The organism is Monashia sp. HAY1-11D, from assembly GCF_056868035.1.
In genome coordinates this window covers 1,308,296-1,421,922 of record NZ_CP200320.1, presented here as the reverse complement: position 1 = coordinate 1,421,922, position 113,627 = coordinate 1,308,296, and the positions used below count along the sequence as shown (strand labels likewise).

Genomic DNA, 113,627 nt, shown 5'->3' with positions numbered 1-113,627 from the left:
GGCGTCGGGCAGGCGCTTCCAGCCGAAGAGGACCATCGCGGCGATGGCGATGATGAGCATCTCCGGCCATCCCAGATCGGCCATGGCGTCCTCTCCTCTACGGCGGCCGGGCACCGTGCCGCATGCCGCTCAGCCGCAGGCTAGGCGCGAAGTCTGGACGTGGCCTGTGCGCCGTCGACGCGTTGGCTGTGATCCACATCGACAGGCGGTGCGCACCTCAAAGGAGTCATGACGCGCGCTGCACGCAAGGACCGGCTCAGCAGCCGACGTGCTCAGAACGGTGGCGGCTCGGGTTCAGGGCCGGGTTCCCGAACAGGTGCCCGATCGGGCGGGCCTGTCTGGGGTGGCCCTGTGTCGGATGGGCGCGCGCCGGGGTCGGTGAGGGCTTCGCGCCAGTCCTTGGGGTAGGTGACGTACTCGCGACCCGTGAGGGTGGTCCACCTCGTCGCCCCCGAGCCACGGCCCCCACCACCCCGGTCGCGGTCATCGGGTCCGGCGGCGGGATGGTGGTCGCGCCGGGCGGTCCAGGCGCCGGAGGTCTTGGGATGGTGGCAGCCGCGGGACAGGGCCTGCAGGTTGGTCACTCGGGTGGGGCCGGCCGGCCAAGGGGTGATGTGGTCGAGGTCGCAGCGTTCGGCGGGGACCTGGCAGCCGGGGGCGCGATAGGTCCCGTCGAGGGCCCGGACGTGCTCGGCCATGGCGCGGGTCGGGGTGTAGCAGTCGGCGGACAGCTGCACGGCGGTGCCGGTGTCCAGGTCGACTGCCAGGCGCTGCCACACCGACCCGGGCGCGGTCATGATCGCGCGGGCGTGGGCGGCGGTCACCCAACCGTGCCCCGGCAGCTCGCACGCGGCGTCCGAGGCCCCGGTGGCGACCTCGAACGGGACGACGATGCGCACCACCGCCGCCGGCGCGGCGGTGAGCCAGCGCCCGCACGTCGGGCCGGCATCCGGGCCGGCGTCCGGGCCTGCCGTCGACCCGGATGCCGCTCCGGCGAGGGCCTGCCCGTCATGCCCGCCCGGGGTGGTGCCGAAGAGGGCGAGGTCGGTGAGCAGGTCGCAACGGAGCTGGTCCAGGGTGCGCCCGTCGCCGGCGGCCCGGGCCGCGCGGGCCAACGCGTCGACGCGGTCCAGGACGCCGACGACCCGTTCGGCGGTGGCCGTCAGGGTGATGACGCCCATGCCGTCCTCGGTCAGGCGCCCGAACACGCCCCGGCGCGCGGTGGCGGTACGGCGGCGTTCGTCGCTGCACCGGTGGTCGGCGGCGGTGACGGTGCGGCGCAGTCGGGCCCGGAACAGCTGCTGCGTGGCGACCGTCCCGTCGGGGGCCGGCGCCAGGACCGTGGTCTCGAGGGCCGGCAGGGCGTGGTCGGGCAGGGCGCGCGTCTCGGCGACGAGGGTCAGGGCCCGGTGCAGGCTCGTGGCTCCTCGGCGCAGCGCCTCGCGCAGGACCCGGTGTCGGCGCGGCGCCAGGGCCAGCTCGAGCCGGCGGGACACCTCGCCTTGCCCGACCCCGGTCGCACAGGCGATCTCGGCCGCCACGACCCGCTCGGTGCTCAGCGGTACCGGCGCGGCGGTGGCCAGTCGCGCCAGCTGCTGCTCCTGGATCGTGTGCAACGCGGCGTACGCCTCCAGCAGCCGCGACTCCAGCCGCGCCTTGGCCCGCTCCAGCGCCTCCACCTGCGACAGCACCCGGTCACCGGCCGCGTCCAGCCCCTCGTCGCGAAAGGGGACCGGTGCCACCACGACCGCAGCCCCAAGCCGGGCCCGGTCGGTGGCGAGGATGCGCCGGACCCTCGCGGGTCGACCACCCGCAGACCCGGCAGGCAGCGCGTCGAGATAGGGCATCGCCGCTCTCCTCTCGCCAGGTGGTCACCTCTCTCAAGTAGAACAGGTGTTCGAATGGCGGTCAAGCCTGCAGTGTGGACGGTGGACTCGGAAGTGCTTGTGTCGCAGTCCTGTCCACAGGTGTGGGCCGCGGAGCCGTGATGCCGAGGCGCCCGCACGGTACGGTCGGCGTCATGCCGACCGAGCAGCGCAGCCACGTCGTCGCGATCGACCAGGGCACCACGAGCACCCGGGCCATGGTGTTCGACCGCGAGGGCAGGGTCGTGGCCGTCGACCAGCTCGAGCACCGCCAGGTGTTCCCGCGCGCCGGGTGGGTGGAGCACGACGCGTCCCAGATCTGGGCCAACACGCGTCAGGTGGTCGGTGGCGCCCTCGGCAAGGCCAACCTCAACGCGACGCACGTCGCGGCCGTCGGCATCACCAACCAGCGCGAGACCACCGTGGTCTGGGACCGGACCACGGGCGAGCCGGTGCACAACGCCATCGTCTGGCAGGACACCCGCACGCAGGCGATCTGCGACGAGCTCGCGGCCCGCGGCGACGCCGGCCGGTGGCGCGAGGTCACCGGGCTCCCGCTCGCGACGTACTTCGCCGGACCGAAGGTCCGCTGGGTGCTCGACAACGTCGACGGCGCCCGCGAGCGCGCTCGCGACGGTGAGCTGCTCATGGGCACCATCGACTCGTGGCTGCTGTGGAACCTCACCGGAGGGGCCGGCGACGGCGGCCTGCACGTCACCGACGTGACGAACGCGTCGCGGACCCTGCTCATGGACCTGCGGACCCTGTCGTGGGACGAGGACCTCTGCGCCGCGATGGGCGTGCCGATGTCGATGCTGCCCGAGATCCGCTCGTCCTCGGAGGTGTACGGCACGTGCAAGCCAGGCATCCTCATCGACGTGCCCGTCGCGGGCATCCTCGGCGACCAGCAGGCCGCGACCTTCGGCCAGGCCTGCCTCGACGTGGGGACCGCGAAGAACACCTACGGCACCGGCAACTTCATGCTCCTCAACACCGGCGAGGACATCGTCGCGTCCGACAACGGCCTGCTCACGACGGTCTGCTACCGCCTCGGCGGGGACAAGCCGGTCTACGCGCTCGAGGGGTCCATCGCCGTCACCGGGTCGCTCGTGCAGTGGCTGCGCGACAACCTCGGCATCATCGAGGACGCCGCGGAGGTCGAGACGCTGGCGGCGAGCGTCGACGACAACGGCGGTGCCTACTTCGTGCCGGCCTTCTCCGGTCTCTTCGCGCCGTACTGGCGCCCCGACGCACGGGGCGCCCTCGTCGGTCTGACGCGCTACGTCGACAAAGGGCACATCGCCCGGGCGGCCTTGGAGGCCACGGCCTTCCAGACGCGCGAGGTGCTCGACGCCATGGACGCCGACTCGGGCGTGCCGCTGACCGAGCTCAAGGTCGACGGTGGGATGGTCGTCAACGACACCCTCATGCAGTTCCAGGCCGACCTGCTCGGTGTCGACGTCGTCCGGCCGGAGGTCAGCGAGACGACGGCCCTCGGAGCGGCGTACGCCGCGGGTCTGGCCGTCGGCTACTGGGAGTCGACCGACGAGATCCGCCGGAACTGGCGCGAGGGCCGCCGCTGGAGCCCCCAGATGGACGAGGCCGAGCGGGACCGCCTCTACCGCCAGTGGAAGAAGGCCGTGCAGCGCACCCTCGACTGGGTCGACGACGACACCCGGTGAGCGCCGCGGACGGGGGCGCACCCCCGCCTGCCCCCGCGACCTGGGTGGCGCCTGCGTCGGCTGCCCGGACGCGCACCGGCGCGACGGCGGTCAGCCCAGCCCGGTGCCGGCTGTGACGGCGGCGATCGCGGCGTCGTAGTCCGGCTCCTGGCCGATGCTCGGCACCAGCTCGGTGTGGACGACGGTGCCCTCGGCGTCGATGACGACCACCGAGCGCGCGAGCAGCCCGCGCATCCGGCCGTCGACCATCGTCACGCCGTAGTCCGTGCCGAAGGTGGAGCGGAACGTCGAGGCCGTCACGACGTTCGCGATGCCCTCGGCGCCGCAGAACCGGCGCAGCGCGAACGGCAGGTCGGCCGAGACGCACAGCACCGTCGTGTTGTCCAGGCCCGCGGCGAGCTCGTTGAAACGCCGCACGCTCGTCGCGCAGACGCGGGTGTCGATGCTGGGGAAGATGTTGAGGACGACGCGGCGGCCGTGCGGCCGCTCGACGTCGGCGAGGTCGGTGCCCGCCAGCGTGAAGTCGGGCGCAGGGCGCCCGACGGCCGGCAGGTCGCCGACGGTGTGGACGGTGGTCTCTGCGAGGGCGGTGGTGGCCATGACGCGTTTCTAGCACCCGGGAGCCGACGCGTAGGTTGGGGCCCATGACTCCGACGCGTCCGCCGGCGCGCCCGTCCGGACGCTCGCCCGAGGCGCCGCACGGTGCCGGTACCCGGTTCCTCGTCAACTGCATCGGCATCGTCGGTCTGGTCTTCGGCCTGCTGCCGGTCGTCAGGTACGTCCTCCAGCTCGACCTCTTCGGCTTCGCGACGGCGCCGTACGACTGGCTGCGGCTCGACGGTGCCATGCGCTACGTCCCGCCGCTCATGGTGCTCGTCGTGTGCGGGGTCGCCGCCTACCTGCTCGAGAAGCGCCTCGAGCGCGCCGGCTGACCGACGCGGCTCTGGGTGTTCGCGTGATGTGATGGCCGCATGCCGCTTCGGGCCCGTCTCGTCGCCGCGCTCGGGGTGCTGCTCGCCGCGAGCGCGCCGACGCTGCCCGTGGCCGAGGCGTCGTCCCCGGTCGCGTCCCCGGCGCTCACGCGGTCGGCCGCCGTCCCCGCCCCGGTGGGCCGGCAGGTCCCCGTGCGCCCCGAGCCGGACGGCACGGCCGTGCGGCTCGACGTCTCGGTCTACCCGCAGGCCTCCGGCCGTCACCCCGTCGTGCTGCTCGCGCACGGCTTCGGGGGCAACAAGGAGGCGGTGGCCTCCCAGGCGCTCGAGCTGCAGGAGCGTGGCTACGTCGTCGTCACGTGGAGCGCACGCGGGCACGGCGCGTCGGGCGGGCGCATCCACCTCGACGACCCCGAGTTCGAGGTGGCCGACGCCAGGGTCATGCTCGACGTGGCCGCCGCGCGACCCGACGTCGCGCTCGACGCGCCGGGGGACCCCCGCGCCGGCGTCATGGGCACCTCGTACGGTGGGGCGCTCGCACTCATGCTCGCCGGTGCCGACCCACGCGTCGACGCGGTCGTCTCCGCCCTCACGTGGAACGACCTCGCCGAGTCGTTCTTCCCGCAGTCGGCCCTGACGCGTCCGCCCACGACCGCCGCCGGCCGCGCGCCCGTCGCGGAGCCGGGCCCGTTCAAGCAGGTCTGGGCGACGAACTTCTTCCTCGCCGCCCGCCGGGCCGGCGGTGGCCCGCAGAGCGGGCGGGCGACCGGTGGCGCCTCCGCCGAGTGCGGCCGTTTCGACCCGACGATCTGCCGGCTCTTCGTCCAGGCATCCGAGTCGGGCGCGCCGTCGGCGGCGCTGCTCGCCCTCCTCCGGGCGCACAGCCCTCGTCCGACGATGCCCAAGGTCACGGCGCCGACGTTCCTCGTGCAGGGCATGGCCGACTCGCTCTTCGGCCTCGACCAAGCCGATGCCACCGCGTCCGCCCTCGACGCGGCGGGCACCCCGTACGCGGTGCGGTGGAGCGACGGCGGCCACGACGCCCCGAGCAGCCGCGAGCGCGAGGAGACCGACGCGTCGTACGCCTGGCTCGACCACTGGGTGCGCGACAAGGCGCCGCGCGGGTCCGCCCCTCCCACAGCATCTTTCACGTACTCGACCCCCGCGGCGCGGCGAGGCCAGTCGTCGCCGCTGCTCACGCTGCCGCACTACCCGGGCCTGGCCGGGTCGCGGCTCGCGACGACGACGCTCCCGCTCCGCACGACGACCGGGGCCCTGAGCCATCCACCCGGTGGCCAGCCGGCATCGCTCGTCGCGGTACCGGGGCTCTCGGCGCTCGGCGTCGCGCTCTCGACGTACCGGATCGCCGCCCTGCCGGGGCAGTCGGCGGCCCTCGACACCGAGCCGGTGGCCACCGGGACGACGGTCGTCGGCTCCCCGACGCTGCGCCTCACCGTGACCTCCGACCGGCCGACGGTGACGCTGTTCGCCTCGCTCTGGCGGGTGAGCGGCGGCCAGGTGACCCTGCCGCGAGCGCTCGTCGCGCCGCTGCGCATCTCGGTGACGCCGGGCCGACCGACGCCGGTGACGCTGTCGCTGCCGGCCGGCACCTACCCGATGCCGGCCGGCAGCCAGTGGCGCGTGCTGCTCACGACGACCGAGTCGACGTACGCGAACGACCGGACACCCGCCACCCTGGTCGTGCGCGCCGACGGCGGGCTCGTCGTCCCCGTCGGCGTGGGGACTCCCGTCGGGGGTGGCGGCACCGGCGTCGACACCGAGACCCGGGTCGCGGCATCGGTGCTCGCGGTCCTGCTCCTCACCGCCCTCGGCGGCTGGCTCGCACGGCGACGGCGTCGCGCCCACGTCGTGGCCCGCCCCGACCTCGCCGACGTGCCGCTCGTCGTCGAGGGGCTCGTCAAGACCTACCCGGACGGCCACCGCGCCGTCGACGACGTGTCGTGGCGGGCCGAGCGCGGCCAGGTCGTCGGCCTGCTCGGCCCGAACGGCGCCGGCAAGACGACGACGATGCGCATGGTCATGGGCCTCATCTCCTCCGACGCCGGCAGCGTCCACGTGCTCGGCGAGCCGGTGACGGCCGGCTCGGACGTCCTCGGCCGCGTCGGGGCGCTCATCGAGGGACCCGGCTTCCTGCCACACCTCACCGGTCGGCAGAACCTCGAGGCCTACTGGCGCGCCACCGGCCGACCGCCCGAGGACGCCCACCTCGCCGAGGCCCTCGAGGTGGCCGCTCTCGGTGGTGCGGTCGACCGGCCGGTCAGGTCCTACAGCCACGGCATGAGGCAGCGGCTCGGCATCGCCCAGGCGATGCTCGGCCTGCCCGAGCTGCTCGTGCTCGACGAGCCGACCAACGGCCTGGACCCGCCCCAGATCGCCGCGATGCGACCCATCCTGCGCCGCTACGCGGCCACCGGCCGCACCGTCGTCGTCTCGAGCCACCTGCTCGCCGAGGTGGAGCTGACGTGCACCCACGTCGTCGTCATGCACGCCGGTCGCGTCGTCACCCAGGGCCTGGTCGCCGACCTCGTCGACAGCGACGACACGACGCTCGTCGACCTCGAGGACGGTGTGCCGCCGCAACGGCTGAACGACCTCGCCGCCGCGCTCCGGTCCGCCCCCGGCGTCGGCGAGGTGCGCGTCGACACCCCGACGCGCCTCGTCGTCGTCGCCGAGCTCGACCGCGCCGCCGTCGTGCAGGCGGCCGTCGAGGCGGGCGTGCCGGTCGTCGGCGTCAGCAGCCGGCGGCACCTCGAGGAGGTGTTCCTCGGCGTCATCTCGTCGGCGGCCTCGAGCGACGGCGCCGGCCCGGGCGACGCGTCGGTGTCGCTCGTCGACCGGCTGAGGCAGGTGCGGGCCCGATGAGCGTCGAGGCCGGCAGGCGCGTCCACGACCCGCTGTCCTGGCGGGCCGAGCTCGGACGCCAGTGGGGGCGGCGGCGCACCAAGGTCGCCTTCGCGCTCGTGCTGGCCCTGCCGCTCGTCCTCGTGACCGCTTTCGCGTTCGGCGACCCCCCACGCCCGGGCACCGCCCCCCGCTTCATCGACCTCGCGCAGGACGGCTCGGCCAACTTCACGCTCTTCACGCTCTTCGCGTCCTCCGAGCTGCTCCTCGTCCTCGTCGCCGCGCTCTTCTGCGGCGACTCCGTGCCGGCCGAGGCATCGTGGTCCACGCTGCGGTACCTGCTCATCGCCCCGGTCCGGCGCGCCCGGCTGCTCACGAGCAAGCTCGTCATCGGGCTCGGGTCGACCGCCGCGGCGGCCGTGCTCCTCGTCGGCTGGTCGCTGCTCGTCGGCGGCCTCGCCTACGGCTGGGCGCCCCTGACGAGCCCGACGGGGGAGTCGCTGACGTGGGGGCAGCTGCTGCCGCGCCTGGCGCTGGCGCTCGGCTACGTCTTCGTGACGTTGCTGCCGACGGCCGCGATCGCCTTCTGGATCGGCGTCCGCTCCGACGCGCCCCTGGCGGCGGTCGGCGGGGCGGTCCTCTTCACGATCATCCTCAACATCCTCGACCAGATCGACGCGCTCGACCCGTGGCGCAACGCCTTCCCCGGCCACTACAGCCGGGCGTGGCAGGACCTCGTGGCACTCGAACCGCAGTGGACCGCCGTCATCCACGGCGCCCTGTGGTCGCTCGTGTGGGCCGTCGCCTTCACGATGCTCGGCTACCGACGCTTCCGGCTCGCCGACATCCTCAGCTGAGCCCGCCGAGAAAGCCGCCCGAAAAAGGCCGTCTCGAAGAACCGTCTCGTCGTTTCCGAGAATCACCTGGGAAATGCCGGCACTTTCTGCGGGTGTCTTTTCATGAATTCACCCCAAAAAGCCGTCGATGCGCATTTTCGTCTTGCCGGGATTTCTCATCGGACTCCCAGCCCGCGTCCTAGGTTGTGGACGGGGCGCGCCGAACGAGCGGCCTCAGAACGGAGAAACAATGATGAAGAAGTCGTGTGCCGTCGCCGTTCTCGCCGCCTTCGGGCTGGCGGTCGGGGGCGCGAGCACTGCTTTCGCGGGCGAGTCCACGGGGAGCGGAAAGACGACCCCGATCGCGCAGTACCGCGCGAACTCGATCTGCTCCTTCTCGGGTCAGAACCCGGAGCGTTTCCTCGATCCGAGCGACCCGAACTACGAGCCCGGCCACACCCAGTCGTGGGGCCAGATCCCGCAGGCCGACCGCGCCTTCCTCCGCACCATCGGGCTGTCCCCGGGCGATGCCTGCAACGGTCACACCGGCGAGCTGGCGGAGCCGTAGGGCGAAGCCTTCCGCGCCGAGGCCAGGTCCGGATCCGGCGATCCGGGCCTGGCCTCCCGTGCTGGGCACGCGTGGAGCTCAGCCGGTGGGGCCGGCGCTCCGGAACCCCGGTGGGTTGGCCGGCTGCACGAGGTCGGCGAGGACGCCGAAGTGGTCGCTGGCCCACACCCCGTCCACCGGACGGTCGAGGACGCGCTGACAGTGGGCCACCCGCAGCGTCGGCCCGTGCAGGGCGCTGCGCACGAGGACGTAGTCGATCCTGCGCGTCACCGCGGTCGCGACCTCACCGTCGCGCACCAGCGGGTTGGCCAGGTCGAAGGTGTACCCGGGCTCGTCGGGATGGGCGTACTCCCAGGCGTCCTGGTAGCACACGCTGAGACCGTCGACCGCCCGCCGCCCGCGCCAGAACGACACGCTGGCGGAGTCGGGGGTCGCGTCGAAGTCCCCGAGCACGACGGCGTGGACGTCCCGGGACCCGATGTGCTCCTCCAGGGCTCGGGCCACGAGGACGGCCTGCCGCTCGCGCTCGTCCTCGAACGGGAAGGGCCAGCTCGGCTTGTGGTGGGCGACGACGACCGTCCCCACGGGCGTGTCCACCTCGATGATCGCGGCTGCGCACCACGGGAGCGTGGCGCGGGCGCGTTCGCTGACGTGCAGGTCGATCTCGGCGACGAACCGGTGCGGCCAGCGGGTCGCCAGCGTCCCGGCCACCCCGCCACCGGTCCGGGAGAAGTGCGTCAGGTGGTAGCCGCGCCCGAGGATGTGGCCGAGGTCGGCGTCGATGTCGAGCGGGACCTCCTGCAGGGCGATGACGTCCGGGGCGAGGTCGCGGACGGTCTCACCGAGGAGCCGGTGCCGACGGCTCCAGTCGGGGTTGTCCGGCCCGTAGGCGTTCATCGTCATGACGCGCAGACGGTCCGCTTGCGGCGTCGGCATGCAGCCCCCTTTCCCGCTGGCGGCGTCAGAACCGCTTGGCCTCCGGGATGATCCGGTCCCCGATGAGCTCGAGCCAGTCGGTGCGCGAGCCGTCGAGCACCCGCAGGTGCAGGTGTTGCACGCCGAGGCCGGCGAGGTCGCGCAGGTGCTCGAGGATCGCGTCGACGTTCTCGCCGTCCGGCCCGGGGTCGAGCGGTCCCATGACCGTCTTGGTGATCTCGTCGTAGTCGCGCCCGAGGCGCTCGCAGTGCTCGCGGAGCACGTCGAGCTTGTGCGACAGGTCCGGGGAGTCGAACAGGTTGCAGGCCTGGGCGTACTGCGCCACCATCCGCAGCGTCTTCCTCTCCCCGCCTCCGCCGATCATGATCGGCGGGTGCGGGCGCTGCACCGACTGCGGCGAGTTGAGGGTGCGGCCGAGGCGGTAGTGCTTGCCCTCGAACGGCTCCTCGCTGTCGCTCCACATCTGCAGGCAGATCCGGAGCGTCTCCTCGAGGCGCTCGAACCGCTCGGCGGTCGAGGGGAACGGCAGGCCGAGGCCGACGCACTCCTCCTCGTTCCAGGCGGCGCCGATGCCGAGCCAGGCGCGTCCCTTCGACAGCACGTCGAGGGTCGTCACCTCCTTGGCGAGCAGGCCCGGCTCGCGGTAGACGGCCGCGGTGACCCACGCGAGCAGCTCGATGCGCTCGGTGACGCCGGCAAGGAAGCCGAGGGCGGTGTACGCCTCGAGCATCTCCTGCTCCTTGGGGCCGACGGGACCGATCTGCCAGACGTGGTCCATCACCGAGAGCTTGGTGAAACCGACGTCCTCGGCGGTGCGGGCGGTGCGGACGAGGTCGTTGACGAAGGTGCCGGGGCCGCCGCTCCACGTGAAGCTGGCGAGGTGCAGTCCGAGGTCCATGTCCTGCACACTACGTCGCGGCCGGCTCCCTGCGCTTCCAGCGATCTCCCACCTGCTCCCGGGACCGGGGGATGATGGATGGGTCCGCGCGGACGGATCGGGAGGAGGAGCCGTGGCATCGGTGGACGTCGAGGTCGAGACGGTCATCGCCCGTCCCGTCGAGGAGGTGGCCGCGTACGCGGGCGACCCGTCGAACGCGCCGGAGTGGTACGCGAACATCTCCTCGGTGCGGTGGCGCACGGCGCCGCCGGTCCGCGTCGGCAGCCGGCTGGACTTCGTCGCGCGCTTCCTCGGCCGCCGCATCGCCTACACGTACGAGGTCGTCGAGCTCGAGCCGGGTGGGCGGCTCGTCATGCAGACGGACGGCAGGCCGTTCCCCATGCGGACGGTCTACGCCTGGGAGGCCGCCGGCGACGGCGCGACGCGGATGACGTTGCGCAACGTCGGCCGGCCGTCGGGTTTCGCGGCGGTCGGCGCCCGCCCGATGAGCGCCGCGATGCGCTCGGCGATGACGAAGGACCTCGAACGGCTCAGGCGTCGTCTCGAGGCGCCGTGACCTGCGCCCCCTGCACCGGCGGCTGGGCGGACCAGGGGAAGACGACCCACCGGTCGGTGACGCGCCACACGTAGTCGGGCGTCACCTCGGAGCGCGGCTTGCCGTAGAGCACCGCGCTGCGCGCCTCGGCACCGTGCCGGCGCAGCAGGTCCATGACGAGGGTGAGGGTGCGGCCGGAGTCGGCGACGTCGTCGACGACGAGGATGCGCCGGCCCGTCAGGCTCTCGGTGTCGAGGTGCGGGGCGAGCAGGACCGGGTCGGGCAGCGTCTGGTCGACGTCCGTGTAGAACTCGACGTTGATGGCGTCGGTCAGCTTGAGGCCGAGGGCGTAGGCGAGGCCGCCACCGGGCAGCAGGCCGCCACGCGCGACGGCCACGAGGATCTCCGGGCGGAAGCTCGACGACGCGACGAGCTCGCCGAGCTCGCGGCAGGCCCGGCCGAAGCCCTCCCACGTCAGCACCTCCTTCTCGTCGAGCGTCGAGGAGTCTGCGTGGTAGGCGAGCGTCATGGCCTCGACCCTAGCCGCGTCGTCAACGGGCCGTGACCGTCCGGCCCCGGGCCGCCGGAGGACCCGGCCGGGCGTCGGGGAGACTGGCGGGGTGAACAGCGCACCCCGCCGGCCCGGTCCGTCTCGACGCTCGCAGGTGGCCCCGTTCGAGGTCATGGACGTGATCGACCGGGTGGCGGTGCTGCGCGCGCAGGGTCGGGACGTCGTCTCGCTCTGCGCAGGGGAGCCCTCGCGTGGGGCGCCCTCCCTCGTGTCCGAGGCGGCCGCGCGCCTCCACGCGTCCGGGCGCGCGTTGACGTACACGTCGGCCCTCGGCACCCACGAGCTGCGCGCCGAGATCGCCGCACACTACGGCCGCTGGTACGGGGTCGAGGTCGACCCGGCCCGGGTCGCGGTGACGACCGGCTCGTCCGGCGGCTTCGTCCTCGCCTTCCTCGCCGCCTTCGAGGCCGGAGACCGCGTCGCGCTGGCGCGGCCGGGCTACCCGGCCTACCGCAACATCCTGCGGGCCCTCGGCTGCGAGGTCGTCGAGATCGACTGCGGCCCCGACACCCGCTTCCAGCCGACGCCGCAGCTCCTCGAGGCGGCGCAGGCCCGGGGCCCGCTCGCCGGGCTCATCCTCGCCTCACCGGCCAACCCGACGGGCACGATGGTCGACCGCGCCGAGCTCGCGGCCGTCTCGGCGTGGTGTGCCACGAACGGCGTCCGGCTCGTCAGCGACGAGATCTACCACGGCGTCACCTACCCCGAGCCCGGGGCCGCCGACCCGCGCGGGGTGTGCGCGTGGGAGCTCGGCGACTCGGCGGTCGTCGTCTCCTCCTTCAGCAAGTACTGGGGCATGACCGGGTGGCGGCTCGGTTGGCTGCTCCTGCCCGGCGACCTCGTCCGCACCGTCGACGCGCTTGCGGGCAACGTCGCCCTGTGCCCGCCGGCGCCGGCCCAGTACGCGGCCGTGTCCGCGTTCGCGGAGGAGTCCTACGCGGAGTGCGACGAGGCGGTGGCCGAGTTCGCCCGCACCCGGAAGCTGTTGCTGGACAACGCCGCTCGCCTCGGTTGGGGTGGGTCGGCGCCGCCTGACGGCGCCTTCTACTACTGGGCCGACCTCGGACCGCAGCTCGAGCGCTGGGGTGGCTCGCGTGCCTACGCGTCGGCGCTGCTCGAGCAGGCCGGCGTCGCCGTCACGCCCGGAGTCGACTTCGACGACCGGGCCGGCGAGCACTCGGTGCGCCTCAGCTTCGCCGCCGGCAGCACCGCGGTCGGCGAGGCGATCGACCGGATCGAGGCCTTCCACGCGCGCTGACCCAGGGCCGCACCTCACACTCCGGTGCGCAGACGCGTCCACCGGGTGTGAGCAGCCACGTCACCATCGACCCCGCGATCCTCTACCTCGGCACGCCCGTCGTCCTCGTGTCGACGACGAACGAGGACGGCAGCGCCAACCTCGCGCCGTTCTCCTCGGCCTTCTGGCTCGGCCACACGGCGACGCTCGGGCTCGGCCTCGCCTCGCACACCTTGGCCAACCTGCGGCGCACCCGCGAGCTCGTCGTGAACCTGCCGAGCCAGCACCAGGTCGACGCCGTCGACCGGCTGGCCCTGACGACGGGAGCCGAGCGGCTCTCGGCGTGGAAGCAGGCGGCCGGCTACCGCCACCACCGTGACAAGTTCGGCCTCGCGGCGCTGACCCCGGTCGCATCGGACGTCGTGACGGCGCCCTACGCGGCCGAGTGCCCGGTGGCGCTGGAGGCCTGCGTCGAGTCGGTCCACGAGACCGACCACGCGCTCGTCGTGGCCCAGGTGGTCCGCGTCCACGTGCACCCCTCGGTCCGCGCGGACGGTCACGCCAACCGCATCGACCCCGACAGGTGGCGCCCGCTCGTCATGAGCTTCCAGCGGTTCTACGGCCTCGGCGGGCAGCTGCAGCCCTCCCGCCTCGCCACGGTCGACGAGGAGCACTACCGCTGAGCGCCCGCGGGGCGCCCCGGGCTGGTCTGCGGTTCGCCCGCGTGGGGCCCCTGTCGGGTCTACCGTCCCGGTATGGGCTGGTTGTCTGACGTGCTCGGCGCCGTGCGCGCCCGGCTGCGCCCCGGCCACCCGGACCGCCCCGGTACGCCACCGCTCGAGCCGGTGCCACCCGGCCAGCTCGCCACCGTCGACGCCCTCGTGGCCCGGATGCGCGAGGTGGACTCCGCGCTGCCCGCCGGCGACGGGGTGCGCGCCTTCAGCGGCATGTACCTGCGCGTCACCGAGCTCGTCCGCGACCGGCTCTCCGAAGGGTGGTTCCGGGACGCCGCCACGATGACGCGGCTCGACCTCGTCTTCGCCGGGCTGTGGCTCGACGCCGTGGTCGCCCCGACCCCGACCGACGCGTGGCGCCCCCTCTTCGAGGCCCGCACGCGACGTGACGTGCTCGCCATCCAGTTCGCGGTCGCCGGCATGAACGCCCACATCAACCACGACCTGCCCGTCGCCGTCGTGCGCACCTGCCGCCAGCTCGGCCTACGGCCGGACAGCCCGGGGCTCGAGGAGGACTACCAACGCGTCACGCTGCTGCTGGCACAGGTGCAGGACGAGGTGCGCCGCTCGTTCCTCGACGGCCTCGCGCTCGAGGTGGACCAGCGCGTCGCCGGTCCCGTCGCCGACCTCGTCGGCACGTGGAGCATCGCCCGGGCCCGCGACGCCGCGTGGACCAACGCCGGCGTGCTGTGGTCCCTGCAGGGCGTCGAGCCGCTGTGCGGCGACTACCTCGCGACGCTCTCGCGGACGGTCGGCCTCGCCGGGCGCCAGCTGCTGACCCCGCTCGCACCCCTCGCCTGAGCCCGCGGTCGGCCCCGGCTCGTCGCTGCATCTGCCGTCGGGCTTCCCGTCGAACTTCCGGTCGGCTGCATGTATCACGCGTCCGGTTCGCCCCTCTTTGTCCCCGGACGGAGCGAGACCCCGACGGTCCTGCCCCGCCGCGCGGCCGCGATGACGTGGCCCGTCCACGATCTCCCAGGGGAGTCCCACGAAAGGAAACCGAGATGGCCGACCAGAGGTCCACCTCCGGGCAGGGCGCCAAGCGCCGGCCCAGCACCGACGTCGCCACGCAGCAGGACGCGGCCGCCGAGGGCGCCGCGCTCGCGACGCGGACGGCGTCCGACATCGCCGAGCGGGCGCTCGCGGGCGACCGCGGCCTCGACCGCGCACCGTCGACGAGCTTCACGAGCGAGCTGAACAACATCGACTTCCGCAAGATGATCGGCGGGCCGCTCCAGGCCGCCGTCGACGCGCAGGTCGCCTCGTCGCTCGCGACGATCGACTTCATCAACAAGGTCGGGTTCAGCGACGACGGCGCCGGCAAGCGCGAGCTCGTCATGGTCGACTTCACCCACACGCGCAAGGACGTCGACTCCGAGGGGCACGAGGTGTCCAAGGACGTGGCCCTGCGCGTGCCGCTCCTCGCGATGCTGCCGATCCCCTCGCTGCGGATCGAGCAGGTCGTCGTCGACTTCAACGTCAAGCTCAACTCCGTCGAGAAGCTCGAGCACGTCCGACGACCTGGGCGTCAACGCCGAGGTCAAGGGCGGCTGGGGCCCGGTCAGCTTCAAGGTGTCCGCGTCCTACCAGCGCAAGACGGCCACGAACGTCGAGGTCAAGAAGGAGTACGCCCTCAACGTCAACGTCAAGGCCGTCCAGGACGAGATGCCGGCCGGCCTCGAGAAGGTCCTCGGGATGCTCGCGGCCTGACCGCGAGATCCCTTGCACGACAACGCAACACAACGCACGACACGCTGCTGGTTCGACGAGACGACACGACAGGAGGCAGGTCCGTGGCCGAGGTCACGCTGGGCGACTACACCGGGTACATCCTGCTCGAGATGATCAGGGCCCGCGAGATGGCCGACCACTACTCGAGGGTGGTGGCCGAGAGGTACGCGGCCGACGAGGTGATGCGTCACTTCGCGGTGCCCCGGTTCAAGGTGCCGAAGATGGACCTGACGATCCCCGTGCTCATCTCGGGTGCGCGGTTCACGCAGACGCTCCGCTTCGACATGACCCTCGAGGACTTCGTCGCGGCGATGCAGCAGCGGGCCGCGGAGGCCCGGGCGCGGCTGGTCAGCCCGCCGCTCCCGGGCTTCCCCGGCAAGGTCGGGCCGGTGATGCCCGACAAGCTCGACATCCCGATCCTCCTGCCGCCCCAGCCCGTCCCGGTGGACCGGGAGGCAGGGCGGGGGCTCGGCGACGTCAAGGCGCTCGCGGTCGAGTTCCACGAGCAGCTCGTGGCCAACCCGGACCCGCTGCGTCCCGACACCATCGTCGCCGTCATGTGGAGCCGCATCTTCTGGGCGGCGATCGACGCCGAGTCGACGCCGGGTGGCCTCGGCAGCACCGACGCCCTGGCCACCGACCCGCGCGAGCAGCTGCTCGCCGAGACCGGACAGGAGGTGCTCGAGCTGGTCCGGTCCCGCACCGTCATCGACAAGACCCAGATCGACAACCTCCTCATCAACCCGGAGACGAACGTCGTCAAGAACGGCAGCACCGACTCGAGCGTCTTCACCGTGTCGGCAGAGCTGCTCGAGGAGGCGTTCTACCTGCGCTCGGTCACCGACGAGTCGGGCGCGACGTCGACGATCGTGGAGTTCGAGTGACATGCAACCGTTCCTGCACGACCGGATCAACCGGTTCGAGGGCCTCCTCGAGTCCTCGACGACGGCGATGCGCGCCTACGTGGGCAACGACCTCGGGTACGCCGACGTCGTCGGCGAGCACCTCGACGGCGCCGCCGAGGCCTACCGCGCCATGAGCTCGCCCGACGCCGAGAACGCCCTGCGCGCCCTGGCGGCCGAGCTGGCCGCGGCCCGACGGGGCGTCGACGCGGCGTCGGCGACCCGCGTCGAGACGCGCCGGCGGGAGTTCGAGCGCTCCGTGGCGCTGCGCTCGCTCCTGTCGGCCGGCGAGCGGCTCCGCGACGACCTCGGGGCGGCCCAGCGCTCGCTCACCGAGGCGCGCGAGCAGCTCGCCCCCGTCGTCGTCTTCGCGCTCGACCACGGCCTCATGCCCGCCGGGTTCGGCACCCCGACCCAGGACGAGCTCGAGAAGCTGTGGCAGGCGATCCTCCAGCGGCCCGAGAGCCGCGGCACGGCGCAGATGCTGGCGATGCGCCTCTCGCAGCACGACCTCGTGCTGCTGCTCGCCGACCTGCTGGTCAGCGCCGGAGTCCGCGGCTAGGACGTCCGGCGGACGCCCGCCCGCAGCCCGCGCCGTGGGCGGGACTCAGGCGGCGGCGGCGGGCAGCGAGCGCGACGCGGGCGGCGTGGCGTCGAGCAGCGCCTCGGCCGGCGCGCCGACCGGAGCTGCGGGCGTACGCCGCATCGCGGCCCGCAGCCGCCACGCCGCGTACACCGCGAGCAGGCTCAGGCCGACGTGCAGCGCGAGGAACCCGTTCGTCAGGCCCAGACCGAGCAGCGCACCGGCGACGAGCGGGCCGAGCGCCGAGAACGTCGTCTGGATCGCCGTGAAGGTGCCGAGCGTCGTGCCGACGAGCCCGGTGGGCGCCAGGCTCGCGGTGAGCGGGTTGAGCACGGGTGCGTACATCGTCTCGCCGACGGCGAAGACGCCGAACGTCGTGACGAAGAGGGCGGCCGCGACCGGCGGCGAGACGAGCTGCGCGGTCGAGAGCACGACCCACGCCAGCGTCCAGACGCCGCCGACGACCATGAGCAGCGAGCCGGCGGCCCGCCGTGCGGTGAGCCGCACGACGACGACCTGCAGCGCCACGATGACGATGCAGTTGACCGCGGCCGCGAGGCCGATGGCCGACTCGTCGACGTCGAGGACCGTCAGGGCGTAGGCCGGCAGGCCGGACTCGAACTGGGCGTAGAAGCCGAGCGCGAGCGTCACCGTGACGACGGCGGTCCAGCGCAGGGCGGGCACCGCGAAGACCCGGCGCAGCGCCTCGACGGTGCTGACGCGTGCCTCGCACTCCTCGGGGGCGACGTCCGCCTCGACCTCGGCGGGCGCGCCGATGCCCGCGATGCGGATGATCGCGGCCGACAGGGCGAAGCCGACGCCGGCGGCGACGAAAGCCAGCGTCATGCCGTCGGTGCGTGACAGGTCGACGAGCTGGCCCGCGACGAAGGCCCCGACGGCCATGCCGATCGCCTCGGCCGTGAACTTGTAGGCGAAGACCTTGCGGCGGTCGGCGTGCCCGGCCCACCGCAGCACGAGGACCGACGCGGCCGGCGTCGAGGCGGTCAGGCCGAAGCCGAAGACGAACATGCCCACGAGGAACGAGGGCGCCGTGTCCGCCCAGACGAGGCCGGCCACACCGGCTGCCGCGAGCAGCTTGGCGAGGACCGCGACGAGCACCGGGTCGAAGCGGTCGCTGAGGCGGCCGGCGAACGGCGCGGCCACGAGGGCGCCGACGGAGAAGAGGGAGCTGGCCAGGGCCGCCGCGAGGGGGCCCCAGCCGCGGGTGTTCGCCGCGTACGCGTACTGGTAGGGCAGCACCGTGCCCCATCCGAGCATGCCGACGGAGGAGGCGAGGACGAGCAGGCGCGTGCGCATGGGTTTCACACCCTTTCCGGGTCGCAGGTCGAGGCTGTGTGCGGTCGCGGACGCACCTCGGCGTGCAACGCGACTTCGGACTCGAATATTTCGAACTGGAAGTTCGACCTCGAAACTCTAGCACCCCGCCCGGGGGATGGAACAATGCCTTTCCATGGCGACCCGACGACGCAGGAGCGCGGCCCAGGAGCACGCGGCCGACGTCGCGCTCTACACCGCCGCGGGCGGCGAGGAGTCGGTGCAGCGCGTCATCACCGGCGTCTATGCCGTGACGAGGAAGCTCGACCAGTGGTACGTGCGCCAGTTCGCCGACCTCGACCTCACCCAGGGCGAGTGGGCGGTGCTGGCCGGGCTCGCCCGCGCCGGTGACGCGTGCCTGACCCCGAGCCAGCTGGCCGACCTCGCCAACGTCGCCCCCTCGTCGATGACGCACCGCCTGGACAAGATGGAGGCCCGCGGCCTCGTCCGGCGCCGGCCCGACGAGTCGAACCGCACCCGCACGCTCGTGTCGCTGACCGACGATGGCTGGACGCTCTTCCGGGCCGCCGTGCGCGAGTCGAACGTCGTCGAGAGCGACACCCTCCGCGGCCTGAGCGAGACCGAACGCCACGAGCTCGGCCGGCTGCTCGAGATCGTCATCGCGGACCTCGGCGACATCGAGGCGTGACCGCGTGCCCACCCCACCGGAGTCACCGATGAGCTACCGCCGGCCCGTCCCCACCATCGGCGACCGCACGTCGGCCGCCGAACGCGCCCAGGCCCCCGACGCGTGGGCCCTGCGCGACGACCTCGCCTCCCTCGCGCGCGTCATCGGAGCGCGCCGGGACATCCGGCGGTTCCGGCCCGACCCCGTCCCGGAGGAGGTCCTGGAGGCGGTCCTGCTGGCCGGCCACCGGGGACCCAGCGTCGGGCACAGCCAGCCGTGGCGGTTCGTCGTCGTCACCGAACCCGCCACCCGCGACGCCGCCGCGCTGATGGCCGACCGGTCCCGGCTGCGGCAGGCCGCCGGCATGGCCGAGGAGTCGGCGCGCGGCCTGCTCGACCTGCGCCTCGAGGGCATCCGCGAGGCCCCGGTCGGCGTCGTCGTCGCGTGCGACCGCCGCACCCCGGCCGCGGGCGTCCTCGGCCGCGCCACCTTCCCCGACGCCGACCTGTGGTCGTGCGCGGCGGCGATCGAGAACATCTGGCTGACGGCGCGCGCCCACGGCCTCGGCCTCGGCTGGGTGACCCTCTTCGAGCCGGCCGAGCTCGCGACCCTGCTCGGCCTGCCGGACGGCGTCGAGACCCTCGGCTGGCTCTGCCTCGGCTGGCCCGACGAGCGTCCGCCCGAGCCGGGCCTCGAGCGCGCCGGCTGGTCGCGGCGCCTGCCGCTCGAGCAGGTCGTCATGCGCGAGCGCTGGACCGAGACCGAGGCGCCCGTCTCGCACCTGCGCGCCCCCGCCCAGGACGCGGTGGTCGGTGCACGTGACCGGGCCGACGACCTGCTCACCGCGCCCGGCTCCCTCGGCGCTCTCGACGCCGTCCTCGACCGGGTCGAGGCCCTCCCCGCACCACGAGCCTGGACCGGGCGCGGCACGCTCGTCGTCGCCGCGGCCGACCACGGCGTCACGGCGCACGGCGTCAGCGCCTTCGACGCGTCGGTGACGGCCGACGTCGCCGACGCGACGCGGGCCGGCACGTCGATGGGGGCGGTGGCCGCCCGGTCGGCCGGGCTCGACGTCCTGCTCGTCGACGCCGGGGTCGGCTGCGCCAGAGGCGATCTCGTGACGACCGACGCGCTCGACGCGGACACCTTCGCCGAGCTGGTCTCGCTGGGCCGCGAGCACGGCCGGCGTCTCGCGCCGTCCGGGCCCATCGCCCTCGGCGAGGTCGGCGTCGGCAACACCACCGTCGCCGCCGCCCTCGCCGCAGCGCTCCTCGGCGTACCCGCGTCGGAGGTCGTCGGGCGCGGGTCGTCGGCCGACACGGCGATGGTCGAGCGCAAGCGCGAGGTCGTCGACCGGGCCGTGGCCCGGGTGACCGGGGCGGCCGGCGTCGGCGCGGCCGACGGCGCTGTCGACGCCGTCGACGCCGTCGACGCGGCGGAGGTGTTCCGGCGGCTGGGCGGTGGAGAAGCTCGCCGTGCTGCACGGCGTGGTGCTCGGTGCCTGCGGGGCCGGTGGCGTCGTCGTGCTCGACGGGCTGGCCACCTCGGTCGCCGCCCTCGCCGCCGTCCGGGTCGAGCCGGCCGTCGCGGCGCACCTCGTCGCCGGGCAGCGCTCGCGCGAGAGGGCGCACGCCCTCGTGCTGCGCGAGCTCGGCCTCGAGCCCCTTCTCGACCTGCGGATCCGGGCGGGCGAGGGTGTCGGCGCGGCCCTCGCCACCGGGCTGCTGCACACCGGTCTGGCCCTGCGCCGCGAGGTCGCGCGCACCGGCGCCGGCTGAACGCGCGCCCGTCCCGGGTCGGACGCGTCACCCCCCACCAGCGCCGACCCCCCTGCGGGCGGCAGACTGGGCCCCGACCCGCCGCGGGGTCCTCACACGGCAGGAGGCCGCATGCTCTACTCGCTCGGAGACCGGACGCCGAGCGTCCACGACACCGCCTGGGTCGCCCCGAGCGCCGAGGTGCTCGGCGCCGTCGAGCTGCAGGCGGGCTCCAGCGTCTGGTACACGGCGGTGCTGCGCGCCGACGTCGAGCCGATCGTCCTCGGCGAGCGGAGCAACCTGCAGGACGGCGTCGTCGTGCACACCGACGCCGAGCACCCCACGACCATCGGCTCCGGCGTCTCTGTCGGGCACCGGGCGGTGCTGCACGGCTGCACCGTCGGGGACGACTGCCTCGTCGGCATGGGCGCCGTCGTCCTCAACGGCGCCCGCATCGGTGCCGGCAGCCTCGTGGCGGCCGGGGCGGTCGTGCCCCAGGACACCGTCGTCCCGCCTCGCTCGCTCGTGGCCGGTGTGCCCGCGTCGGTGCGCCGCGAGATCGACGACCCCGGCCTGTTGCGCATCCGAGCCAACGCCGAGGTCTACGTCGGCCTCGCCGAGCTGCACCGCTCGGCCCGCGTCATAGGCTGACCCACCCCGTGGATGGTGACCGAATGACCCCTGCCGGACCCGAAGCCGGACCGCTGTGCGACGTCCTCGTCGTCGACCTGACGCGCGCGCTCGCCGGCCCGCACGCCACGATGATGCTCGGGGACCTCGGTGCTCGCGTCGTCAAGGTGGAGGCGCCCGGTCGGGGCGACGACACCCGCGGTTGGGGGCCGCCGTTCGTCGGCGAGGAGGGGCAGCGGGAGGCGACCTACTTCCTGTCGGCCAACCGCAACAAGGAGTCGATCACCCTCGACCTCAAGGACGCCGCCGACAAGGACGTGCTGCTCGCGCTCGTCGACCGGGCGGACGTGCTCGTCGAGAACTTCCGCACCGGCGTCCTCGAGCGGCTCGGGCTCGGGCTCGAGGCCCTCATGGCGCGCAACCCGCGGCTCGTCGTCCTGTCGATCACCGGCTTCGGCCACGACGGGCCGGAGGGCGGGCGTGCCGGCTACGACCAGATCGCCCAGGGCGAGGCCGGGCTCATGTCGCTGACCGGTTCCGGGCCCGAGGACCCGCAGCGTGTCGGCGTGCCCATCGCCGACCTGCTCGCGGGCATGTACGGCGCGTACGGCGTCGTCGCGGCCCTCAACGAACGGCACCGCACGGGACGCGGCACGCTCGTGCGGACCTCGCTCCTCGCGTCGGTCGTGGGCGTCCACGCCTTCCAGGGCACCCGGTGGACCGTCGCGGGCGAGGTCGGCCGGTCCGCCGGCAACCACCACCCGTCGATCGCGCCGTACGGCCTGTTCCGCTGCCGCGACGGGTCGGTGCAGATCGCCGTCGGCAGCGAGGGCCTGTGGCAGCGGCTGTGCACGGCCTTCGGGCTCGACGCGTCGGGCGAGGGCGTGGCCACCAACGCCGAGCGGGTCGCGCACCGCGACGAGGTCATCGAGCTGGTCGAGGCGGCCTTCGCCGACTGGGACGCCGAACCCCTGCTCGCCCGGCTCGCCGAGGTCGGCGTGCCCGCAGGCAAGGTGCGCACCCTCGACGAGGTGTACGGCTGGGACCAGACCGTCAGCCAGGGTCTGCTCGTCGACGTCGAGCACCCGACGCTCGGCCGGATCACGCTGCCCGGGCCACCGCTGCGGTTCTTCGACGCCGGCGGCAGCGAGGTGACCCGCCGCGAGCACGCGGCCCCGCCGACGCTCGGCGAGGACGGCGCGGCCATCCGCGCCTGGTTGCAGGAGGGGTGACGCGAGGCGGCCGGCGAGGATCCGGTGGCCTTCGCGACCGCGGTCGCGGGCGAGGGCACCGCGCGCTCCGTCGCGTCACCGGAAGCGAGCCGCGAACTCTCCGGGCGTGAGCCCCGTGGCGCGGCGGAAGTCGCGGGTGAAGTGGGCCTGGTCGGCGTAGCCGAGGTCGGCGGCGATGGCCGCCAGGCCGGCCGAGTCGTCCCGGAGCCGTTCGGCGGCCTCCTGCAGCCGCCGCCGGCGGATGAGCCACTTGGGCCCGAGGCCGATGCGCTTGTGCAGCAGGCGTTGCAGGGTCCGCTCGGCGACGTCGAAGCGCGCGCACAGGTCGTCGACCCGCAGGAGGTCCGGCGAGGTCTCGACGACCTCGACGAGCGCGTTGACGAGCAGGCCCTCCTCGTCGACGGGCAGCAGCGGGCGCAGGGCGTCCTCGACGACGTCGCGGGCGGCGGCCTGGGCCTCGGCACTCCCGGGGTCCGCGCGCATCGCGTCGCGCACGGCGACGGTGAGGCGGGGCCCGTCGAGCGTCGCCAGGGCGTCGAGGTCGACGAACCGGTCGGTGAGCCGGCGCACCGGCCGTCCCGTCAGAAGCCAGCCGGCCGACGGGCGCAGCATGAGACCGACGGCCCACCCGCGTCCCTCGAGCACCTGGCGGGAGAGACCGGAGGCGACGCCGTAGAGGCGGGCGTACGACGGCGACACGACGAGCTGGCACACCGGGTAGGCCAGGACGTCCTGGCGCGACGCGGTCCCCGGGGGCACGTCCCAGACCGGCACCCAGAACCGGCGGGCCAGCTCGCCGAGGTCCGGGGAGACGGGGGTGCGCGTCAGGGTCACGGAGCGGTCGGCGGGGTCGACGAGGTGGGCGCGCTCCTCGTCGCGCGTCACGACCTCGTCCCGGGTGCTGCGCACGGTCCTCACCGCGCCCAGAGGTACTCGACCTCGGGCCGCCCGGCGCCGGAGTAGCGCGAGCGGCGCACCGCCAGGCGCGTCTCGCAGAGGTGCTCGAGGTAGCGGCGGGCCGTGACGCGCGCGACGCCGAGCTCGTCGGCGACCTCGCTCGCCGACCGGCCCCCGTCGGCCTCGCGCAGGGCCCGCGAGACCCGAGCGAGCAGCTCCTCGCCCATGCCCTTCGGCAGCCGGGTCTCCGCGCCACCACGCATCCCGGCGAACACCTCGTCCACCTCCGCCTGGGTGGACACCTCCGCACCCTGGGTCAGCTGGTCCCGGTAGGAGCGGTACGCGACGAGCCGGTCGCGCAGCGTCGCGAAGACGAACGGCTTGAGCACGTACTGGACGACGCCGAGCGAGACGGCCGACCGAACGACGTCGAGGTCCCGCGCCGACGTGACGGCGATGACGTCCGCCCGGTGCCCGGCCGCCCGCATCGCGCGCACGACGTCGAGGCCGTGCCTGTCCGGGAGGTTCATGTCGAGCAGCACGACGTCGACTGCCTTGTCCTGCAGGACCTTGAGGGCCGCCTGCGTCGTGCCGACGGTCCCCACGACGGAGAAGCCGGGCACGCGCTCGACGTACGCGCTGTGCGCCTCCGCGGCGATCGGCTCGTCCTCGACGACGAGCACCCGCAGGGCCCCCGCCCCGGACGCCGTCACGGGGACACCTCGTGCGGCGTGGCCGCGTCGCGGACCGGGAGCCGCACCGTGAAGGTGGCCCCGGGTGGGCCGTCGACCTCGAGGGTCCCGCCGAGCCGCTCGACGGTCTGGGCCACGAGGGCCAGCCCGATGCCCCGTCGCCCCGCGCTGCCCTGCTCCTTGGTCGACCAGCCGCGCCGGAACGCGTCGGCGACGCCGCCCGGCGGCAGCCCGGGACCGTCGTCGCTCACCTCCAGCACGGCGTGGTGGTCGTCGACGTGCGAGTCGAAGGCGACGTGCCGGGGGACGCCGGGCTCGCCCGCCGCGGACACGGCGTCGAGGGCGTTGTCGATGAGGTTGCCGACGATCGTCACGACGTCCCGCGTCGGGGCGACGTCCCGCGGGAACCGGGCGCCGGACCCGATGTCGAAGACGATGCCGCGCTCGTGCGCCTCCGCGGCCTTGCCGAGGAGCAGCGCCGTCAGGGCCGGCTCGTCGACGGCGCCGACGACCTTGTCGGTGAGCAGCTGCGACACCTGCAGCTCCTCGGTGGCGAAGTCCAGGGCGCGGTCGGTGTGGCCCAGCTCGATGAGGCTGACGATGGTGTGCAGCCGGTTGGCCGACTCGTGCGCCTGCGAGCGCAGCGCCTCGGTCAGGCCGCGGGCCGAGTCGAGCTCGCCCGTCAGGGCCTCGAGGTCGGTGCGGTCGCGCAGCGTCGCGACGTGGCCGAGCAGCCGGCCTCTCCACTGGGCCGGCGCGCGGTTGAGGACGAGGACGCGCGCGGCCGTGACGTGCAGCTCGTCCTCGTGGGTGGCGTCGTCGGTGAGGGCGGCGACGAGCGCCGGCGCGAGCCCGAGGTCGGCGACGCGTCGGCCCACGGCGTCGGCGGGCAGCGCCAGCAGCCGCACCGCCTCGTCGTTGGCCAGGCGCAGCGTGCCGTCGAGGTCGGTGATGACGAGCCCCTCGCTCACCGCGTGGAGGACCGCGTCGTAGTACTCGTACATCTCGCGCAGCTGTTGCTCGCCCAGACCGTGGGTCTGCCGGCGGATGCGCCGCGACACGAGCGCCATGCCCAGACCCGACAACAGGGCCGCGCCCAGGCCGGCGAGCAGGATGCCGGGCAGCTGCGCCCGCACCTGCTCGCCGACGGCCGACTTGCGGATGCCGACCGAGACGAGCGCGACGATCCGCGACCCGTCGCGAACCGGCACGACGACGCGCGCCGACGGCCCGAGCGTGCCGGTGTAGTCCTCCTCGACGACGCCGCCTGCGCGGGCCGCCTCCGTGTGGCCGATGAACCTCCTGCCGATCTGGGCCGGGTCGGGGTGCGTCCACCGGACGGCGTCGGTGCTCATGACGACGACGAAGTCGGTGGCGGTGTCGGCCCGGACGCGTTCGGCGAACGGCTGCAGCTGCGCGGTCGGGTCGGGTCCCTGCACCGCCGAGACGACGGCCGGTGTCGAGGCGATGGTCTCGGCGACGGCGAGCGCGCGGGCCATCGCCGCCTCGTCTCCGGCGCGCTGCGCCTGGACCCAGGCGCCCAGCAGGCCGGCGGCGACGACGAGGACCGCCACCAGCACCTGCAGGGCGAAGGTCTGCGCCGCGACGCTCCACCGCCGCGGCGAGAACTCAATGAACACAATCGTGACCCTAGTCACCGCGCCGGTCACTCTCGATGTCATCCACCGGTCCGGGGTCTCCACACCCGGCCCACGCCAACGGAGGTCACCGTGAGTTCCACCGCCGACAGCGCCGTCGACGCCCACACCGGGGCACGACAGAAGCGCGACCGCACCCATTTCCTCTACGTCGCCGTCATCGTGGCGATGGTCGCCGGCATCATCGTCGGCTGGGCCTTCCCCGACGTGGGCAAGAGCCTCAAGCCGCTCGGCACCGGGTTCGTCAGCCTCATCAAGATGATGATCACGCCGATCATCTTCTGCACGATCGTGCTCGGCATCGGCTCGGTCCGCAAGGCCGCCCAGGTCGGCAAGGTGGGCGGGCTCGCGCTGGGCTACTTCGTCGTCATGTCGACGGTCGCGCTCGGCATCGGCCTCGTCGTGGGCAACATCATCCACCCCGGTGACGGCCTCAACCTCACCGCCGCGGTCGCGCAGTCGGGCGCCTCGCAGGTCGACGCGAAGGTCGAGGGCCCGGTCGACTTCCTCCTCGGGCTCATCCCGGACACGCTCGTGTCGGCGCTGACCTCGGGCTCGGTGCTCCAGGCGCTGCTCATCGCCCTGCTCGTCGGGTTCGCGCTGCAGAAGATGGGCAAGGCCGGCGAGCCGATCCTCGGCGGCATCAAGCACCTCGAGCGGCTCGTCTTCCGGCTCATGGCCATGGTCATGTGGGCCGCTCCGATCGGTGCCTTCGGCGCCATGGCCGCCCTCGTCGGCGCCACCGGCATCGGCTCGCTCAAGAGCCTCGCCATCCTCATGGGGGCCTTCTACGTCACCTGCCTCATCTTCGTCTTCGCCTTCCTCGGCTCGATCCTCAAGCTCGTCACCGGCATCGGCCCCTGGTCGCTGCTGTCCTACCTCGGCCGCGAGTTCCTCCTCATCCTGTCCACGTCGTCGTCCGAGTCGGCCCTGCCGCGGCTCATCGCCAAGATGGAGCACCTGGGCATCTCCCGGCCCGTCGTCGGCATCACCGTCCCGACCGGCTACTCGTTCAACCTCGACGGCACGGCCATCTACCTGACGATGGCGAGCCTGTTCATCGCCGAGGCCATGGACAAGCCGTTCAGCCTCGGCCAGCAGATCGGCCTGCTCGTCTTCATGATCGTCGCCAGCAAGGGCGCGGCCGGCGTCAGCGGCGCCGGCATGGCGACCCTCGCCGGTGGTCTCCAGTCGCACCGCCCGGACCTCGTGCCCGGTGTCGGCTTCATCGTCGGCATCGACCGGCTCATGAGCGAGGCCCGCGCCCTGACGAACTTCGCCGGGAACGCCATCGCGACGGTCATCATCGGCACGTGGGTCGGTGAGATCGACAAGGACAAGGCGCGACTCGTCCTCGCCGGCGAGCTGCCGTTCGACGAGTCGAGCATGCTCGACGCAGAGTCCGACGCCGTGGAGGCGCCGGTCCCCGACAGCTCGGTGGACCGCCCCGCCGAGGGCCAGCTGGTCGGCGCACGCTGACGCACCACCACCACCCCGACGCGCACCGGCGCGGCCGCACAGGCCGCGCCGGTGCTGCACGTCCGGGGTGACCAGGGTCACCGATGCCACGGGGACCCACCGACTGTGCTGGGGGACAAGGGTTTCGGACGGCTCTGGCGTGGGATGCACTGCGCCGTCCGGCGTCTCGTCTTGCGCGTCGCGTTCCGTTTCGGCAGGGTTGACGGCCGAACGAAACCGCTGAGACACCGAGACGTGAGGAGACTGGCGGCATCCCTCGTCGGGTGCCGTCGACGACGTATGGCCCTGATGACCCGAGACACCGACGAGACCCCGCAGGAGCCGCGCGAGGCCCTGCACCCCGCCCTCGAACCGCCACCCGTCAACCACGAGGAGGCGGCCCCGTCCCGGCTCGACAAGCCCGTCTTCTGGGTGGCCGCCGCGGTCGCCATCGGGTTCGTGCTCTGGGGCGCGCTCGGTACCGGGAGCCTCAGCACGAGCGCCTCCACCGGCCTCGAGTTCGTCGTGCACAACACCGGCTGGCTCTTCTCGATCGTCGCCTCGGGCTTCGTCGTGTTCGTCGTCTGGCTCGCCGCGAGCCGCTACGGCAACATCCCGCTCGGCGGTGACGGCGAGGAGCCGGAGTTCCGCACCTCCTCCTGGGTGGCGATGATGTTCTCCGCCGGCATGGGCATCGGCCTGATGTTCTACGGCGTCACCGAGCCGGTGAGCCATCTCGTCACCCCACCGCCCGGCACCGGCGCCGCGGGCAACCCGGCGGCCGTCCAGACCGCCATGGCCACGACGATGTTCCACTGGTCGCTGCACCCGTGGGCCATCTACGCCGTCGTCGGCCTCGCCGTCGCCTACGGTGTCTTCCGCAAGGGCCGCTCGCTGCTCATCAGCTCGGCCTTCGCCCCGCTCTTCGGCGAGCGACGGGCGAACGGCGCCGCCGGCAAGGTCATCGACGTCTTCGCCGTCTTCGCGACGCTGTTCGGCTCGGCCACCTCGCTCGGTCTCGGCGCCCTGCAGATCGGCTCCGGCCTGCAGCTCGTCGCGGGCGTCGGCCCGGTCGGCAACGGCCTGCTCATCGGCATCATCGCGGTGCTGACCGTCGCCTTCATCCTGTCGGCCGTGTCGGGGGTGGCCAAGGGCATCCAGTGGCTCTCGAACATCAACATGGTGCTCGCGGTCGCGCTCGCGTTCTTCGTGTTCGTCGTCGGCCCGACGGTGTTCATCCTCGACCTGCTGCCGACGACGATCGGCTCCTACGTGCAGGACCTCGCCATGATGTCGGCCCGCACCGACGCCGCGGGCGGCGCCGGCATGAAGGACTGGCTCGCCTCCTGGACGATCTTCTACTGGGCCTGGTGGGTCAGCTGGACGCCGTTCGTCGGCATGTTCATCGCCCGCATCTCGCGGGGGCGCACCATCCGGCAGTTCGTCACGGGCGTGCTCCTCGTGCCGTCGGTCGTCTCGCTCGTGTGGTTCGCCATCTTCGGCGGCGCCGGCATCTGGCAGCAGCAGCACGGCCAGGACATCGCCGGCCAGTCCTCCGCGGAGGGCACCCTGTTCGCCATGCTCGGCAACCTGCCGTGGCCGACGGTCACCGCGGTCGTCGTCATGGTCCTCGTCGCGATCTTCTTCGTGTCGGGCGCCGACGCCGCGTCGATCGTCATGGGGACGCTGTCGGAGAAGGGGACGCTCGAGCCGTCGCGGAGGACCGTGATCTTCTGGGGCGCCGCCACGGGCGCGGTCGCCGCCATCATGCTCGTCATCGGCGGCGAGGACGCGCTCTCGGGTCTGCAGAACGTCACGATCGTCGCCGCGCTGCCGTTCCTCGTCATCATGGTCGGCCTCGCCGCGGCGCTGGTGAAGGACCTCTCGCGCGACCCGCAGGTGGTGCGGCGCCGGTACGCGGCGGCCGCCGTCGAGCACGCCGTCGTCACCGGCGTGAGCGAGCACGGTGACGACTTCACGCTCACCGTGCAGGAGACCGCGCCCGGTGAAGGCGTCGGCGAGCTCGTGCCGACCGAGTGGTCCGAGGACGCCGACGCGGCGACCGGCGCCGACCCGACGGTCTCCGAGGAGATCGGCGAGAAGACGCAGCGGGTCGGGGCCTCGATGCGGCTCTGACCACCCGCGGTCGAGCCGGACCGAGCGCCCACCTGCCGCCAGAACCGCGCCATGGCACGGTTGCGTGGCGGTTGACGCGGGATCGGCCGCCACAGGTGCGCCAAGGCGCGGTTGCGTGGGGGTGCGGGGTTGGATCGGCCGCCACAAGTGCGCCGTGGCGCGGTCGGGGCAACGGGGCAGCCGACCGTACGAGGTCGTCACCTCACCGCTGGCACGATGAGGTGGCCGCGGCTGCCGCGGACGGTGCGCGCCTCGGCGGCGGTCGGTGTCGACGCCACGAGCAGGCTCCCGGACCACCCCATGCCGTCTGCTCGCCGAGTGGGGCTGTGCCTCAGCTGAACTCGGCGAGCAGGTCGGGGCTGATCTGCGCCATGACGGCGTAGGCCCGCTCCACCGGCACGTCGACGACGTCGTAGTGCGAGGCGCCGGCCGCCGTCGTCGCGACGAGGGTGGCCACTCCTGCACGCCGCTGGAACCAGGACCGGCGGACCGTCCAGCCGATGACGCCGTCGCGGTCGAGGGCGACCCGGCGCCGGTCGAGCGAGCCCTCGCGCGCGACGAGGTGGCGGGGCGTCACGAGGTGCCCCAGCCCGGCGTACCGGTCGAGGCCGAGCCAGGCCGCGAGGCCGACCAGCACGGGCGCCGCCAGGTACCACGTCGCCGGCGCCTCGGTCGTGGCGACGAGGACGGCCAGGCCGATGAGGCCGGCGACGGTGGGCACGAGGGTCCGGGTCAGCCTGCGCCGCAAGGCCGCCGGCCCATGCCGCCGCAGCGGCGCGTTCACCGCGTCCCCGTCCGCGACGACGTCTGCGGCCACGCGGACGACGAGACCAGCCGGGGCGGGCGGCACGAGCCAGTCGGCGCCGCCGCGCTCACGCAGCAGCCCCGTGGTGACGACCTTGAGGCGCCGGCCGCCGACGAGACGCAGGCCCGCCGGCTCGTCGACCTGGACGCCACGGACGCGGCCGCGGTCGATGCTCGTCTCGCGCGTGGTCAGCAGGCCCCGGCGGGTGTGGAGGCTGCCCAGGCGGTTGCGCGTGAGCCGGAAGCCCCAGAAGCTGAGGACGTAGGCGCCGACTGCGAGCACCGACACGACGACGAGCACCAGCAGCACGTCGAGCCAGACCGCCAGGCCGCGCAGCCACTCCGCCCCCGACGCGATGACCTCGCCCTGGTCGCGCACCCGCCCGACCGCCTGGAACAGGAAGCCCACGCCGGCGGCCGCGGTCGCGATCCCGGTCAGCGTGAACGGCGCGTACCGGACCCACGTCGGGTCCAGCCGCACGAGCTCCTCGTCGACGGGCAGCGACTCCCACCCCGCAGCCGGGACCTCCGAGAGGTCCTCGTCCAGCCGCAGCGGAGCACCGGTGGGAGAGGGGAGCGCGGTGACCGCCGGGTCGATGCGGTGCAGCAGCTCGGCCCGGAGCCGGCGTCCCTCCTCGACCCGCAGCGAGTCGAGGACGAGCCGGTCCCGCTGGCTGCCACCGGTCGAGATCTCGACCTTCGCGAGGCCGAGCAGCCGGTGGTAGACCCGCGCGGTGAGGTCGACGGTGCGGACCTTGTCGAGCTGGGCCGTCGTCGTCTGCTTGGTGAGCAGGCCGCGGCGCAGCTCGATGCGGCCGGCCGCGATGCGGTACCGCGTCGTGAACCACCGCAGCACCCCGAAGCCGACGATGACCGGCAGGGCGTAGAGCTCCCACGGCTGGTCGCTGTCGGAGCTCGCCCGGGCGACGAGCAGGGCGAGCACGGCGGGCAGCAGCCGGACGAGCGTCTCGACGGGGTGGATGAGGAGCATCCGCGCGTCGAGGCGTCGCCACTCGGTCTCGGGCACCGGGTCTGCGGGGGCAGGCTCGGTCACGTCGCGTCGCCCTTCTCGAGGACGGCCGCCGCGGACAGCGTCTCGACCAGCTCGGTGGCCACCGGCAGGTCGAGCGCGTGGATGCGCAACGGGCCCGCCGCGGACGCCGTCGTCACGGTCACCGACGCCAGCCCGAGCACCTGGGCGACGGGCCCACGCTCGAGGTCGACGGTCTGGACCCGGCTCATCGGGGCGATGCGTCGCTCCTGGCGCAGCCAGCCGGTCTGCGTGTAGATGGCCCGCCCGGTGGCCTCCCACCGGTGCACGCGCCACCGCCACCGGGGCATGACGAGGACGTAGGCCACCGAGAGCACGAGCCACGCGACGCCGACGGCCCAGTGCGTGGACCGGCCACCGGCGTCGTCGGCGACCCACCACACCACCTGCGCCACGAGGAGCCCGACGACGGGCACGAGCGCCTCGACGGTCCAGAGCGTCACCGCGCGAGGTGACACGAGGTTGGCCGGGGCACGGAGGATCGCTGCCTCCTCGGTCTGCATGGGTCCACGGTGTCACACGGAACCCGGTCGGCGGGACAGCACGACGGCGTGCACGTGTCGTGCGATGGTGTGCCCATGGGAACGATCGCGGTGCACGAGTTCATCTCCCTCGACGGCGTCTTCGAGGACCCGTCCTGGACGTTCGACTTCGGCTTCGACCCCCGGATGGGGGAGACGCTCGCCGATGTCACCGGCGCCGCCCGGGCCATCCTGCTCGGCCGGCGCACCTACGAGATGTTCGCGCCGGCGTGGTCGACGCGGACGGCCGAGGACGACCCCGGGGCCCCGTTCTTCAACGAGACCCACAAGTACGTCGTCGCCTCGCAACAGCCGGGCGTCGAGTGGGGACCCTCGACCGTGCTGCCCTACGACGCCGACGCGATCCGCCGGCTCAAGGACTCCGTGGACGGCGCGATGTACGTCTCGGGCAGCGGCACACTCGTGCGGGCGCTCCTCGCCGACGGGCTCGTCGACGACCTGCACCTGTTCGTCTACCCGGTGGCACGTGGCACGGGTGGGCGGCTGTTCGCCGACGGCGGTGGCCCGACGACGCTGCGGCTCAAGGGCTCCGACGTCTACGACAACGGCGTCGTGCACCTGGCCTACGGTCCCCCTGCGGGGCCGTGAGCCCGCGCGAGCCTCCGGCGTCCCTCCACGAGACGGGACCGGGCGCATCGAGGTTGGGGTGAGGCACATGTCGGGTCTGGTGATGGTCGAGGGTCTGCCCGGCTCGGGCAAGAGCACGACGGCGCACGGCCTCGGCACTGGCTCGCGGGCCGCGGCGTCGCGGTCGAGCAGTGGCCGGAGGGGCGCACCGACCACCCCGTCGACCTCGAGCAGGTCGCGGTCCTCACGAACGACGCCGTCGTGCAGCTGCTTGGCGAGATGCCCTCTGCCGCAGATGCCTTCATCGGTGCCGCCGAGCGGGCCGGTGACGCGTGGCTCGTCCGCATCGGCCGCGACGGGCACCTGCCCGCAGAGCTCGTGGACCGGCTGAGCCGTCACGACGGCTACGACGGTGACGTCACGCCCGAGCTGCACGGGCGCGTCCTCACCGACAGCTGGCGCCGCTTCGGGACCGCCGAGCCGCGCGGAGGTGCACGTCTGGGAGTGCGTCCTGCTCCAGAACCCCGTCTGCGCGTTCGTGGCCCGGTTCGACCAGCCGGCGGCGGTGCTGGAGCGACACGTCCGCGGGCTCGTCGAGGCGGTGTCGGACCGCGCTCCGGCGCTCGTGTACCTCGACGCCGGTGACCCGGCGCCGGTCCTCGAGAAGGCGGCGGCCGAACGTCCGGACGCCTGGCTCGAGGCCGTCGTCGCTTACCACACGCAGCAGGGCTGGGGGCTGGCCCGCGGCCTCGCGGGTTTCGAGGGCTACGTCGAGTTCATGCGCCATCGCCGCGCCGTCGAGCTCGACCTCCTGCCGCGACTGCCGCTGCCGACCCTCGTCGTGCGCACCGACGCCGGCTCGTGGCCCGAGCACACCGACCGCATCCGGGCGTTCGTCGGCGAGCACCTCGGGCTCGAGGCGGCGCCGGGACCCGAACGGGCCGCCTGAGGAGGTCGGGCCGTCAAGCGGCCGTGCCCGCGGCCGTGCCAGCGGCCTCGTCGGTCTGCCGGCCGAGGTGACGGGCCTCCCTACGATGGGGCGCATGGCTCTCGAACTCGGTCTCGACACGTTCGGTGACATCGCGGACGGCCCGGACGGGCAGCCGCTGCACCCGGCCGTCGTCCTGCGCGAGGTCCTCGCCGAGGGCGAGCTGGCCGACCGGCTCGGGCTCGACTTCTTCGGGATCGGCGAGCACCATCGGCCCGACTACGCCGTCAGCGCGCCCGACACGCTCCTCGCGGCGCTGGCCTCCCGCACCGGGCGCATCCGGCTCGGCACGTCGGTCACCGTCCTGTCGTCCGACGACCCGATCCGCGTCTTCCAGCGGTTCGCGACGCTCGACGCCGTGTCCAACGGCCGCGCCGAGATCACGGTCGGCCGCGGGTCGTTCATCGAGTCCTTCCCGCTCTTCGGACTCGACCTGTCGGACTACGAGACCCTCTTCGAGGAGAAGCTCGACCTCCTCGCCGCGGTGGTCGCCGAGCGGCCCGTGCGGTGGGAGGGCACGATCCGGCCACCGGTCCAGGTCGACCGGGTCATGCCGGCGACCGAGTCCGGGCGGCTGCCGGTGTGGGTCGGGGTCGGCGGCACACCGCAGTCGGTCGTCCGGGCGGCCCACTACGGCTTCCCGATCGTCATCGCCATCATCGGTGGCTCGTCGCGACAGTTCGTGCCCCTCGCCGACCTCTACCGCCGCGCGCTGTCGGAGCTCGGCAAGCCGGAGCAGCGGGTCGGGGTGCACTCGCCCGGCTACGTCGCGGCGACCGACGAGCAGGCCGTCGAGGAGTTCGTGCCGCACTTCGTGCCGTACATGAACAAGCTCGGCCGCGAGCGCCGGTGGGCGCCGATGACGAGGGAGCAGGCGCTCGGCCAGCTCGGCCCCGACGGCGCGGTGTACTGCGGCTCGCCCGAGACGGTGGCCGCCAAGATCGTCGACACGGTCCGGCTCCTCGGGGTGTCGCGGTTCCAGCTCAAGTACTCGTTCGGCACGCTGCCGCACGAGCAGCGGATGAGCTGCATCCGCCTCTACGCCGAGGAGGTCGTGCCGCGCGTGCGCGAGCAGCTCGACGGGGCGTGAGGAGGGCTCACGCCCTCGGACCTCCTCCTCGACCCGCTCACCCCAGTGCGGGCGAGTTCTCGAGGAAGGCGAGCACCGCGACGACCCGACGGTGCACCGGGGCCTCCGACAGGCCGAGCTTGGTGAAGATCGCGTTGACGTGCTTCTCCACGGTCGACGACGACAGGTGCAGCGACGCCTCGATCCCGGCGTTGGTGCGCCCCAGTGCCATCTCGCGCAGCACGTCGAGCTCGCGCGGTGACAGGGTCGCGAGCGGGCTCGTGGCTCCGCGGCTGCGGCGGCGCACGAGCGCGTCGACGATCTGCGGGTCGACGACCGAGCCCCCCGCGCAGACCTCCCGCAGGGCGTGGACGAGGTCCTCGAGGTCGCCGATGCGGTCCTTGAGCAGGTAGCCGACCCCGGCCGAACCACCGTCGAACAGCGCCAGCGCGTAGGCCTCGTCGGTGTGCTGCGAGAGGACGACGACCCCGGTGGAGGGGTGCGCGGCCCGGATCGCGTGGGCCGCCTCGATGCCCTCCATCCGGTGCGTCGGCGGCATCCGGATGTCGGTGAGCACGGCGTCGGGCCCGAGCCGGCGGACGGCGTCGAGCAGCTCGGTGGCGGTGCCGACGCACCCGAGCACCGAGACCTCGCCGGAGTCCTCGAGCAGGCGGCGCAGACCTTCTCGCACGAGGTAGTTGTCCTCGGCGATGACGATGCGCACGGACTCACGCACGGGCGGGCTCGACCTGTACCGGAATGGCGGGCGTGGCGGGCGCGGTGGGCGCGGCGGGCGCGGCGGCCCGACCGGGTCCCTGCTGGTCCCGCAGGGGCAGCAGGGCGACCAGGTGGGTGCCGGTGCCGGGGGCGCTGTCGACGTGGACGTGGCCGCCGAGGGCGACGACGCGGTCACGGATGTTGGCCAGCCCGGCCTGCTCGGCGGAGGCCGGGCCCTCCGGGTCGAAACCGAGCCCGTCGTCGGCGACCTCCAGCCGCAACCCCGCCGGAGTCAGGGCGAGGGCGACCCGCGCGTGCTGCGCGCCGGCGTGCTTGGCGACGTTGGCCAGGGCCTCGCGGATCGCGTAGAACGCCACGGTCTCGACGTCGGGGGCGAAGCGACGGGCGCGCACCACGTCGTCCGCCTCGATGGCGAGGGACACCGGGAAGCGTGCGGTGCGCGACTCGACCGCCGCGACGAGGCCGTTGTCGCTCAGCACCTGCGGGTGGATGCCGTGGGCGAGCTCGCGCAGGTCGGCGAGGATCTCCCGGGCCTGGTCCTGCAGCTCGGACAGCTCGTCGGCGTCGAGGTCCGCGCGGTCGAGCCGGTTGCGCGCGAGCCGGAGACCCGCGATGAGCGCCACGACGCTCTGTTGGATGCCGTCGTGGAGGTCGCGCTCGATGCGCCGGCGTTCGGCGTCCTGGGCGGTGATGAGGCGGGTGCGCGACGCGGTGAGCTCGTCGAGTTGGTCCGCGAGCTCGGCGGTCAGCCGCACGTTGGCGACGGCCGTCGTGGCCTGGCGGGCCACGGTCTCGAGCAGGGTCAGCTCGGCGAGGGTGTAGGCACCACGTCTGGCCGGACCGAGGTCGATCCGGCCGATGACGGCACCGCCCTGCACGAGGTCGAGCCCCGTGGCAGGGTCGCCGACGACCTCGCCCGACACCGCACGGGGTGCGTCGACCGTGCGCCCGTCGGGGGTGGCCAGGCGGATGCGGACCCACGCCGCACCCACCCCGTCGCGCACCCCCTGGGCGAGTCGGGCCAGCACCTCGTCCGCGTCGACGGCCTGCTCCAGCCGCGTCCCGAGGTCGCCGAGCAGCGTCAGGTGCGCGTCGCGGTTGCCGAAGACGAGCCGGGTGATGGCTCGCCCCAGCCAGGCCCGGACGGGCAGCAGCAGGACGGCGATGGCCGTCGTGACGATGACCGCCGTCGCCGGGGGCAGGGTCTGCGCGAGCAGCAGCCCGGGCGCCGCCACCCCCCAGGCGTAGAGGATGGTGATGAGCGTGGCCGAGGAGCGGACCACGACCTTTCCGCGGTCGGCCACCCTGACGTCGTAGGCGCCGTGGCGCAGGATGCCGTGGATGCCGGCCACCGGCAGGGCGATGACGGCGACGGCGACGAGAACCGAGGCGACGGTCGCGACGGGCGTTCCCGCGAACCGGGGCAGGGCGATCCCGTCCCAGAACATGTACACGAGGAGCGTGAAGGTCACGGCGGCGCCCATGACGTGCAGCTGCGCGCGCCGGGCCGGGGGACCGAAGAGCCAGCGCGAGAAGAACACCAGGACGGCGAGCCCCGGGACGACCCACCACGGTCGGAGCACGGCGTCGACCACCGGCTCGAGGCCGGCGAGCGCCGGCACGGCGTACGGGTTCGTGAGCGTGCGGCCGTCGAGACCGATGTACTCCGGCAGCACGACCTGCGGATCGGTGAGCAGCGTGGCCGGGCCGATGAGGACCCCGACCCACACGAACCGGACGACGACGCGCTGCCAGCGGTGCTCGAGGACACCGTCCGGGAAGGTCGCGAACATCAGCAGGAAGCCGATCGACGCGAGGGCGTCGGCCGCCAGCCCCACCTGGTTGAGCAGCGCGAAGGTGCTCGAGCGCAGGACGTCGACGTGGGTCCACAGGTACGCCTCGTACGCGGACCCGACGGCCGAGGCGGTCCCACCGAGGGCCACGTACAGGGCCGTCCTGGACGACGTCGCGGTGAGCAGCCACAACCCGAAGGCGTAGATGGGCAGCACGCCGAAGACCGGCCACCCCAGCCCCTCGCCCGCGGTGCCGGGCGAGAGGATGCCGCGCACGACGAAGACGTAGGCGAGCGACGCCGTCCCGACGACGCCGAAGATCAGCAACCACACGCGCCTGCTGGCCACACCTCATGATCGTCCCTGCACGCTCGACGCGTCAGCGGGTCAGCCCTACCTGCCGGTGGAGGACGGCCCCCACCGTCCGTGCGGCCCGCCTCGTTCCCGGCTCGCGGAAGCGGCCGGATCGTGGGAGGCGTGCGCGGGACCGCCGGTGGGAGGCGGGCACACCCGACGCGTACCGGAGAGGAACGACCATGCGCAGGGTCTACCGCGTGCTCAGCTGGCTCATCGTCGTCGAGGTCGTCGTCCAGGCGGCCGCCATCGCGCTCGGTCTGGGGGGTCTCGTCCACCACGTGTCCGAGGGCGGCGTCGTCGACAAGGCCTCCCTCGAGGACTCGGAGCTCGGCTGGGTCGGCGAGGTCGGTTTCCCGATCCACTTCGTCAACGGTGGGGTCGTCATCCCGCTGCTCGCCCTCGCCCTGCTCGTCGTCGCCTTCTTCGCCCACGTGCCGAAGGGGATCCGCACCGCGGCCTGGGTCTTCGGGCTCGTCGTCGTCCAGGTGATGCTCGGCTACTCGATCACCGACGTGCCGTTCACGGGCGCCGTCCACGGGGCCAACGCCCTGGCGCTCCTCGTCGTCGCGATGCAGGCCGCGCGGCTCGCGGCGGTGCGTGCGCCGGCGGACGCCGTGCCGACGGAGGTGCCCGCCGATGCCCGGGGCTGAGCCCCCAGGGCGGACCAGCCTGTCACGCCGGCTCGTGAGCCTCGTCGGGCTCGCCTGCCTCCTGGTGCTCGTCGGGTGGGGCTGGGCCGCGAGCCGGCTCCCCTCGGCGTGGTCCGTCATGGACATGGGGACGGCCGAGCTGGGCCGTGGAGACCACGCGATGGGGCACGGGGCAGGGGCGTCCGTCGGTCGGCCGGGCGGCACGAGCGTCGCGGACCTGGTGGTCGACCCCCGCCGTCCGGCCGACGTGTCCCTCACCCTCGTCGCCCGCCGGCAGACGATCCGGGTGCCGGACGGTGTCGACGTCGACGGGTACACGCTGAACGGCAGCTCACCCGGCCCGACCCTGCGCGTGCGCCAGGGACAGCTCGTGCAGGTGCGGTTCGTCAACGAGTCGGTGACCGACGGCGCCACGCTGCACTGGCACGGGATCGACGTGCCCGCCTCGCAGGACGGCGTCGCCGGCGTGACCCAGGACGCGGTCCCGGCGGGCGGTGAGCACACCTACCGCTTCGTCGCCGCGCAGGCCGGAACGTACTGGTACCACTCGCACCAGGTGTCCCACGAGCAGGTGCGGCGCGGGCTCTACGGCGCGATCGTCGTCGAACCGGCGGGTGGCATCATCCCTCGCGTCGACCGTGACGTCGTCGCCCTCGTCCACCAGCTCGGCGGCCAGCCGACGCTCGACGGCCGCGTCGGTGACGAGCACGTGGCGGTCGACCCGGGTGGCGCCGTGCGGATCCGTGTCGTCAACACCGACGACGCCCTCATGGCGGTCTGGGTGGGTGGTCCCTTCACCCTCGTCGCCGTCGACGGGACGGACCTCGTCGGTGCCACCGAGGTGTCCGGCCGGCGTGTCGACGTCACCGCGGGGGCGCGGGCCGACCTCCTCGTGCACGCCCCGACGGACGGCTCGTCGGTGCGGGTGCAGCTCGGCGGGTCCCGCAGCATCGTCGTCGGGGGCGCTGGAGGCGCCGGGTCGGCGCCGTTCGTGCGGCAGCCGGCGCGCGTCCTCGACCTGCTCACCTACGGCTCGCCCGCGCCGCTGGGTTTCGACGCGGGTGCCCCCGACCGTCGCTTCGACTACGTCATCGGCCGGCGTCCGGGACTCCTCGACGGCCGGCCCGGGATGTACTGGACCGTCAACGGCCGGCTCTACCCCGACGTGCCGATGTTCCACGTCACCGAGGGTGACGTCGTCCGGTTCCGGATCGTCAACGAGTCGTCCGAGAGCCATCCCATGCACCTCCACGGCCACCACGTCGTCGTCCTGTCGCGCGACGGCGTGCCCTCCACGGGAGCCCCCTGGTGGGTCGACTCGCTGGAGGTCGCGCCCGGTGAGCAGCTCGAGGTCGCCCTGGTGGCGGACAACCCCGGCATCTGGATGGACCACTGCCACAACCTCCGGCACGCCGGGGAGGGCCTCGTCGCGCACCTGTCGTACGACGGCGTGACGAGCCCCTACCTGCTCGGCGGCAGCGCCGGCAACCAACCCGAATGAGGTGAACCGCCATGTCCCACAACGTCATCCGTGGCACTCGCACGCCGGGGTCGTCGGCCCCGGGTCGTCGGCCGACTGCCACCCGGCTCCGGCGGGAGGCCATGCCCCTGGTGGCGTTGGCGCTCGCGGCCACTGCCCTCGTCGCGGTCGGCTGCCTGGTCCTGCTCTACGCCGTCGGTGGCGTCTTCGGCGCGGTCAACGACTGGGCCAACGCCCTCCTCGGCTGCTGGGTGCTGCTGCTCGCCGTCCTCGTCAGGCTCGACGGGGCCGGCGGCCGGCGGGCGGACGTGGCACCGGCCGCGGCGGCGGCCGGTGCCGTCGGCCTGGCGTGGGGGACGTGGCTCGTCGTCACGCAGACGACCGGCTTCTACCTGGCCGGCCTCGTGTCGACCCTCGGGCTGGCGGGCGTCGGCGCCTGGCTCCTGCTCGCCGACGCCGCGTCGGCACGGGCCGGGCGGCCGGCGACCGGACCCGTCGTGCTCGGGCGCCTCACGGGATGGCTCCTGCTCGGTGGGGTGCTCGCCCTGCCGGGGCTGCTGGCCGGCGTCGACGACCTCGCGGACGCGCAGTGGCACTCCCACCTGGCGGAGGCCGGCGCGTGGCTCGGGGCCTACGTGCTCCTGCCGGTCTGGACCGTCCGGCTGGCTCGACACCTCCGCCGGGTGTGACCGGGCCGGCTCAGCCGGCGGCCTTCCTCACGATGGCGGTGAGCTGCGCCTCGACCGCCGGGGTCAGTGCGAGCAGGGCGTACGCGGTGGGCCACAGGTCACCGTCGTCGAGGGCGGCCGGGTCGTTGAACCCGAGCGTCGAGTACCGGGCCTTGAACTTGGCCGCCGGCTGGAAGAAGCAGACGACCTTGCCGCCCTTGGACCACGACGGCATGCCGTACCAGGTGCCGGGCTCGAGGTCGGGCGCCGCCTTCTCGACGAGCGCGAGCACCCCCTCGGCCATGGCACGGTCCGGGCCGTCCATCTCGGCGATCTTGGCCAGCAGCTGGGCCCGCGCCTCGGCCGGGTCGGTGCCCTTGCGACGGGCGGCCTTGACCTCGGTGGCGCGCTCCTTCATCGCGGCCTTCTCCTCGGCGGTGAAGGCCTGCGGGCTCGTGGTCCTCGCGGTGGTCGTCGAGCGGGTGGTCGTCGAACGGGTGGTGGCCATGTCGGGGCTCCGATCTGGGTCGAGTGGGTGGTCCGGTCCCATCCTCGACGCCCGCCCGACATGGGCGCTTCTCGAAAACTGATCGGTTGCGCGTCGGTCCGTCACAGACGCGCGGCGAGCTCGGTCCCCTGGCGGATGGCCCGCTTGGCGTCGAGCTCGGCAGCGACGTCGGCACCACCGATGACGTGGACCGGGATGCCGAGCTCGCGCAGCGGCGCGACGAGCCCGTCGACCGGCTCCTGGCCCGTGCACAGCACGACGGTGTCGACCGCGAGGACCGTCGGGTCGCGGTGGTCCGGTCCGTAGCTGACGTGCAGTCCCGCGTCGTCGACGCGCTCGTAGTTGACGCCGACGTGGTGATGGACTTCCTTGGCCTTCAAGGCCGCCCGATGCACCCATCCCGTTGTCCTGCCCAGCCCCCTGCCGATCGGCGTCTCCTTGCGCTGGAGCAGGTGCACCTCACGGGGCGAGGGCTCGGGCCGGGGCTCGACGAGGCCACCGCGTGACGCGTCCGGCGCGCCCACGCCCCACTCGGCCATCCACTGCTCCACGCCGAGCGGCGAGGCCGTGTGCGTCAGGAACTCGGACACGTCGACGCCGATCCCGCCGGCGCCCATGACGGCGACGCGGCGGCCGACGGGGACCTCGCCGCGCACGGCCGCGGCGTACGTGACGACCTTCGGGTGGTCGATGCCCGGGACCGCCGGGATCCGCGGCTCGACGCCGGTGGCCACGACCACCTCGTCGAACTCGGTGAGGTCGGCCGGCTTGGCGCGGCGGCCGAGGTGCACCTTGACCCCGGCGAGCTCGAGGCGCCGCCGGTAGTACCGGACGGTCTCGGCGAACTCCTCCTTGCCCGGGATGCGCATCGCGATGGCGAACTGGCCACCGATGTCGTCGCCGGCCTCGAACAGCTCGACGCGGTGGCCGCGCTCGGCCAGCGAGGTGGCGGCCGCGAGGCCGGCCGGGCCGGCGCCGACGACGGCGACCGACCTGGCCCGACGCGTCGGCGCGAGGACGAGGAGCGTCTCGTGCGCGGCGCGCGGGTTGACGAGGCACGTCGCGGTCTTCTTGGCGAACGTGTGGTCGAGGCAGGCCTGGTTGCAGGCGATGCACGTGTTGATCTCGTCGGCGCGGTCCTGCTCGGCCTTGCGCACCCACTCCGGGTCGGCGAGGAAGGGCCGGGCCATCGAGACGAGGTCGGCGCGACCGTCGGCGAGGGTCTGCTCGGCGAGGTCGGGCATCGTGATGCGGTTGGAGGCGATGACGGGCACCGACACCTCCGGCCGCAGGCGGGCCGTCACCGAGGTGAAGGCGCCGCGCGGGACCGACGTGACGATCGTCGGCACCCGGGCCTCGTGCCACCCGATGCCGGTGTTGATCATCGTCGCGCCGGCGGCCTCGACCTCGCGGGCGAGCGCGACGACCTCGTCCCAGGACTGCCCGTCGGGCACGAGGTCGAGCATCGAGAGGCGGTACACGACGACGAAGTCCTCGCCGGCCGCCTCGCGGACCGCGCGGACCACCTCGACCGGCAGCCGGCGCCGGTTCTGTGCCGAGCCGCCGTAGCGGTCCGTCCGCCGGTTGGTGCGCGGAGCGAGGAACTGGTTGAGCAGGTAGCCCTCGGAGGCCATGATCTCCACGCCGTCGTAGCCGGCCTCGCGGGCCAGGCGCGCACACCGGGCGTAGGCGCGAACGGTGCGCTCGACGCCCCTCGTCGACAGCGCCCGCGGCGTGAACGGGGTGATCGGGGCCTTGAGCCGCGAGGGGGCGACGGAGGCGGGGTGGTAGGCGTACCGGCCGGCGTGGAGGACCTGCAGCGCGATGTGGCCCCCCTCGCGGTGCACGGCGTCGGTGATGCGGCGGTGCCGGCGCGCCTGCCGGGAGGTGAGCAGCGCCGACCCGCCGGGGTAGAGGGTGCCCTCGAGGTTCGGCCCGAAACCGCCGGTGACGATGAGCCCGGCGCCGCCCCGCGCCCGCTCCGCGTAGTACGTGGCGAGCCGGTCGAGGTCACGAACGCGGTCCTCCAGCCCCGTGTGCATCGAGCCCATGACGACGCGGTTGCGCAGCGTCGTGAAGCCGAGGTCGAGCGGTTCGAGCAGGTGCGGGTACGGGCTCACCCGCCCGAGGGTAGCCGCGGTTACCGCGGGGTAGCGAGCCGCGCGGCACACGTCACAATGGCGGGGTGACGCGACCCTCCGACCCCGCCGACCGGCCCGAGCACCTCGACGTCGTCGTCGTCGGCGCGGGGCTGTCCGGCATCGGCGCGGCCTATCGGGTCCAGACGATGCTGCCGGGCCGCTCCTTCGCCGTGCTCGAGGCGCGCGACGCGGTCGGCGGCACGTGGGACCTGTTCCGGTACCCGGGCGTGCGCTCGGACTCGGACATGTTCACCCTCGGCTTCCCCTTCGAGCCGTGGCCCGAGGGCGACGCGATCGCCGACGGGGCCAGCATCCTCGGCTACATCCGCCGCACCGCCGCCAGGTACGGCATCGACGAGCGGGTCCGTCTGGGCCACCGGGTGGTCGCGGCGTCGTGGTCGAGCACCGACGCCCGGTGGACGCTCACCGTCGAGCACGCCGGCGACCGGACCCGGTTGACGTGCAGCTTCCTGCACCTGTGCAGCGGCTACTACGACTACGAGCAGGGGCACACCCCCGACATCCCCGGTGGCGACGCGTACGGCGGACGGGTCGTGCACCCGCAGTCCTGGCCCGCCGACCTCGACGTCGCCGGCCGGCGGGTCGTCGTCATCGGGTCGGGTGCCACCGCGGTGACCCTCGTGCCGGCGCTCGCGGACCGCGGTGCCCGGGTGACGATGCTCCAGCGCAGCCCCTCGTGGGTCGTGCCGCTCGCGCGTCGCGACCGGGTCGGCGACGCGCTCCGTCGTGCCCTGCCGCGCCGGGTCTCCGGCACCGCGGTGCGCTACAAGAACGTGCTGACGGCAGGCGCCTTCTACCAGCTCAGCCGGCGGCGGCCGGCCCTGGCCCGTCGGCTGCTGCTCCGCGGCGCCGAACAGGCCCTCGGGTCCGCGTCGGCCGTCGCCGAGCACTTCACGCCGGCCTACGACCCGTGGGACCAGCGCATCTGCTTCGTGCCCGACGGTGACCTCTTCGACACGGTCCGAGCCGGGCGCGCCGAGGTCGTCACCGACACCATCGAGCGGTTCACCGGGCGCGGGCTGCTCCTGACGTCGGGGCGCGAGCTGGCGGCCGACGTCGTCGTGACGGCGACCGGCCTGAGGCTGCAGGTCGCAGGCGGCATCGAGTTCGACGTCGACGGCGAGACCCGACCGACGCGAGACCTCGTCGTCTACCGTGGGCTGATGTTCGCCGACGTGCCCAACCTCGCGGTGAGCGTCGGGTACGTCAACGCGTCGTGGACGCTCCGGGCCGACCTCGCCAGCCGCTACGTGTGCCGCCTCATCGCCCACATGGACGCGCACGGTTGGCGGGCCGCGGTGCCGCGCGCACCCGAGGGCATGGCGGGCAGTGCGCTGCTGCCGCTGTCGTCCGGCTACGTGACGCGCGCGGCCGACCTCCTGCCGCGGCAGGGTGACCGCGCACCGTGGCTCATGCGCCAGAACTACCTGCTCGACCGCCGCGACCTGCTGCGCGGTGACCTCACCGAGGGGATGGAGTTCTCCCGCTGAGCCGCCGGCGGCTCAGCCGCCGCTCACCGGCCGGGCTCGAGGTCGACGGGGTCGCCGACGCGGATCGTGCCGGAACCGAGCAGCCGGAACACCGTTCCGGCGCGGTCGTGGAGGGCGCGTGCGGCGCCCGGCCCGAGCTCGTCGTCGAGCAGCCGGCACGGCGCCGCGACCCGGACCACCTCGAGGTCGACGTCGCCGATGTGGATGCGCTCCCCGGGGCGTCGGGGCACGACCGAGCCGCTGATCGTGAGGTTGCGACGCGTCAGGCCCGGGTCGACGGGACGGCCGAGCTCCTCGGCGGCCGCCTGCAGGCTCTCGACCGCCTGCACCGTGACGTGGCGGTGCCGGCTGCCGTGGTAGCGGTCCCCGACGAGCCCGACCCCCGCCTCGGCCTCGACGCTCTGCACCGACCGGGTGGGCAGGCGACGGGCCTTGGCGACGTGGATGGCGACGACGACGGGACTCACGCCGCCACCTCGACGCGGGGTGAGACGCCACCCGTGTCGGCGAGCTCGCGCAGCCGGCCCACGGCCCGGTCGCGCAGCGTCCACGGGTCGATCGTGTTGACGTAGATCTTCGTGCCGCCCTCGAACCCGGCGAGCGTCGAGATGCGCCACTTGATGACGGCGCGCAGCGGCATCGGCACGTCGACCGACGGCGGCCGGTGGTGCCACTCCTCGTTCGAGGGCACGTGGTCGCCGGTGGCGGCGTGGCAGGCGTGGACGAGGTCGGAGAAGTCGCGGACCTGCTCGTCGGACAGCTCCCACGGGCAGGGCTCGCCGTCGAGCAGGTGCACGACGAGCGCCGGATAGCGGTGGCCGACGCCGGCGAAGGCCACGGCGTGCTCGCTGCGAGCGACGACGAGACCCTGCTCCTCGGCATAGCGCGCCCCCCAGCGCAGGAACACGCCCGGCTCGCTCCGCACCCGGCGCACCTCCGCCTCCTTCTGGGCGCTCAGCTCGTCGATGGCGACGACCTGCTTGTGGAGGTGCTCGAACGAGGCGCCCGCCGGCGCGAGCCAGTTCTGGTACACCGACACGTACCTCGCGTACGGGTTGCCGCGGTAGATGTCGTGCATCGCCGTGATGCCGAGGCGCACGTACTGCTCGTGCTCGTCGGGTGTCAGGGTGCCCGACGCGGCCAGCTGCGTGTCGTCGACGGCGTCGTCCACGTAGTGGCGCCGGGCGACGACCACCTGGTGGTTGGCGGCGAAGAGGCCCGCGGCCTCGCGACCGAGGGCGTCCTCTGCGAGCGGCTCGGCCTCGGCCCCACGAGCACCCTTGGCCCGCATGCGGATCCGGGCCAACGAGGTGACGTGCGCATGCCCGGCCGGCGTGGAGAGGTAGGCGGCGCGGCGAGCCTGCGACTCCGGCGTCGGTTCGAAGCCGTGGGTCAGGTGCCAGTAGTCGTAGCCGAGGATCTCGTGGAGGTTGGGGACGAGCCGGAACTCCGCGACGGTGTCGTCCAGCTCGTCGGCGAGCACGCCGCGCAGCTGGGTCCAGCCGTCACCGGTGCGCACGACCCGGGCGACCTCCGGTGTGGTCTCGAGCTTGCGGCCGGCGCAGAAGGCGCAGTGCCGGTCGCGGTCCCCGGGCTCGATCGGCAGCGGCACGCGTCCCGGCACGTCGACCGGTCGCGCCGCGCGGCCGGGGAGCGTCCAGACCTTGGTGCCGGTGAGCGGGTTGACCTGCTTGACGGTGCCGTCGGGCAGCCGCGTCAGGGGGTGCGGCGTCGGCTGGAGCGGTGGCTGGCTCACGCCTCCAGACTAGGTGGGCTAGCGTCGGCACGTGGACGTCGACGACCCGCGCAGCGAAGGAGCCCGATGATGCGCGCCGCCCGAGTGACGACGCTCGACGGCCCGGGCTCGGTCCGGGTCGAGGAGGTCGAGGCCCCGACCCTCGCCGCGGGCCAGGTCGTCGTCGACGTCCACGAGGCCGGTGTCGCCTTCCCGGACGTCCTGCTGACCCGGGGGCTCTACCAGCTGCGGCCCGAGCCGCCCTTCACTCCGGGGGCCGAGTGCGCCGGCGTGGTCCGCGAGGTGTCCGAGGGCAGTGGGCTCGCGGTCGGCGACCGGGTCGCCGCCTTCCCGGTGCTCGGGGCGTTCGCCGAGCAGGTCGCGGTGCCGGAGCCGCTCGTCCTCCCACTGCCAGACCGGATCTCGTTCGCCGCAGGGGCTGCCCTGCCGATGAACTACCTCACGGTCCACTTCGCGCTGACCCGGCGTGCCGGCCTCGAGCGCGGCGAGGTGGTCCTCGTGCACGGCGCCGCCGGCGGCATCGGCACGGCCGCCGTCCAGCTGGCACGGGCCATGGACGCGCGGGTCGTCGCCGTCGTGTCGAGCGACGAGAAGGCCGCCGTGGCCCGGGCCGCGGGGGCCCACCACGTCGTGCCCGTCGACGGGTTCCTCGACGCGGTGCGTGAGCTGACCCAGGGGCGCGGCGTCGACGTCGTCGTCGACCCGGTCGGCGGCGACCGCTTCACCGACAGCCTTCGCGCCCTCGCGCCGGAGGGACGCCTGCTCGTCATCGGCTTCACCGGTGGGTCGATCCCGGAGGTCAAGGTCAACCGGCTGCTCCTCAACAACGTCAGCGTCGTGGGAGTCGGCTGGGGAGCCTTCTGGCAGAAGCGCCCCGAGTTCGTGCGCGCCCAGTGGGAGGCCCTTCTCCCGTTGCTCGGCCAGGGCCTGCTGGAGCCGCCCATCGGCAGCCGCCACGCGCTCGAGGACGTCACGGCGGCCCTCACCGAGCTCGACGAGCGTCGTGCCACGGGCAAGGTGACGATCAGGGTCCGCGGCTCGTGAGGCCGCTCGTGCCGTCTCGGACCCGCGCTCCCGAGCCGCCGCGTCGCCTCCTCGTCACCGGTGGTGCGTCCGGGCTCGGCCTCGCCCTGGTCCGCGCTCTGGCGGCCCGGGGCGACCGGGTGCTCGCCACCGACCTGGCGACCCAGCGGCCGGACGTGCTGCCCGCGTCCGTCGGCTACCGCCGCCTCGACGTGCGCAGCGACGCCGACTGGGACGCCACCCTCGCCCACCTCCGGGAGACGTGGGGCGGGCTCGACGTCCTCGTCAACAACGCCGGTGTCGCCGCGGGCGGGCGCATCGACGTCGCGACGATGGACGAGTGGCGCCGGGTCGTCGACGTCAACCTGCTCGGCGTCGTCCGTGGGTGCCGCACCTTCACGCCGCTGTTCAAGCAGCAGCGCGGCGGGCACATCGTCAACACGGCATCCCTCGCCGGGCTCGTCCACGCGCCGGGGATGGCCGCCTACAACGCCGTCAAGGCCGGCGTCGTCGCGGTGAGCGAGACGCTCTCGCACGAGCTGGCGCCGCACGGGATCGCCGTGACGGTCGTGTGCCCGTCGTTCTTCCGCAGCGGCCTCGACGCGTCGTTCCGGGGCACCGACGCCGAGCTGGAGGACGCCGGACGCCGCATGGTGAGGGGGTCCCGGCGCTCGGCCGACGACGTGGCCGCGATCGTGCTGCGCGGCATCGACGCCCGGCGCGACGTCGTGCTCACCGACATAGAGGGACGCGTCGCCTGGCGCGCCAAGCGGTTCGTCCGGCCGCTCTACACCGCCGCGATGCGCCGGGCGGCCACGCAGCTGGCCCGCGGTCGTGCGCCGGGGGCGCACCCGCTCGAGGCCCTGCACAAGGACTGAGAGCCGACCCGGAAGGGTTCTGGCTCAGCCGTGCCGGCGGTCCACCGCCGACGGCGCCGTGGCCCCCAGCACGTCGCGCAGCGTCGCCGCCACGAGGGCGGCCGCCTCCTCGGCGGCATCCGGTCCGAGCACGCGGCCGAGGTCGGCCTCGTCCGCGACGGTCTCCCAACCGAGCGCGGTGAGGGCCTCGACGTCGTGGGTCGCCAGGGCGGTCAGGCCCTCGAACTCCGGGTCGGCGACGCACTCGAGCACGAGCACGCCCTCGAGTCGGCTGGCCTGGACGAAGACGTCTGCGGCAGAGACGGACTCGCCTCGGTGGCGTCGACGGAACAACCCGCTCGAGCGCGCGGTGGCCGGCCCTTCGTCCCGCGCGCCTCCGACGTCCGCGTGCACCGCGAACGTCTCCCAGCCGCCCTCGGCGAGTGCGGCCAGGTCGGTCGCGACCCGCCGCGTCCAGCCCTCCCACGACTCCTCCGGGTGGCCCTCGTGACGCGTGCCGTGACGCCCACCGGGACGTCCGGCGCCGCTCACGCGTCCACCTCGACCACTGCCCCGGCCATGAGGGCACGCAGGTGGTCCGGGATCGGCGTGGGGCGGCGCGTCCGGGCGTCGATCTCGACGTGCACCCAGTGGCCCAGCGCCCGGATGTCCCCCTCGCCGCCGTGCGCCGGGTCGGCGAAGAGGCCGAGCTGGTAGGTGACGCTGCTCGTGCCGAGACGCGTCACCCGCAGCCCGACGACGAGCGGCGTGGGGAAGGCGACCTCGGCGTAGAAGACGCAGCCGGACTCGGCGACGACGCCCTGCGTCGGGTCACGGGTCGGGTCGATCGTCTCGTGCTCGGCCTGCCAGCCATTGATCGCCGAGTCGAACAGCTCGTAGTAGACGGCGTTGTTGAGGTGGCCGTACATGTCGTTGTCCGACCAGCGCGTCGTCACCGCCCGGTGGACGGGGAAGTCGGCGAGCGTCAGCGAGCGCGGGTCGGCCATCCGCCCATCCTGCCGGACCTGTGGACCGTGCCGCCGGGTGTCGGCACCCCGACCTAGAGTCGAGGGATGGCGTGGAGCGTGGGGCGGGCGACGTGGGTCGGGCAGGTCACCGATCCCGACATCGCCCAGCAGGTCGGCTCGCGCACCTTCGGTCGCGGCGAGGCCTATGCCGCCGAGCGCCGGGTCCGGTCCATCGCGACGCGGCCCGACGGGCTCATGATCCTCGGCACCATCGACGGCAGCGGCGCCGAGACCTACCAGACGATCATCGAGGCGCGACCGCACCCGAAGGGCCGCGCCCACCTGTGGAACGGGCGGTGCAGCTGTCCCGTCGCCACCGACTGCAAGCACGTCGTCGCCCTGCTCCTCACCGCGCGAGACGTCGCCAACGGCGTCCTGCCGGAGGCCGTCGTGGAGCCCGAGGACGGCCCGCGGGTCGGCGAGCCGGCCAGCGCCGGGCTCGTCGAGCGCCGGCCCGAGGGGGCGCCACGGCTCGTGCACTGGTCCGAGGTCCTGGGGCACATCCGTCCCCGCACCGCGGCCGCTCCTGCGCCGGACGCACGCCCCGAGCCGCAGGGCGACCTCATGCCCGCGGGCCTGCTCGTCGACGTCGTCTACCGCGACCCGCGCGGCCGCGGCGGGCTGCCCGAGCCGGGGTACGGCCTCCGGCCCACGCGGTGGACGCGCGCCGGCACGTGGCACCGCACCCTCACCTGGCACGACGCGCTGCCGCAGTGGCGTGCCGGCATCCGCCTCCTGCCCGAGCACGAGCGGGCGCTCACCCGCCTCTACGACGCCGCGCGCCACGCCTCGGGCGGCACGACGTACCTGACCGCCGCGCCGCCCATCGCCCTCGACGCGAGCCCGGACGTGTGGCCGCTGCTGTCGCGCGCCCGCGACGCCGGCGTCGTCCTCCTGCCCGGTGAAGGCGTCGTGGGGCCGGTCACCGTCGTCGACGAGCCGGCCACCCTCGAGCTGCACGTGCGCCGGGCCCCTGACGGTTCGGGCGACCTCGTCGTCCGGCTGCGCGTCGCCGGTCTGCCCGGTGGCGGCGGTGACGATGCGGACGAGGCCACCGGCGCCGCCGACGCCGCCCACGCCGCCGACGCAGGCGGTGGCGAGGTCCTCTTCCTCGGCGACCCGGTGCACGGCGTCGCCGTCTCCGCCGACGACGGAGCCCTCACCCTCGTGCCGCTCGAGCAGGACCTCGGGCTCGCGAGCGCAGCGCTCGAGCAGGCCCGCGCCGGTCTGCGCGTGCCCGCCGACGAGCGCGCCCGGTTCCTCGGGTCGACCGTGCCGGGGCTGCGGCAGCGCGTGCGCGTGCGCTCCGAGGTGCCGCTGCCCGTCGGTGACACGCCCGCCGGCGGGGAGGTCGCGCCCGAACGGGTCACCGTGCACGTCAGGGTGGTCCACGACGTCCCGGGCGAGGTCCGGGTCGACCTCGGGCACGCCTACGACGGCGTCCTTCGGCCGATCACCGAGCGTGCGGCGCACGGACCCTCCGCCGGCGGGACCCACGGGGGCGCGCTGGGGCTGCTCGGCATCCGTCGCACCCGCGACCGCGATGCCGAGACCGCGGCGACGCGCGCGGCGACGTCCCTGCACGAGGTGCCCGGGGCCGTCGGTGGCCTCGCCGAGGGGCTGCCGTGGCTGCGCTCGCGCCTGCACCTGCGTGGCCCCGACGCCGCGCGGTTCGTCTCCGAACAGCTGCCGGCCCTCGAGGCCGACGAGCACGTCACCGTGGAGGTCGACGGTGACCTCCCCCCGTACGAGGAGGTCACGGCACCGCCCGTGGTGCGCATCGGGGCCACCGACGTCGTCACGGGAGCGCTGCCGCCCGGCTCGGGTCCAGGGCCCGCCCGGCGTCGCGAGCAGGCCGAGCCCGGTGACTGGTTCGACCTGCGCGTCACGGTCGAGGTCGACGGCGAGGAGGTGCCCTTCGAGCCGCTCTTCGCCGCGCTCGCCGCCGGCGAGGACATCATGCTCCTCGACTCCGGCTCGTGGTTCCGGCTCGACCGGCCCGAGCTGGTCCGGCTGCGCACGCTCATCGACGAGGCGCGAGAGCTCGCCGACCCCGAGACCGGCGGCCTGCGGCTCAGTGCCCACCACGCCGACCTGTGGGAGGAGCTCGCGGCCCTCGGCGTCGTCGAGCAGCAGAGCGCCAGGTGGGCCGCCAACGTCGCGGCGCTCGCACCCCTCGCCGACGCGCCCGCAGCGGAGGTCCCGCGGGCGCTCCGCGCCACGCTGCGGCCCTACCAGCTCGAGGGCTACCGGTGGCTGGCGCGGCTGTGGGACGCCCGCATCGGCGGCATCTTGGCCGACGACATGGGCCTCGGCAAGACCCTCCAGGTCATCGCCGCGCTCGCCCGGGCGCACGACCGCGGCGAGCTCGGCAGCCCGAGCACCGGGTCCCCGGGTGCCCGGGGGCCCGTCCTCGTCGTCGCGCCGACGAGCGTCGTCGGCACGTGGCTGCAGGAGATCGACACCTTCGCCCCGCACCTGCGCACCGTCGCCGTCACCGCCACGGGGCGCAAGCGCGGCACGGTCCTGCCGGACGCCGTCGGTGGTGCCCAGGTCGTCGTCACCTCGTACGCCGTGCTGCGTCTCGACGCCGATGCCTTCCACGAGATCGCTTGGGGCGGAGTCGTCCTCGACGAAGCGCAGTTCGTCAAGAACCGTCAGGCCAAGACCCACGTCGCGGTCCGGCGGCTCGGTGCGCCGTTCACGCTCGCCGTCACCGGCACGCCGCTCGAGAACTCCCTCATGGACCTCTGGTCGCTGCTGTCGCTGACGGCGCCCGGCCTCTACCCGCGCCCCGACGTGTTCACCCAGAGCTACCGGCGGCCCATCGAGTCGGGCGAGCGACCCGACCTGCTCGACCTGCTCCGCCGGCGCATCCGCCCTCTCGTCCTGCGCCGCACCAAGGAGCAGGTGGCCCTCGACCTGCCGCCCAAGCAGGTCCAGGTCGTGCCGCTCGAGCCGCACCCGGTGCACCGGCACGTCTACGACCAGCACCTGCAGCGCGAGCGCCAGCGCATCCTCGGCCTGCTCGGCGACCCCGACGGCAACCGCGTCGCGATCCTCGCCTCCCTGACCCGGCTGCGCCAGCTCGCCCTCGAGCCCTCGCTCGTCGACCCCGCCCAGGCTGGCCGGGCCACCGCGGCGAAGGTGGAGTTCCTCGTCGACCAGCTGCGCGAGCTCGCCGCCGAGGGCCACCGCGCGCTCGTCTTCAGCCAGTTCACCGGGTTCCTGCGCCTCGTCGAGGCGGCGCTGGCGAAGGCCGGTCTCGAGACCGCCTACCTCGACGGCTCGACGACCGACCGCCAGGAGGTGGTCCGCGGCTTCCGCCAGGGTGACGCGGTGGCGTTCCTCATCAGCCTCAAGGCCGGCGGGTTCGGGCTCACCCTCACCGAGGCCGACTACGTCTTCGTGCTCGACCCCTGGTGGAACCCGGCGGCCGAGGCCCAGGCCATCGACCGCGCCCACCGCATCGGCCAGGACAAGCCCGTCACGGTGTACCGGCTCGTGTCGGCCGGCACCATCGAGGAGAAGGTCGTCGCGCTCCAGGAGCGCAAGCGTGACCTGTTCGACCGTGTCGTCGACGAGGGCGGGTCGCTCTCCGGCGCGATCACCTCGGACGACGTCCGCGACCTGCTCGGGCTCGACTGAGCCGCCCGGACGACGGGTCCGCTTGACCTCAAGCCCTGTTGAGCTCGCAGGATCGTCGAGTGGGTCCCCCTCGACGGCGTCGCCCGGTCGGCCGGGACACCCCTGTCGGCCCGCGCGACGCGCGGCATAGAGTGATCGGAGCCGAAAGGTCTCCAGAAAGGAACGACAAGTGGCTTACACGCTTCCCGAGCTCGACTACGACTACGCGGCTCTCGAGCCGCACATCAGCGCTCGCATCATGGAGCTGCACCACAGCAAGCACCACAAGGCCTACGTCGACGGCGCGAACGCCGCGGTCGCCAAGCTCGAGGAGCTGCGTGAGTCCGGTGACTACGCAGCCGTCAACGGCGTCGAGAAGAACCTCGCGTTCCATCTCGGCGGCCACACGAACCACTCGGTCTTCTGGAAGAACATGAGCCCCGACGGTGGCGGCCAGCCCGAGGGCGAGGTCCAGGCCGCGATCGACGAGTACTTCGGCGGCTTCGAGAAGTTCCAGGCGCACTTCAACGCCAACGCCAACGCCATCCAGGGCTCCGGCTGGTCGATCTGGGCGTGGGACACCATCGCCGGCCGGCCGCACATCATGCAGCTGTTCGACCAGCAGGGCAACATCCCGGTCGGCCAGATCCCGCTGCTGCAGCTCGACATGTGGGAGCACGCCTTCTACCTGCAGTACGAGAACGTCAAGGCCGACTACGTCAAGGCCTGGTGGAACGTCGTCAACTGGCAGGACGTCGCAGCTCGTCTCGAGCGCGCGAAGGCCACGACCGGCCTCATCATCCCGGCCTGACGTCCACGCACCTCGACCGGAGGGCGGTCACCCGACGTGGGTGGCCGCCCTCCGGCGTGTCCGGTGTCCGGTGTGCGCGGAGCCGAGGGCGCCGTTCACGCGTCACGGTGCGCCGCGGCGCCGGCCGTGACGGCGAACGAGGACGGCACGGTGAACCCGTGCTCCGCGAACGCGTCCTCGACGGCCCTGCCGACCTCGTCGACGGCGTCGGCCCGCACGATGGCGATGCACGAGCCGCCGAAGCCGCCGCCGGTCATCCGGGCGCCCAGGGCGCCGTGCCGCCGCGCGGTGTCGGTGGCGACGTCGAGCTCGTCGCAGGAGATCTCGTAGTCGTCGCGCATCGAGGTGTGGGAGGCGTCGAAGAGCCGGCCGACCTCGTCGAGGTCCCCCGCGCGCAGGGCGGCGACGGCCCGCTCCACCCGGTCGATCTCGGTGACGACGTGCCGGACGCGTCGCCGCATCTCGTCGGTGGGCAGCCGGTCGAGCGCCGCGTCGAGCCCGGACGCGGGCACCTCACGCAGCGTGTCGACACCGAGGAGGCGGGCGGCCTCCTCGCACGCGTCCCGGCGCGCGGCGTACTGGCCGTCGACGAGCTCGTGGTGGGCCCGGGTGTCGGTGACGAGCAGCGCGTACCCGGACGAGGCGAGGTCGAAGGGCACCTGCTCGGTCTGCCACGACCGGCAGTCGAGCAGCAGGGCGCTCGCGTCGTCGCACAGCAGCGCGGCGGACTGGTCGAGCCCTCCGGTGGGGGCGCCCGCGATCTCGTTCTCGGCGCGGATGCAGGCCTGCGCCAGGCGCGCCCGGGAACCGGCGTCCTCGAGCAGCCCGAGCCCGCCGAGGTCGCTGACCGCGGCGCCGACCGAGCACTCGAGGGCCGCCGAGCTCGACAGCCCGGCACCGACCGGCACGACCGAGTCGATGACGACGTCGAGGCCCGGCACGTCGTGGCCCTCCTCGCGCAGCGCCCACAGCACACCCGCGACGTACGACGCCCAGCCGCCGGGCCGCTCGGGCGACACGTCCGCGAGCGCGACCTCGACCGGGGTGTCGCTCTGCAGGGAGCAGACCCTCAGGACGCCGTCGTCGCGCACGGCGGCCGCGGCGTACGTGCGCTGCGGCAGGGCGATGGGCAGGCACAGGCCGCCGTTGTAGTCGGTGTGCTCACCGATGAGGTTGACGCGGCCCGGCGCCGACCAGACGCCCTGGGGCTCGCGGCCGTACCGGCCGACGAAGCGGGCACGGACGCCCTCGATCACCTCTTCCGGCTCTCTCGCGCTCACGGTGCCACCTCCCGCAGCCGGGCCGCGGCCCGCTCCGGCGCGACGTCGTTGACCCAGCCGCCGACTCCCGACTCGGACCCGGCGAGGTACTTGAGGCGTCCGGGACCGCGCAGCACCGACATGAGCTGCAGGTGCAGGCGCGAGGCGTCCCGGCCGACCTTGGCGGGCGCCTGCTGCCAGGCCGCGATGTACGGGAGGGTGACGGGCGAGCCGTTCTCGGCGACGTAGTACCGGTCGAGCCGGCCGAGCAGGTCGTGGTACACGGTGGCGAGCTCGTCGCGCTCGTCGTCGTCGAGGGCGGCGAGGTCGGGCACGTCGCGGTGCGGCGCGAGGTGCACCTCGACCGGCCACCGGGCCGCGAACGGCACGTACGCGGTCCAGTGCGTGCCCTCGATGACGACGCGGGAACCGTCGGCGCGCTCGGCGGCGAGCAGGTCCGCACCGAGCAGCCGACCGGTGCGCTCGAGGTGGCACTGCGCCGCGTCGAGCAGCTGACGGGTGCGGGCCGGGACGTACGGGTAGGCGTAGATCTGCCCGTGCGGGTGCGGGAGGGTGACGCCGATCTCGCGGCCGCGGTTCTCGAAGGCGAAGACGTGCTGCACCTCGGGCCGGGCCGCGAGCGCCTCGGTGCGCTGGGCCCACGTGTCGACGACCATCCGGACCCGCTCGACCGACAGGTCCTTGAAGGAGCTCTCGTGGTCGCTGGTGAAGCACACGACCTCGCAGCGTCCCACGGCGGGGCGGGTTCCGAAAAGGCCTGTGGGGTCGGGGAACTCGGCTCCCAGCGACTCGACGGCGTACGAGGGGAACCGGTTCTCGAAGACGACGACCTGGTAGTCCGACTCGGGGATCTCCGAGGGTGCGGTGCCGCGGCCGGTCGGGCAGAGCGGGCACTCGTCCTTCGGCGGCATGAACGTGCGGTTCTGCCGGTGCGCCGCGACGGCGACCCAGTCGTCGACGAGCGCGTCGTGGCGGACCTCCCCGGACAGCACGCGCGGCTCGACCGGACGCAGGTCGCGGGCCGTGCGCTCGGGCGTACCCGGCTGGTCGACGTAGATGATCTCGCGACCGTCGGCCAGGGTGCGGGAGGTGAAGCGGTGGCTCATGAGGTGGCTTCCACGATCTCGAGGGAGCCCACGGCGTCTCCGAGGGCGGTGCGGGCACGCTCGCCCAGGGCGGCGTCGGTGACGAAGACGTCGACGTCGTCGAGCTCGGCGAAGGTGCTGAGGCCGACGGTGCCCCACTTCGAGGAGTCCGCGAGGACGCACACCGTGCGGGCCGAGCCGATGAGGGCCCGGTTCGTCTCGGACTCGACGAGGTTGGGCGTCGTCAGGCCGGCACGGTCGTCGACGCCGTGCGCCCCGAGGAACAGGACGTCGTAGTGCAGCGACCGCAGCGCCGACACGGCGACCGGGCCCACGAGCGCGTCGGAGGGGGTGCGCACGCCGCCGGTGAGGACGACGGTCTGCCCGGGAGCCCCCGACTCGTGGAGCAGCTGCGCGACCGGCACCGAGTTGGTCACGACGGTCAGCTGCGGCACGTCCCTGACCGCGCGGGCCAGCTCGTAGGTCGTCGTACCGGCGGAGATGCCGATGGCGCTGCCCGGGCCGACGAGCCGGGCGGCGTGCCGGCCGAGGGCCTGCTTCTGCGCGAGCTGCAGGTGGGACTTCGCCGAGAAGCCGGGCTCCTCGCTGGACCGGGTGCCCCCGACGGCGAGGGCGCCGCCGTGGACGCGCTCGAGCAGGCCGTCCCCGGCGAGACGCTCGATGTCGCGGCGGATGGTCATGTCGGAGACCCCGAGGCGCTCGACGAGGTCGGAGACCCGGACCGCGCCCTCGTCCTCGACGAGCCCGAGGATGACGGTCCGGCGTTGGCTGGCGAGCACGTTCAGTCCTCTCGTACGACGGCGACCGCTCCCGGCGCGAGCGTGACGAGGCCGTCCGTGCGCCGGTCGGCGACGAGGTCGTACCCCGTGACGCGCACCTCGTGCTCGGCGTCGTCGTGGTTGAGCAGGAACAGCCACGAGCCGTCCCCGTTCACGCGCCGCGTCGCCTCGACGCCGCGGTGGAGCCCCGCGACGGTCGGCGGGACGCCCGCGGCGGCGAGCACGCCCTCGAGCAGGCCGCCCAGGGTCTCGTCGTCGGGCAGCGTGCTGAGGTACCAGGCGCCACCGGCGCCGACGTCGCGTCGCGTCACGGCCGGACGGCCGACGAGCGGGCCGGCGGCATACGTCGCCACGACCTCGGTGCCCTCGCCCGCGGTGACGTCCTCGCTCCACCACGTGCCCGTACCGCTCGAGAGCGCCACCGTCTCGGCCCGGTCGAGCGGGAAGAGCTCCTCGACGCGGACGCCGAGCAGGTCGCGGAAGGCGCCCGGGTAGCCACCGAGGCGCACGTGGTCGTCCTCGTCGCTGATCCCGGAGAAGTAGGTCACGACGACCTGTGCCCCGCGCTCCGCGGCAGCGGCGACGGCGGCGGCCACGGCGTCGGACACCGTGTACAGCTGGGGGACGACGACGACGTCGTAGGGTGCGAGGTCGGTCGAGGGGTGGACGACGTCGGTGGTGACGCCGCGCGCGTGCAGCACCCGGTGGACCGCGTGCGCGGCCTCGAGCGGGTCGAGGTCGGCGGACGGCATGCACGGGCCCTCCGCCGCCCAGATCGCCTGGAAGTCGTGCAGGACCGCCACCCGGGCCTCCACGCGGCTGCCGACGAGCTCGCCCAGCCGTCCGGCGATGCGGCCGAGCTGCTCGACCTCGCGGAACCGGGCGCTGTCCGGGCCCGCGTGCGGCACGACCGCGCTGTGGAACTTCTCGGCACCGGCGCGCGACTGGCGCCACTGGAACCAGCCGATGGTGTCCGCGCCACGCGCCACGTGGGCGACCGCGTCGCGGATCGTCTGGCCGGGAGCCTTGGCGTGGTTGACCGGCTGCCAGTTGACGGCGCTCGTCGAGTGCTCCATGAGCATCCAGGGGGCGCCGCCGGCGAGGCCGCGCGTCACGTCGCCGCTGAAGGCCAGCTCGGCGCGCGGGTGGGCCAGCGTGTCGACGATGTAGTGGTCGGTGCTGACGACGTCGACGGCGTCGGCCCACTGCGCGTAGTCGAGGTGGCGGAAGTGGGCCAGCGTCATGAAGTTCGTCGTGACGAGGACGCCGGGGGAGCGCTCCTCGAGCACGGCGCGCTCGGCGCGCATGAAGTCGAGCAGGGCGTCGGAGGAGAACCGCCGGTAGTCCAGCACGTGCGTCGGGTTGTTGAACGTCGTCGATCGGCGGGGCGGCAGCACCTGCTCCCAGGCGGTGTAGCGCTGGCTCCAGAAGGCGGTGCCCCACGCGTCGTTGAGACGCTCGAGCGTGGTGTACCGACGCAGCAGCCACGAGCGGAAGTGGCGGGCGCACTCGTCGCAGTAGCAGGGCAGGTTGTGGCAGGCGTACTCGTTGGACACGTGCCACATCGCGAGGGCCGGGTGCTCGTGGTAGCGCGTGGCCAGCTGCCGCGTCAGGGCGAGGGCGTACTCGCGGTAGACGGGGGAGGTGGGGCACCACGCCTGCCGGCTGCCCGGCCACAGCGTGTGGCCGTCGACGTCGACGGGCAGGATCTCGGGGTGGGCGTGCGAGAGCCACGGTGGCGGCGTGGCCGTGGCGGTGGCGAGGTCGACGGCGATGCCGCCCGCGTGCAGCTTGTCCATGACGGTATCGAGCCACTCGAACTCGTACTCGCCCTTGGCGGGCTCGAGCCAGGACCACGAGAAGACCCCGAGGCTGACGAACGAGACGCCGGCGCGGCGCATCAGCTCGACGTCCTCGTCCCAGACCGAGCGGGGCCACTGTTCGGGGTTGTAGTCACCGCCGAGGGCGAGGATCTTCGTCGGCCAGGAGCGCATGGCGCCCAGCGTGGACCGCGGACCGGCGTGATGTCAACATTTTCCAACAGTCGGACCGGTTTGAGTCTGTCCGGTCGGCGAGCCGGCGTCCGCGCGGGCCGTGTCCGTTCGCGGCGGCGTGCTCTCGGGAAGACGACTCTCCCCCCAAGCGGCGCGGGCGGGCAAAGGTTCCATCACGATCTGCGACGGGGTTGTCCGGTCCTCTTGACAGAAGTGTCCGACCTGAGGATTCTCTGTTTGTTGTTGGCTGGTTTTGAGCGACTGTGTTCGTTCTCGGCCCCGGCCACTCCACATCCGGTACAGCGTCAAAGGAGACCGCAATGACCCGCCCGAGCACCGAGGCCGAGTACCTCGCTCGCATGGTTCCCCCCTCCGTTCGCGGCATCGACCGTCGGACCCTCCTGCGCGGCGCCGTGGGCGTCGGTGCCCTCCTGGGCGCCGGTGGCCTCGCGGCCTGCGGCAGCAACTCGGGCTCGGCCGGCGTCCCCACGGGTGCCGTGACCGGAACGGTGACCGTCGGCTCGAACCAGTCGGACGCCGTGCCGAAGGCGGCCGTGCAGGCCTACATGGACGCCTTCTCCAAGGCGAACCCCGGCACGACCGTCAAGATCAACACCGTCGACCACAACTCCTTCCAGGAGAACATCAACAACTACCTCCAGGGCTCGCCCGACGACGTCTTCACCTGGTTCGCCGGCTACCGCATGCAGTTCTTCGCCGAGAAGGGCCTCGTCGGCGACATCTCCGATGTCTGGAAGAACATCACCGGCATGAGCGACGCGCTGAAGAAGGCCTCGACCGGCGCGGACGGCAAGCAGTACTTCGTGCCGATCACCAACTACCCGTGGGCCGTCTTCTACCGGAAGAGCCTCTGGCAGCAGCGGGGCTACGAGGTGCCGAAGACGCTCGACGACCTCAAGACGCTCGGCGCCCAGATGCAGAAGGACGGCATCGCCCCGATCGCCTTCGGCGACAAGGACGGCTGGCCCGCCATGGGCACCTTCGACCAGCTCAACCTGCGCGTCAACGGCTACGACTTCCACGTCAGCCTGATGGCCGGCAAGGAGTCGTGGACCGACCCCAAGGTCAAGAAGGTCTTCGACACCTGGGCCGGGATCCTCCCGCTGCACCAGGCCGACTCCCTCGGCCGCACGTGGCAGGAGGCGGCGCAGTCGCTCCAGCAGAAGAAGTCCGGCATGTACGTCCTCGGCTCGTTCGTCGCGCAGCAGTTCGGCAAGGGCGCCGAGCAGGACGACCTCGACTTCTTCACCTTCCCCGAGATCGACTCGACCGTCGGCACCGACGCCATCGAGGCGCCGATCGACGGCTACATGATGAGCGCCCGCCCCAAGAACGAGGGCGCCGCCAAGAAGCTGCTCCAGTACATCTCGCAGCCCGAGGCCCAGCTGCTCGCCCTCAAGGCCGACCCCAGCGTCATCGCCACCAACGACAAGGCGGACACGAGCGGCTACACGGCGCTGCAGAAGAAGTCGAAGGAGTACGTCCAGTCGGCCAAGTCCATCGCGCAGTTCATGGACCGCGACACCCGCCCGGACTTCGCCTCGACGGTCATGATCCCGGCCATCCAGACCTTCCTGAAGAACCCGAAGGACATCGACGGCCTCTGCAACAGCATCCAGGCCCAGAAGAAGAGCATCTTCGGCTCCTGACGGGGCGGTCACCATGGCGAGCAACCGCAGGTACAAGGGCATCGACCAGCTCTCGGCGCGCGACCGGGTCGTCGTCGCGCTGATGGTGGCCGTGCCGACCCTCCTCGTCCTCTGGCTCGTCTGGATCCCGGCGATCGGCTCGGTCCTGCTCTCGTTCACCAACTGGGACGGGATCGGGCCGCTCTCCGGCATCAAGTCGGTCGGGCTCCAGAACTACCGCGACATCACGACGATCTACCCACCGTTCTGGCCGGCCATCCAGCACAACCTCATCTGGCTGGCCGTGATGTTCCTCGTCGCGACACCGCTCGGGGTGCTCTTCGCGGTCCTCGTCGACCGGGGCGTGACGGGCACCCGCTTCTACCAGACGAGCATCTACCTGCCGGTCGTGCTGTCCCTGGCCCTCATCGGCTTCATCTGGCAGCTCATCTACTCGCGGGACCAGGGCCTGCTCAACGCGATCACGGGCGGCACCACCGACTGGTACGGCGACCCGGACGTCAACCTCTGGGCAGCACTCGTCGCCGCCACCTGGCGGCACTCCGGCTACATCATGCTGCTCTACCTGGCCGGCCTCAAGGGCGTCGACCCGTCGCTGCGGGAGGCCGCCCGGATCGACGGCGCGAGCGAGACGACGACCTTCTTCCGGGTGGTCTTCCCGGTGATGCGGCCGATCAACATCATCGTGCTCGTCGTCACCGTCATCGAGTCGCTCCGCGCCTTCGACCTCGTCTGGGTCATCAACAAGGGGCGCAACGGGCTCGAGCTCATCTCGACACTCGTGACGCAGAACGTCGTCGGCGAGGCGAGCCGCATCGGCTTCGGCTCGGCGCTCGCGACGATCATGCTCGCGATCTCCAGCGTGCTCGTCTTCGTCTACCTGCGCATCGCCATGAAGGAGGACTGACATGTCCCTCACCGCCGACCCGGTGCAGGAGCGCACCCAGGTCCTGCTCCACCCGCGCGAGGGGGGACCGCAGTCCGGGCGCCGCTGGTTCCTGCCGCTGGTCCTGACCCTCGTGTCGCTGATCTGGCTCTTCCCCCTGCTCCTCGCGCTCGTCAACTCCTTCCGCGACTACGCGTTCACGGCCAAGCACGGCTACATCTCGTGGGGCGGCTTCACCCTCGACAACTACAGGAACGCCTGGGAGCAGGGCGACTTCGGCCTGCACTTCTGGAACTCGTTCATCATCACGGTGCCGGCCGTGCTGCTGACGCTGTTCCTGTCGGCGTGCGTCGCGTTCGTCGTCGCGCGGTTCTCGTGGAAGGTCAACCTCGCCCTCCTCGGCTTCTTCATGGCCGCGAACCTGCTGCCGCCGCAGGCGCTGCTCATCCCCGTCTACCGGATGTTCCGCGCCATCGAGGTGCCCTTCTGGTTCAGCGAGTCGGGCACCCTGCTCGACAGCTTCCAGGGCCTCATCCTCGTCAACGTCGCGTTCCAGACCGGGTTCTGCGCCTTCGTCCTCAGCAACTACATGAAGGCGCTGCCCAAGGAGCTCTACGAGTCGGCCGTCATCGATGGCGCGAGCGTGACCCGCCAGTTCTTCCAGATCACGCTGCCGCTGTGCCGCCCGGCCCTGGCCGCGCTCGCGGTGCTGCAGACGACGTGGATCTACAACGAGTTCTTCTGGGCCACCGTCCTGCTCCAGCAGGGCGACAAGTACCCGGTGACGAGCTCGCTCAACAACCTGCGCGGCCAGTTCTTCACCGACAACAACCTCGTCGCCGCTGGATCGATGATCATCGCGATCCCTACGCTGGTGATCTTCTTCGTGCTCCAACGACACTTCGTGGCGGGCCTGACGCTCGGCGCGACCAAGGGATGACGTGACCGACCCCACCCACCCGACCCACCCGACCGACGGGTCCGAGCCGTCCACCGTCTCTCCCTTCTTCGTCGAGGCCGCCGGGACCGCGATCGTCCTCGAGCCGCAGCCCGGCGGCGCGGGGCTTCCTGAGGTCGTCCACTGGGGCCCCGCCCTCGACGGCGGCGCGGGCACGTACGCGGCCCTGGCCCGGCTCACGACCGCGCCGGCCCCACCGAGCGCGCTCGACGAGCCGTGGCCGCTGACCATCCTGCCGGGCGAGGCGGACGGCTGGTCGGGCACGCCCGGCTGGGCCGGTCACCGTGGCGGCGCATCGGGCGCCCTGCGGTGGAGCGAGGTCACCTGCACGACCGAGGGCACGACGCTCGTGACGCGCGCGAGCGCGCGCGACGGCGTGCGTCTGGAGCTGCGCCACTCCCTCGACGAGCACGGGGTGCTCCGCGTCGACGCGTCGGTGACGAACACCGCTGATGCCGACGTCCCGCTCGACGTGGCGGCGCTGCGCGCCATCCTCCCGCTGCCCGTGCGCGCCGACGAGGTGCTCGACCTCACCGGACGCTGGTGCCGCGAGCGTTCGCCGCAGCGCAGCAGGCTCGACCACGGCACCCACCTGCGCGCGTCGCGGCGGGGCCGCACCGGCCATGACGCCACGCTGCTGCTCATCGCCGGCACGCGCGGGTTCGACTGGGGCACAGGCGAGGTCTGGGCCGTCCACACCGCGTGGAGTGGCAACCACGAGCACCTCGTCGAGGCACTCCCGGAGGGCGCCGGCCGTCACCACGCCGTCCTCGGCGGCGGCGAGCTGCTCGCGCCGGGCGAGGTGCGACTCGCGCCGGGGGAGTCGTACGCCGCCCCCACCGTCGTCTTCCTCCACTCGACCGACGGCCTCGACGGCCTCTCGCGGCGCCTGCACCGCAGCCTGCGGGCCCGCGCGGGGCACCCGTCGCGCCCGCGACCCGTCGTGCTCAACACGTGGGAGGCGGTCTACATGGAGACCGACCTCGACCACCTCAAGGCGCTCGCCGACACGGCCGCCCGCATCGGCGTCGAGCGCTTCGTGCTCGACGATGGGTGGTTCGGCGGACGACGTACCGACAAGGTCGGGCTCGGCGACTGGGTCGTGTCCGACGAGGTGTGGCCCGACGGCCTCTCGCCGCTCGTCGACCACGTGAAGGGACTCGGACTCGAGTTCGGGCTGTGGTTCGAGCCGGAGATGGTCAACGAGGACAGCGACCTCGTGCGCGCGCACCCCGACTGGGTGCTGCGCCCGGCCGACGGTTCCCCGCGCGAGTGGCGCTTCCAGCAGCTCATCGACCTGACGAACGACGAGGCCCGCGCCCAGCTGCTCGAGCGGATCAGCAGCCTCGTCGCCGAGTACGGCATCGCCTACATCAAGTGGGACCACAACCGCGACCTCCACGAGGCGGTCCACACCGTCGAGGTCGCCGGCCGTCGCGTCGTCGACGCGCCCGCCGTCCACGCCCACACGCTCGCGTTCTACAGCCTGCTCGACGACCTCCGGGCCCGGCACCCCGGGCTCGAGATCGAGTCGTGCAGCAGCGGTGGGGCGCGCGTCGACCTCGAGGTGCTCGACCACACCGACCGCATCTGGACCAGCGACTGCAACGACGCGCTCGAACGGGCGAGCATCCAGCGGTGGACCAGCCTGCTCGTGCCCGCCGAGCTCATGGGCACGCACGTCGGCCCTGGCACCGCCCACACGACGCACCGCACCGTCGACCTCGGCTTCCGCACCCTCATGGCGCTCCAGGGCCACGCCGGGCTCGAGTGGGACATCACGACGTGCTCCGACGGCGAGCTCGAGGCCCTGAGGGCATGGACGGCCCTGGCCCGGGAGCTGCGGCCACTGCTGCACACCGGTGACCTCGTGCGGTCCGAGAGCCCCGACGGCACAGTGCTCGTCACGGGCACCGTCGACGCCGACCGCGGCCACGGCGTCTACACCGTCGCGCGCCTCGTGACCGGCCGCGACGCCGCCACCGGGCCACTGCCGCTGCCCGGCCTCGACCCGGCCCGCACGTACACCCTCCGGGTCCGCCCCGAGGCAGGCCTGCCGGCCGTCGTGCAGCTCGTCCCGCCGGCGTGGTGGGAGCCGGCGCTCGGCGACGAGGGGATCCTCGTGCCGGGGGCCGTGCTCACGACGGTGGGCCTGCCGGTCCCGGTCCTCGGGCCGGCCCAGGGCTACCTCGTCGAGGTGACCGCGACCGCCTGAGCCTCACGCCCTCCGGCACTCGCGGCACGTGCCGAGGAGGGCGGCATGGCTCGTGTCGAGCTCGAAGCGGAGATCCGCCTCGAGGCGGCGGGCGACGTCGTCGAGGACGTCGGGCGGCACGTCGAGGACGCGTCCGCACGCGTGGCACTGGACGTGGGCGTGGGCGTGGCGTCCGGGTGCGTCGTCGACCGCGGCGCCGGCGTCCGGCACCTCGGGCCCCGCCGCGAGGTGGTAGACCGTCGCCGACCCGCCGAGGTGCACGTGCGAGAGCGCGCCGAGCTCGGTGAGCGACGTCAGCGTCCGGTACACGGTGGCCCGGTGCACGGCCGGCTCGAGGTCGGCCACGCGCGACCCGATCTGGTCGGCGGTGAGGTGCTCACCCCTGGCGTCCGCCGCGTCGACGATCGCCAGCACCGCCCGCCGGGCCGGCGTGACGCGTTCGCCCGCGCCGCGCAGACGGGCGACGGCGTCGGCCACACGCTGCGCCGGCTGCGCCGGCCGCACCTCGTGCGTCGGCGAGCTCGGATCGGTCCCGGTCACGCCCTCATCATCCCGCCTCCGCGGACGGGTGGCAGACTGCCCCCGTGCGTGCCCTCACGAAGCTGTCCGCCGGCCCCGGCCTCGAGCTCGTCGACCGCCCCGAGCCGGTCTGCGGGCCCGCCGACGTCAAGATCCGCGTGCTGCGTGCGGGCATCTGCGGCACCGACCTGCACCTGGCCGGCTGGGACGACTGGGCCGAGTCGACCGTCCGGCCGCCGCTCGTCATCGGCCACGAGTTCTACGGCGAGGTCGTCGAGATCGGCGCCGACGTCGAGCACATCGCCGTCGGTGACCGCGCGTCCGGCGAGGGCCACATCGTCTGCGGGGTGTGCCGCAACTGCCGGGCCGGCCGCCGCCACCTCTGCATCCGCACCCAGGGCATCGGCGTCAACCGCGACGGCGCGTTCGCCGACTACGTCGTGCTGCCGGCGAGCAACGTGTGGGTGCAGCCCGCCGACCTCGACCCCGACCTCGGGGCGGTGTTCGACCCCCTCGGCAACGCGACGCACACCGCGCTCCAGTGGCCGATGGTCGGCGAGGACGTCGTCATCACCGGCGCGGGCCCGATCGGCGTCATGGCGGCCGCCATCGCCCGGCACGCCGGGGCGCGGTACGTCGTCGTGTCCGACGCGAGCGACTACCGCCTCGCGCTCGCCGAGCGCGCCGGTGCCGACCTGACCATCAACGTCACCCGCGAGTCGCTCGCCGACGCGCAGCACCACCTCGGCATGAAGGAGGGCTTCGACATCGGCCTCGAGATGTCCGGGGCCGCGCCGGCCGTGAGCGACCTCATCGCCAACATGAACCACGGCGGACGCATCGCGCTGCTCGGTCTCCCGCACCAGGGCTACGAGCTCGACTGGGGCAAGGTCATCACCCACATGCTGACCCTCAAGGGCATCTACGGGCGCGAGATGTACGACACGTGGTACGCGATGTCGCAGATGATCGCGACGTCCGAGCGGTTCCGGGCAGCCGTTGCCCAGGTCATCACGCACCGGTTCCCGGCCGAGCGCTGGGAGGAGGCCTTCGACACGGCGCGCTCCGGCCAGTGCGGCAAGGTCGTCCTCGACTGGTCATGACCCAGCCGAGCCGGCCGCGTCCGCTCGTCCTGCTCCACGGCGTCGGGCAGTCGCCGATCGCCTGGCAGGACTTCGTGTCGGCCTTCGGCGCCGGCCGGCCCATGACGGCCCCGTGGATGCGCGGCCTGCGCCCCAGGGACCCCGTCGGTTTCGACCTCGACGCCGCCGCCTCGGGTGTCGCCGACGAGCTGGAGCTGCAGGGCGTCCGCCGGGCCGACTTCCTCGGGGTGTCGGTCGGCGCGAGCGTCGCGCTGCGCCTCGCCGTCGAGCGGCCCGAGCTCGTCGGGCGCCTCGTCGTCGCCGGGGCGCTCGTGCGGCCCTCGCGGCGTGCCCTGCTGCTGCAGAGGCTCGCGATGCGTCTGGTGCCGGAGTCCAGGCTCGTCGACGCCGGGGTGTCGCGGCCCCGCATGCTCGCCGTCCTCGACGCCCTCCGTGAGTTCGACGGCACCGACGCGCTGCGACGCGTCGAGGCCCCGACGCTCGTCGTGGCCGGGTCGCGCGACCGCGCCGGCACCGAGGCCGGCCGGCGTCTTGCTGCCGAGGTGCCCGGGGCGCGGCTGCACGTCGTCGCCGGGGCGGGCGCGTCGCTCAACACCCAGTCGGCCCGCGAGCTCGCCGAGCTCACCCACGAGTTCCTCGACACTCCCTGAGACCCGCGCCTGCCCCGCCGGGCACCGCACTCAGTGGGTCCGGGCGGCGGGATCGAGGGCGTCGAGGCCTTCCCGGACCGTCCGGAGGAACGCCGACTGCGCCGGATGGTCGGCGGCCATGTCTGCCAGGAAGTCGACCTGGTCGCGCACCTGGCGCAGCTGCTCCTCGCTGCCGATGAGGGCGGCGCGCCCGTAGCGGTCGAGGGCCTTGGCCGCCTTGGACCGGGCCGGCTCCGCGGACCACAGGGCCGAGAGCGCGACGAGGTCACCGACGACGGCCACCGTCCAGAACGTCGGCGAGCGGCGTGACTCCTCGTCCGCCACCTCGAGCGCATCGTGGAGCAGCCCCCGCGCGGTGCCGGCGTCGACGGGCGCCCGCTCGGGCACCGGGTGCCACACCAGGGCCAGCTCGGCAGCGAGCCAGTTGGCGAGCGCGCCGTGGCTGCGCCGGTCCCGCGCACCGGCGGCCTCGTACGCGCGCCGGTACCAGTCGGCGGCGTCGACGAGCGCGCCCTGAGCCCGGGTCCAGTCGTCCGGGGCGGCGGCGGCCGCACACCGTGCCGGACACGTGACGAGGGCGAGGCGCTTGTAGGCGCTCGCGACCCGCCACAGCCGGTCGATGCTCGGCGTGGCCGCGATGTCCGACGCGGCCAGGACGGTCGCCGTCGGCCCCGAACCGAGGACGACCGAGCCCGGGTCGTCGATGAGGCGGCGCAGCGTGGCGATCGAGGACTCGATCGTCGCGACGGCCTTCTCGGTGGCCTCGGGGCCGAGCAGGGTCGGCGAGCCGGACCCGCCCGGGGCAGCGGAGCCGTGGACGGCGTCGGTCGCGGCGGTGCGCACGGTCTGGTCGATCCACACCTCGAAGTCGCGCACCGTCAGGGCCGTCCCGCCGGCGGCGAGCGTGCGACGGAAGTAGTCGCGGGCGAGGTCGAAGTTGCCGAACTTGTTGTAGGTGCGGGCGATGAGCACCTGGAGCGAGGCGTCGGACAGGTCGCACGCGTCGAGGCGGTCGACGAGCGTGCGCAGCCGGCGCAGCCCGTAGTTCGTGTCGCGGCTGACGTCGACCGACTGGCCGAGGTTCTCGATCTCGACGCGGGCCTGCTCGGTGCTGGCCAGGCTGCGTGTCGCTCCGGTCGTCAGCTCGACGCCCTCGCGGACGAGGCGGTAGTCCGGGTCGCCGTAGCACTGGTAGGCGCCCCACGTGTTGACGTCGGGGTGCTGGCTCCACGTCTCCGCGCGGGCCCGGGTCACGGCGTCGCCGAACGTCTCGCCGGCGAGGATGGCGTCGTAGAACGTCGTCGCGAAGGTCGCTGCGGCCTCGTCGTCGACGGCCCAGCCGCACGCGACGACGACCCGCACACCGATGTCGATGAGCTCGGTCGCGATGCTCGCGGCGAGCCGGTGGTAGCGGCCCCCGAGCGTCGGCGCGACGGCGCCGCTCTCGGGCACCGCACCGAGGTGGCAGCAGTTGACGAAGACGACTCGGGCACCTGTCGCAGCTGCCCGATCTCGCCGGCCGTGAGGAACATGCCACCACCGAGGACCATGCCGGTGACCTTCGTCGGCTCGGACGCGCCGTCGCCCGTGCCGCGCACGGGCCACTCGAAGACGCCGTGCCCGGCCAGGTGGACGATGCGGTAGGCGCCGTCGAACAGGCCCTGCACGACCTGGGCACCCGACGCCGCAATGAGGGGGTCACACTCGAACCCCTTGCCCTGCAACGTGGTTGCGATGGCCCGTGCCTCCGACTGCGCAGCGGGCAGCGGCCCGAGGCCGCTCTCGGTGTCGCCGACGACCAGCGCCCGGCCGGTCGTGGCGGACAGCACGTGGCTGCGCATCGAGGTGCCTTCGAGCTGTCTCACGAGCCCGCGGCGGACCCCGAGGGGTGGGCGCCGCTCGCCGTCGCCGGACCGGTCGGCCCCGCGGTCGTCGAGCAGCTCCCACGGGAAGTGGGCCGAGCCGGGGTCGACGACGAGGACGACGTTGTCGGTGTCGGGTGCCTGCGCCTTGAGGTCGTTGGGGAAGAGCAGCTCGAAGAGCGTGTGCGCCGAGACCGCGTCGGGCGCCGGCGTGTCGACGAGCGACTCGACGAGCCGGTCGACGAGCACCCGCTGCGTGCCCACGGTCCGGGTCGGCGTGCCGGCTCGGCCGAGCGACGTCTCGAAGGACAGCGACCCGTCCGACTCGCCCCGGACGCGGACCTGCTGCCACCACCCGTCACGCTCGCTGAAGACGAGCCGACGCTGCCGCCCGGGCAGCTCGCGCAGCCGCGGGTCGAGCTCGAAGCAGTCGGCCAGCTCACCGGTCGACATCGAGGCCTCGACCGCGTCCAGCGCCTGGAGGGCCCGGTCCTGCCACAGCTCGATGAGCTCGACGTCGCAGATGTGCACGCCCATGCCCGTGTCGGCGAGCCGGTCGTTGGCCCGCTGGATGCCGGTGAGCAGCGCCTGGACGCTGTCACGCACCGCGAGGCCACCGGCGCCCGTCGCGATCAGCAGGCTCGACAGCCGCATCTGCAGCACGCCCGACGTCCGGCGAGCAGCCTTGCGTGGCCGGGCGATCGACAGGTGACCCAGGGCGGCGGTCAGGGCCGCGTGAGCGACGGCCCGGGCCAGCGCCGCCGCACTCAGCTGCCCGATCGGGCCGAGGCCGGCGACGACCGCACCGGGCGGTGTCGACCACTTGTCGGGGTCGGTGAAGACCTGGCAGGTCTCGAGCGCACCGGGATAGATGCCGAGCATGGCTGCGCGCGCGAGGCGCCCGTCGAGCAGCTGGTCGAGCGCGGCCTCGCCACCGACGAGCGTGCTGCCCGCGTAGTGGCCGACGAGGAGGTGGTTGCGGGCGAAGCGCAGGTCGCCGTGCGCGACGTGGACGAGCGGCCGCGGTCGCGGGTCGGGCGGGACGGAGGTGGGCGGTGCCGGGGTGGTGGAGGTGACGGGAGCGGTCGTCGGCAGCGTCGCGGGGACCCCCTGCGGCGTCGGGGCGGGCCCGTCGAGCGGGGGCACGGCGTCACCCCGCCGGGGAGAGGAAGGCGGCGTCGAGGCGGGCGCCGCGTCCCTCGAGCTGCGGCACCTGCGGGTACAGGCCGCGCAGCCCGGTCAGGGTGCGGCGGTGCACGTCGCGGTAGGACGACGTCGGGCTCTCGCGCAGCGCCCGGACGAGGTAGTACGTGAAGGCGCCGTTGTACGAGCTGCCGATCCGCGCGTCCGCCGACGTCTGCGTGTCGCGGCAGCCGCTGACGAGCGTCTCGACGATGTCCACCTCGTGCACGTCGCCGTCCCGTCGACGGCGGGAGCGCCGCGGCGTGCCGGTGTGGGCCCCGCCGCGCTCCTCGTCGCCGGGGTTGGGCAGGAACCGCTCGACGACCTCCGGCTGCGCCAGCCCGGGCGGCGGCAGGGGCTCGCGGGTGTTCGTGCCGGAGTGGCAGCAGTCCATGACGACGGTGAGGCTGGCGGCCGGGTCGAGTCGGTCGAACGTCGCGCGCAGCCAGTCGTCGGTGAGGGGGTCGTCCCAGTCGAGGTCGTGGGGGCACAGGATCTCGTCGCGGCCGTCGGACTCGTCGCCGCTCGTGTCGGGAACGTTGGAGCCGTGCCCCGAGTAGTGGAGGTAGAGGACGTCGCCGGGGACGGCGCCGTCGACGAGACCGGCGATCGCCTCCTGCATCGCGGCCTTCGTGGCCTTCGCGTCGGTGAGCAGCGTGAGGGACTCGTCCGGGACGTCGTAGAGGTCGCGCAGGACGCCGGCGACGAGCTCGACGTCGTTGACGCATCCGCGGAGGTCGGCCCCCGGGATCGCGTAGTGGTCGATGCCGATGAGCAGGGCGCGCCGGGCCATGTCGAGCTCCTTCCGCCGAGCGCACGGGGCAGGGTGGGGCCCCACCTCCCAGAGTCCTCCTGTCGAGGCCCTGATACATCCGGTTCGCCCGAGTCCGCACCGCGCCCTGTCCGACGCCCTGTCCGGCGCCCGACGGTCAGCAGAGGTTGATGCCGCCGGCGTCGAGCAGCTTTGCGGCCGTGGCGTCGTCGGCCACGACGGGCACGAGCCAGTCGTCGCCCGAGATCGACTTGACCCCGGTCCTGCACCGGAAGGTGCTGACGGTCCGGTCGAGGTCGACGGCCTTGTCGTAGAACGTCGCCCCGACGTGCCGGCCGTCTGCGCTGGTGCAGGCGACCTCGTGCTCGTCGACGGACCCCGTGGCGTCGGACCCGGGCGGGCACACCACCTGGGCCACCGTGATCCACGTCGGGTGCGCGCTCGCCACCTGCTTCGTCGCGCTCGGGCCGCCGTCGCCGCAGGCGGCGAGGGCGAGAACGGTCGCTGCGGTGGCGCAGCTGAGGGCGAGTCGTCGGTGCACGGGAGGTCCTGGCGTCCGGGTGGGAGGGCATCGTTCGCGCGGCCTCGTGGGCAGCGCAAACCCCGCCACTGTAGTGCCGCAACGGGCTTCGCGCCGAGCCGAGCCCGTACGGCCGCCGCCCAGTGAACAAGCCGGCGTGGCACAGTCGACACATGGGACGTCTCGTCTACACGGCCATCTGCTCGCTCGACGGCTACGTCGCCGACGCGTCCGGTGCGTTCGACTGGGCGGCGCCCGATGCCGAGGTGCACGGCTTCGTCAACGAGCTCGAGCGCGGCATCGGCACCTACCTGTGCGGTCGCCGGCTCTACGAGGTGATGCGGTACTGGGACACGGCACCGACCGCCGACCCCGAGGGGTCGGTCGAGGACGCCTACGCGCTGGTGTGGCAGGCCGCCGACAAGGTCGTCTACTCGACGACGCTGGGAGCCGTCACCGCGGCGCGGACGCGCCTCGAGCGGTCGTTCGACCCGCCGGCCGTCCGGGCCTGGGTGCGGCGGCAGCCGCGCGACGTCAGCGTCGGCGGGCCGACGCTCGCGGCCCGGGCGCTGCGAGCCGGCGTCGTCGACGAGCTGGCCGTGCTCCGCGTGCCGCACGTCGTCGGAGGAGGGACGCCGTTCCTGCCGACCGGGGTCCGGATCGAGCTGCGGCTCACCGACGCCCGCACCTTCGGCGGCGGGACGACGTACGCGCGGTACGACCTGCGTTGAGGCCGCGGGGGCCGTCGTCAGAGGCCGCGGGGGCCGTCGTCAGCGGGCCGACCAGCCGCGCCACACGGTGACGTGGACCGCGACGTACGGCCCGGCGGGCATCCGTTCGGCGTACTGGGGGTAGCGGGACACCAGCGCGTCGCGCCCCTCGCCCACGGCGGCGTCGTCGCCCTCGAGGACGCGCGCCGTGCCGTCGGCTCGCACCCACCACAGGCTCGTCCAGTCCTCCTCGTAGTGGTCGACGAGGAGGCTGACGCGCGGGTGCGCCGCGATGTTCGCCAGGCGCCGGAGCGCGCGCGTCGACTTCGGCTTGTCGTCGACGGCCGACCACACGACGTCACCGACGACGGCGAAGACGACGGGCACGAGGTGTGGCGCGCCGTCCGGTCCGGTCGTCGCGAGGCGCGCGACCCGCGCCGTGGCGAAGCGCTCCCTGGCCTCGTCCGCGTCCACCCGCCCACGCTAGCCCGGCCGTGCGGCAATACGCTGAGGGACGCCACCGCCCGCCGACGCGCGAAGGACGACCATGTACGGATCGGTCAAGGACGAGATCGCAGCAACCCTGCACGAGATCGAGGACGCCGGCCTCTACAAGAACGAGCGCGAGCTGACCTCACCCCAGTCGGCCCACGTGACGACCCTCAAGGCCGAGGCGCTCAACTTCTGCGCCAACAACTACCTCGGTCTGGCCGACGACCCGGCGATCGTCGGCGCCGCCCAGGCAGCCCTCGACCAGTGGGGGTTCGGCATGGCGTCGGTGCGGTTCATCTGCGGCACGCAGACGCTGCACACCGACCTCGAGCGCACCATCAGCGAGTTCCTCGGCACCGAGGCGACGATCCTCTACTCGTCGTGCTTCGACGCCAACGGCGGCGTCTTCGAGGTGCTCTTCGGCGCCGAGGACGCCATCATCAGCGACGAGCTCAACCACGCGTCGATCATCGACGGCGTCCGCCTGTCGAAGGCCATGCGCTACCGCTACCGGAACGCCGACATGACCGACCTGCGTGCACAGCTCGAGGCGGCGGCCGCGGCGGGCGCCCGGCGCACCGTCGTCGTCACGGACGGCGTCTTCTCGATGGACGGCTCGTACGCGCCCCTCGACGAGATCTGCGACCTCGCCGACGAGTTCGGTGCGCTCGTGTTCGTCGACGACTCGCACGCCGTCGGCTTCGTCGGGGACGGCGGTCGCGGCACGCCCGAGCTGTTCGGCGTGCAGGACCGCGTCGACATCCTCACCGGGACCCTCGGCAAGGCGCTCGGCGGTGCCTCCGGCGGCTACGTCTCGAGCCACCGCGAGATCGTCGACCTGCTGCGCCAGCGGTCGCGGCCCTACCTCTTCTCCAACTCGGTCGCCCCGGCCGTGGCTGCCGGCTCGATGGCCGCGCTCGAGCTCGTCGCCGGCTCGGCCGAGAAGCGCGAGGTGCTGCGCCGCAACACCGAGCTGTTCCACTCGCTCATGACCGACGCGGGCTTCGAGCTGCTGCCCGGCACGCATCCCATCCGCCCGGTCATGTTCCCGGGCGAGGACGGCGCCCGCCGGGCCGCCCAGGTCGCCGACCACATGCTCGGCGACGGCGTCTACGTCATCGCGTTCTCCTACCCCGTGGTGCCCCGGGGCAAGGCGCGCATCCGCGTCCAGCTCTCGGCGGCGCACTCCGAGGACGACGTCCGCGCGTGCGTCGACGCCTTCACCCGGGCCCGCGACGCCGTCGGCTGACGCCGACGGCGCCGCACGCCCAGAGGTGCGGGCTTCCGTCAGGGGTGGGTCCTGCGTGACGCACCCGTGCGGGAAGTCCGCACTCCTCGGGCGGACGCGTCGGCTCAGGGCTCGACGCGCGCGTGCAGCCAGGGGCGGTGCAGGTCGAAGCGACGGCCGGTGATCTCGTCGACGGTGATCTCGACGACGACCGTCTTCGGGGTGTCGACCCACGGGCGAAGCGGCAGCTGCTCGATGGCCCACGTCGTGTCGCCGGTCAGCTCGTGGGCACGACCGCGGCAGATGACGCTCGTCGCGCGCTCGCCCTCGAAGTCGTCCACCTCGAAGGCGACGTCGCGGTTCATGGCGACGCCGAGCAGCTTGCTGCCCTCGGCGGTGAGGAACAGCAGCCGGTGGTCGGCGACGGCGTAGTTGATCGGGACGAGGTGGACCTCGTCGGCGAGGTGGTAGGCCAGGCGCCCGAACTCGTGGGCGCGGAGGAACTCCCAGCTCTCCTCGGGATGCAGCTCGTGCACCGGGCTCTCGGTCGTGTTCATCGTCGTCACCTCTCTCGGGTTCCCGGGTCGGTCGGCACCCGCCTCGGACTACTACCAAGTGTAGGAGACAGGGTGCCCGACGCACCCGGTTCCCGGCGAGGCTCGCGTCACAGCCGCGGTGCGATTGACTGGGGCCATGGACTTCTGGAGTGCGTACGCCCAGGGCTTCGCGCGCGTCGCGGCCTGCACCCTCCCGATCACCGTCGCCGACCCGGCCCGCAACGCCGACGCGGTGCTCGAGCAGGTGCGCGACCTGCACGACGAGGGTGTCGCGCTCGCGATCTTCCCCGAGCTGTGCCTGTCCGGCTACGCGATCGACGACCTCTTCCTGCAGGACCCCCTCCTAGACGCCGTCGACGACGCCATCGCGCGCCTCGCCGAGGCGACGGCCGACCTTCGTCCGCTCGTCGTCGTCGGTGCCCCGCTCGACCGTGACGGACGCCTCTACAACTGCGCCGTCGTCCTGCACCGCGGTCGCGTCCTGGGTGTCGCCCCCAAGTCCTACCTGCCCACCTACCGCGAGTTCTACGAACGGCGGTGGTTCGGCGCCGGCGACGACCAGCGCGGCACCATCGAGGTCGCCGGCGACCGCGTCCCCTTCGGGCCCGACCTGCTCTTCCGCGCCACCGACGTGCCCGGGTTCGTCCTCCACGTCGAGGTGTGCGAGGACATGTGGGTACCCGTCCCGCCGAGCCACGAAGCGGCTCTCGCGGGCGCCACCGTCCTGGCCAACCTCTCCGGTTCGCCCATCACGGTGGCCCGGGCCGACGACCGGAAGCTCTTGTGCCGCAGTGCTTCTGCCCGGTGCCTCGCCGCGTACCTCTATGCGGCCGGTGGTGAGGGCGAGTCGTCGACCGACCTCTCCTGGGACGGCCAGACGCTCGTCTACGAGAACGGGGCGCTCCTCGTCGAGTCCGACCGCTTCCCCGACGGCCCGCGTCGGTCGGTCGCCGACATCGACCTCGACCTGCTGCGCCAGGAACGACAACGTCAGGGCACCTTCGACGACAACCGCCGGGCGCACGCGGACCGCGTCGGTGGCTTCCGCACCGTCGAGCTCGAGCTGGCCCCGCCCACCGACGACATCGGCCTGCTGCGCAAGGTCGACCGGTTCCCGTTCGTGCCGGACGACCCCGAGCGGCTCGCCCTCGACTGCTACGAGGCCTACAACATCCAGGTGTCGGGTCTCGAGCAGCGGCTGCGCGCCATGTCGACCGACAGCTGGCGGCCCAAGGTCGTCATCGGCGTCAGCGGCGGCCTCGACTCGACGCACGCGCTCATCGTCGCGGCCAAGGCGATGGACCGCCTCGACCGGCCGCGCAGCGACATCCTCGCCTTCACGATGCCGGGTTTCGCGACGAGCGACCACACCAAGCGCAACGCGATCGCGCTCATGGAGGCCCTCGACGTCACGTGGGAGGAGCTCGACATCCGCCCGGCGGCCACGCAGATGCTCGACACGATGGGCCACCCCTTCGGTCGCGGCGAGGAGGTCTACGACGTGACCTTCGAGAACGTCCAGGCCGGCCTGCGCACCGACTTCCTCTTCCGCATCGCCAACCAGCGCGGCGGCCTCGTCCTCGGCACCGGCGACCTGTCCGAGCTGGCCCTCGGCTGGTGCACGTACGGCGTCGGGGACCAGATGAGCCACTACGCCGTCAACACCGGCGTGCCCAAGACGCTCATCCAGCACCTCGTGCGGTGGGTCGTCTCCTCCGGCCAGTTCGAGGACCACGTCGGCGAGACGCTCCTGTCGATCCTCGACACCGAGATCAGCCCCGAGCTGGTCCCGGCCAAGGAGGGCGAGAAGCCGCAGAGCACCCAGGCCATGATCGGCCCCTACTCGCTGCAGGACTTCACCCTCTACCACGTGCTGCGCCGCGGCTACCGGCCCTCGAAGATCGCCTACCTCGCCTGGCACGCCTGGCACGACCCCGAGGCCGGCGAGTGGCCGCCCGGCTTCCCCGACGCCGACCGGCTCGCCTACGACCTGCCCACGATCCGCCGCTGGCTCGAGGTCTTCGTGCGGCGGTTCTTCGCCAACCAGTTCAAGCGGTCGGCCCTGCCCAACGGCCCCAAGGTCGCCGCGGGCGGGTCCCTGTCGCCGCGAGGTGACTGGCGCATGCCGTCGGACGCGTCGGCCGGGGCCTGGCTCGACGAGCTGGACGCCAACGTGCCGGACGTGCCGTGCGAGGACGCCTCGTGAACGGACGCCCCGCGCCCGAACAGCCCGCGCCCGGACGCCTCGAGCCCGGGCGCCTCGTGACGGTGCGCGAGTACGTCGACGCGGACTGGCCTACGGTCTGGGCCGTCGTCGAGCAGGTCGTGCGCGCCGGCGACACCTTTCCCTACCCGGTCGACCTCGACGAGGCGACGGCGCGCGCGACCTGGCTCGAGAACGGCCCGGGCGGACGCGTCACCGTGGCCGTCGACGACTCGGACGGCATCGTGCTCGGCACCGCGAAGATGGGCCGCAACCGGCCCGGGCCGGGGTCCCACGTGGCGACGGCGAGCTACATGGTCGACAGCGCCGTCCGCGGCCGCGGTGTCGGCCGGGCCCTCGTCGAGGACTCCCTCGCCTGGGCCCGCGACGCCGGGTTCGCCGCGATGCAGTTCAACGCCGTCGTCGAGACGAACACCGGTGCGGTCGCCCTCTACGAGAGCCTGGGGTTCACCGTCGTCGGCACGGTGCCCCGAGCGCACGAGCTGCCCACCGGTGAGCGCGTCGCCGCCCACATCATGCACACCGACCTCTGGTGACGTTTCGCGCGCTTCTGTTCGAAGCGCGCGAAACATCGGGTGAGCGGGACCGAGGCGCGCAATCCGGTGTCGGCGCGCGCGATAGGTCACGCGCCGACGTCAGAAGCGCGCGAAACGTCGTCGGGGGGGCGGCGCGGGGAGGCGGGAGCCCTCGCTGGGAGCGCGGGGGTCAGGCGGTCCAGGTCTCGGCGAGGGCCTCGCGCAGCAGCGCCACGAGGGCGTCGCGCTGGAGGCTGTCACCGGAGGCGACCTCCTCGTCGCTGCCGTCGAGGGCCCGGGCCGCGAGTCCCTGCTTGGCGTCGATGAGCTCGGCGATCTTGGAGTCGATGGTGCCGGCGGCGAGGACGCGCCACGCGGTCACCGGCTCGTCCTGGCCGATGCGGTGGACGCGGTCGATCGCCTGCTGCTGCTCGGCGGCGGTCCAGGACAGCTCCGCGAGCACGACGTTCGACGCGGCGTGCAGGTTGAGCCCGACGCCGGCCGCCGTGAGCGAACAGACCGCCACCGACACCTCCGGGTCCTTCTGGAACCCGTCGATGGCCTCCTGGCGCTGCTTGCTCGTCTGGTCGCCTCTCACCGACACCGTGCGCAGCCCGGCGGAGGCGAACACGGCCTCGGCGGCGTCCATGACGTCGATGTGCTTGGCGAAGAAGACGACCTTGCCGACGGAGTGCGACAGCTGCACGGCGTAGTCGGCGGCGAGCGTCGACTTGGCCTGGCCGATGCGGCGCACGAGGCTGAAGACGTTCTCGCCCTTCTCGCCCGTGTCCGACGCGTGACGCAGCTCGGCCGCGGCGACGCGGCGCAGCAGCGCCTCGTCGAGCTCGCCGTCGTACTCGTGGCCCTCGCCCTCGGCGAGCAGCGCCCGGTACCGCTGCGCGAGCCGGCGGCCGAGGGCCTGCTCGGCCTCGCGGATCGAGCGGCCGAGGTCGTCGTCGAGCTCGACGGTGATGTCGGCGATCCGCTTGTCCGGCAGGTCCTTGGCGACGTCGACCTTGCGGCGGCGCACGATGCCCTGCTCGATGACGACCTTGCGCGCCTCGGGGTAGAAGCCGCGGTCGGCCGGGGTCAGCCCGATGCCGTCGAGCTCGCGCAGGATGGGCGAGGCCGGCTTGCCGTCCTTGATCCAGCCGAGGAACCGCCAGATGGCGTCGAAGTCCTTGACGTCGTTGATGAGCGGCGTCCCGGTGAGCGCCAGGAGCAGCGGGTTGCCGCCCGGCGTCGTGGCGCGCAGCCGGTCGGCGAGCGCGAGCACCTGCTGCGAGCGCTGCGACGTGAGGTTCTTGATGAAGTGGGCCTCGTCGACGACCATCGAGCAGAACCCGAGCGAGGACAGCCAGGCGAAGTGCCGGTCGAGGATCTCGTAGTTGACGACGAAGACGTCGGCGAAGGCGTCGACGTCGTCGCCGTCACCGTGGATGACGGTGACCCGGCGCTGCGGCGTCCACCGCTCGACCTCGCGGGCCCAGTTGATCTTCACGACGTTCGGCACGACCGCGAGCATCGGGTAGGCGTTCGCGACCGATGCGGCCAGGACCGACTGCGCCGTCTTGCCGAGGCCCGGCTCGTCGGCGAGCAGGAACGTGCGGTGGCCCTCCTGGACCTTCTGAAGGAAGCGCGACTGGTGCACCATGAGCTGCTGGCCGGGCGGGGAGAAGCGGTCCTGGCGTGGCTTCGGCGGCAGGTCCATGGATGCCGCCTCGCCGCCGGCGCCCTGCTCGAAGGCGCGGTACAGCGGCGAGAGCAGCTCCCAGCCGGCGAGGCGCGTCGGCAGGTACGGGCGCCGGGTCGCGGCCTCGACGTCGGGCACGAGGAAGGGGTTGGCGCGCACGCGGGCCGGCACCGAGCGCGGCAGCACCTGGCGGGCCGCGATCTCCGGCGGGAGCACCGGGCGGTCGGGCTCGGGCGCGGCCGGGGCCGGCTCGTCGGGCACCTCGGCCCCGGACTCGAGGAGCCACTCGCGGCGCATCTGCTGCGCGGCCGGGCCGGGCTTGACGCCGGCGTCCAGCAGGGAGATGAGGCTGGTGTCGCGGGCGGCGATCTGGGCGAGGATGCCGGCGATGCCGTCGAGACGCTTGAGCAGGTCGGCGCGGGTGCTGCTCGACAGGCTCGCGTCGTCGCGGACCCGGGCGCGCTCGGACCGCATGAGGAGGGCCACGACGAGGAACTTGGTGCGGTTCGTCGGGCTCGCCTTGCCCTTGCTCGCGACGCGCGACTCGACCTCGCGGACCCGCCGGGCGAGCACGGGGATGAGCGGCGCCGCCTCGTCACGACGCCCGGCGTTCTGGCCGTTGGCCGAGGCGGTCGAGCGGGTCGAGCCGTTCGGGGTGGTGCCGGCCGAGCCCTTGGAAGCGGTCGGGTCGTTGCCGGCCCGGGTGCGAACGCGCGTGGGCATGTTCCTCCTGGTGACGCGTCTGACGTCGGGCCGACGCCGCGGTGGCCCGGGCGGGGCGAGCCCCGCCGGCCCTGACGGCCTCGACTCGAGTCCGGGGACGCGCACTCACGCGCCCCCCGTGACGTCCCGGTGGCCCGAGCCGGAGCCCGTCGGAGGCGGGAGTCGGCGGGTCGGGCCGCGCCTCATCGGCGCGGGGACCCCTCGACTGTACATCGCCGCGGCCGGGAGTGCGGCGCCGACGGGCGGAAACGGACACGGCGCCCCACTGGGGCTCAGCCCACGTGGACGCCGACGAGGCTGCCGATCCCGTACGTGACCCCCATGGCGACGAGGCCACCGACGACGTTGCGGGCCACGGCTCGACCGACCGGCGCGCGGCCGAGGCGGGCACTGGCCCAACCGGTGAGGACGAGGGCGGCCACGACGCTGGCGACGGTCACCCAGAGGCGCGCGGGCTCCGGGCTGAACGCGATGGTGAGCAGCGGCAGCAGCGCGCCGACGAAGAAGGCGAGCATCGACGCCGCGGCGGCGTGCCAGGGGTTCGTCAGGTCGCTCGGGTCGATGCCGAGCTCCGCCTCCGCATGGGCGGTGAGGGCGTCGTGGTCGGTCAGCTCGGCGGCCACCTGCTCGGCGAGGACACGGCTGATGCCCTTGGCCTGGTAGAGCTGCGTCAGCTCCTCGAGCTCGCCGTCGGGGTCCTCGTGCAGCTCGCGCCTCTCGAGGGCGATGAGGGCCCGCTCGGTGTCGCGCTGGGTGCTCACCGAGACGTACTCGCCGGCCGCCATCGACAGCGCGCCGGCCGAGAGGGCGGCGATGCCCGCGACGATGATCGCCGCCCGGCTCGTGGTCGCGCCCGCGACACCGACGACGACGCCCGCCGTGGAGACGATGCCGTCGTTGGCGCCGAGGACGCCGGCGCGCAGCCAGTTGAGCCGCGCCGCGACGCTGTCCTCGTGCGGCTCCTCGCGGTCCGTGCCGGCCCGCAGCGCGTCGTCCGCGGGGGTCGCCGCCCGGGGCGCCGCGCCGACGTCGGTTGACGCGTCGGCGAGGTCGTGCACCGCCTCGGCCGTGCCGTCGCCCGCCGAGCGTGGCTGCCGCTGCGACATGCGTCCTCCGATCCGCCCGGGCCCGGGACGGGCCGCCCGGGGCCGTCCCCGATCGTGTCACCCCCGCGCGGGGGTTGTCACCGGGGGGCGACCTCGTGTCTCGACCGCGGAAGCGGCGACCGATATCGCCAACTCCCGGTGCGAGGCCAGATCATGAGGGAGGATTCCCCCTATGTCGGACATTCCGGGCCTGGGGGAGGCCGCCGCGGGGGACCTCGCGAGGTGGATCACCGCTGCGACGCCCGACGGTCTCTGGGTCATCGACGAGCACGGGCGCACCACCTACGCGAACCCGCGGATGGCCGCCATGCTCGGTCGCACCGTCCAGCAGATGGAGGGCTTCAGCGTCTTCGACGCCTTCGACGCCGTCGGCAAGGAGCAGTTCCGCCGTCACCTGGCCGACCTCGCGGCGTTCGGCGAGCCGGGCGACAACCTCGAGTGCAGCCTCCTGCGGAAGGACGGCAACCGCTTCTGGGCGCTCGTCTCGCACGCACCGATCCTCGACGACGCCGGGGTGCGCCGAGGGTGGCTGCACCGGGTCAGCGAGCACAGCCACCAGCGCGAGCTCGTCGACATGCTCGCCGAGGCGCAGTCCATCGCGAAGCTCGGCAGCTGGGAGTGGGAGGTCGGCTCCGACACCGTCACGTGGTCCGAGGAGATGTTCCACATCTACGGCATGGACCCGGCGGGGTCGGCCCCCACGTACGAGGACTTCCTCGCCCTCATCCACCCCGACGACCGCGCCCAGGTATCGAGCACCCTCCAGCAGTCGCTCGCCGAGGGCGACACGTGGGAGTTCGACGCGCGCGTCGTCCGTTCGTCGGGGGGCATGGTGTGGGTGCGGGGGCGCGGCGTCGTGAGCCGGGACGCCGACGGTGCCGTCGTGCGGATGAGCGGCACGACCCAGGACATCACCGAGAAGAAGGACGCCGAGCAGGCGCTCGCCCTCATCACGGCCATGGCGACCGCGGCCAACGAGTCGGCGACCCTCTCGGAGGCGCTACCGGCCGTGCTCGGCGAGGTGGCCACCCACACCACGTGGCGCCCGGTCCTCGCTGCCGTCGTCGACGCGGAGGGGCATGTCAGCGGCATCATCTCGCCGCCGCGGGACGTCGGACCGAGCGTCGTGCCCGAGCGGGAGGGGCTCGAGCTGGCCAACCGCGCGGTCAACGCGCGCGAGGTGCGCGTCGAACGGGCCCGCGGCGGCTCGTACGTCGCGGCCGTCCCGGTCATCAGCGAGAACCGCGTCGCCTGCGTCGTCGTGCTCGACACGCGGGCCCCGACACCGCCCGCCGCCGGTGACGCCATCACCATCCGCCAGATCACGGCGCTGTTCGCCCGCGTCGCCGAGCGCGAGTGGACCGCCGAGCGGCTCGCCCAGGCCCGCGACGAGGCGATGAAGGCCTCACGGGCCAAGTCCGAGTTCCTCGCGACGATGAGCCACGAGATTCGCACCCCGCTCAACGGTGTCATCGGGCTGTCCGAGCTGCTCGGGCGCACCGACCTCACCCCCCACCAGCGGCGCCTGTCCGACGGCATCGACCAGGCCGGGCACGTGCTCCTCGAGCTCGTCAACGACATCCTCGACCTGTCGAAGATCGAGGCGGGACGGCTCGAGCTCGAGTCCGTCGACTTCGACCCGGCCGCCGTGCTCGAGCGCAGCGCGGGGCTCGTCGCGGAGCGGGCCCGCGCCAAGGGCCTGGCCCTGACCGTCGCCCACGGCGGCGAGGTCCCGTTCATGGTCTCGGGCGACCCGGTCCGGTTCGGGCAGGTCGTCGCCAACCTCACGACGAACGCCGTCAAGTTCACCGACTCCGGGCGGGTCGACATCCGCATGTCGCTCGAGCGCGTCGAGGTCGGCGGCCCCGTGCTCCGGGTCGAGGTGCACGACACCGGGTCGGGCATCACGCCGGAGGTGCGCGAGCGCCTCTTCGAGTCCTTCTCGCAGGGGGACTCCTCGACGACGCGACAGTACGGCGGCACCGGCCTGGGCCTGGCCATCTCCCGCCAGATCGTCGCGGCCTTCGGTGGGGAGATCGGCGTCGACAGCGTCCCGGGCGAGGGCAGCACCTTCTGGTTCACGGCCTGCTTCGCCGGCGCGTCGGCCCGCTCCGTCGGCCGGCCCGAGGCCCAGGTCGCCGCGGTGTCCTCGCTGCGGGTCCTCGTCATCGGCCGCGACGCCGGGCACCGGCAGCGCATCGAGGATCAGCTCGGCGCGTGGCAGGTCGACGTGCGGTCGGCCTCGTCCGGCGTCGACGGCATCGTCGCCATGCACCGCGCGGAGCTCGCCGGCGAGCCGTTCGACGTCGTCGTGTGCGACGACCCGGGGTCCGGTACGGGCGGCCTGCAGATCGCCGCGATGATCCGCGCGGACCGGAGCTTCAGGGACGGGCGGATCCTGCTCGTCACCGACACCCCGACCCCGCCGGACCCCGACACCCTGCGCGCCGCCGGCATCGAGGCGGGCCTCACCTCGCCGGTCATGCCCTCGGCGCTCTTCGACGCCATGGTCAACGTCGCCGGCGCCCACCTGGCCGGTGACCCGCGCCCCGACCTGCGCCAGCGCGAGGTGGCGACGCCGGCGACCTCGAACGGCACCGTGCTCGTCGTCGAGGACAACGAGATCAACCAGCTCGTCGCCCAGGGCGTGCTCGAGAGCCTGGGGTACGAGGTCGTCCTCGCGGTCAACGGGGTCGAGGCCGTCGACCTGCACCGCGAGCGCGGCCGCGACTTCGTGGCCGTCCTCATGGACTGCCAGATGCCGCTCATGGACGGCTACGAGGCGACACGACGGATCCGGCAGCACGAGCCCCGGGGCACGCGGGTGCCCGTCATCGCCATGACCGCGGCCGCCATCGCCGGTGAGCGGGAGCGATGCCTGCAGGCCGGCATGGACGACTTCCTCACCAAGCCCATCGACGTCGCGCTCCTCGGCACCACGCTGCAGCGGTGGGCGGGGACGCGCGTGGCGCGGCATCGCCGGGCCGACGTGCGGGTCGACGCGTCCGGGTCGGCTGCGTCGAAGTCGGCCGCATCGTCGTCGGCCGCGTCGTCGGGCCCGTCGACCGCGGCGTCGGCGTCGCCGAGGGGAACCGCCACGGTCACGGGAGACGTCATCGACCACCGGAGGCTCGAGGAGCTCGGGGGCATCGACCCCGAGGAGACGGCACTGCTGCTGCGCTTCATCGCCCGGTTCGGCGAGGGCGCCCGGCAGAAGGTCGCCGAGCTGCGTGGGGCCAGTCGCCACGGCGATGCAGAAGAGCAGCTGCGGATCGCCCACGGGCTCAAGGGAACCGCGTCGAACCTCGGGGCCTCCGCGCTCGCCGCCACCTGCCGGACCATCGAGGACCTCGGCCGCGAGGGACGCGTCGTCGGTGACGACCTCGTCGCGCGTCTCGAGGACGACGTCGAGCAGGCCGCGACCGCGCTCGAGCGCTACGCCGACCGGCTCCGGAGCGGCTGACTCCCGCCGAGCACGGTCCTCGGCACCTGGCCGTTCCGGTCGTCCAGGCCCGGCAGCTGGTTCGGCAGGACGCCCGGGCCGTTCCGGCTGCCGCCGAAGCCCTGCCGGCCGAACGGCACGAACCCGTTCTGCCCACCCGGCTGGAAGCCGCCGCCGAAGCGTCCCGTGTCGCGGGCGGTCGAGCCTGCCGGCATCGCTGCAGCGGCCCCGATGGCGCCGGCCGAGGCGAGGACGATGGCCAGGCCTGCCGTCACGGCCGTCCTCCTCGCGCTCCAGCGCGCGCTCTCGCCGCGGTCGGTGGACGACGGGTAGGCGTACGGGACCGACGGCGCGGCGACGGGCGAGGACTGCGCGGACGTGACGGGCAGCGTCGCGGGGCCGGTCAGCGGGGCCTGCGTGACGGCCGGGGCGGCCGCGTCGAACCGGGGCAGCGCCGAGCGTCCCGGGGCGGCCGGGACCGGAGTCGTGGGGTCGGTGCTCATGGGACGACCGTCCGGCGGGATGCTGTGCCGGCGCTGTGCGGGAGCCGTCCGGGTGCCGTGACTGCGGTGCCGTCACTGCGGCGTCCGGGCCGGGGCCGCCTGCGGCCGCGATCCGTTGCCGCCGCACCGGGATCCCACAGGAGCCGCACAGGAAGGTACTGGCGGCGGCACAGTCCCACAGGTTTCACTGATGGTATGAGCGAGAAGACGAAGCCGGCCGCAGCGCGTCTCCAGCGACTCGACGGGTCGCCCGTGCGCGTCCTGGTCGTCGACGACGAGCCCAACCTCACCGAGCTGCTGGGCATGGCCCTGCGCTACGAGGGCTGGGAGGTCCGCTCCGCGGCGACCGGCATGGAGGCCGTGCGCGCCGCCCGCGAGTTCGACCCCGACGCCGTCGTCCTCGACATGATGCTGCCCGACTTCGACGGCCTCGAGGTGCTGCGCCGGATGCGCGGCGACAACCCCAACGTGCCGGTCCTGTTCCTCACCGCCAAGGACGCCGTCGAGGACCGGGTCTCGGGCCTGACGGCCGGCGGCGACGACTACGTCACCAAGCCCTTCTCGCTCGAGGAGGTCGTGGCGCGCGTCCGCGCCCTCATGCGTCGCACGACCGTCGCCGTGTCGGCGGCCGACTCGACGCTCGTCGTCGGGGACCTCACCCTCGACGAGGACAGCCACGAGGTCACGCGGGGCGGCGAGGAGATCCACCTGACCGCCACCGAGTTCGAGCTGCTGCGCTACCTCATGCGCAACCCGCGCCGGGTGCTGTCGAAGGCGCAGATCCTCGACCGGGTCTGGAACTACGACTTCGGCGGCCAGGCCAACGTCGTCGAACTCTACATCTCCTACTTGCGCAAGAAGATCGATGCCGGTCGGGAGCCGATGATCCACACCATGCGGGGGGCCGGGTATGTCCTCAAGCCCACCGTCTGAGACCGCGCACCGGGTCGAGGTCCCGGCCACCCGCGACGACCTGCCCGAGTCGGTTCCGGCACCGATGCCGGGGCTCGAGGAGCCCGAGAGCGGGTCGCGGCCGGCCCTCGGTGACCCTCGCGTCGTCGTGCCTGCCGAGGCGCCGGCCTGGCTCACCCACGACGACGGCAGGGGCGCTGAGCCGGCTGGGGCCGCCCCGACCGTGCGGGACCGTCTCGCCGGTGCGCGCGCACGAGTCCGCCCCTGGTCGGCGTGGACGCTGCGCGCCAAGCTCGTCGCGTCGATGCTCGCCCTGTTCACCGTCATCGGCGTCGCGACGGGGGCCTTCACGGTGCTCGCGCTGAGCCGCCAGCTGACCAGCCAGGTCGACGACCAGCTCCAGTCCTCGATGGTCCGGCTGCTCTCGGACCCCCGAGGCGTGGACTTCGGCACGCAGGCCGACGGCGGGCGGCCGCGGGGGCCCGGTGACGAGGGCCTGGTGGCCTACCTGCCGACGATCCCGACGAACGCCTTCCCGCGCTCCATCGGCAAGGTCAGCAACGGCGGCGAGCGACCGGTGCCGCTGTCGACGACCCAGCTGGCCGAGCTGGAGCGCGCCGGGCTGCGGGACGACTCGACGAACATCGAGGTCACCGGCCTGGGCACCTACCGGGTCCAGGCCACCTCGGTCGTCAGCGACGGCACCCCCATCGGCGTGCTCGTCATCGGCCTGCCGATGGACCGCACCGAACGCACGATCCAGCAGATGGTCCTCGTCGCCGTCATGACCCTCGGCGCCGGCATCATCCTCGTCGCCCTCCTCGGCACCTGGCTCGTGCGCCGCAACCTCGAGCCGCTCCGCAGGCTCGCGGCGACCGCCACGAAGGTGTCGCGGATGCCGCTGCACTCCGGCCGGGTGGCGCTCGCCGGACGCGTCGACGCCGCGGACACCGACGAGCGCACCGAGGTCGGTCAGGTCGGCGTCGCCTTCAACGAGATGCTCGACCACGTCGACGAGGCCCTCAACGCCCGGCACCAGAGCGAGCAGCGGGTGCGCCAGTTCGTCGCCGACGCCTCGCACGAGCTGCGCACGCCCCTCGCCTCGATCAAGGGCTACGCCGAGATCTCGCGGCGCGAGCCGGAGGCGGTGCCGCAGTCGGTGACGCACGCGATGGGTCGGATCGAGTCCGAGGCCGACCGGATGAGCTCGCTGGTCGAGGACCTCCTGCTCCTCGCCCGTCTCGACGCCGGACGACCGCTCGAGGACGAGCCGGTCGACGTGTCCATGCTCGTCATCAACGCGGTCAGCGACGCCCATGCGGCCGCGCCCGAGCACCGCTGGGACCTCGACCTGCCGCCCGAGCCGGTCGAGGTGCGCGGTGACGCGGCCCGGCTGCACCAGGTCGTGGCGAACCTGCTCGCCAACGCGCGCACCCACACGCCCGAGGGCACCCGCGTCACGACGTCCGTGCGGCCCGAGGGCGACTGGGTTCGGGTCGCTGTGCACGACGACGGGCCCGGCGTCCCGGACGCCTTGCAGCCCAACGTGTTCGAGCGGTTCGCCCGCGGTGACGACGCCCGCAACCGCGCGGGTGGCAGCACGGGCCTCGGGCTGTCCATCGTGGCGGCAGTGAGCAAGGCCCACGGCGGGCGCGTCGAGCTCGACAGCCGCCCCGGCGACACGACGTTCTCGCTCCTGCTGCCCGCCGCCTGACCCCCGCCCGCACCTGCCGCGACCCCACGCACCCCGGCCAGAAGTGCGCCATGGCGCGGGTGTCGGGCTGCGGGCCGCCCCCTCACGGCCCGGAAGCGCGCCATGGCGCGGTTGTCGGGCTGCGGCCCGCCCACGCACGGCCCGGAAGCGCGCCATGGCGCGGTCGCTCGGGAGGGACGACCGTTCATCACCACGCCAAAGTCGTGTCATAGGGATGCCACAGCGGCCGGCTCGACCGTTTGACCCATGGACACCACGACCCTCACCTCCCCGGGCCGACCCGCCCCTGCGGCCCCGGAGGCCACCGGGCTCCAGGAGCGCCACCCCGCCGTCGCCCCGCCGCCCGCCGGTGCGGGCCGTGGTGCGAGCCGGCTCCGTCGTCTCTGGCGCGGCTCGGACGCCGACCCCACGTGGGCGCGTCCCGCGCTCCTCGCCCTGCTCGTCGTCACCCTCGCGCTCTACACGTGGAACCTCACCGCGAGCGGCTACGCCAACGCCTTCTACTCGGCGGCGGTTCAGGCCGGCAGCGCGAGCTGGAAGGCCTTCTTCTACGGCGCTTCCGACGCCGCCGGCTCGATCACGGTCGACAAGCCCCCCGCGTCGCTGTGGGTCATGGCGCTGTCGGTGCGCCTCCTCGGGCTCAGCTCGTTCGCCGTCCTCGTCCCGCAGGCGCTCATGGGCGTCGCCACCGTCGGCGTCGTCCACACGACCGTCAAGAGGCACTTCGGTGCCGCGGCCGGCCTCGTCGCGGGAGCCGTCGTCGCGCTGACCCCGGTCGCCGCGCTGATGTTCACCTTCAACAACCCCGACGCGCTCCTGACGCTGCTCATGGCGCTCGGTGCGTGGGCCACGATGAAGGCCATCGAGCAGGCGTCTGCGAGGTGGATGGTCGTCGCCGGGGTCCTCATCGGCCTCGGCTTCCTCACCAAGACCCTCCAGGTGCTGCTCGTCGTGCCGTTCTTCGGCATCGCCTACCTCGTGGCCGCACCGACGACGCTGCGCAAGCGAATCGTCCACTCCCTGCTGGCGATCGGAGCCGTGGTCCTGTCCGCCGGCTGGTGGGTCGCGATCGTCGAGCTCGTCCCCGCCTCGGCCCGCCCGTACATCGGCGGCAGCCAGACCAACTCCTTCCTCGAGCTGACGTTCGGCTACAACGGCCTGGGCCGGCTGAGCGGCAACGAGACCGGCTCGGTCGGTGGCGGTGCTGCCGGTGGCCCCGGTGGCGGCGGCATGTGGGGCCAGACGGGCCTGTTCCGGATGTTCTCCAGCAGCGTCGGTGACCAGATCTCCTGGCTCATCCCGAGCGCTCTGGTCCTGCTCGGCGTCGGGCTGTTCCTGCGCGGCCGACGCCCGCGCACCGACGTGCGCCGCGCGGCCTACCTCGTCTGGGGTGGCTGGCTCGTCGTGACGATGCTCGTCTTCAGCTTCATGGCCGGCATCTTCCACGAGTACTACACGGTGGCCCTCGCCCCGGCCGTCGGTGCCCTCGTCGGCATGGGGTCAGTGGAGGCCTGGCGGCACCGCGGGCGGGCGGTCGGCACCGTCAGCCTCGCGGTGGCCACGGCCGCGGCGGCAGTCTGGGGCTTCATCCTCCTGTCGGGCACGACGGCCTACGGCGACGGGCTGCGCATCGCCGTGCTCGCCGTCGGGTTGGCCTCGGCGCTGCTCCTGCTCGCCGTCCCGTGGCTGCACCTCGCGGCGGTGCCCCTCGTCCTCGCCGGTGCGCTCGTGGCCGGCCTCGCCGGACCGGCTGCCTACACCGTGTCGACGACGGCGCAGGGCCACACCGGCTCCATCGTGACGGCCGGTCCTGCGGGCTCGCACCGCGGGGGTCCGGGCGGTGGCGCTGCCGGCGGGTTCGCCGGCGGTGCTCCCTTCGGCGGCCTGAGCCAGGGCAACGGCAACGGCACGGCGCAGCAGGGTGGCCCTCGGGCCGGACGGGGCGGCCTCCTCGACGCGTCGACGCCGAGCACCGCGGTCGTCGCGGCGCTGTCGGCCGACGCCGACCGGTACACGTGGGTGGCCGCGGCCGTCGGGTCGCAGACCGCCGCTGGACTCCAGCTCGGTACGCAGCTGCCGGTCATGGCCGTCGGCGGGTTCAACGGGTCCGACCCCAGCCCGACGCTCGCCCAGTTCGAGCAGTACGTCGCCGAAGGTCGGATCCACTACTTCGCCGGCGGCGCAAGAGGGTTCGGCAGCCAGAACGGCGGCAGCAACGCCTCCTCGCAGATCGCGTCATGGGTCGAGCAGAACTTCGTGAGCGTCACGATCGACGGCTCGACGTTCTACGACCTGACCCGGCCGCTGACGGACTCCGCATCCGCCCCCGGCGCCACGACCGTCCAGTGACGACCGCACGCACAGCGCCCCCCACGACACAGGAGGACCTCCGATGACGTCCCTGCCGACGCCGCGAAACCGCCTCTCCCAGCGGGTCGTCCGGTTCGCGGGCGTCGGCGTCCTGTCGACCGTCCTGCACCTCGGCCTCTTCGCGGCCCTGGTGCGGGGCGGCGTCGGGTCGATCCTCGCCAACGGCCTCGCGCTCGTGGTGGCGACGGTGGTCAACACTGCGCTGAACCGGACCTGGACGTTCGGGGTCACCGGGCGCCGACGCCTCGTGACCCACCACGGGCAGGCCCTCGTCGTCTTCGGCATCACCTACGCAGCGACGACGGCGGCGCTCGCCGCCCTCGCCGCGGTCTCGCCTGGCGCGGGCACGCAGGTCCAGACGCTCGTCGTCGCGGTCGCCAACGTCCTGTCGACGGCGGCGCGCTTCGTCGCCATGCACCGGTGGATCTTCCGTCCTTCACCGCCCCAGACCGCCGAGCGGTCGCAGCCGGCAGGGCTGGAGCCGGCCGTGTCCGCCGGGGACAGCCCCGACCGCTGACCGGCCGGCGACCGTCGACGGGCTTCGGATCAGTCGTGGTCGTCAGGACCGGCAGCCTGCTCCCACCAGGGTTCCTGGTGGGCGGCGACGACGGCGTCGACGTCACGACCCGACAGGTCGACGCGGGTGCCCACGACCGGCGCGACGAGACGCACGCCCTTGTCGGCGGCGACGCGCCGGGCCCACCGGATCGGCTCGCTCCACCAGTGGTGGGCCAGGTTGAAGGTGGCCCAGTGGATCGGCAGCATGACGGCGTCGGTCGCGCCCCGGTTGACGTCGAGGTGGGCCGAGACGGCCTGCTCGGGGTCGAGGTGGATGTCCGGCCAGTGCACGCTGTAGGCGCCGACCGGGATGATCGTCAGGTCGAACGGGCCGAGGTCGGTGCCGATGTCGGCGTAGCGGTGCGTCGGCCCGGAGTCGCCGCCGAAGAACACGGCATGGCGCGGACCGCGCAGCGACCACGCCGCCCACAGCGTCTGGTCGCGGACGAACCCGCGGCCGGAGAAGTGCCGCGCCTCGGTGCACGTCAGGGTGATGCCGGCCACGACGGTCGACTCGCGCCAGTCGAGCGACGTGATGCGCCCGGCGGGCACGCCCCAGGACCGGAGGTGCTCGTCGACGCCGAGGGGCACGACGTACAGCGGCCGGTGGGTGCGCTCGAGCATCGTGATGGACGGCTCGTCGAGGTGGTCGTAGTGGTCGTGGCTGATGACGACGGCGTCGAGCGGCGGCAGCTCGGCGATGGACCCGGGGACCGGGTGCAGGCGCTTCGGGCCGACGAGCGTCGACGGTGAGGCCCGCTGCCCGAAGACCGGGTCGAGGAGGAAGCGGGCGCCGTCGACCTCGACGACCGACGTCGCGTGGCCGTACCACGTGACGGCGAGGTCGGCCGGCGCGGTCGGGTGCTGGGGCCGCACGAGCGGGACGCGACCGGCGGGGCGGCCCCGGCCGCGCTCGCGCCACATGGTGCCGAGGACGCTGCCTGGCCCTTCGGCCTCCGGGGCCGCGCCGACGTGCGGCGGCTCGTGCGCCCTGAACCGGCCGTCACGGTAGTTGGGGGAGGCGGTCACGCGGGCGCGGACGGCGCTCGTCGTGGCGCCCATGCGTCGCAGGATCGGCAGCTGCACCGGGTGTCCTCTCGGGGTCCGCTCGGGGACCGGGTCGGTGGTTTGGGCGACGGAAACCGGGCCGCCCGGAGGTGGCGACGGTCGGCCAGGGCTCCATTCTGCGGGTTTGCCGCGTCGCGTCACCGATGACGCCGCCATGGTGTTGACGTGACACCACAGTGATGTCATAGTGATGCGTATGGACATCACCGAGCACGTCGACACACTCCGGCGGGACCTGGCCCGAGCCGCCGAGGCGATGGGCCCAGAGCTGGGGCAGGCGGCCGAGCGCCTCGGGTACGCGCTCGACTCGTCGGCGCGTCTCGCCCTCCTGGACGCCCTGTCGCACGCGGCGGCCGAGATCACCAACGAGCTCGACGGCACGTCGGTCGAGGTGCGCCTCCAGGGCCGCGAACCCGTCTTCGTCGTCGTCGGCGCCGGCCCGGCCGCCGTCGCCGTCGACGACACCCAGGCCGTGCGCTCCACCGACACCACCGCGCTGCCGGCCGACGAGGAGGGCGCCGAGACGGCCCGCATCACGCTGCGCCTGCCCGAGGCCCTCAAGGGCCGCGCCGAGGACCTCGCCGCGCAGCGCGGACAGTCCCTCAACACCTGGATCGTCAACGCCGTCCGCGCCGCGGCGCACGGCAACCCCCCGGCTCCCGGCTTCCCTGGCTTCCCACCGATGCCGCCGGGGCCGCAGCTGGGTCCGGGCGCGCCGGGCCGCAACCGCTCCTCGAACAAGCGGGTCCAGGGCTGGGTCCGCTGACCCGCCTGCACCCCGGCACCACCGACCACCACATCCCGCGCCGGCACCACCGGGCCACGTCCCGACCGGCACCACCGAAGGGAACCACCATGAGCGACACCCTCGAGACCCGCTTCGACACGACGGGTCCCGTCAACCTCAAGGTCGAGCTGCTCGTCGGCGACGTGACGCTGACCGCCACCGACGCCTCGGCAACCGTCGTGCGGCTGGTCCCGCACGGCCGCAAGGGCGCCGAGCTCGCCGAGAAGTTCACCGTCGAGGCGCACGGCAACGACGTCGTCGTCCTGTCCCCGAAGCTGCGCGACTCGTTCTTCTCGCTCGGCACCAAGGGCTCGGTCGACGTCGAGGTCGAGCTGCCCACCGGCAGTGCCGTCGAGGCCCGCACCGGCGCCGGTGACATCACGGCATCGGGCCTGCTGGGCGAGGTCCGCGCCAACACCGGGGCCGGCGACCTCACCTTCCACGAGGTGGCCGCCGCACACCTGAAGTCAGGCTCCGGCGACCTCACGCTCCAGTCGGCGCGCGGGGACGTCAACGCCAAGACCGGGTCCGGCGACGTCTCCATCGGCTCGGCCGGCGGCCGCCTCGACCTCGTCACCGGCAGCGGCGACATCGCGCTGCGCCGCTCCGACGCCCCCGTCAAGGCGAAGACCGGCTCGGGTGACCTGCGCATCGACGCGAGCACCGGCGACCTCGAGCTGATGACCGGCACGGGCGACGTCGACCTCGGGGCCGTGCACGGCGGTCAGGTCCAGGCCCGCACCGGCACCGGCGACGTGTCCATCGGCGTGGCGCACGGTGTCGCGGCGTTCCTCGACCTCAACAGCGTCACGGGCGACGTCGACGTCGACCTCGAGTCCTCCGACGGGCCCGGCGACAGCGAGGCGCGCGCCAGCCTCACGGTCCACTCCGGCAGCGGCGACATCCACGTCAAGCGCGCGACGGCGAGCCTGGCATGAGCGCCGTGAAGGGCATGACCCTGACTCCGCAGGAGGCGCTCGCCCGCGACGTCATCCTCCAGCGCTCGGCGGCGCGGCACCACGCGCCCCGGCGCCAACGCCGCCACGTGCGCGCCGCGCTCCTGCTGCGGTGGCTCGCCGAGCGCCTCGACCCCGATGCGCACGGTGACGACGCGGCCGCGCGCCGCGGTGCACACGGGGACGCACACGGCGGCGCGCCGGTCGTCACGCGGTCCGGCCACGACCGTTCGGCACCGCGGCCCTGGCAGGCGCAGCCTCGCCGCTCGCCGCACCGCCACTCCTGACCCCGCTCCCGCGGGCCGACGCCCACCCGCCGACGCTTCCCGGCCGGGTGGGCGTCCGGCGTCGCGGGTGGCGTTGCGGCTGCCCTGCTCGCCCGGTGCGCACGGACCGGCGTGCGACGATCGAGCCATGTACGTGCCCCGCGCCAACGCCATGGCCGACGGCGAGATCCGCCGCTTCCTCGACGCGCACCCCGCCGGCCACCTCGTCACCGTTGGCCCGGACGGGCGGCCGGACGCCACGCTCCTGCCCGTCATCGTCGACGAGGAGCCGGAGGGCAGCCTGCGCGTCGTGGGCCACGTCGCCCGGTCCAACGAGCAGTGGACGCGGATCGCGCCGGGCTCCGCCGGCCTCGTCGTCGTCACCGGGGCGGACGCCTACGTGTCGCCGGGCTGGTACGCGAGCAAGCGTGAGCACGGCCGGGTCGTGCCGACCTGGAACTACAGCGAGGTCCAGCTCTCCGGTGCGGTGACGGTCCACGACGACCCCGGGTGGGTTCTCGACGTCGTCACGCGGCTGACCGAGCGGCACGAGGCCGGCCGTGCCGCGCCGTGGGCCGTCACGGACGCACCGGCCAGGTGGGTCCGGGGCCGCCTGCGCGCCATCGTCGGCGTCGAGCTGCGAGTCGAGCGCGTCGAGGGCAAGGCCAAGCTGTCGCAGAACCGGTCGGACGCCGATCGTGCCGGAGCCATCGCCGGCCTGCGCGACGAGCCGGGCGCCGTCGCGCACGTCGTCGCCGACGCCATGGCGGACACCCTGTCGAGCTGACCGCCTGATCTGGAAGCCGTTGTGGCACAGATGCGCCGAGGCATCGGCGAGTCAGTGGCTCGCCACGACGACCGTGGTGCGCTACCGCGTCGACGCGGGGCGCCTCATCGAGCGGTGACCCGCTCCGCGGTCGGCGACCAGCGGGCCGGGTCGAGCCACGCGTGCACGAGCGGCACGACCGACGCGCCCTCGCCGCTCGCGGCCGCGACCCGCTTCATCGACCCGGCCCTGATGTCGCCCGCCGCGAAGACCCCGGGCACCGTCGTCTCGAGGCTCTCGGGGGGCAGGTCGCCGTTCCAGCGCGCCTGCGGCACGTCGCGGCCGGTGAGGACGAACCCGCGCTCGTCGCGCGCCACCGCGTCGGAAAGCCAGTCGCAGTGGGGCGCGGCGCCGATGAGCAGGAACAGGCCCCGGCAGTCCCGCGTGGTCTCGGTGCCGTCACGGGTGTCGCGGACGGTGACCCAGCCGAGACGGCCGTCGTCACCAGGCCCGCCCGCGACGACCTCCGAGCAGCCCTGGACGGTGACGCGCGGGTTGTACTCGATCTCGCCGACGAGGTAGCTCGACATCGTCTCGGCGAGGCTCTCGCGCCGTACGAGGATCGTCACCGAGCGGGCGAACCGGGCCAGGTGGATCGCCGCCTGCCCCGCGGAGTTGCCGCCGCCGACGACCACGACGTCGTAGCCCTCCATCTCGCGGGCGGCCGTCATGGCGCTGCCGTAGTGCACGCCGAGGCCGACGAGCCGTTCGATGCCGGGGGCGTCGAGGCGCCGGTACGTGACGCCGGCCGACACGACGACGGCCCGGGCCAGCACGTCGCCGCCCTCCGTGCAGAGGCGGTGCGGCGTGGGCACACCGGCGTCGTCGACCTCGCCGGGCACGAACGACGTGACCGGCCAGCCGGTGAAGAAACGGGTGCCGAACCGGATGGCCTGGTTGCGGGCCCGCTGGGCGAGCCGCATGCCGGAGATGCCGCGCGGGAAGCCGAGGTAGTTGCGGATCATCGACGACGTACCGGCCTGTCCGCCGACGGCTTCGGCCTCGAGCACGACGGTCGACAGGCCCTCCGACGACGCGTACACCGCGGCCGCGAGACCTGCGGGTCCCGCGCCGACGATGGCCACGTCGACGACGCGGTCGACGTCGACGTCCGCCGGCCGACCGTAGATGCGGGACGCGACGTCGCGGACGCTGTGGGCCACCCCGACGCGCTGGCCCAGGTCCATGACGAGCGGGAAGTCGGGCTCGCCGCCGCCGGCGACGTGGAGGTCGAGGACGTGCCGGCCCTTGTCGCTGTCGGGCGGGTAGACGCGGTTGGGCATGCCCATCCGGTCGAGGTAGTCGCGGATGGCGAGGGTGAGCGCGTCCTCGACGGGCGAGACGATGGCGACGGCAACGGCCTCGGGCTCGGCCACGGTCGAGCCCCAGTCGGACAGCAGCTCGCACAGGGCGGTGTGGAACTCCTCGTCACGAGGACCGCGGGGCATGAGCAGGTAGGCGTCGTACTTGCCCTTGGCCATGCCGCCGCGGAGCCGGTCCGCGTCCTCGCGGAACGTCGACACGTGGCTGGCGATGACGCGCCGGGCCGTCGGCACCGTGGCGCGCCACCAGTGGAAGGCCTCGAGGACCTCCGCGTCGGGCAGCCGCGACTCGGTGACGAACATCGCGACCTGGCCGCCCTCGGCGACGACGCGGCGCGCCTCGAGCTTGGCCTCGTGGGCCGAGGTGGCCGTCGGCAGCTCGTAGTCGCGCTCATAGCGGAAGAACTCGTCGCGCAGCTGCTCGCAGCGGGTCTCGGACACGAGGATGATCGCCGGCTTCACCCTGCCGATCCTAGGAGGAACGTGGCGCCCCGGGTATGGCCCCCGCATCCGCCGACGCGGCCGCCGGGCGCTCGCGCAACGTGAGCCAGAGCCGGTGGGCCGTGATGACGGCGAGGGCCCAGGCCAGACCGATGAGCCACCCGGCGAGGACGTCGGTGAGCCAGTGGTGGCCGAGGAACACTCGCGACAGGCCCATGGACAGGACGAAGAGCGTGCCCACGGTGACGGCGACGACGCGCTGCCACGCGGCGGTCGTCTCGATGAGGAGGAGGTAGACGACGACGGTCGTCAGCACCGTGGCGTTGAGGGTGTGACCGCTCGGGAACGACGCTGACACCTCGAGCGGCGGAACCGCGAGCGACGCCGGCGGTCGGGCGCGGTCGACGAAGCCCTTGCCGACGACGGTCATGGCGAGCGAGCCGGCCGCCGAGACGGCCGCCACGACGACCGGCGTCCACCGGCGCCGGCGCCACGTGATGACCGCGACGACGACGGTGGCCAGGATCGGCATGCCGACGGGCCCGCCGACGTCGGTGAACGCGGTGACGGCAGAGTCGAGCCCGGGCGAGCGCAGCGACACCGCGGTGTCGAGGACCGGCTGGTCGACCACCGTGAGGCCGTCGCGTCCGACGACGCCCTCGTAGAGCGTCTCGACGCCCTCGACGAGCGCCGCCATGACGACCAGGGCAACGACGGTGAAGACGACGAACGCCACGTGGGCAGCGGACCACGAGGCGACGCGTCGCGCCGTCGGTCGCGACGCGCGCGCGACGGCGGCGAAGACGCCGACCAGCCACCGCCCGAGGCGGGTGTGCCACGCGGTGAGGTCGCGCGCGCCGATCGTGTCGTCGGGTGTGTGCCGGTGCGCGTGCTCTGCCACGCCCGGTTCCTTACCCGGTGACCGGTGTCGGCGACCCGGCGTAGGGTCCGGGGCCATGACCGCCGCCGTCGCGCCGCTCGCGTCCATCTCGATCGACTGCCCCGACCCCGACGCCCTCGCCCCCTTCTACCGCGCCCTGCTCGGACTGGAGGAGGCGTTCGCCACGCCCGACCGAGGCGTCGTCTGCCTCTCCGGCGCGGGGCCGATGCTGACGCTCATGCGGGTCGACGCGTACGAGGCGCCGACGTGGCCGGACGGCCCGCAGCGCCAGCAGCTGCACCTCGACCTCGCCGCGGACGACCTCGATGCGTGCGTGTCCAAGGCGCTGGAAGCTCGGTGCCCGCGAGGCCGGCCACCAGCCGGCCCCCGACCAGTGGCGCGTCATGCTCGACCCCGTGGGGCACCCGTTCTGTCTCAGCGCGGTGCGCCCCGGATGACCGTCGTCGTGCGGCCCGCGACCAGGGACCGGTTCGACGACGTCGCGACGATGCTCGGGCCGAGGAACCCGACCTCGAGCGTCTGCTGGTGCCTGAGCCACCGTCTTCCGGCGAAGGAGAACCGCGCGCTCCTCGGCCCGGCGCGCGGTGCGTACGTCCGCAGCCTCTGCGAGCGCGACGTCGCGCCCGGCGTGCTGGCCTACGACGGCGCCGAGGTCGTCGGGTGGGCGGCCGTCGCCCCCCGGTCCGAGCTGCCGTTCGAGCGCTCGCGTCTGATCCCGCACGTCGACGACCTGCCGGTCTGGTCGGCGTGGTGCATCCGCGTGCGGCGCGGGCACCGCGGACGCGGTTTGGCCCTGCCGCTGCTCGAGGGTGCGGTCGCCTACGCCCGGCAGCTCGGCGCGCCTGCGGTCGAGGGGTACCCGGTCGACAACCGGGGCGCGAAGGTCGACCTGACGATGGCCTACGTCGGCACCCGGGCCCTCTTCGAGCGGGCCGGCTTCACCAAGGCTGCCGACACCGGCTCGGTCTCGGCAGGGTTCCCACGCGTGCTCATGCGCCTCGACCTGCGGTGAGGCGCGGTGGGCCCGATGTCCCCGCCGCGTCGTAGGGTCACCGCATGACGGTCGTCGGAACCGACGGTCTGGCGCGCCCGCTGTGGGCCTCGTCCGACCCGCTGCTCATGGACTACTACGACACCGAGTGGGGCATGCCGGTCCGCGACGAGCAGGGCCTCTACGAGCGCATCTGCCTCGAGGGCTTCCAGTCCGGCCTCTCGTGGGCCACCATCCTGCGCAAGCGGCCGGCCTTCCGGGCCGCCTTCGCCGACTTCGACCCCGACGTCGTCGCCACGTTCACCGACGCCGACGTCGAGCGGCTCATGCAGGATGCCGGCATCGTGCGCAACCGGATGAAGATCACCGCGACGATCCAGAACGCGCGGGCCACCCTCGCCCTTCGCCATGAGGGCGGGCTCGTCGAGCTCGTGTGGTCGTTCCGACCCGCCGACACCCCCCGCCCCACGAACCACTCCGAGGTCCCCACCGTCTCGGAGGAGAGCAAGGCCCTCTCGAAGGCCTTGCGCAAGAAGGGTTTCGCCTTCGTCGGGCCGACGACGATGTACGCCCTCATGGAGGCCGTCGGCATCGTCGACACGCACCTGGTCACGAGCCACCGGCGCGGTACGAGCGGCGTCTGGCCCGACTGACGGCGGGCTCAGCCGTCCAGGACGGCACGGGCCGCGTTGTGCCCCGGGATGCCGCTGACCCCGCCGCCGCGCCGGGCGCCCGCTCCCGCGAGCAGGAGCGAGGCGTACGGCGTCTCGACCCCCCACGTGCCGACCTCCGGGTCCCGCTCGGCCCACGGCCACTGCAGCGACCGGTGGAAGATGTTGCCGCCCGGCAGGCCGAGCGAGCGCTCGAGGTCCACGGGGCTCCTCACCTCGAGGCACGGCCGGCCGTCGGCGTCGCGCAGCAGGACGTCCTCGATCCGCTCGGCGAGCACCGAGTCGAGCGAGCGCAACGTCGCCGCCAGGGCGGCCGCCGTCGCGGCGTCGTTGTCCTCGCGGAACAGCCGGGCCGGCAGGTGGAGGCCGAACAGCGTCAGCGTCTGCGCGTCCGAGGCGGCGAGCCGGGGGCCGAGGATCGAGCGGTCGCTCAGGGTGTGGCAGTAGACCTCGCACGGCGGCAGGTCGGGGATGCGTCCGGCGGCGGCCGCGGCGTAGGCGTCCTCGAGCTGGCGGTAGCCCTCGTTGACGTGGAAGGTGCCGGCGAAGGCGGCCCGGGGGTCGGCGCTCCGGTCGCGCAGCCGGGGCAGCCGCGTCAGGAGCATGTTGACCTTGAGCTGGCTGCCCTCGACGTCGTCCTCGGTCGGCACGGGGTCGGCGCCGGCGGCGGCGAGCAGCCGGTTGAGGACGGTGGGCGCACAGGCGGCGAGCAGCGAGGTGCCCCGGGCACGGCCGCCGGCGCTGCCGGCGTCGATCCCGCTGCCGCCGGCCCACGCGACCTCGCCCGTCGACGGGTCGATGGTCGTGACGTCGGCCCCGGTGACGATGCTCGCCCCGGCCTCGACCGCGGCCCGGGCGAGCGCGTCGGTCAGGGCGCCCATGCCGCCGACGGGCACGTCCCAGTCGCCGGTGCCACCGCCGACGAGGTGGTAGAGGAAGCACACGTTCTGGCGGAGGTCGTCACCGCGCAGTGAGGCGAACGTGCCGATGAGGGCGTCGGTGGCGATGATGCCGCGGAGGGTGTCGTCGTCGGTCACCGACTCGACCAGCTCACCGACCGGGCGCGTCGTCAGCGCGTCGAACAGCTCGGGGTCGCCCGACAGGCCGCGGACGTGCTCGCGACTGGCCAGCGGCTCGAGAACCGTGGGGAAGACCTTCGCGGCGAGTCCTGCCATACGGCCGTAGAGCTCGGTCCACCCCGCCCAGGCGTCCTCGCCGCCGGTGAGGTCCCGGAAGGCGGCCCGCGTCGCGGCGGCGTCCGCGGTGTCGACGAGCAGACCCCGCCGGGGGTCGGCCGGCACCGGCGTGTACGAGGAGTAGCGGCGCCGGACCAGCTGCACGTCGAGGTCGAGGTCGGTGAGGATCTGCCGGGGCAGCAGCGACACGAGGTAGGAGTAGCGCGACAGCAGAGCGTCGACACCGGCGAAGGCGCGCGCCGACACTGCGGCACCACCGACGTGCTCGCCCCGCTCGAGCACCAGGACCCGGCGACCCGCGCGGGCGAGGTACGCGGCCGCGGTCAGGCCGTTGTGGCCGGCGCCGATGACGATGTCGTCGTAGTGCACCCCCGTCACCCTAGCCACCAGCCTGAACCCAGAACACACCGAGAAGCAGCCAACGCCACCGGGAGTACCGGGTGGCGGTTGGCGACTGCTCGGTGTGTTGCGGGGGGCGGGGGGCGCGACCTGACCGAACTGGCCGGCCTCGTGCTCGTCGCCGCCGGAGTCCTCGCCGTCGCCGCCGCTCGCCGAGGAGCGTCGCCGACGCGCCGGCCGGGACGAGACGTACTGACGCGTCCCGGCGCCGACCGTGTGAGGTGACCGATGTGTCCGTCCCCTTCTGGAGCGGGTCGCCGCGTGGCAAGGTCGGAGCATGACCGACGTGACCGACGCACCCTCGACGACGAGCGCGACCGACGCCTACCGCGCCGCCCGGGACCGGCTGCTCGACCTGCGCGGTGACCACGCCCGCGCCGTCGCCGAGTTCGCGTGGCCGGAGCTCGGCGACCGGTTCTGCTGGGCCGTCGACTGGTTCGACGCGATCGCGCGCGGCAACGACCGGCCCGCGCTGACGATCGTCGAGGAGGACGAGTCGTCCTCGACGATCAGCTTCGACGACATGGCCCGCCGCTCGGACCGCGTCGCGGCCTGGCTCGGGTCGCTCGGCGTGCGCCGCGGTGACTCGGTGATCCTCATGCTCGGCAACCAGGTCGAGCTGTGGGAGACGATGTTGGCCGTCATGAAGCTCGGTGCCGTCATCGTGCCGACGACGACGGCCGTCGGCCCCGGCGACCTCGCCGACCGGATGGAGCGGGTCAGCGCCCGGGCCGTCGTGACCAACGCGTCGGAGGTGCACAAGCTCGACGACCTCCCCGGTGACTACGTCCGCGTCGCGGTCGGCAGCGACCCCTCCGGCGATCGTTCCGGCGACCCATCCAGCGGGGCGCCCGAGGGGTGGCACTCCTTCGCCGACGCCCACGCGTCCGACGCCGGTCCCGCGCGGCACCCGGGCACCGGACCGGACGACCGGTTGCTGCTCTACTTCACCTCCGGCACGACGAGCCGGCCCAAGCTCGTCGAGCACACCCAGCGCTCCTACCCCGTCGGGCACCTGACGACGATGTACTGGCTCGGGCTGCGGCCCGGCGACGTCCACCTCAACATCAGCAGCCCGGGCTGGGCGAAGCACGCGTGGTCCTCGTTCTTCGCGCCGTGGATCGCCGAGGCGACGATCTTCGTCTACAACTACGCCCGTTTCGACGCCGCCGCGCTGCTGCGCGTCCTGCGCGACCACGCGGTCACCTCGCTGTGCGCGCCGCCGACCGTGTGGCGGATGCTCATCAAGAGCGACCTGTCGGGCGGGCCCGGTGCGCTGCGCGAGGTCGTCGGTGCCGGCGAGCCGCTCAACCCGGAGGTCATCGCGCAGGTGGAGAAGGCGTGGGGGCTGACGATCCGCGACGGCTACGGCCAGACCGAGACGACACTGTCGGTGGGCAACACGCCCGGGTCCCTCGTCAAGCCGGGCTCGATGGGTCGGCCGCTGCCCGGCTACCCGGTCGTGGTGGTCGACCCGGTCACCACCCTGCCGGTCACCGAGGCCGACCCGGACGGCAACCGCGAGGGCGAGATCTGCCTCGACCTGACGCACCGGCCCGTGCCGCTCATGACCGGCTACCAGGGCGACGAGACGCGCAACGCCGAGGCGATGGCCGGCGGTTTCTACCACACCGGCGACGTCGCGTCGGTCGACGCCGAGGGCTACATCTCCTTCGTCGGCCGGACCGACGACGTCTTCAAGGCCAGCGACTACAAGATCAGCCCGTTCGAGGTCGAGTCGGTCCTCATCGAGCACCCGGCCGTCGCGGAGGCGGCCGTCGTGCCGGCTCCCGACCCGGTGCGTCTGGCCGTGCCCAAGGCCTACATCGCCCTCGCCCCCGGCCACGAGCCCGGGGAGGAGACGGCCCGCTCCATCCTCGCCCACGCCCGCGAGAAGCTCGCGCCGTGGCAGCGCGTCCGCCGCATCGAGTTCTACGAGCTGCCCAAGACGATCTCGGGAAAGATCCGCCGCGTCGAGCTGCGCGGACGCGAGAACGATCTCGACGCGTCGGGTGCCACCCAGCCGCGGGACGAGTGGCGCGACGACCAGTTCCCGGACCTCAGGGGCTGACGCCTCCCGGCACCCGCACCGTGGAGGTGGTCGGGGTCGGCGTCCCCGGCGTCACCGGTGTCGTGGCGCCCCCCGGTGGGGTTGTCGCACCGACGTCCTCGGGGGTCGGCACCGGCAGCGTCCGCAGGGTCGTCTCGTCCACGCGTCCGCACGTCCGGGTCGCCGCCTTCGCCGGCTCGCCCGGCTGGGCCGTGGACCGCTCGGGCCGGTAGGGGTCGATGCGGGCGCCGCTGATGACCTCGACGCTGTCGTAGGCGGGGCGGCCCTCGAGGAGGTTGCGGAAGGTGTAGCGGGTCAGGGAGTTCAGCTCGCAGGCGTTGCCGAAGGCGAGGATGTCGAAGGCGTACGGCTGGCCGTTGAGCTCCTCGCCCTGCCCCTCGGCGTAGTGGGCGACGACGCCGCCACCGGTGAAGGTGCCGACCTGGATCCGGTTGCCGTCGAGCTTCGGCGTGTGCATGTGGCCGTTGACGAGGAGGCGACCCTTCTCGACGCCCTGCGTGGCGTAGGGCTCGTGGGCGACGACGACGTCCGGCTCGGGCTGGTCGGCCATCGTCGCGTTGTACCGGTCGACCGCGGGCTTCTCCTTCGCGACGGGGTCCTCGTTGTCGTCGCCGAAGAACCGCGGGTCGTTGAAGCCGGTGATCCGCAGCCCGTGGAACGACAGCTCGCGCAGCGCGCCCCGGCCGTCCTCGAGGAGCACGACGTTGGGGATGCGGCCGAGGCGGTCGACGAGTGCACGGTCGGTCGCCGAGGACTGGTCGTGGTTGCCGCTGACGAAGACGTACGGCACACCCAGTCGCTGGATCGAGCGGAAGATGCCGGCCGCCTCGGCCTCCTGGACGCGTCCGAAGTTGATGAGGTCACCGCTGTCGATGACGGCGTCGATGCCCTCCTCCTCGACGATCGTGCGCATGAGGGCGTACTGGTTGGCGCCGTGGATGTCGGAGACGAGCAGGATGCGCGCCGACACCGGCTCGCTGACGCTGCCCTGGACGTACTTCTGCTGGAGGGCCTGCGTCACGGCGAGCAGGTTGCGGAAGTAGGGCGTCACCTGCGCGGCCCGGGCCTCGACGTCGGCGAGCAGCCCGGCGTTGCGCTGGACGACGCCGAGGACCCCGGTCGTGCGGTACTCGGCGAACCGCGCCGGCTGGTAGGTCACCGCGATCCCGCCGAAGGTGCCGGCGCACGCGACGACCATGGCCGAGGCGACGAACGCGACGTGGTGCCGCCGGGTGGTGCGCTGGCGGATGTAGTGGGACGCGAGGGACAGGAGCACCGCGATGGCGAGGGCGCCGAGCAGGAAGCGGACGCCGACGCCGACCGCCGCCTGCGTGATGGCGCCGGAGATCTCGTCCCCCGAGGGCTGGAGCGACCGGATGTCGACGTCGGGCCGGGTGAAGAGGTTGGTGATCTCCTCGCGCACGGCGACCTGCACGTCGAGGCCCGGCGCGAGGATCGGCGAGGCGAAGGCGACGTCGACGTCCCCGATGATCGTCGGGGAGTGCAGCACGGCCGTGTGCCGCGGGATGGGGTCGAGGCGCAGCACCGCCCGGTACTGCGACGTCTCGACGACGGTCGGGGCGAGGTTGGTCGCGGCCACCCCGCCGAGGTAACAGGCGGCGAGGACCGCGACCCAGCTGAGCACGTGCGACCCGCGGCGCAGCCAGTGGCCGTCGCCGGACAGCAGGTCCCGCACGCGTCGCACCGCCTCACCCTAACCGGCGGATGCGGCGCGCCCTCCGACGTGTCGGGCGTGCCGAGCAGCCCGTGGCCGACGTCCGAAGTGTCCGCCTCGACGGCGACGCGCCGACGCCGCCGAGACACCGGGCGTTCACCTGCGGCTGCTGGCATCGGACCGGAAGGGAGGAGCCATGGGTCCAGCTCGCCGCCGCCACGTCGTCGTGGTCCTCCTCGTCGCCTACGTCGTGCTGCTCCTCTTCGGGCGGAGGGTCCTCGGTGAGGACGCCGGCGTCGCCGTGCTCGTGGGCAGCTTCGTCCTCGGGTTCGCGTGGCTGACCCTGCTCGTCGCGCCCTGGGCGGCCCGCGGGCGACCGCGTCCGTGCAGTGCCGTGCGCGGGTCCCGTCCGCGTCGGTGACCCGCCACCACGAGTCGAGGTGATCCGTCGCGGTCGGGCGCGAGCGGATACCTCGACCGCGGGTGGCTCGCGGGTGGCGCAGAGGCTGCTCAGGGGTGGCTCAGAGGTACTGGCCGGTGGGACCGCTGTCAGCCTGCGGGTGGTGGCCCGGGTGCACGCCGGGGGGCGTGCCGTACGACGCGCCGGGGCCCGGGGGCAGCGCCCGCATCTGCTGGAGCTGCTGCTGGGCCGCCATCTGCTGGGCGACGAGCGCGGTCTGGATGCCGTGGAACAGGCCCTCGAGCCAGCCGACGAGCTGGGCCTGGGCGATGCGCAGCTCGGAGTCGCTCGGCTCGTCGCTGCGGAAGGGCAGCGCGATGCGGTCGAGCTCCTCGACGAGCTCGGGCGCGAGGCCGCCCTTGAGCTCCTCGAGGGACCGGTGGTGGATGTCCGCGAGACGGCGCCGCCCGGCCTCGTCGAGAGGAGCGTTGCGCACCTCCTCGAGCAGCTGCTTGATCATCGAGCCGATGCGCATGACCTTGGCCGGCTCCTCGACGAGGTCCGCCGGGTTGGTCCGCTCGCGGTCCTCCTCGTCCCGGCCCCGGCCGGTGCCGTCCGCGTCGCCCGCCCGGTCGTCGCCGTCGCCGCCGGGGCCGGCGGAGACCCCCATGCCGTCGGGGGTCACGACGACGACGCGCTGCTGCTCGTTGCCGCCGGCGTCGCCCGAGCCGTCGGGCCGGCCGCCCCACGTGCTGCCGGTGCTCCCCGTGCTGCCGGTGCTGCCAGGTCCCGTGGTCGTGGCGTCGTCAGTCATGCCCTCCATCCTGCCGCACGGGTCGAGCCGAGGGACGAGCGCGTCACCCGGGGACGAGCCGACGGCAGGCGGGCGCAGGCGGGCGCGGGCGAGCGCACCCATGGCGCCCGCCCGCGCCGCGACCGGCTGACCCGCCGAGGTGGGCTCAGCGGGCACCCGCCGTGGCGAACCACGGGTGGTGCAGGTCGTGGTAGCTGACGTCGCTCATGAGCGAGGACATCTCGTCCATCATCTGCTGGGCGTCCGGGGGCGGCGTCTGCCGCTCGCCCTCGCGGGCCGCGTCCTCGGTGGTGAACGCCATGGTCTGGGTGAAGAACCCGTCCTTGTCGACGGCGATGGTGCCGCCGATGATCTCCGGACGCATCTGGTGCAGCTGGTCCATCGGCTGCTCCATCGCGTGCCGGAAGCGCTCGGGGTCGCTGAGCCGACCCTGGATGACCTGGACGAACCCGGCGTCGTCGCGCCCGCCGTCGAGCATCATCGTCACGTCGTCGCAGTCGTGGAAGCTGACGTCGCCGTCGAAGCAGGCCGCCGTGTCGCGCCACCACGCGTCCTGCTCGGGGCGGCCCGAGTTGCGCTCGGCGTCCTCGCGCGACGCGAACCGGACCACGCCGACGAACTCACCGTCGTCGGTCAGGCCGTACGTGCCGCCGAGGAAGCCCTCTGCACCAGCCTCGAGCTCGTCGCGCCAGCGGTCCATCTGAGCGTGGATGCGGTCCGCGTCCTGGCACTTGCCCTGGATCACCTGGATGAACACCTCGTCACCTCCCGTTCGGGGGCCGCTTCGTGCGAAGTGGTCCGGTTCCCGACGGTACGCCGGGACGGCGCGGGCGTCACCGGGACGAGTCGGACTCGGCCGGATCGTCCTGTCGCAGAGGCGGGCGCGTCAGGTGGTGAGCAGCACCTTGCCGATGTGCCCCGACGCCTCGAGCTCGCGGTGCGCGTCGGCAGCCCTCTCGAGGGGCAGCCGCGTGTGGATGACGGGCCGCACGACGCCCGACTCGAGGAGCGGCCACACGTGCTCACGGACCGCCGCGACGATGGCCGCCTTCTCCGCTGCGGGCCGGGCACGCAGGCTGGTCGCGATGACGGCCCCGCGCTTGGCGAGCAGGACGCCGAGGTCGAGCTCGCCCGTGCGTCCGCCCTGCAGGCCGATGGTGACGAGGCGCCCGTTCGTCGCGAGGGCCTCGACGTTGCGCGCGAGGTACTTCGCGCCCATGTTGTCGAGGATGACGTCCGCACCGTGGCCACCCGAGCCGGCCCGGACCTCCTCGACGAAGTCCTGCTCCCGGTAGTTGACGAGCACCTCGGCGCCGAGCTCGCGGCACGCGTCGAGCTTGGCCCGGGACCCGGCGGTGACGGCGACGTGGGCGCCGACCGCCTTGGCCAGCTGGATGGCCATGGTGCCGATGCCGGAGCCGCCGCCGTGGACGAGGAGCCACTGGCCCGGCTGGATGTTGGCGGTGAGGAAGACGTTGGACCACACGGTGCAGACGACCTCGGGCAGGCCGGCAGCGTCGGCGAGGTCGACGCCCCGGGGCACCGGCAGCAGCTGGCCCTCGGGGACGACCACCCGCTCGGCGTAGCCACCGCCCTCGAGCAGCGCGCACACCTCGTCGCCGACCGACCAGCCGGTGACCCCCTCGCCGAGCGCCGCGACGCGCCCGCTCACCTCGAGGCCGGGCAGCTCGCTCGCGCCGGCCGGGGGCGGGTAGTGCCCCAGCCGCTGCATGACGTCGGCGCGGTTGACGCCGGCGGCGACGACGTGGACGAGCACCTCGCCGGGACCGGCCACCGGGTCGGGCACGTCGGCGGGGACGAGGGCGTCGGCGTCCCCGAACTCGGGGATCGTGATGGCGCGCATGGGCCGAGCCTAGGCGACGCCCTCCGCGGGCCTCACCGGGCCGGGCTGAGGCGGCGCGCCACGTCGTCGGCGGCCGACCGGGCGCGCCCGACGAGGTCGGCGACGTGCTCGGGAGAGCCCTCCGTGGTGCGGAACGTCACGGCGACGGCGGCGAGCGGCCGGCCACCCCGTCCGAGCACCGGCACGGCGACCGACGAGAGGTCGGGGGTGACCGTGCCCTCCTCGCGGGCGTGCCCGTCGGTGCGGGCCCGGGTCAGGACGCCACGCAGCTCCGCCAGCGAGCGGGGGCCGATGCCGTGACGCTGCACGAACGCCCCGCGGTCGGGGTAGAGGGCGCGCACCTGGCTGGCCGGCAGCGCCGACAGCATCGCCAGGCCCGAGGCCGTCAGGTGGGCCGGCAGGCGCACGCCGACGTCCGTGACGAGCATCGGCTGGCCCGGCGCGCGCTCCTCGAGCAGGTAGATGACGTCGCGCCCGTCGAGGGTCGCGAAGTGGGCGTTGCGGCCCGAGCGGTCGACGAGCCGCCGCACCGGACCGCGGGCCACCCGGGCGAGGGGCGCCTGGCGCTGGTACGCCGAGCCGAGCTCGTAGGCGGCCTGGCCGAGGCCGTACCGGCGCTCCTCGGCGTAGTGGGTCACGTAGCCGCGACCGAGCAGCACCTTGAGCAGGTGGTAGACCGAGCTGCGGGGCAGCCCGAGGTCGCGGGCGATCGACGCCGCGGGCACGGGCTCGGCGTGCCGGGAGAGGTGCTCGAGCACGTCGAGGGCGTTGGCGGCGGCCGGGGCGTTCGACACGCGTCCACCACCTCCTCCGAGTCGGGTACGGGCTCGCCCTGGCGCCGGGCGAACGTCTCGCATCCGAGACGATTGTGCTCCTTGCGGGCCGTCCGCACCAGCCGGGAGGCGGTTCCATGGAGCCATGAACGCAGCGCTGCCCGGCACCCACGCGGTCGCCACCCCCTCGGAGTCCTCGACCGCCACCGTCACCGTCGGCACCGGGCCGCTCAGCATCGAGGAGGTCGTCGCGGTCGCCCGGCACGGGGCGCGCGTCGCCCTGTCCGACGAGGCGGTGGCCGAGATCGCCCGCAGCCGCGCCGTCGTCGAGGCCCTGGCCGACGACACCGTGCCGCACTACGGCGTCTCGACGGGCTTCGGGGCCCTCGCCACGCGGCACATCCCCACCGAGCTGCGCGCCCAGCTGCAGCGCTCGCTCGTCCGCTCGCACGCCGCCGGGACCGGCGAGGAGGTCGAGCGCGAGGTCGTGCGCGCCCTCATGCTGCTGCGCCTGTCGACGCTCGCCACCGGCCGTACGGGTGTCCGGCTCGAGACCGCCCGCGCCTACGCCGCCGTCCTGTCCGCGGGCATCACCCCCGTCGTCCACGAGTACGGCTCGCTCGGCTGCTCCGGCGACCTCGCGCCGCTGGCGCACTGCGCCCTCGCCGTCATGGGCGAGGGCCCGGTCCGCCTCGCCGACGGCACGCCGACCGACGCCGCGACCGCGCTGCGCGACAACGGGATCGAGCCGATCGTGCTGGCCGAGAAGGAGGGCCTCGCCCTCATCAACGGCACCGACGGCATGCTGGGCATGCTCTGCCTCGCCATCGACGACCTGCGTCATCTGCTCCGCGTCGCCGACGTGTCCGCGGCCATGAGCGTCGAGGGCCTCCTCGGCACCGACGACGTCTTCGCCGCGGACCTGCACGCCCTGCGCCCCCATCCGGGCCAGGCCGCGGCGGCCGCGAACATCCGTGCGGTCATGGCGGGTTCGCCGATCCGCGAGTCGCACCGCACCGAGGAGTGCACCCGGGTGCAGGACGCGTACTCGCTGCGCTGCGCTCCCCAGGTGCACGGCGGCGCCCGCGACACCGTCGAGCACGCGGTCCGCGTGGCCTCGGCCGAGCTCGCCTCCGCCGTCGACAACCCGGTCGTGACCCCGGACGGACGCGTGGAGTCCAACGGGAACTTCCACGGCGCCCCGGTCGCGTACGTCCTCGACTTCCTCGCCATCGTCGCCGCCGACGTCGCCTCGATGGCCGAGCGCCGCACGGACCGCTTCCTCGACGCCGCCCGCAACCACGGCCTGCCGCCGTTCCTCGCCGAGGACCCCGGCGTCGACTCCGGCCTGATGATCGCCCAGTACACCCAGGCCGCGATGGTCTCGGAGCTGAAGCGCCTCGCGGTCCCGGCCTCCGTCGACTCGATCCCGAGCTCGGCGATGCAGGAGGACCACGTGTCGATGGGCTGGTCGGCCGCGCGCAAGCTGCGCCGGTCGGTCGACGCCCTCGGCCGCGTCCTCGCGATCGAGCTGCTCACGGCCGCGCGTGGCATCCGGCTGCGCGCACCGCTCGAGCCGTCGCCGGCCTCCGCCGCGGCCATCGCCGCGCTCGACGCCGTGACGAACGCCGCGCCCGGCCCGGACCGCTTCCTCGCTCCCGACATCGAGGGCGCCCACACCGCGGTGCGCGACCGTTCCGTCGTTGCGGCCGTCGAGGCCGTCACCGGCCCGCTCAACTGACCCAACTGCCTGAATCTGCTTGAACGAGAAGGGAACCGACATGGAAGGTGCACGTCCGGTCCGCGCCGCGCGCGGGACGCAGCTGACGGCGCGCTCGTGGGCCACCGAGGCCCCGCTGCGGATGCTCATGAACAACCTCGACCCCGAGGTGGCCGAGCGTCCTGACGACCTCGTCGTCTACGGCGGCACCGGCCGCGCGGCCAGGGACTGGCGGTCCTTCGACGCCATGGTGCGCACGCTGACGACGCTCAAGGACGACGAGACGATGCTCGTCCAGAGCGGTCGCCCCGTCGGCGTCATGCAGACGCACGAGTGGGCCCCCCGCGTCCTCATCGCCAACTCCAACCTCGTCGGCGACTGGGCCACGTGGCCCGAGTTCCGCCGCCTCGAGCACCTGGGCCTGACGATGTACGGCCAGATGACCGCGGGGTCGTGGATCTACATCGGCACCCAGGGCATCGTGCAGGGCACGTACGAGACGTTCGCCGCCGTCGCCGAGAAGAAGTTCGGCGGGACGCTCGCCGGCACCCTGACGCTGACCGGTGGCTGCGGCGGCATGGGCGGCGCGCAGCCGCTGGCGGTCACCCTCAACGACGGCGCGTGCCTCATCGTCGACGTCGACCCGGCCCGCCTGCACCGACGAGTCGAGCACCGCTACCTCGACGAGGTGGCCGAGAACCTCGACGACGCGGTCGAGAAGGCCCTCGCGGCCAAGCGCGAGCGACGCGGCTGGTCCGTCGGCGTCGTCGGCAACGCCGCCGAGGTCTTCCCCGAGCTGCTGCGTCGCGGTGTCGAGATCGACATCGTCACCGACCAGACCTCGGCCCACGACCCGCTGTCCTACCTGCCGGTGGGGGTCGAGCTCGCCGACTGGCACGAGTACGCCGAGAAGAAGCCCGAGGACTTCACCGACCGCGCCCGCGCGTCGATGGCTGACCACGTCCGGGCGATGGTCGAGTTCCAGGACGCCGGGGCCGAGGTCTTCGACTACGGCAACTCGATCCGCGACGAGGCGCGCCTCGGCGGGTACGACCGCGCGTTCGAGTTCCCGGGCTTCGTGCCGGCCTACATCCGGCCGCTCTTCTGCGAGGGCAAGGGCCCGTTCCGGTGGGCCGCGCTCTCCGGCGACCCGAAGGACATCGCCGCCACCGACCGGGCCGTGCTCGACCTGTTCCCGGACAACGACCGCCTCCACAAGTGGATCCGCGGCGCCCAGGAGCGGATCGCCTTCCAGGGCCTGCCCGCGCGCATCTGCTGGCTCGGCTACGGCGAGCGCGACAGGGCCGGACTGGCCTTCAACGAGCTCGTCCGCACCGGCGAGGTCAGCGCGCCGATCGTCATCGGCCGCGACCACCTCGACTCCGGCTCGGTGGCCAGCCCCTACCGTGAGACCGAGGCGATGGCCGACGGCTCCGACGCCATCGCGGACTGGCCGCTGCTCAACGCCCTCGTCAACACGAGCTCGGGCGCCAGCTGGGTGTCGATCCACCACGGCGGCGGCGTCGGCATCGGTCGCAGCCTCCACGCCGGCCAGGTCAGCCTCGCCGACGGCACCGACCTCGCAGCGCAGAAGCTGGCCCGCGTGCTGACCAACGACCCCGGCATGGGCGTCATCCGGCACGTCGACGCCGGCTACGAGCGCGCCGAGGAGGTCGCCCGCGAGCGCGGTGTCCGCGTCCCGATGCAGGAGGGCTGACCCGACCCGATGCCCTCAGCCCTTGCGGACCTCCTCGTCGGAGATGTCGGCCACGGTCGCGGCGAAGAGCCGGATGACGTCGTCGCCGGCGACCGTGAGCCCGACGCCGTGCGCACCTCCACCGATGGAGATGCGACGTCCGACGAGGTGGCTGTCGGCGATGACGGGCAGGGCCGTCGCGGACCCGAAGGGCGTGATGGTGCCGCGCTCGTAGCCGGTCACGGCCTTCGCGGCCGCGGCGTCGGGCATCGAGATGCGGTTGGTGCCGAGGAGGGCACGCACCTTGGCCCACGAGAACGTGCGGTCACCGGGTACGAGGACGAAGACATGGTCGTCCTCGGAGCGGCGCACCACGAGCGTCTTGATGAGGTCGCGCGGCTCGATGCCACGGGCTGCCGCGGCCTCCTCGAGGGAGCCCACCCGACCGTGCCGGGTCGCCGTGAACGGGATGCCCGCGGCTCGCGCAGCCTCGACCGCCGGCGTGCGGATCGGCTCGGACTCACTACGCTCGGCGGTGTCATCACGGTCGGGCCCCTGCGGGGAGCCGTCGGGGGAGGCGTCGGTGGAGGCATCGGGGGAGGCGTCGGGGGACATGTGCGACAGCCTAGTTTCGAGGCCTGGTTTCGAGGCCGGTGCGAGCCACCGGCGACGCGAGGAGTGGACGAGGTGACGACGACGTGACGACGAGCTTCGACCGGATGTGGGCCGGCCTCGAGCCGGTGGGCCGCCACAGGGACACCGGAGGCTACCGGCGCTACGCGTGGACCCGGACCGACCACGACCTGCGGGAGTGGTTCGCCGCCGAGTGTGCCGCCCGTGGCCTGGACGTCGTCGAGGACCGCGCCGGCAACCAGTGGGCCTGGTGGGGCGACCCCGACACGACGCCCGGCGTCGTCATCGGCTCGCACCTGGACTCGGTGCCCGACGGCGGCGCGTACGACGGGCCGCTCGGGGTGGTCAGCGCCCTCGCCGTCGTCGACGACCTGCGCGCCGCCGGCGTCGAGCCGGACGTGCCCCTCGGCATCGTCAACTTCGTCGACGAGGAGGGGGCCCGCTTCGGGGTCGCCTGCGCCGGCTCCCGCATCATCACCGGCGAGCTCGACGCCGACCGCGCCCGCTCGCTCGCCGACGGCGACGGCGTCACCATGGCCGAGGCGTGGAGCAAGGCCGGCCGCGACCCGGCGTCCATGGGTCCCGACCCCGACACCGTGCGGCGCGTCGGCCGGTTCGTCGAGCTGCACATCGAGCAGGGCAAGGCGCTCGCCCTCGCCCCGGACGGCACCGACGACCTGTCCGACGACGCGCGTGCCGTCGCCATCGGCACCGACATCTGGCCGCACGGCCGGTGGCGCATCGACCTGCCGGGCGAGGCCAACCACGCCGGCACGACCCGCCTCGAGGACCGCCGCGACGCCATGATCTCCCTGGCCGACGTCGTGCACGCCGCCCGCTCCTACGCCACCGCGCTCGGCTGCGTCGCCACGGTCGGCAAGGTCGTCGTCGAGCCGGGCGGGGTCAACGCGGTGCCGAGCCACGTCACGGCCTGGCTCGACGCGCGCGGCCGCTCCGAGCACGCCGTCCGCTCCGTCGTCGAGGCGGTCGCCGGCGACGCCATGCGCACCGGAGGGGAGACGACCATCGAGTCGTGGACGCCGCCGACGACCTTCGACGCGGACCTCGTCGAGCAGCTGCGCTCCGTCCTGCCCGCCGCGCCCCTGCTCGGCACCGGTGCCGGGCACGACGCCGGCATCCTCGCCACGCACGGGGTGCCCTCGGCGATGCTCTTCGTCCGCAACCCGACGGGAGTCTCGCACTCGCCGAAGGAGTCGGCCTACCTCGACGACTGCCACCACGGCGTCAGCGCCCTGACCGCCGTGGTCACCGCCCTCACCGCTCCCACCGCTCCCGCCGCTCGGAAGGACACCCCCTGATGACCTCGTTCTGGTGCGAGAGTGCCTGGCTCACAGGGGGGTTCGCCCACCGTGTCCGACTCGTCACGGCCGACGGCTGCTTCAAGGAGGTGCTCGTCGACGCCGACCCGGAGCCCGGCGACGTGCACCTGGCCGGCGTCACGCTACCCGGCATGGCCAACACGCACAGCCACGCCTTCCACCGGGCCCTGCGCGGTCGCGTCAACGGCGGCGGCGGCAACTTCTGGAGCTGGCGCGAGCAGATGTACGCCGCGGCGGAGCAGCTCAACCCGGACACCTACTTCACGCTCGCGCGGGCCGTCTTCGCCGAGATGGTCCAGGCCGGGTTCACGGTCGTCGGCGAGTTCCACTACGTCCACCACCGTCCCGGCGGCCACGCCTACCGCGATCCGAACGCCATGGGCCTGGCCCTGCGGCAGGCCGCGGAGGAGGCCGGCATCCGCCTGACGCTGCTCGACACGTGCTACCTCGAGGGCGGCCTCAACGGCGGCGGGCACGTCGAGCTGCACCCCGGACAGCGCCGGTTCAGCGACGGCACCGTCGACGCGTGGGCCGAGCGCATGGCCGCTCGCCCGGGACCGACCGACCGGGTCCGCCTCGGTGCGGCGATCCACTCGGTGCGGGCCGTGCGTCGCGAGGACCTGCCCAAGGTCGTCGAGGCCGCCGGCGACCTGCCGCTGCACGTGCACCTGTCGGAGCAGCCGGGGGAGAACCTCGCCTGCCAGATGTACTACGGCTGCACCCCCACCGAGCTGCTCGACGGCGCCGGGGCGCTCGGGCCCGACCTCACGAGCATCCACGCCACGCACCTGACCGAGCACGACCTCGAGCTGCTCGGCGGCACCGGCACCGGCGCTTGCATCTGCCCGACCACCGAGCGCGACCTCGCCGACGGCATCGGCCAGTCTCGCGCCCTGCACGACGCCGGCAGCCCCATCTCGCTCGGCTCGGACCAGAACGTCATCATCGACCCCTTCGTCGAGCTGCGCGGCATCGAGATGCACGAGCGCCTGCTCACCAACGAGCGCGACCGGTTCTCGGCCAACGACCTGCTCCTCGCGGCGTCCTTCAACGGGTACCGCGCGCTCGGCTGGTCCGACGGCGGGCACCTGAGCAAGGGCGCCCTCGCCGACTTCGTCACGGTCCGCGCCGACACGGTCAACACCGCCGGCTCGGCGCACGAGCAGATCATCTACTCGTGCGTGGCCTCGGACGTGTCGACCGTCGTCGTCGGCGGTGAGGTCGTCGTCAGCGACGGGCAGCACCGGATGGGTGACGTCGGGCGGCTCCTCGGTGGGGCCATCGAGCGTCTCAGTGCCGGTGTGGCGGGC

At 73.5% G+C, this 113,627-nt stretch carries 99 protein-coding genes and 2 pseudogenes (2 of these 101 running past the window's edge); 57 read left to right on the top strand and 44 right to left on the bottom strand.

Annotated features, from left to right (window positions below; translation table 11 throughout):
• Together AC1VM9_RS06610 and AC1VM9_RS06605 are read right to left on the bottom strand one after the other, a co-directional pair.
• Positions 1–84 carry the 5' portion of a twin-arginine translocase TatA/TatE family subunit gene (locus AC1VM9_RS06610; RefSeq protein ID WP_481345309.1) on the bottom strand. The gene continues 168 nt to the left of window position 1, outside the view, so the window shows 84 of its 252 coding nt (coding positions 1–84); it begins with the start codon at positions 82–84; its stop codon lies off the left edge, out of view.
• Between the two features lie 188 nt (positions 85–272).
• A complete protein-coding gene (locus tag AC1VM9_RS06605) occupies positions 273–1,847 on the bottom strand; it encodes an HNH endonuclease signature motif containing protein (protein ID WP_481345308.1) in 1,575 nt (524 codons plus the stop codon).
• 173 nt (positions 1,848–2,020) lie between these two features.
• On the opposite strand from AC1VM9_RS06605, the gene glpK reads away from it, so the two are divergent.
• On the top strand, positions 2,021–3,547 hold the full coding sequence (gene glpK, locus AC1VM9_RS06600) for a glycerol kinase GlpK (RefSeq protein WP_483121907.1): 1,527 nt from the start codon (positions 2,021–2,023) through the stop codon (positions 3,545–3,547).
• A 90-nt stretch (positions 3,548–3,637) separates the two neighbouring features.
• Here the strand turns inward: glpK and tpx are convergent, their stop codons facing one another.
• Positions 3,638–4,147: a thiol peroxidase gene (gene tpx, locus AC1VM9_RS06595; protein WP_481345678.1), complete on the bottom strand. Its 510-nt coding sequence runs from the start codon at positions 4,145–4,147 to the stop codon at positions 3,638–3,640.
• A 44-nt stretch (positions 4,148–4,191) separates the two neighbouring features.
• Between tpx and AC1VM9_RS06590 the strand changes: the two genes are divergently transcribed.
• From AC1VM9_RS06590 to AC1VM9_RS06575, 4 genes are all read left to right on the top strand, one after another.
• A complete protein-coding gene (locus tag AC1VM9_RS06590) occupies positions 4,192–4,479 on the top strand; it encodes a hypothetical protein (protein ID WP_481338873.1) in 288 nt (95 codons plus the stop codon).
• A gap of 39 nt (positions 4,480–4,518) precedes the next feature.
• Complete coding sequence (locus AC1VM9_RS06585; RefSeq protein WP_481345676.1) at positions 4,519–7,362, top strand: alpha/beta fold hydrolase; 2,844 nt, start codon at positions 4,519–4,521, stop codon at positions 7,360–7,362.
• A complete protein-coding gene (locus AC1VM9_RS06580; protein ID WP_481343244.1) occupies positions 7,359–8,198 on the top strand; it encodes an ABC transporter permease in 840 nt (279 codons plus the stop codon). The genes AC1VM9_RS06585 and AC1VM9_RS06580 overlap by 4 nt, the downstream gene beginning before the upstream one ends.
• Positions 8,199–8,427: 229 nt before the next feature.
• The gene (locus tag AC1VM9_RS06575) at positions 8,428–8,745 is read left to right on the top strand and encodes a hypothetical protein (RefSeq protein WP_483121904.1); all 318 of its coding nucleotides are present in this window, start codon (positions 8,428–8,430) and stop codon (positions 8,743–8,745) included.
• A gap of 78 nt (positions 8,746–8,823) precedes the next feature.
• Here AC1VM9_RS06575 and AC1VM9_RS06570 read toward each other — a convergent pair whose 3' ends face one another.
• Positions 8,824–9,681: an endonuclease/exonuclease/phosphatase family protein gene (locus AC1VM9_RS06570; RefSeq protein WP_481343242.1), complete on the bottom strand. Its 858-nt coding sequence runs from the start codon at positions 9,679–9,681 to the stop codon at positions 8,824–8,826.
• A 25-nt stretch (positions 9,682–9,706) separates the two neighbouring features.
• Positions 9,707–10,579: an LLM class F420-dependent oxidoreductase gene (locus AC1VM9_RS06565; RefSeq protein WP_481345674.1), complete on the bottom strand. Its 873-nt coding sequence runs from the start codon at positions 10,577–10,579 to the stop codon at positions 9,707–9,709.
• A gap of 112 nt (positions 10,580–10,691) precedes the next feature.
• On the opposite strand from AC1VM9_RS06565, the gene AC1VM9_RS06560 reads away from it, so the two are divergent.
• Positions 10,692–11,135, top strand: coding sequence for an SRPBCC family protein (locus AC1VM9_RS06560; protein WP_481345673.1), 444 nt, complete (start codon positions 10,692–10,694; stop codon positions 11,133–11,135).
• On the opposite strand, the gene AC1VM9_RS06555 is transcribed toward AC1VM9_RS06560, so the two are convergent.
• Complete coding sequence (locus tag AC1VM9_RS06555) at positions 11,110–11,643, bottom strand: phosphoribosyltransferase (RefSeq protein WP_481343239.1); 534 nt, start codon at positions 11,641–11,643, stop codon at positions 11,110–11,112. The genes AC1VM9_RS06560 and AC1VM9_RS06555 overlap by 26 nt on opposite strands.
• Positions 11,644–11,734: 91 nt before the next feature.
• Here AC1VM9_RS06555 and AC1VM9_RS06550 point away from each other — a divergent pair, with 91 nt between their 5' ends.
• The 5 genes from AC1VM9_RS06550 (at position 11,735) to AC1VM9_RS06530 (ending at position 16,851) form a co-directional block, all read left to right on the top strand.
• Positions 11,735–12,943: an aminotransferase class I/II-fold pyridoxal phosphate-dependent enzyme gene (locus tag AC1VM9_RS06550; protein ID WP_483121901.1), complete on the top strand. Its 1,209-nt coding sequence runs from the start codon at positions 11,735–11,737 to the stop codon at positions 12,941–12,943.
• Between the two features lie 47 nt (positions 12,944–12,990).
• On the top strand, positions 12,991–13,605 hold the full coding sequence (locus AC1VM9_RS06545; protein WP_483121899.1) for a flavin reductase family protein: 615 nt from the start codon (positions 12,991–12,993) through the stop codon (positions 13,603–13,605).
• A 72-nt stretch (positions 13,606–13,677) separates the two neighbouring features.
• The gene (locus AC1VM9_RS06540) at positions 13,678–14,457 is read left to right on the top strand and encodes a DUF5995 family protein (protein ID WP_481345670.1); all 780 of its coding nucleotides are present in this window, start codon (positions 13,678–13,680) and stop codon (positions 14,455–14,457) included.
• A 203-nt stretch (positions 14,458–14,660) separates the two neighbouring features.
• The gene (locus AC1VM9_RS06535; RefSeq protein WP_483121896.1) at positions 14,661–16,271 is read left to right on the top strand and encodes a DUF2589 domain-containing protein; all 1,611 of its coding nucleotides are present in this window, start codon (positions 14,661–14,663) and stop codon (positions 16,269–16,271) included.
• 1 nt (position 16,272) lies between these two features.
• Positions 16,273–16,851 carry a hypothetical protein gene (locus AC1VM9_RS06530; RefSeq protein WP_481345668.1) on the top strand — a complete coding sequence of 193 codons (579 nt, stop codon included), beginning with the start codon at positions 16,273–16,275 and terminating at the stop codon, positions 16,849–16,851.
• Between the two features lie 45 nt (positions 16,852–16,896).
• On the opposite strand, the gene AC1VM9_RS06525 is transcribed toward AC1VM9_RS06530, so the two are convergent.
• Positions 16,897–18,189: an MFS transporter gene (locus AC1VM9_RS06525; protein WP_483121894.1), complete on the bottom strand. Its 1,293-nt coding sequence runs from the start codon at positions 18,187–18,189 to the stop codon at positions 16,897–16,899.
• A gap of 154 nt (positions 18,190–18,343) precedes the next feature.
• Between AC1VM9_RS06525 and AC1VM9_RS06520 the strand changes: the two genes are divergently transcribed.
• From AC1VM9_RS06520 to AC1VM9_RS06500, 5 genes and pseudogenes are all read left to right on the top strand, one after another.
• Positions 18,344–18,856 (top strand): MarR family winged helix-turn-helix transcriptional regulator, encoded by a 513-nt coding sequence (locus tag AC1VM9_RS06520; protein WP_481343368.1) that lies wholly within the window; start codon positions 18,344–18,346, stop codon positions 18,854–18,856.
• Positions 18,857–18,884: 28 nt separating this feature from the next.
• A pseudogene (gene bluB / locus AC1VM9_RS06515) lies at positions 18,885–20,168 on the top strand (5,6-dimethylbenzimidazole synthase); the annotation flags it as partial.
• A 190-nt stretch (positions 20,169–20,358) separates the two neighbouring features.
• Positions 20,359–20,613, top strand: a complete 255-nt coding sequence (locus AC1VM9_RS06510; protein ID WP_483121891.1) for a nicotinate-nucleotide--dimethylbenzimidazole phosphoribosyltransferase — start codon at positions 20,359–20,361, stop codon at positions 20,611–20,613.
• Between the two features lie 111 nt (positions 20,614–20,724).
• Positions 20,725–21,243, top strand: a complete 519-nt coding sequence (locus tag AC1VM9_RS06505; protein WP_483121890.1) for a gamma carbonic anhydrase family protein — start codon at positions 20,725–20,727, stop codon at positions 21,241–21,243.
• A 23-nt stretch (positions 21,244–21,266) separates the two neighbouring features.
• The gene (locus AC1VM9_RS06500; RefSeq protein WP_483123976.1) at positions 21,267–22,454 is read left to right on the top strand and encodes a CaiB/BaiF CoA transferase family protein; all 1,188 of its coding nucleotides are present in this window, start codon (positions 21,267–21,269) and stop codon (positions 22,452–22,454) included.
• A gap of 75 nt (positions 22,455–22,529) precedes the next feature.
• Here AC1VM9_RS06500 and AC1VM9_RS06495 read toward each other — a convergent pair whose 3' ends face one another.
• From AC1VM9_RS06495 to AC1VM9_RS06485, 3 genes are read right to left on the bottom strand one after another with little or no spacing between them, the layout of a single operon-like run.
• Positions 22,530–23,363, bottom strand: a complete 834-nt coding sequence (locus AC1VM9_RS06495; protein ID WP_483121888.1) for a helix-turn-helix domain-containing protein — start codon at positions 23,361–23,363, stop codon at positions 22,530–22,532.
• A gap of 5 nt (positions 23,364–23,368) precedes the next feature.
• A complete protein-coding gene (locus AC1VM9_RS06490) occupies positions 23,369–24,064 on the bottom strand; it encodes a response regulator (protein WP_481343363.1) in 696 nt (231 codons plus the stop codon).
• The gene (locus AC1VM9_RS06485; protein WP_481345663.1) at positions 24,061–25,683 is read right to left on the bottom strand and encodes a sensor histidine kinase; all 1,623 of its coding nucleotides are present in this window, start codon (positions 25,681–25,683) and stop codon (positions 24,061–24,063) included. The genes AC1VM9_RS06490 and AC1VM9_RS06485 overlap by 4 nt, the downstream gene beginning before the upstream one ends.
• A 90-nt stretch (positions 25,684–25,773) precedes the next feature.
• Between AC1VM9_RS06485 and AC1VM9_RS06480 the strand changes: the two genes are divergently transcribed.
• Positions 25,774–27,180, top strand: coding sequence for a cation:dicarboxylate symporter family transporter (locus tag AC1VM9_RS06480; RefSeq protein WP_483121885.1), 1,407 nt, complete (start codon positions 25,774–25,776; stop codon positions 27,178–27,180).
• 288 nt (positions 27,181–27,468) lie between these two features.
• Positions 27,469–29,295, top strand: a complete 1,827-nt coding sequence (locus tag AC1VM9_RS06475; protein WP_483121883.1) for a BCCT family transporter — start codon at positions 27,469–27,471, stop codon at positions 29,293–29,295.
• A gap of 331 nt (positions 29,296–29,626) precedes the next feature.
• Here the strand turns inward: AC1VM9_RS06475 and AC1VM9_RS06470 are convergent, their stop codons facing one another.
• Together AC1VM9_RS06470 and AC1VM9_RS06465 are read right to left on the bottom strand one after the other, a co-directional pair.
• Positions 29,627–31,153: a PH domain-containing protein gene (locus AC1VM9_RS06470; protein WP_483121881.1), complete on the bottom strand. Its 1,527-nt coding sequence runs from the start codon at positions 31,151–31,153 to the stop codon at positions 29,627–29,629.
• Entirely contained in the window at positions 31,150–31,653 is a 504-nt protein-coding gene (locus tag AC1VM9_RS06465) for a PH domain-containing protein (RefSeq protein ID WP_481342426.1), read from the bottom strand. Before AC1VM9_RS06465 ends, AC1VM9_RS06470 begins: the two co-directional genes overlap by 4 nt.
• A 75-nt stretch (positions 31,654–31,728) precedes the next feature.
• On the opposite strand from AC1VM9_RS06465, the gene AC1VM9_RS06460 reads away from it, so the two are divergent.
• The 3 genes from AC1VM9_RS06460 (at position 31,729) to AC1VM9_RS06450 (ending at position 34,337) form a co-directional block, all read left to right on the top strand.
• Positions 31,729–32,280: a dihydrofolate reductase family protein gene (locus tag AC1VM9_RS06460; protein WP_481342427.1), complete on the top strand. Its 552-nt coding sequence runs from the start codon at positions 31,729–31,731 to the stop codon at positions 32,278–32,280.
• Between the two features lie 469 nt (positions 32,281–32,749).
• Positions 32,750–33,208, top strand: coding sequence for a P-loop NTPase family protein (locus AC1VM9_RS06455; RefSeq protein ID WP_483121878.1), 459 nt, complete (start codon positions 32,750–32,752; stop codon positions 33,206–33,208).
• A gap of 94 nt (positions 33,209–33,302) precedes the next feature.
• A complete protein-coding gene (locus AC1VM9_RS06450; protein ID WP_483121876.1) occupies positions 33,303–34,337 on the top strand; it encodes an LLM class flavin-dependent oxidoreductase in 1,035 nt (344 codons plus the stop codon).
• Between the two features lie 37 nt (positions 34,338–34,374).
• Here the strand turns inward: AC1VM9_RS06450 and AC1VM9_RS06445 are convergent, their stop codons facing one another.
• Positions 34,375–35,052, bottom strand: coding sequence for a response regulator transcription factor (locus tag AC1VM9_RS06445; RefSeq protein ID WP_483121874.1), 678 nt, complete (start codon positions 35,050–35,052; stop codon positions 34,375–34,377).
• Positions 35,045–37,195, bottom strand: coding sequence for a sensor histidine kinase (locus AC1VM9_RS06440; RefSeq protein ID WP_483121872.1), 2,151 nt, complete (start codon positions 37,193–37,195; stop codon positions 35,045–35,047). Before AC1VM9_RS06440 ends, AC1VM9_RS06445 begins: the two co-directional genes overlap by 8 nt.
• Positions 37,196–37,383: 188 nt before the next feature.
• On the opposite strand from AC1VM9_RS06440, the gene AC1VM9_RS06435 reads away from it, so the two are divergent.
• From AC1VM9_RS06435 to AC1VM9_RS06425, 3 genes are all read left to right on the top strand, one after another.
• Positions 37,384–37,854, top strand: a complete 471-nt coding sequence (locus AC1VM9_RS06435) for a hypothetical protein (RefSeq protein WP_481342433.1) — start codon at positions 37,384–37,386, stop codon at positions 37,852–37,854.
• Between the two features lie 34 nt (positions 37,855–37,888).
• Complete coding sequence (locus tag AC1VM9_RS06430; RefSeq protein WP_483121870.1) at positions 37,889–39,355, top strand: multicopper oxidase family protein; 1,467 nt, start codon at positions 37,889–37,891, stop codon at positions 39,353–39,355.
• A 101-nt stretch (positions 39,356–39,456) separates the two neighbouring features.
• Positions 39,457–40,023 carry a hypothetical protein gene (locus AC1VM9_RS06425; protein ID WP_483121868.1) on the top strand — a complete coding sequence of 189 codons (567 nt, stop codon included), beginning with the start codon at positions 39,457–39,459 and terminating at the stop codon, positions 40,021–40,023.
• A 10-nt stretch (positions 40,024–40,033) separates the two neighbouring features.
• Here the strand turns inward: AC1VM9_RS06425 and AC1VM9_RS06420 are convergent, their stop codons facing one another.
• Together AC1VM9_RS06420 and AC1VM9_RS06415 are read right to left on the bottom strand one after the other, a co-directional pair.
• The gene (locus AC1VM9_RS06420; protein ID WP_481342436.1) at positions 40,034–40,510 is read right to left on the bottom strand and encodes an iron chaperone; all 477 of its coding nucleotides are present in this window, start codon (positions 40,508–40,510) and stop codon (positions 40,034–40,036) included.
• A 101-nt stretch (positions 40,511–40,611) separates the two neighbouring features.
• Positions 40,612–42,630, bottom strand: a complete 2,019-nt coding sequence (locus AC1VM9_RS06415) for an FAD-dependent oxidoreductase (protein ID WP_483121865.1) — start codon at positions 42,628–42,630, stop codon at positions 40,612–40,614.
• Between the two features lie 65 nt (positions 42,631–42,695).
• Here AC1VM9_RS06415 and AC1VM9_RS06410 point away from each other — a divergent pair, with 65 nt between their 5' ends.
• Positions 42,696–44,162 carry a flavin-containing monooxygenase gene (locus AC1VM9_RS06410; protein ID WP_483121863.1) on the top strand — a complete coding sequence of 489 codons (1,467 nt, stop codon included), beginning with the start codon at positions 42,696–42,698 and terminating at the stop codon, positions 44,160–44,162.
• Between the two features lie 23 nt (positions 44,163–44,185).
• Here the strand turns inward: AC1VM9_RS06410 and AC1VM9_RS06405 are convergent, their stop codons facing one another.
• Positions 44,186–44,629, bottom strand: coding sequence for an MOSC domain-containing protein (locus tag AC1VM9_RS06405; RefSeq protein ID WP_483121861.1), 444 nt, complete (start codon positions 44,627–44,629; stop codon positions 44,186–44,188).
• Positions 44,626–45,918: a DUF4921 family protein gene (locus AC1VM9_RS06400; RefSeq protein ID WP_483121859.1), complete on the bottom strand. Its 1,293-nt coding sequence runs from the start codon at positions 45,916–45,918 to the stop codon at positions 44,626–44,628. Before AC1VM9_RS06400 ends, AC1VM9_RS06405 begins: the two co-directional genes overlap by 4 nt.
• Before the next feature lie 69 nt (positions 45,919–45,987).
• On the opposite strand from AC1VM9_RS06400, the gene AC1VM9_RS06395 reads away from it, so the two are divergent.
• Together AC1VM9_RS06395 and AC1VM9_RS06390 are read left to right on the top strand one after the other, a co-directional pair.
• A complete protein-coding gene (locus AC1VM9_RS06395) occupies positions 45,988–46,962 on the top strand; it encodes an NADPH:quinone oxidoreductase family protein (protein ID WP_481342441.1) in 975 nt (324 codons plus the stop codon).
• Positions 46,959–47,819 (top strand): SDR family NAD(P)-dependent oxidoreductase, encoded by an 861-nt coding sequence (locus AC1VM9_RS06390; RefSeq protein WP_483121856.1) that lies wholly within the window; start codon positions 46,959–46,961, stop codon positions 47,817–47,819. Before AC1VM9_RS06395 ends, AC1VM9_RS06390 begins: the two co-directional genes overlap by 4 nt.
• Positions 47,820–47,843: 24 nt before the next feature.
• Here AC1VM9_RS06390 and AC1VM9_RS06385 read toward each other — a convergent pair whose 3' ends face one another.
• Together AC1VM9_RS06385 and AC1VM9_RS06380 are read right to left on the bottom strand one after the other, a co-directional pair.
• Positions 47,844–48,350, bottom strand: a complete 507-nt coding sequence (locus AC1VM9_RS06385; RefSeq protein WP_483121854.1) for a TY-Chap domain-containing protein — start codon at positions 48,348–48,350, stop codon at positions 47,844–47,846.
• Positions 48,347–48,805: an acyl-CoA thioesterase gene (locus tag AC1VM9_RS06380; RefSeq protein WP_481342607.1), complete on the bottom strand. Its 459-nt coding sequence runs from the start codon at positions 48,803–48,805 to the stop codon at positions 48,347–48,349. Before AC1VM9_RS06380 ends, AC1VM9_RS06385 begins: the two co-directional genes overlap by 4 nt.
• A gap of 66 nt (positions 48,806–48,871) precedes the next feature.
• On the opposite strand from AC1VM9_RS06380, the gene AC1VM9_RS06375 reads away from it, so the two are divergent.
• Together AC1VM9_RS06375 and AC1VM9_RS06370 are read left to right on the top strand one after the other, a co-directional pair.
• Complete coding sequence (locus AC1VM9_RS06375) at positions 48,872–52,474, top strand: DEAD/DEAH box helicase (RefSeq protein ID WP_483121852.1); 3,603 nt, start codon at positions 48,872–48,874, stop codon at positions 52,472–52,474.
• Positions 52,475–52,643: 169 nt separating this feature from the next.
• On the top strand, positions 52,644–53,264 hold the full coding sequence (locus AC1VM9_RS06370; protein WP_481342609.1) for a superoxide dismutase: 621 nt from the start codon (positions 52,644–52,646) through the stop codon (positions 53,262–53,264).
• Positions 53,265–53,359: 95 nt separating this feature from the next.
• Here AC1VM9_RS06370 and galK read toward each other — a convergent pair whose 3' ends face one another.
• Genes galK through AC1VM9_RS06350 form a run of 4 tightly spaced genes read right to left on the bottom strand, consistent with a single transcriptional unit; the run spans position 53,360 to position 58,423 of the window.
• Positions 53,360–54,544, bottom strand: a complete 1,185-nt coding sequence (galK, locus tag AC1VM9_RS06365) for a galactokinase (RefSeq protein WP_483121850.1) — start codon at positions 54,542–54,544, stop codon at positions 53,360–53,362.
• On the bottom strand, positions 54,541–55,650 hold the full coding sequence (gene galT, locus AC1VM9_RS06360; protein ID WP_483121848.1) for a galactose-1-phosphate uridylyltransferase: 1,110 nt from the start codon (positions 55,648–55,650) through the stop codon (positions 54,541–54,543). The genes galK and galT overlap by 4 nt, the downstream gene beginning before the upstream one ends.
• Complete coding sequence (locus AC1VM9_RS06355; protein WP_481342612.1) at positions 55,647–56,429, bottom strand: DeoR/GlpR family DNA-binding transcription regulator; 783 nt, start codon at positions 56,427–56,429, stop codon at positions 55,647–55,649. Before AC1VM9_RS06355 ends, galT begins: the two co-directional genes overlap by 4 nt.
• Before the next feature lie 2 nt (positions 56,430–56,431).
• Positions 56,432–58,423, bottom strand: a complete 1,992-nt coding sequence (locus AC1VM9_RS06350) for a beta-galactosidase (protein ID WP_483121846.1) — start codon at positions 58,421–58,423, stop codon at positions 56,432–56,434.
• Between the two features lie 320 nt (positions 58,424–58,743).
• On the opposite strand from AC1VM9_RS06350, the gene AC1VM9_RS06345 reads away from it, so the two are divergent.
• The 4 genes from AC1VM9_RS06345 to AC1VM9_RS06330 are packed head-to-tail and all read left to right on the top strand — an operon-like array spanning position 58,744 to position 64,152.
• Positions 58,744–60,093, top strand: coding sequence for an ABC transporter substrate-binding protein (locus AC1VM9_RS06345; protein WP_481342614.1), 1,350 nt, complete (start codon positions 58,744–58,746; stop codon positions 60,091–60,093).
• A gap of 13 nt (positions 60,094–60,106) precedes the next feature.
• Positions 60,107–61,000 carry a carbohydrate ABC transporter permease gene (locus AC1VM9_RS06340; protein ID WP_481342616.1) on the top strand — a complete coding sequence of 298 codons (894 nt, stop codon included), beginning with the start codon at positions 60,107–60,109 and terminating at the stop codon, positions 60,998–61,000.
• A gap of 1 nt (position 61,001) precedes the next feature.
• A complete protein-coding gene (locus AC1VM9_RS06335; protein WP_481342617.1) occupies positions 61,002–61,919 on the top strand; it encodes a carbohydrate ABC transporter permease in 918 nt (305 codons plus the stop codon).
• A 1-nt stretch (position 61,920) separates the two neighbouring features.
• Positions 61,921–64,152 (top strand): alpha-galactosidase, encoded by a 2,232-nt coding sequence (locus AC1VM9_RS06330; RefSeq protein WP_483121843.1) that lies wholly within the window; start codon positions 61,921–61,923, stop codon positions 64,150–64,152.
• Between the two features lie 3 nt (positions 64,153–64,155).
• Here AC1VM9_RS06330 and AC1VM9_RS06325 read toward each other — a convergent pair whose 3' ends face one another.
• Complete coding sequence (locus AC1VM9_RS06325) at positions 64,156–64,692, bottom strand: Fur family transcriptional regulator (RefSeq protein ID WP_483121841.1); 537 nt, start codon at positions 64,690–64,692, stop codon at positions 64,156–64,158.
• A 44-nt stretch (positions 64,693–64,736) separates the two neighbouring features.
• Between AC1VM9_RS06325 and tdh the strand changes: the two genes are divergently transcribed.
• Positions 64,737–65,774, top strand: a complete 1,038-nt coding sequence (gene tdh / locus AC1VM9_RS06320) for an L-threonine 3-dehydrogenase (protein WP_481342620.1) — start codon at positions 64,737–64,739, stop codon at positions 65,772–65,774.
• The gene (locus AC1VM9_RS06315; RefSeq protein ID WP_481346245.1) at positions 65,771–66,424 is read left to right on the top strand and encodes an alpha/beta fold hydrolase; all 654 of its coding nucleotides are present in this window, start codon (positions 65,771–65,773) and stop codon (positions 66,422–66,424) included. The genes tdh and AC1VM9_RS06315 overlap by 4 nt, the downstream gene beginning before the upstream one ends.
• 30 nt (positions 66,425–66,454) lie before the next feature.
• Here the strand turns inward: AC1VM9_RS06315 and AC1VM9_RS06310 are convergent, their stop codons facing one another.
• From AC1VM9_RS06310 to AC1VM9_RS06295, 4 genes are all read right to left on the bottom strand, one after another.
• Complete coding sequence (locus tag AC1VM9_RS06310) at positions 66,455–67,786, bottom strand: CHAT domain-containing protein (protein WP_483121838.1); 1,332 nt, start codon at positions 67,784–67,786, stop codon at positions 66,455–66,457.
• On the bottom strand, positions 67,675–69,432 hold the full coding sequence (locus AC1VM9_RS06305) for a CHAT domain-containing protein (protein WP_483121836.1): 1,758 nt from the start codon (positions 69,430–69,432) through the stop codon (positions 67,675–67,677). The genes AC1VM9_RS06310 and AC1VM9_RS06305 overlap by 112 nt, the downstream gene beginning before the upstream one ends.
• A gap of 4 nt (positions 69,433–69,436) precedes the next feature.
• Entirely contained in the window at positions 69,437–70,261 is an 825-nt protein-coding gene (locus AC1VM9_RS06300) for a caspase family protein (protein WP_481343528.1), read from the bottom strand.
• A gap of 136 nt (positions 70,262–70,397) precedes the next feature.
• Positions 70,398–70,781, bottom strand: a complete 384-nt coding sequence (locus AC1VM9_RS06295; protein WP_481343527.1) for a hypothetical protein — start codon at positions 70,779–70,781, stop codon at positions 70,398–70,400.
• A 152-nt stretch (positions 70,782–70,933) separates the two neighbouring features.
• Here AC1VM9_RS06295 and AC1VM9_RS06290 point away from each other — a divergent pair, with 152 nt between their 5' ends.
• Positions 70,934–71,491: a dihydrofolate reductase family protein gene (locus tag AC1VM9_RS06290; protein ID WP_483121833.1), complete on the top strand. Its 558-nt coding sequence runs from the start codon at positions 70,934–70,936 to the stop codon at positions 71,489–71,491.
• A gap of 39 nt (positions 71,492–71,530) precedes the next feature.
• Here AC1VM9_RS06290 and AC1VM9_RS06285 read toward each other — a convergent pair whose 3' ends face one another.
• The gene (locus AC1VM9_RS06285; RefSeq protein ID WP_481346242.1) at positions 71,531–71,944 is read right to left on the bottom strand and encodes a TIGR03668 family PPOX class F420-dependent oxidoreductase; all 414 of its coding nucleotides are present in this window, start codon (positions 71,942–71,944) and stop codon (positions 71,531–71,533) included.
• A 73-nt stretch (positions 71,945–72,017) separates the two neighbouring features.
• Between AC1VM9_RS06285 and AC1VM9_RS06280 the strand changes: the two genes are divergently transcribed.
• Complete coding sequence (locus AC1VM9_RS06280) at positions 72,018–73,211, top strand: glycine C-acetyltransferase (RefSeq protein WP_483121830.1); 1,194 nt, start codon at positions 72,018–72,020, stop codon at positions 73,209–73,211.
• Positions 73,212–73,315: 104 nt separating this feature from the next.
• On the opposite strand, the gene AC1VM9_RS06275 is transcribed toward AC1VM9_RS06280, so the two are convergent.
• Positions 73,316–73,747, bottom strand: coding sequence for a pyridoxamine 5'-phosphate oxidase family protein (locus tag AC1VM9_RS06275; protein ID WP_483121828.1), 432 nt, complete (start codon positions 73,745–73,747; stop codon positions 73,316–73,318).
• Between the two features lie 136 nt (positions 73,748–73,883).
• Between AC1VM9_RS06275 and AC1VM9_RS06270 the strand changes: the two genes are divergently transcribed.
• Positions 73,884–75,953 (top strand): NAD(+) synthase, encoded by a 2,070-nt coding sequence (locus tag AC1VM9_RS06270; protein WP_483121826.1) that lies wholly within the window; start codon positions 73,884–73,886, stop codon positions 75,951–75,953.
• Complete coding sequence (locus AC1VM9_RS06265; protein WP_483121824.1) at positions 75,950–76,507, top strand: GNAT family N-acetyltransferase; 558 nt, start codon at positions 75,950–75,952, stop codon at positions 76,505–76,507. Before AC1VM9_RS06270 ends, AC1VM9_RS06265 begins: the two co-directional genes overlap by 4 nt.
• A gap of 169 nt (positions 76,508–76,676) precedes the next feature.
• Here the strand turns inward: AC1VM9_RS06265 and AC1VM9_RS06260 are convergent, their stop codons facing one another.
• Together AC1VM9_RS06260 and AC1VM9_RS06255 are read right to left on the bottom strand one after the other, a co-directional pair.
• Positions 76,677–78,902, bottom strand: coding sequence for a DEAD/DEAH box helicase (locus AC1VM9_RS06260; RefSeq protein ID WP_483121822.1), 2,226 nt, complete (start codon positions 78,900–78,902; stop codon positions 76,677–76,679).
• 272 nt (positions 78,903–79,174) lie between these two features.
• Positions 79,175–80,008: a VIT1/CCC1 transporter family protein gene (locus tag AC1VM9_RS06255; RefSeq protein WP_481346894.1), complete on the bottom strand. Its 834-nt coding sequence runs from the start codon at positions 80,006–80,008 to the stop codon at positions 79,175–79,177.
• Positions 80,009–80,180: 172 nt separating this feature from the next.
• Between AC1VM9_RS06255 and AC1VM9_RS06250 the strand changes: the two genes are divergently transcribed.
• Positions 80,181–83,471 (top strand): response regulator, encoded by a 3,291-nt coding sequence (locus tag AC1VM9_RS06250; RefSeq protein ID WP_483121820.1) that lies wholly within the window; start codon positions 80,181–80,183, stop codon positions 83,469–83,471.
• Here AC1VM9_RS06250 and AC1VM9_RS06245 read toward each other — a convergent pair.
• On the bottom strand, positions 83,444–83,953 hold the full coding sequence (locus tag AC1VM9_RS06245; RefSeq protein ID WP_483121818.1) for a hypothetical protein: 510 nt from the start codon (positions 83,951–83,953) through the stop codon (positions 83,444–83,446). The two genes, AC1VM9_RS06250 and AC1VM9_RS06245, sit on opposite strands and share 28 nt — an antisense overlap.
• Before the next feature lie 195 nt (positions 83,954–84,148).
• On the opposite strand from AC1VM9_RS06245, the gene AC1VM9_RS06240 reads away from it, so the two are divergent.
• The 4 genes from AC1VM9_RS06240 (at position 84,149) to AC1VM9_RS06225 (ending at position 89,466) form a co-directional block, all read left to right on the top strand.
• A complete protein-coding gene (locus AC1VM9_RS06240) occupies positions 84,149–84,886 on the top strand; it encodes a response regulator transcription factor (RefSeq protein WP_481343435.1) in 738 nt (245 codons plus the stop codon).
• Positions 84,864–86,579, top strand: a complete 1,716-nt coding sequence (locus AC1VM9_RS06235) for a sensor histidine kinase (protein WP_483121815.1) — start codon at positions 84,864–84,866, stop codon at positions 86,577–86,579. Before AC1VM9_RS06240 ends, AC1VM9_RS06235 begins: the two co-directional genes overlap by 23 nt.
• A 246-nt stretch (positions 86,580–86,825) precedes the next feature.
• Positions 86,826–88,928: a glycosyltransferase family 39 protein gene (locus AC1VM9_RS06230; RefSeq protein ID WP_483121813.1), complete on the top strand. Its 2,103-nt coding sequence runs from the start codon at positions 86,826–86,828 to the stop codon at positions 88,926–88,928.
• Between the two features lie 43 nt (positions 88,929–88,971).
• Complete coding sequence (locus AC1VM9_RS06225) at positions 88,972–89,466, top strand: GtrA family protein (RefSeq protein WP_483121811.1); 495 nt, start codon at positions 88,972–88,974, stop codon at positions 89,464–89,466.
• A 29-nt stretch (positions 89,467–89,495) separates the two neighbouring features.
• On the opposite strand, the gene AC1VM9_RS06220 is transcribed toward AC1VM9_RS06225, so the two are convergent.
• The gene (locus tag AC1VM9_RS06220) at positions 89,496–90,593 is read right to left on the bottom strand and encodes an MBL fold metallo-hydrolase (protein ID WP_481342781.1); all 1,098 of its coding nucleotides are present in this window, start codon (positions 90,591–90,593) and stop codon (positions 89,496–89,498) included.
• 178 nt (positions 90,594–90,771) lie between these two features.
• On the opposite strand from AC1VM9_RS06220, the gene AC1VM9_RS06215 reads away from it, so the two are divergent.
• From AC1VM9_RS06215 to AC1VM9_RS06200, 4 genes are all read left to right on the top strand, one after another.
• Positions 90,772–91,341 (top strand): toxin-antitoxin system HicB family antitoxin, encoded by a 570-nt coding sequence (locus AC1VM9_RS06215; RefSeq protein ID WP_481342783.1) that lies wholly within the window; start codon positions 90,772–90,774, stop codon positions 91,339–91,341.
• An 89-nt stretch (positions 91,342–91,430) separates the two neighbouring features.
• Positions 91,431–92,300 carry a DUF4097 family beta strand repeat-containing protein gene (locus AC1VM9_RS06210; RefSeq protein ID WP_483121809.1) on the top strand — a complete coding sequence of 290 codons (870 nt, stop codon included), beginning with the start codon at positions 91,431–91,433 and terminating at the stop codon, positions 92,298–92,300.
• Positions 92,297–92,605, top strand: coding sequence for a hypothetical protein (locus tag AC1VM9_RS06205; protein WP_483121807.1), 309 nt, complete (start codon positions 92,297–92,299; stop codon positions 92,603–92,605). Before AC1VM9_RS06210 ends, AC1VM9_RS06205 begins: the two co-directional genes overlap by 4 nt.
• A 127-nt stretch (positions 92,606–92,732) precedes the next feature.
• Positions 92,733–93,371 carry an FMN-binding negative transcriptional regulator gene (locus tag AC1VM9_RS06200; RefSeq protein WP_483121806.1) on the top strand — a complete coding sequence of 213 codons (639 nt, stop codon included), beginning with the start codon at positions 92,733–92,735 and terminating at the stop codon, positions 93,369–93,371.
• Positions 93,372–93,475: 104 nt separating this feature from the next.
• On the opposite strand, the gene AC1VM9_RS06195 is transcribed toward AC1VM9_RS06200, so the two are convergent.
• Together AC1VM9_RS06195 and AC1VM9_RS06190 are read right to left on the bottom strand one after the other, a co-directional pair.
• Complete coding sequence (locus AC1VM9_RS06195) at positions 93,476–95,194, bottom strand: NAD(P)/FAD-dependent oxidoreductase (protein WP_483121804.1); 1,719 nt, start codon at positions 95,192–95,194, stop codon at positions 93,476–93,478.
• Between the two features lie 10 nt (positions 95,195–95,204).
• The gene (locus AC1VM9_RS06190) at positions 95,205–96,074 is read right to left on the bottom strand and encodes a phosphatase PAP2 family protein (RefSeq protein ID WP_483121803.1); all 870 of its coding nucleotides are present in this window, start codon (positions 96,072–96,074) and stop codon (positions 95,205–95,207) included.
• 55 nt (positions 96,075–96,129) lie between these two features.
• On the opposite strand from AC1VM9_RS06190, the pseudogene AC1VM9_RS06185 reads away from it, so the two are divergent.
• From AC1VM9_RS06185 to AC1VM9_RS06175, 3 genes and pseudogenes are all read left to right on the top strand, one after another.
• Positions 96,130–96,351, top strand: a pseudogene (locus AC1VM9_RS06185) (VOC family protein); the annotation flags it as partial.
• A 156-nt stretch (positions 96,352–96,507) separates the two neighbouring features.
• Positions 96,508–97,086, top strand: coding sequence for a GNAT family N-acetyltransferase (locus AC1VM9_RS06180; protein ID WP_483123975.1), 579 nt, complete (start codon positions 96,508–96,510; stop codon positions 97,084–97,086).
• Between the two features lie 44 nt (positions 97,087–97,130).
• The gene (locus AC1VM9_RS06175) at positions 97,131–97,718 is read left to right on the top strand and encodes a DNA-3-methyladenine glycosylase I (protein WP_483121802.1); all 588 of its coding nucleotides are present in this window, start codon (positions 97,131–97,133) and stop codon (positions 97,716–97,718) included.
• Between the two features lie 8 nt (positions 97,719–97,726).
• Here AC1VM9_RS06175 and AC1VM9_RS06170 read toward each other — a convergent pair whose 3' ends face one another.
• Complete coding sequence (locus AC1VM9_RS06170; protein ID WP_483121800.1) at positions 97,727–99,301, bottom strand: phytoene desaturase family protein; 1,575 nt, start codon at positions 99,299–99,301, stop codon at positions 97,727–97,729.
• A gap of 307 nt (positions 99,302–99,608) precedes the next feature.
• Here AC1VM9_RS06170 and AC1VM9_RS06165 point away from each other — a divergent pair, with 307 nt between their 5' ends.
• On the top strand, positions 99,609–101,402 hold the full coding sequence (locus AC1VM9_RS06165; RefSeq protein WP_483121799.1) for an AMP-binding protein: 1,794 nt from the start codon (positions 99,609–99,611) through the stop codon (positions 101,400–101,402).
• On the opposite strand, the gene AC1VM9_RS06160 is transcribed toward AC1VM9_RS06165, so the two are convergent.
• A complete protein-coding gene (locus tag AC1VM9_RS06160) occupies positions 101,392–103,107 on the bottom strand; it encodes a metallophosphoesterase family protein (protein WP_483121797.1) in 1,716 nt (571 codons plus the stop codon). The two genes, AC1VM9_RS06165 and AC1VM9_RS06160, sit on opposite strands and share 11 nt — an antisense overlap.
• Before the next feature lie 166 nt (positions 103,108–103,273).
• Between AC1VM9_RS06160 and AC1VM9_RS06155 the strand changes: the two genes are divergently transcribed.
• Entirely contained in the window at positions 103,274–103,498 is a 225-nt protein-coding gene (locus tag AC1VM9_RS06155) for a hypothetical protein (protein WP_483121795.1), read from the top strand.
• 100 nt (positions 103,499–103,598) lie between these two features.
• On the opposite strand, the gene AC1VM9_RS06150 is transcribed toward AC1VM9_RS06155, so the two are convergent.
• The 4 genes from AC1VM9_RS06150 to AC1VM9_RS06135 form a co-directional block, all read right to left on the bottom strand.
• Entirely contained in the window at positions 103,599–104,147 is a 549-nt protein-coding gene (locus AC1VM9_RS06150) for a bacterial proteasome activator family protein (protein ID WP_481347070.1), read from the bottom strand.
• Positions 104,148–104,436: 289 nt separating this feature from the next.
• The gene (locus tag AC1VM9_RS06145) at positions 104,437–105,048 is read right to left on the bottom strand and encodes a hypothetical protein (protein ID WP_481346381.1); all 612 of its coding nucleotides are present in this window, start codon (positions 105,046–105,048) and stop codon (positions 104,437–104,439) included.
• Positions 105,049–105,177: 129 nt separating this feature from the next.
• Positions 105,178–106,155, bottom strand: a complete 978-nt coding sequence (locus AC1VM9_RS06140; RefSeq protein WP_483121792.1) for an NAD(P)H-quinone oxidoreductase — start codon at positions 106,153–106,155, stop codon at positions 105,178–105,180.
• Positions 106,156–106,187: 32 nt separating this feature from the next.
• Positions 106,188–106,949, bottom strand: coding sequence for an IclR family transcriptional regulator (locus AC1VM9_RS06135; protein ID WP_481343198.1), 762 nt, complete (start codon positions 106,947–106,949; stop codon positions 106,188–106,190).
• 124 nt (positions 106,950–107,073) lie between these two features.
• Here AC1VM9_RS06135 and hutH point away from each other — a divergent pair, with 124 nt between their 5' ends.
• A complete protein-coding gene (gene hutH / locus AC1VM9_RS06130) occupies positions 107,074–108,669 on the top strand; it encodes a histidine ammonia-lyase (RefSeq protein ID WP_483121790.1) in 1,596 nt (531 codons plus the stop codon).
• Positions 108,670–108,709: 40 nt separating this feature from the next.
• Positions 108,710–110,365 (top strand): urocanate hydratase, encoded by a 1,656-nt coding sequence (hutU, locus tag AC1VM9_RS06125; RefSeq protein ID WP_483121788.1) that lies wholly within the window; start codon positions 108,710–108,712, stop codon positions 110,363–110,365.
• A 15-nt stretch (positions 110,366–110,380) separates the two neighbouring features.
• Here hutU and AC1VM9_RS06120 read toward each other — a convergent pair whose 3' ends face one another.
• Positions 110,381–110,959, bottom strand: coding sequence for an aminoacyl-tRNA deacylase (locus tag AC1VM9_RS06120; RefSeq protein ID WP_483121786.1), 579 nt, complete (start codon positions 110,957–110,959; stop codon positions 110,381–110,383).
• Positions 110,960–111,042: 83 nt separating this feature from the next.
• On the opposite strand from AC1VM9_RS06120, the gene AC1VM9_RS06115 reads away from it, so the two are divergent.
• Both AC1VM9_RS06115 and AC1VM9_RS06110 read left to right on the top strand, forming a co-directional pair.
• The gene (locus AC1VM9_RS06115; protein ID WP_483121784.1) at positions 111,043–112,296 is read left to right on the top strand and encodes an allantoate amidohydrolase; all 1,254 of its coding nucleotides are present in this window, start codon (positions 111,043–111,045) and stop codon (positions 112,294–112,296) included.
• On the top strand, positions 112,296–113,627 hold the 5' portion of the coding sequence (locus AC1VM9_RS06110; protein WP_481343203.1) for a formimidoylglutamate deiminase. The gene runs 15 nt beyond the window's last position; the window shows 1,332 of its 1,347 coding nt (coding positions 1–1,332); its start codon is at positions 112,296–112,298; its stop codon lies off the right edge, out of view. Before AC1VM9_RS06115 ends, AC1VM9_RS06110 begins: the two co-directional genes overlap by 1 nt.

What these genes read in the sequence shown, in the direction of transcription:
- AC1VM9_RS06605 (WP_481345308.1), bottom strand. Translation starts at nt 1,847, where the DNA reads ATGCCCTATCTCGACGCGCTGCCTGCCGGGTCTGCGGGTGGTCGACCC.
- glpK (WP_483121907.1), top strand. Translation starts at nt 2,021, where the DNA reads ATGCCGACCGAGCAGCGCAGCCACGTCGTCGCGATCGACCAGGGCACC.
- tpx (WP_481345678.1), bottom strand. Translation starts at nt 4,147, where the DNA reads ATGGCCACCACCGCCCTCGCAGAGACCACCGTCCACACCGTCGGCGAC.
- AC1VM9_RS06590 (WP_481338873.1), top strand. Translation starts at nt 4,192, where the DNA reads ATGACTCCGACGCGTCCGCCGGCGCGCCCGTCCGGACGCTCGCCCGAG.
- AC1VM9_RS06585 (WP_481345676.1), top strand. Translation starts at nt 4,519, where the DNA reads ATGCCGCTTCGGGCCCGTCTCGTCGCCGCGCTCGGGGTGCTGCTCGCC.
- AC1VM9_RS06580 (WP_481343244.1), top strand. Translation starts at nt 7,359, where the DNA reads ATGAGCGTCGAGGCCGGCAGGCGCGTCCACGACCCGCTGTCCTGGCGG.
- AC1VM9_RS06575 (WP_483121904.1), top strand. Translation starts at nt 8,428, where the DNA reads ATGATGAAGAAGTCGTGTGCCGTCGCCGTTCTCGCCGCCTTCGGGCTG.
- AC1VM9_RS06570 (WP_481343242.1), bottom strand. Translation starts at nt 9,681, where the DNA reads ATGCCGACGCCGCAAGCGGACCGTCTGCGCGTCATGACGATGAACGCC.
- AC1VM9_RS06565 (WP_481345674.1), bottom strand. Translation starts at nt 10,579, where the DNA reads ATGGACCTCGGACTGCACCTCGCCAGCTTCACGTGGAGCGGCGGCCCC.
- AC1VM9_RS06555 (WP_481343239.1), bottom strand. Translation starts at nt 11,643, where the DNA reads ATGACGCTCGCCTACCACGCAGACTCCTCGACGCTCGACGAGAAGGAG.
- AC1VM9_RS06540 (WP_481345670.1), top strand. Translation starts at nt 13,678, where the DNA reads ATGGGCTGGTTGTCTGACGTGCTCGGCGCCGTGCGCGCCCGGCTGCGC.
- AC1VM9_RS06535 (WP_483121896.1), top strand. Translation starts at nt 14,661, where the DNA reads ATGGCCGACCAGAGGTCCACCTCCGGGCAGGGCGCCAAGCGCCGGCCC.
- AC1VM9_RS06530 (WP_481345668.1), top strand. Translation starts at nt 16,273, where the DNA reads ATGCAACCGTTCCTGCACGACCGGATCAACCGGTTCGAGGGCCTCCTC.
- AC1VM9_RS06525 (WP_483121894.1), bottom strand. Translation starts at nt 18,189, where the DNA reads ATGCGCACGCGCCTGCTCGTCCTCGCCTCCTCCGTCGGCATGCTCGGA.
- AC1VM9_RS06520 (WP_481343368.1), top strand. Translation starts at nt 18,344, where the DNA reads ATGGCGACCCGACGACGCAGGAGCGCGGCCCAGGAGCACGCGGCCGAC.
- AC1VM9_RS06505 (WP_483121890.1), top strand. Translation starts at nt 20,725, where the DNA reads ATGCTCTACTCGCTCGGAGACCGGACGCCGAGCGTCCACGACACCGCC.
- AC1VM9_RS06500 (WP_483123976.1), top strand. Translation starts at nt 21,267, where the DNA reads ATGACCCCTGCCGGACCCGAAGCCGGACCGCTGTGCGACGTCCTCGTC.
- AC1VM9_RS06475 (WP_483121883.1), top strand. Translation starts at nt 27,469, where the DNA reads ATGACCCGAGACACCGACGAGACCCCGCAGGAGCCGCGCGAGGCCCTG.
- AC1VM9_RS06465 (WP_481342426.1), bottom strand. Translation starts at nt 31,653, where the DNA reads ATGCAGACCGAGGAGGCAGCGATCCTCCGTGCCCCGGCCAACCTCGTG.
- AC1VM9_RS06460 (WP_481342427.1), top strand. Translation starts at nt 31,729, where the DNA reads ATGGGAACGATCGCGGTGCACGAGTTCATCTCCCTCGACGGCGTCTTC.
- AC1VM9_RS06450 (WP_483121876.1), top strand. Translation starts at nt 33,303, where the DNA reads ATGGCTCTCGAACTCGGTCTCGACACGTTCGGTGACATCGCGGACGGC.
- AC1VM9_RS06435 (WP_481342433.1), top strand. Translation starts at nt 37,384, where the DNA reads ATGCGCAGGGTCTACCGCGTGCTCAGCTGGCTCATCGTCGTCGAGGTC.
- AC1VM9_RS06425 (WP_483121868.1), top strand. Translation starts at nt 39,457, where the DNA reads ATGCCCCTGGTGGCGTTGGCGCTCGCGGCCACTGCCCTCGTCGCGGTC.
- AC1VM9_RS06420 (WP_481342436.1), bottom strand. Translation starts at nt 40,510, where the DNA reads ATGGCCACCACCCGTTCGACGACCACCCGCTCGACGACCACCGCGAGG.
- AC1VM9_RS06395 (WP_481342441.1), top strand. Translation starts at nt 45,988, where the DNA reads ATGCGCGCCGCCCGAGTGACGACGCTCGACGGCCCGGGCTCGGTCCGG.
- AC1VM9_RS06380 (WP_481342607.1), bottom strand. Translation starts at nt 48,805, where the DNA reads ATGGCCGACCCGCGCTCGCTGACGCTCGCCGACTTCCCCGTCCACCGG.
- AC1VM9_RS06375 (WP_483121852.1), top strand. Translation starts at nt 48,872, where the DNA reads ATGGCGTGGAGCGTGGGGCGGGCGACGTGGGTCGGGCAGGTCACCGAT.
- galT (WP_483121848.1), bottom strand. Translation starts at nt 55,650, where the DNA reads ATGAGCCACCGCTTCACCTCCCGCACCCTGGCCGACGGTCGCGAGATC.
- AC1VM9_RS06350 (WP_483121846.1), bottom strand. Translation starts at nt 58,423, where the DNA reads ATGCGCTCCTGGCCGACGAAGATCCTCGCCCTCGGCGGTGACTACAAC.
- AC1VM9_RS06345 (WP_481342614.1), top strand. Translation starts at nt 58,744, where the DNA reads ATGACCCGCCCGAGCACCGAGGCCGAGTACCTCGCTCGCATGGTTCCC.
- AC1VM9_RS06340 (WP_481342616.1), top strand. Translation starts at nt 60,107, where the DNA reads ATGGCGAGCAACCGCAGGTACAAGGGCATCGACCAGCTCTCGGCGCGC.
- AC1VM9_RS06335 (WP_481342617.1), top strand. Translation starts at nt 61,002, where the DNA reads ATGTCCCTCACCGCCGACCCGGTGCAGGAGCGCACCCAGGTCCTGCTC.
- AC1VM9_RS06315 (WP_481346245.1), top strand. Translation starts at nt 65,771, where the DNA reads ATGACCCAGCCGAGCCGGCCGCGTCCGCTCGTCCTGCTCCACGGCGTC.
- AC1VM9_RS06300 (WP_481343528.1), bottom strand. Translation starts at nt 70,261, where the DNA reads ATGGCCCGGCGCGCCCTGCTCATCGGCATCGACCACTACGCGATCCCG.
- AC1VM9_RS06290 (WP_483121833.1), top strand. Translation starts at nt 70,934, where the DNA reads ATGGGACGTCTCGTCTACACGGCCATCTGCTCGCTCGACGGCTACGTC.
- AC1VM9_RS06280 (WP_483121830.1), top strand. Translation starts at nt 72,018, where the DNA reads ATGTACGGATCGGTCAAGGACGAGATCGCAGCAACCCTGCACGAGATC.
- AC1VM9_RS06275 (WP_483121828.1), bottom strand. Translation starts at nt 73,747, where the DNA reads ATGAACACGACCGAGAGCCCGGTGCACGAGCTGCATCCCGAGGAGAGC.
- AC1VM9_RS06270 (WP_483121826.1), top strand. Translation starts at nt 73,884, where the DNA reads ATGGACTTCTGGAGTGCGTACGCCCAGGGCTTCGCGCGCGTCGCGGCC.
- AC1VM9_RS06260 (WP_483121822.1), bottom strand. Translation starts at nt 78,902, where the DNA reads ATGCCCACGCGCGTTCGCACCCGGGCCGGCAACGACCCGACCGCTTCC.
- AC1VM9_RS06255 (WP_481346894.1), bottom strand. Translation starts at nt 80,008, where the DNA reads ATGTCGCAGCGGCAGCCACGCTCGGCGGGCGACGGCACGGCCGAGGCG.
- AC1VM9_RS06250 (WP_483121820.1), top strand. Translation starts at nt 80,181, where the DNA reads ATGTCGGACATTCCGGGCCTGGGGGAGGCCGCCGCGGGGGACCTCGCG.
- AC1VM9_RS06245 (WP_483121818.1), bottom strand. Translation starts at nt 83,953, where the DNA reads ATGAGCACCGACCCCACGACTCCGGTCCCGGCCGCCCCGGGACGCTCG.
- AC1VM9_RS06240 (WP_481343435.1), top strand. Translation starts at nt 84,149, where the DNA reads ATGAGCGAGAAGACGAAGCCGGCCGCAGCGCGTCTCCAGCGACTCGAC.
- AC1VM9_RS06235 (WP_483121815.1), top strand. Translation starts at nt 84,864, where the DNA reads ATGTCCTCAAGCCCACCGTCTGAGACCGCGCACCGGGTCGAGGTCCCG.
- AC1VM9_RS06230 (WP_483121813.1), top strand. Translation starts at nt 86,826, where the DNA reads ATGGACACCACGACCCTCACCTCCCCGGGCCGACCCGCCCCTGCGGCC.
- AC1VM9_RS06225 (WP_483121811.1), top strand. Translation starts at nt 88,972, where the DNA reads ATGACGTCCCTGCCGACGCCGCGAAACCGCCTCTCCCAGCGGGTCGTC.
- AC1VM9_RS06215 (WP_481342783.1), top strand. Translation starts at nt 90,772, where the DNA reads ATGGACATCACCGAGCACGTCGACACACTCCGGCGGGACCTGGCCCGA.
- AC1VM9_RS06210 (WP_483121809.1), top strand. Translation starts at nt 91,431, where the DNA reads ATGAGCGACACCCTCGAGACCCGCTTCGACACGACGGGTCCCGTCAAC.
- AC1VM9_RS06205 (WP_483121807.1), top strand. Translation starts at nt 92,297, where the DNA reads ATGAGCGCCGTGAAGGGCATGACCCTGACTCCGCAGGAGGCGCTCGCC.
- AC1VM9_RS06200 (WP_483121806.1), top strand. Translation starts at nt 92,733, where the DNA reads ATGTACGTGCCCCGCGCCAACGCCATGGCCGACGGCGAGATCCGCCGC.
- AC1VM9_RS06180 (WP_483123975.1), top strand. Translation starts at nt 96,508, where the DNA reads ATGACCGTCGTCGTGCGGCCCGCGACCAGGGACCGGTTCGACGACGTC.
- AC1VM9_RS06175 (WP_483121802.1), top strand. Translation starts at nt 97,131, where the DNA reads ATGACGGTCGTCGGAACCGACGGTCTGGCGCGCCCGCTGTGGGCCTCG.
- AC1VM9_RS06165 (WP_483121799.1), top strand. Translation starts at nt 99,609, where the DNA reads ATGACCGACGTGACCGACGCACCCTCGACGACGAGCGCGACCGACGCC.
- AC1VM9_RS06155 (WP_483121795.1), top strand. Translation starts at nt 103,274, where the DNA reads ATGGGTCCAGCTCGCCGCCGCCACGTCGTCGTGGTCCTCCTCGTCGCC.
- AC1VM9_RS06150 (WP_481347070.1), bottom strand. Translation starts at nt 104,147, where the DNA reads ATGGGGGTCTCCGCCGGCCCCGGCGGCGACGGCGACGACCGGGCGGGC.
- AC1VM9_RS06140 (WP_483121792.1), bottom strand. Translation starts at nt 106,155, where the DNA reads ATGCGCGCCATCACGATCCCCGAGTTCGGGGACGCCGACGCCCTCGTC.
- hutH (WP_483121790.1), top strand. Translation starts at nt 107,074, where the DNA reads ATGAACGCAGCGCTGCCCGGCACCCACGCGGTCGCCACCCCCTCGGAG.
- hutU (WP_483121788.1), top strand. Translation starts at nt 108,710, where the DNA reads ATGGAAGGTGCACGTCCGGTCCGCGCCGCGCGCGGGACGCAGCTGACG.
- AC1VM9_RS06120 (WP_483121786.1), bottom strand. Translation starts at nt 110,959, where the DNA reads ATGTCCCCCGACGCCTCCCCCGATGCCTCCACCGACGCCTCCCCCGAC.